The 99,166-nt window shown below is 57.6% G+C and carries 80 protein-coding genes, 2 pseudogenes and 2 riboswitches (1 of these 84 running past the window's edge); of the genes and pseudogenes, 45 read left to right on the plus strand and 37 right to left on the minus strand.

Going from position 1 to position 99,166, the window contains the following annotated elements; genetic code table 11:
- From rplU to DSM25558_RS06570, 14 genes are all read left to right on the plus strand, one after another.
- Positions 1–62, plus strand: the 3' portion of a protein-coding gene (rplU, locus tag DSM25558_RS06505; protein ID WP_042620033.1) for a 50S ribosomal protein L21. The gene continues 253 nt to the left of window position 1, outside the view; 62 of the gene's 315 nt are visible here — the last part of the coding sequence; its start codon lies off the left edge, out of view; it ends in the stop codon at positions 60–62.
- Between the two features lie 41 nt (positions 63–103).
- Positions 104–373, plus strand: a complete 270-nt coding sequence (gene rpmA / locus DSM25558_RS06510; RefSeq protein ID WP_045230877.1) for a 50S ribosomal protein L27 — start codon at positions 104–106, stop codon at positions 371–373.
- Positions 374–502: 129 nt separating this feature from the next.
- Complete coding sequence (locus DSM25558_RS06515; RefSeq protein WP_077103018.1) at positions 503–1,135, plus strand: GNAT family N-acetyltransferase; 633 nt, start codon at positions 503–505, stop codon at positions 1,133–1,135.
- Positions 1,132–1,713, plus strand: a complete 582-nt coding sequence (locus DSM25558_RS06520) for a GNAT family N-acetyltransferase (protein WP_077103020.1) — start codon at positions 1,132–1,134, stop codon at positions 1,711–1,713. The genes DSM25558_RS06515 and DSM25558_RS06520 overlap by 4 nt, the downstream gene beginning before the upstream one ends.
- 180 nt (positions 1,714–1,893) lie before the next feature.
- On the plus strand, positions 1,894–2,961 hold the full coding sequence (gene obgE / locus DSM25558_RS06525; protein WP_077103022.1) for a GTPase ObgE: 1,068 nt from the start codon (positions 1,894–1,896) through the stop codon (positions 2,959–2,961).
- Positions 2,958–4,139, plus strand: coding sequence for a glutamate 5-kinase (gene proB / locus DSM25558_RS06530; protein WP_077103024.1), 1,182 nt, complete (start codon positions 2,958–2,960; stop codon positions 4,137–4,139). Before obgE ends, proB begins: the two co-directional genes overlap by 4 nt.
- Positions 4,132–5,418, plus strand: coding sequence for a glutamate-5-semialdehyde dehydrogenase (locus tag DSM25558_RS06535; RefSeq protein WP_077103142.1), 1,287 nt, complete (start codon positions 4,132–4,134; stop codon positions 5,416–5,418). Before proB ends, DSM25558_RS06535 begins: the two co-directional genes overlap by 8 nt.
- Before the next feature lie 42 nt (positions 5,419–5,460).
- Positions 5,461–6,045 (plus strand): nicotinate-nucleotide adenylyltransferase, encoded by a 585-nt coding sequence (locus DSM25558_RS06540; protein WP_143240035.1) that lies wholly within the window; start codon positions 5,461–5,463, stop codon positions 6,043–6,045.
- A 123-nt stretch (positions 6,046–6,168) separates the two neighbouring features.
- Entirely contained in the window at positions 6,169–6,582 is a 414-nt protein-coding gene (gene rsfS, locus DSM25558_RS06545; RefSeq protein ID WP_045230946.1) for a ribosome silencing factor, read from the plus strand.
- Positions 6,583–6,684: 102 nt separating this feature from the next.
- Entirely contained in the window at positions 6,685–7,167 is a 483-nt protein-coding gene (gene rlmH / locus DSM25558_RS06550; protein WP_077103028.1) for a 23S rRNA (pseudouridine(1915)-N(3))-methyltransferase RlmH, read from the plus strand.
- Between the two features lie 136 nt (positions 7,168–7,303).
- Positions 7,304–8,677, plus strand: a complete 1,374-nt coding sequence (locus DSM25558_RS06555) for a murein hydrolase activator EnvC family protein (protein WP_244554128.1) — start codon at positions 7,304–7,306, stop codon at positions 8,675–8,677.
- Positions 8,667–9,995, plus strand: a complete 1,329-nt coding sequence (locus tag DSM25558_RS06560) for a S41 family peptidase (RefSeq protein WP_077103031.1) — start codon at positions 8,667–8,669, stop codon at positions 9,993–9,995. The genes DSM25558_RS06555 and DSM25558_RS06560 overlap by 11 nt, the downstream gene beginning before the upstream one ends.
- Positions 9,996–10,062: 67 nt before the next feature.
- Positions 10,063–11,256 (plus strand): divergent polysaccharide deacetylase family protein, encoded by a 1,194-nt coding sequence (locus DSM25558_RS06565; protein WP_077103033.1) that lies wholly within the window; start codon positions 10,063–10,065, stop codon positions 11,254–11,256.
- Between the two features lie 44 nt (positions 11,257–11,300).
- Positions 11,301–11,813: an RNA pyrophosphohydrolase gene (locus DSM25558_RS06570; RefSeq protein WP_077103035.1), complete on the plus strand. Its 513-nt coding sequence runs from the start codon at positions 11,301–11,303 to the stop codon at positions 11,811–11,813.
- Positions 11,814–11,868: 55 nt separating this feature from the next.
- On the opposite strand, the gene bfr is transcribed toward DSM25558_RS06570, so the two are convergent.
- The 4 genes from bfr to DSM25558_RS06590 all read right to left on the minus strand — a co-directional run bounded on the left by bfr (position 11,869) and on the right by DSM25558_RS06590 (position 14,859).
- Positions 11,869–12,360 (minus strand): bacterioferritin, encoded by a 492-nt coding sequence (bfr, locus tag DSM25558_RS06575; RefSeq protein ID WP_062452949.1) that lies wholly within the window; start codon positions 12,358–12,360, stop codon positions 11,869–11,871.
- On the minus strand, positions 12,326–12,637 hold the full coding sequence (locus tag DSM25558_RS06580) for a (2Fe-2S)-binding protein (RefSeq protein WP_077103037.1): 312 nt from the start codon (positions 12,635–12,637) through the stop codon (positions 12,326–12,328). The genes bfr and DSM25558_RS06580 overlap by 35 nt, the downstream gene beginning before the upstream one ends.
- 242 nt (positions 12,638–12,879) lie before the next feature.
- Positions 12,880–13,605: an acetoacetyl-CoA reductase gene (gene phbB, locus DSM25558_RS06585; protein WP_077103039.1), complete on the minus strand. Its 726-nt coding sequence runs from the start codon at positions 13,603–13,605 to the stop codon at positions 12,880–12,882.
- Positions 13,606–13,677: 72 nt separating this feature from the next.
- The gene (locus tag DSM25558_RS06590; protein WP_077103041.1) at positions 13,678–14,859 is read right to left on the minus strand and encodes an acetyl-CoA C-acetyltransferase; all 1,182 of its coding nucleotides are present in this window, start codon (positions 14,857–14,859) and stop codon (positions 13,678–13,680) included.
- A gap of 230 nt (positions 14,860–15,089) precedes the next feature.
- Between DSM25558_RS06590 and phaR the strand changes: the two genes are divergently transcribed.
- Positions 15,090–15,665, plus strand: a complete 576-nt coding sequence (gene phaR / locus DSM25558_RS06595; protein ID WP_077103043.1) for a polyhydroxyalkanoate synthesis repressor PhaR — start codon at positions 15,090–15,092, stop codon at positions 15,663–15,665.
- Here the strand turns inward: phaR and DSM25558_RS06600 are convergent.
- Together DSM25558_RS06600 and DSM25558_RS06605 are read right to left on the minus strand one after the other, a co-directional pair.
- Positions 15,656–17,041, minus strand: a complete 1,386-nt coding sequence (locus DSM25558_RS06600; RefSeq protein WP_077103045.1) for an MFS transporter — start codon at positions 17,039–17,041, stop codon at positions 15,656–15,658. The genes phaR and DSM25558_RS06600 overlap by 10 nt on opposite strands.
- A 78-nt stretch (positions 17,042–17,119) precedes the next feature.
- Positions 17,120–21,883 (minus strand): NAD-glutamate dehydrogenase, encoded by a 4,764-nt coding sequence (locus DSM25558_RS06605; protein WP_077103047.1) that lies wholly within the window; start codon positions 21,881–21,883, stop codon positions 17,120–17,122.
- 543 nt (positions 21,884–22,426) lie between these two features.
- On the opposite strand from DSM25558_RS06605, the gene DSM25558_RS06610 reads away from it, so the two are divergent.
- Positions 22,427–22,999 (plus strand): CarD family transcriptional regulator, encoded by a 573-nt coding sequence (locus DSM25558_RS06610; protein WP_077103049.1) that lies wholly within the window; start codon positions 22,427–22,429, stop codon positions 22,997–22,999.
- 95 nt (positions 23,000–23,094) lie between these two features.
- Here DSM25558_RS06610 and DSM25558_RS06615 read toward each other — a convergent pair whose 3' ends face one another.
- The 6 genes from DSM25558_RS06615 to DSM25558_RS06640 all read right to left on the minus strand — a co-directional run bounded on the left by DSM25558_RS06615 (position 23,095) and on the right by DSM25558_RS06640 (position 30,938).
- Complete coding sequence (locus DSM25558_RS06615; protein ID WP_244554129.1) at positions 23,095–24,696, minus strand: M48 family metalloprotease; 1,602 nt, start codon at positions 24,694–24,696, stop codon at positions 23,095–23,097.
- 196 nt (positions 24,697–24,892) lie between these two features.
- Positions 24,893–25,609 carry a thiamine ABC transporter ATP-binding protein gene (locus DSM25558_RS06620; protein WP_077103051.1) on the minus strand — a complete coding sequence of 239 codons (717 nt, stop codon included), beginning with the start codon at positions 25,607–25,609 and terminating at the stop codon, positions 24,893–24,895.
- Positions 25,606–27,231 (minus strand): thiamine/thiamine pyrophosphate ABC transporter permease ThiP, encoded by a 1,626-nt coding sequence (gene thiP, locus DSM25558_RS06625; RefSeq protein ID WP_077103053.1) that lies wholly within the window; start codon positions 27,229–27,231, stop codon positions 25,606–25,608. Before thiP ends, DSM25558_RS06620 begins: the two co-directional genes overlap by 4 nt.
- Before the next feature lie 9 nt (positions 27,232–27,240).
- A complete protein-coding gene (gene thiB, locus DSM25558_RS06630; protein WP_077103055.1) occupies positions 27,241–28,254 on the minus strand; it encodes a thiamine ABC transporter substrate binding subunit in 1,014 nt (337 codons plus the stop codon).
- A 42-nt stretch (positions 28,255–28,296) separates the two neighbouring features.
- Positions 28,297–28,406: riboswitch (TPP riboswitch) on the minus strand.
- A 56-nt stretch (positions 28,407–28,462) separates the two neighbouring features.
- A complete protein-coding gene (locus DSM25558_RS06635; protein ID WP_077103057.1) occupies positions 28,463–30,283 on the minus strand; it encodes an ABC-F family ATP-binding cassette domain-containing protein in 1,821 nt (606 codons plus the stop codon).
- Between the two features lie 4 nt (positions 30,284–30,287).
- Positions 30,288–30,938, minus strand: a complete 651-nt coding sequence (locus DSM25558_RS06640; RefSeq protein WP_077103059.1) for a thiamine diphosphokinase — start codon at positions 30,936–30,938, stop codon at positions 30,288–30,290.
- A 90-nt stretch (positions 30,939–31,028) separates the two neighbouring features.
- A riboswitch (SAM riboswitch) is annotated at positions 31,029–31,105 on the plus strand.
- A gap of 78 nt (positions 31,106–31,183) precedes the next feature.
- On the opposite strand from DSM25558_RS06640, the gene metA reads away from it, so the two are divergent.
- From metA to DSM25558_RS06655, 3 genes are all read left to right on the plus strand, one after another.
- Complete coding sequence (metA, locus tag DSM25558_RS06645) at positions 31,184–32,110, plus strand: homoserine O-acetyltransferase MetA (protein WP_077103060.1); 927 nt, start codon at positions 31,184–31,186, stop codon at positions 32,108–32,110.
- Positions 32,111–32,181: 71 nt separating this feature from the next.
- Positions 32,182–33,207, plus strand: coding sequence for an aldose epimerase family protein (locus tag DSM25558_RS06650; protein WP_077103062.1), 1,026 nt, complete (start codon positions 32,182–32,184; stop codon positions 33,205–33,207).
- 24 nt (positions 33,208–33,231) lie between these two features.
- Complete coding sequence (locus tag DSM25558_RS06655) at positions 33,232–33,489, plus strand: hypothetical protein (protein ID WP_143240030.1); 258 nt, start codon at positions 33,232–33,234, stop codon at positions 33,487–33,489.
- A 26-nt stretch (positions 33,490–33,515) separates the two neighbouring features.
- Here the strand turns inward: DSM25558_RS06655 and mtgA are convergent, their stop codons facing one another.
- On the minus strand, positions 33,516–34,262 hold the full coding sequence (mtgA, locus tag DSM25558_RS06660) for a monofunctional biosynthetic peptidoglycan transglycosylase (protein ID WP_077103064.1): 747 nt from the start codon (positions 34,260–34,262) through the stop codon (positions 33,516–33,518).
- A gap of 155 nt (positions 34,263–34,417) precedes the next feature.
- Here mtgA and DSM25558_RS06665 point away from each other — a divergent pair, with 155 nt between their 5' ends.
- The 5 genes from DSM25558_RS06665 to DSM25558_RS06685 all read left to right on the plus strand — a co-directional run bounded on the left by DSM25558_RS06665 (position 34,418) and on the right by DSM25558_RS06685 (position 39,576).
- Positions 34,418–35,317, plus strand: coding sequence for a polyprenyl synthetase family protein (locus DSM25558_RS06665; RefSeq protein WP_077103066.1), 900 nt, complete (start codon positions 34,418–34,420; stop codon positions 35,315–35,317).
- A gap of 110 nt (positions 35,318–35,427) precedes the next feature.
- Positions 35,428–36,255 (plus strand): DeoR/GlpR family DNA-binding transcription regulator, encoded by an 828-nt coding sequence (locus DSM25558_RS06670; protein ID WP_077103068.1) that lies wholly within the window; start codon positions 35,428–35,430, stop codon positions 36,253–36,255.
- Positions 36,252–37,436, plus strand: a complete 1,185-nt coding sequence (locus DSM25558_RS06675) for an MFS transporter (RefSeq protein WP_077103070.1) — start codon at positions 36,252–36,254, stop codon at positions 37,434–37,436. The genes DSM25558_RS06670 and DSM25558_RS06675 overlap by 4 nt, the downstream gene beginning before the upstream one ends.
- A 155-nt stretch (positions 37,437–37,591) precedes the next feature.
- The gene (gene ispG / locus DSM25558_RS06680; RefSeq protein ID WP_077103072.1) at positions 37,592–38,842 is read left to right on the plus strand and encodes a flavodoxin-dependent (E)-4-hydroxy-3-methylbut-2-enyl-diphosphate synthase; all 1,251 of its coding nucleotides are present in this window, start codon (positions 37,592–37,594) and stop codon (positions 38,840–38,842) included.
- A gap of 68 nt (positions 38,843–38,910) precedes the next feature.
- Positions 38,911–39,576 carry a YiaD family glycine zipper/OmpA-like lipoprotein gene (locus DSM25558_RS06685; RefSeq protein ID WP_062452969.1) on the plus strand — a complete coding sequence of 222 codons (666 nt, stop codon included), beginning with the start codon at positions 38,911–38,913 and terminating at the stop codon, positions 39,574–39,576.
- A gap of 77 nt (positions 39,577–39,653) precedes the next feature.
- On the opposite strand, the gene pyc is transcribed toward DSM25558_RS06685, so the two are convergent.
- Positions 39,654–43,115, minus strand: coding sequence for a pyruvate carboxylase (gene pyc / locus DSM25558_RS06690; RefSeq protein WP_077103151.1), 3,462 nt, complete (start codon positions 43,113–43,115; stop codon positions 39,654–39,656).
- A 116-nt stretch (positions 43,116–43,231) separates the two neighbouring features.
- Entirely contained in the window at positions 43,232–43,909 is a 678-nt protein-coding gene (locus tag DSM25558_RS06695; RefSeq protein WP_159442476.1) for a helix-turn-helix transcriptional regulator, read from the minus strand.
- Positions 43,910–44,489: 580 nt separating this feature from the next.
- Between DSM25558_RS06695 and DSM25558_RS06700 the strand changes: the two genes are divergently transcribed.
- On the plus strand, positions 44,490–46,274 hold the full coding sequence (locus tag DSM25558_RS06700) for a glucan ABC transporter ATP-binding protein/ permease (protein WP_077103074.1): 1,785 nt from the start codon (positions 44,490–44,492) through the stop codon (positions 46,272–46,274).
- 85 nt (positions 46,275–46,359) lie between these two features.
- Here the strand turns inward: DSM25558_RS06700 and DSM25558_RS06705 are convergent, their stop codons facing one another.
- Positions 46,360–47,061 carry a DUF1013 domain-containing protein gene (locus DSM25558_RS06705; RefSeq protein WP_077103076.1) on the minus strand — a complete coding sequence of 234 codons (702 nt, stop codon included), beginning with the start codon at positions 47,059–47,061 and terminating at the stop codon, positions 46,360–46,362.
- 235 nt (positions 47,062–47,296) lie between these two features.
- Here DSM25558_RS06705 and acs point away from each other — a divergent pair, with 235 nt between their 5' ends.
- From acs to DSM25558_RS28960, 5 genes are all read left to right on the plus strand, one after another.
- Positions 47,297–49,255 (plus strand): acetate--CoA ligase, encoded by a 1,959-nt coding sequence (gene acs / locus DSM25558_RS06710; protein ID WP_077103154.1) that lies wholly within the window; start codon positions 47,297–47,299, stop codon positions 49,253–49,255.
- 144 nt (positions 49,256–49,399) lie between these two features.
- A complete protein-coding gene (locus DSM25558_RS06715) occupies positions 49,400–50,290 on the plus strand; it encodes an NAD(P)-dependent oxidoreductase (protein WP_077103078.1) in 891 nt (296 codons plus the stop codon).
- Positions 50,291–50,523: 233 nt separating this feature from the next.
- The gene (locus tag DSM25558_RS06720; RefSeq protein WP_077103080.1) at positions 50,524–51,957 is read left to right on the plus strand and encodes an aldehyde dehydrogenase family protein; all 1,434 of its coding nucleotides are present in this window, start codon (positions 50,524–50,526) and stop codon (positions 51,955–51,957) included.
- A 115-nt stretch (positions 51,958–52,072) separates the two neighbouring features.
- On the plus strand, positions 52,073–53,050 hold the full coding sequence (locus DSM25558_RS06725; RefSeq protein ID WP_077103082.1) for a threonine ammonia-lyase: 978 nt from the start codon (positions 52,073–52,075) through the stop codon (positions 53,048–53,050).
- Positions 53,051–53,331: 281 nt separating this feature from the next.
- A complete protein-coding gene (locus DSM25558_RS28960; RefSeq protein WP_200800730.1) occupies positions 53,332–53,475 on the plus strand; it encodes a hypothetical protein in 144 nt (47 codons plus the stop codon).
- Positions 53,476–53,535: 60 nt separating this feature from the next.
- Here DSM25558_RS28960 and DSM25558_RS06730 read toward each other — a convergent pair whose 3' ends face one another.
- Positions 53,536–54,717 (minus strand): M20 aminoacylase family protein, encoded by a 1,182-nt coding sequence (locus DSM25558_RS06730; protein WP_077103084.1) that lies wholly within the window; start codon positions 54,715–54,717, stop codon positions 53,536–53,538.
- Between the two features lie 573 nt (positions 54,718–55,290).
- Between DSM25558_RS06730 and DSM25558_RS06735 the strand changes: the two genes are divergently transcribed.
- Positions 55,291–63,783, plus strand: a complete 8,493-nt coding sequence (locus tag DSM25558_RS06735; protein WP_077103086.1) for a glycoside hydrolase family 94 protein — start codon at positions 55,291–55,293, stop codon at positions 63,781–63,783.
- 661 nt (positions 63,784–64,444) lie between these two features.
- Here the strand turns inward: DSM25558_RS06735 and DSM25558_RS06740 are convergent.
- On the minus strand, positions 64,445–65,104 hold the full coding sequence (locus DSM25558_RS06740) for a YggS family pyridoxal phosphate-dependent enzyme (RefSeq protein WP_077103088.1): 660 nt from the start codon (positions 65,102–65,104) through the stop codon (positions 64,445–64,447).
- A gap of 194 nt (positions 65,105–65,298) precedes the next feature.
- Here DSM25558_RS06740 and leuS point away from each other — a divergent pair, with 194 nt between their 5' ends.
- The 3 genes from leuS to holA are packed head-to-tail and all read left to right on the plus strand — an operon-like array spanning position 65,299 to position 69,515.
- Positions 65,299–67,929, plus strand: coding sequence for a leucine--tRNA ligase (gene leuS / locus DSM25558_RS06745; RefSeq protein ID WP_077103090.1), 2,631 nt, complete (start codon positions 65,299–65,301; stop codon positions 67,927–67,929).
- Entirely contained in the window at positions 67,922–68,467 is a 546-nt protein-coding gene (locus DSM25558_RS06750) for a hypothetical protein (protein WP_083716340.1), read from the plus strand. The genes leuS and DSM25558_RS06750 overlap by 8 nt, the downstream gene beginning before the upstream one ends.
- A gap of 10 nt (positions 68,468–68,477) precedes the next feature.
- On the plus strand, positions 68,478–69,515 hold the full coding sequence (holA, locus tag DSM25558_RS06755) for a DNA polymerase III subunit delta (RefSeq protein ID WP_077103156.1): 1,038 nt from the start codon (positions 68,478–68,480) through the stop codon (positions 69,513–69,515).
- 67 nt (positions 69,516–69,582) lie between these two features.
- Here the strand turns inward: holA and fdxA are convergent, their stop codons facing one another.
- The 4 genes from fdxA to DSM25558_RS06775 form a co-directional block, all read right to left on the minus strand.
- On the minus strand, positions 69,583–69,921 hold the full coding sequence (fdxA, locus tag DSM25558_RS06760) for a ferredoxin FdxA (RefSeq protein ID WP_077103158.1): 339 nt from the start codon (positions 69,919–69,921) through the stop codon (positions 69,583–69,585).
- Positions 69,922–70,127: 206 nt separating this feature from the next.
- Complete coding sequence (locus DSM25558_RS06765) at positions 70,128–70,544, minus strand: RNA-binding S4 domain-containing protein (RefSeq protein ID WP_077103094.1); 417 nt, start codon at positions 70,542–70,544, stop codon at positions 70,128–70,130.
- A gap of 3 nt (positions 70,545–70,547) precedes the next feature.
- Complete coding sequence (locus DSM25558_RS06770) at positions 70,548–73,640, minus strand: helicase-related protein (protein WP_077103096.1); 3,093 nt, start codon at positions 73,638–73,640, stop codon at positions 70,548–70,550.
- A 296-nt stretch (positions 73,641–73,936) separates the two neighbouring features.
- The gene (locus DSM25558_RS06775; RefSeq protein WP_256387056.1) at positions 73,937–75,178 is read right to left on the minus strand and encodes a ubiquinone biosynthesis hydroxylase; all 1,242 of its coding nucleotides are present in this window, start codon (positions 75,176–75,178) and stop codon (positions 73,937–73,939) included.
- A 59-nt stretch (positions 75,179–75,237) separates the two neighbouring features.
- Between DSM25558_RS06775 and tesB the strand changes: the two genes are divergently transcribed.
- From tesB to DSM25558_RS06805, 6 genes are all read left to right on the plus strand, one after another.
- Positions 75,238–76,122 carry an acyl-CoA thioesterase II gene (tesB, locus tag DSM25558_RS06780; RefSeq protein WP_077103099.1) on the plus strand — a complete coding sequence of 295 codons (885 nt, stop codon included), beginning with the start codon at positions 75,238–75,240 and terminating at the stop codon, positions 76,120–76,122.
- Between the two features lie 212 nt (positions 76,123–76,334).
- Positions 76,335–76,685 carry a P-II family nitrogen regulator gene (locus DSM25558_RS06785; RefSeq protein WP_045230924.1) on the plus strand — a complete coding sequence of 117 codons (351 nt, stop codon included), beginning with the start codon at positions 76,335–76,337 and terminating at the stop codon, positions 76,683–76,685.
- A gap of 28 nt (positions 76,686–76,713) precedes the next feature.
- Positions 76,714–78,069: an ammonium transporter gene (locus DSM25558_RS06790; protein ID WP_077103102.1), complete on the plus strand. Its 1,356-nt coding sequence runs from the start codon at positions 76,714–76,716 to the stop codon at positions 78,067–78,069.
- A gap of 213 nt (positions 78,070–78,282) precedes the next feature.
- Positions 78,283–80,895 carry an FtsK/SpoIIIE family DNA translocase gene (locus tag DSM25558_RS06795; protein WP_143240031.1) on the plus strand — a complete coding sequence of 871 codons (2,613 nt, stop codon included), beginning with the start codon at positions 78,283–78,285 and terminating at the stop codon, positions 80,893–80,895.
- Between the two features lie 246 nt (positions 80,896–81,141).
- The gene (locus DSM25558_RS06800) at positions 81,142–81,807 is read left to right on the plus strand and encodes an outer membrane lipoprotein carrier protein LolA (RefSeq protein ID WP_244554130.1); all 666 of its coding nucleotides are present in this window, start codon (positions 81,142–81,144) and stop codon (positions 81,805–81,807) included.
- 76 nt (positions 81,808–81,883) lie between these two features.
- Complete coding sequence (locus tag DSM25558_RS06805; RefSeq protein ID WP_077103104.1) at positions 81,884–82,687, plus strand: exodeoxyribonuclease III; 804 nt, start codon at positions 81,884–81,886, stop codon at positions 82,685–82,687.
- A 161-nt stretch (positions 82,688–82,848) separates the two neighbouring features.
- On the opposite strand, the pseudogene DSM25558_RS06810 reads toward DSM25558_RS06805, so the two are convergent.
- The 3 genes and pseudogenes from DSM25558_RS06810 to DSM25558_RS06820 form a co-directional block, all read right to left on the minus strand.
- Positions 82,849–83,049 (minus strand): annotated as a pseudogene (locus DSM25558_RS06810) (type II toxin-antitoxin system HicB family antitoxin); the annotation flags it as partial.
- A gap of 42 nt (positions 83,050–83,091) precedes the next feature.
- A complete protein-coding gene (locus DSM25558_RS06815) occupies positions 83,092–83,547 on the minus strand; it encodes a cyclic nucleotide-binding domain-containing protein (RefSeq protein WP_077103105.1) in 456 nt (151 codons plus the stop codon).
- An 86-nt stretch (positions 83,548–83,633) separates the two neighbouring features.
- Positions 83,634–84,317: a response regulator transcription factor gene (locus DSM25558_RS06820; RefSeq protein WP_067645918.1), complete on the minus strand. Its 684-nt coding sequence runs from the start codon at positions 84,315–84,317 to the stop codon at positions 83,634–83,636.
- Between the two features lie 196 nt (positions 84,318–84,513).
- On the opposite strand from DSM25558_RS06820, the gene DSM25558_RS06825 reads away from it, so the two are divergent.
- Complete coding sequence (locus tag DSM25558_RS06825) at positions 84,514–85,062, plus strand: L,D-transpeptidase family protein (RefSeq protein ID WP_077103107.1); 549 nt, start codon at positions 84,514–84,516, stop codon at positions 85,060–85,062.
- A 41-nt stretch (positions 85,063–85,103) separates the two neighbouring features.
- Here the strand turns inward: DSM25558_RS06825 and leuC are convergent, their stop codons facing one another.
- The gene (leuC, locus tag DSM25558_RS06830; protein WP_077103164.1) at positions 85,104–86,513 is read right to left on the minus strand and encodes a 3-isopropylmalate dehydratase large subunit; all 1,410 of its coding nucleotides are present in this window, start codon (positions 86,511–86,513) and stop codon (positions 85,104–85,106) included.
- 416 nt (positions 86,514–86,929) lie between these two features.
- Between leuC and DSM25558_RS06835 the strand changes: the two genes are divergently transcribed.
- Positions 86,930–88,222 carry an MFS transporter gene (locus tag DSM25558_RS06835; RefSeq protein ID WP_077103109.1) on the plus strand — a complete coding sequence of 431 codons (1,293 nt, stop codon included), beginning with the start codon at positions 86,930–86,932 and terminating at the stop codon, positions 88,220–88,222.
- A gap of 121 nt (positions 88,223–88,343) precedes the next feature.
- A complete protein-coding gene (locus tag DSM25558_RS06840) occupies positions 88,344–88,859 on the plus strand; it encodes a nuclear transport factor 2 family protein (RefSeq protein ID WP_083716344.1) in 516 nt (171 codons plus the stop codon).
- Positions 88,860–88,862: 3 nt separating this feature from the next.
- Here DSM25558_RS06840 and DSM25558_RS06845 read toward each other — a convergent pair whose 3' ends face one another.
- From DSM25558_RS06845 to rplS, 3 genes are all read right to left on the minus strand, one after another.
- Entirely contained in the window at positions 88,863–89,678 is an 816-nt protein-coding gene (locus tag DSM25558_RS06845; RefSeq protein ID WP_077103111.1) for an amino acid ABC transporter permease, read from the minus strand.
- A 33-nt stretch (positions 89,679–89,711) separates the two neighbouring features.
- Positions 89,712–90,527 carry a transporter substrate-binding domain-containing protein gene (locus DSM25558_RS06850; protein WP_077103113.1) on the minus strand — a complete coding sequence of 272 codons (816 nt, stop codon included), beginning with the start codon at positions 90,525–90,527 and terminating at the stop codon, positions 89,712–89,714.
- Positions 90,528–90,846: 319 nt separating this feature from the next.
- Positions 90,847–91,413 carry a 50S ribosomal protein L19 gene (gene rplS, locus DSM25558_RS06860; RefSeq protein WP_077103115.1) on the minus strand — a complete coding sequence of 189 codons (567 nt, stop codon included), beginning with the start codon at positions 91,411–91,413 and terminating at the stop codon, positions 90,847–90,849.
- A 270-nt stretch (positions 91,414–91,683) separates the two neighbouring features.
- Here rplS and DSM25558_RS06865 point away from each other — a divergent pair, with 270 nt between their 5' ends.
- Positions 91,684–92,430 carry a sulfite exporter TauE/SafE family protein gene (locus DSM25558_RS06865; RefSeq protein ID WP_077103117.1) on the plus strand — a complete coding sequence of 249 codons (747 nt, stop codon included), beginning with the start codon at positions 91,684–91,686 and terminating at the stop codon, positions 92,428–92,430.
- On the opposite strand, the gene trmD is transcribed toward DSM25558_RS06865, so the two are convergent.
- The 6 genes from trmD to DSM25558_RS06895 all read right to left on the minus strand — a co-directional run bounded on the left by trmD (position 92,412) and on the right by DSM25558_RS06895 (position 96,993).
- Positions 92,412–93,113: a tRNA (guanosine(37)-N1)-methyltransferase TrmD gene (trmD, locus tag DSM25558_RS06870; protein WP_077103119.1), complete on the minus strand. Its 702-nt coding sequence runs from the start codon at positions 93,111–93,113 to the stop codon at positions 92,412–92,414. The two genes, DSM25558_RS06865 and trmD, sit on opposite strands and share 19 nt — an antisense overlap.
- Positions 93,114–93,115: 2 nt before the next feature.
- Positions 93,116–93,688: a ribosome maturation factor RimM gene (gene rimM / locus DSM25558_RS06875; RefSeq protein ID WP_077103121.1), complete on the minus strand. Its 573-nt coding sequence runs from the start codon at positions 93,686–93,688 to the stop codon at positions 93,116–93,118.
- Between the two features lie 118 nt (positions 93,689–93,806).
- Positions 93,807–94,184 carry a 30S ribosomal protein S16 gene (rpsP, locus tag DSM25558_RS06880; RefSeq protein ID WP_077103123.1) on the minus strand — a complete coding sequence of 126 codons (378 nt, stop codon included), beginning with the start codon at positions 94,182–94,184 and terminating at the stop codon, positions 93,807–93,809.
- 33 nt (positions 94,185–94,217) lie between these two features.
- Positions 94,218–94,535 (minus strand): chorismate mutase, encoded by a 318-nt coding sequence (locus tag DSM25558_RS06885; protein WP_077103125.1) that lies wholly within the window; start codon positions 94,533–94,535, stop codon positions 94,218–94,220.
- A 7-nt stretch (positions 94,536–94,542) separates the two neighbouring features.
- Positions 94,543–96,120, minus strand: coding sequence for a signal recognition particle protein (gene ffh / locus DSM25558_RS06890; RefSeq protein WP_077103127.1), 1,578 nt, complete (start codon positions 96,118–96,120; stop codon positions 94,543–94,545).
- A 288-nt stretch (positions 96,121–96,408) separates the two neighbouring features.
- A complete protein-coding gene (locus DSM25558_RS06895) occupies positions 96,409–96,993 on the minus strand; it encodes a hypothetical protein (protein WP_077103129.1) in 585 nt (194 codons plus the stop codon).
- 149 nt (positions 96,994–97,142) lie between these two features.
- Here DSM25558_RS06895 and DSM25558_RS06900 point away from each other — a divergent pair, with 149 nt between their 5' ends.
- The gene (locus DSM25558_RS06900) at positions 97,143–98,213 is read left to right on the plus strand and encodes an MBL fold metallo-hydrolase (protein ID WP_077103131.1); all 1,071 of its coding nucleotides are present in this window, start codon (positions 97,143–97,145) and stop codon (positions 98,211–98,213) included.
- A gap of 94 nt (positions 98,214–98,307) precedes the next feature.
- On the opposite strand, the gene DSM25558_RS29635 is transcribed toward DSM25558_RS06900, so the two are convergent.
- Positions 98,308–98,436: a hypothetical protein gene (locus DSM25558_RS29635; RefSeq protein WP_256387055.1), complete on the minus strand. Its 129-nt coding sequence runs from the start codon at positions 98,434–98,436 to the stop codon at positions 98,308–98,310.
- Between the two features lie 402 nt (positions 98,437–98,838).
- Positions 98,839–99,166: pseudogene (locus tag DSM25558_RS06905) on the minus strand (transposase); the annotation flags it as partial.

Here is a 99,166-nt window from a genome sequence, read left to right on the forward strand (position 1 = left end):
GTACGCGCGGTCATCGTCAGCATCACACCGTCGTCCGTATCACGGACATCGTTGCAGCCTAATCGGCGCGACACGGGAAACCAGGTTTTAAAGGAGAAATCCAATGGCACATAAAAAAGCTGGCGGTTCATCGCGTAACGGTCGCGATTCGAATTCCAAGCGCCTTGGCGTGAAGAAGTTCGGCGGCGAAGCCGTAATTCCAGGCAACATTATTCTGCGCCAGCGCGGAACGCAGTGGCATCCCGGCGCCAATGTTGGCCTCGGCAAAGACCACACGATTTTCGCGCTCACAGCCGGCAACGTATCCTTCCGCTCGAAGGGCAATGGCCGCGTATACGTGTCTGTAGCACCGAAAGCGGAAGCCGCAGAATAAGCCGGTCGCGTCATATGCAGCCGGTGTCCCAATGACCCGGCTGAGACGTAACAGGTTCAGTCATAAAAAAGGGGAGTTGGGGCACCACCCAACTCCCCTTTTTTCTTAACCTCATGGAGGGACTGAACCATGCAAGCTGAATTGTTAAGGGATGACCAATCACGGTCACCCGAAGAGCGGCCAAGACCGGAACGGTCAAGGAGCGATTGCCCCGTCTTATTATCGCAAAGGCTCGTTCTGCGCGCGCCTCACGAAGAAGACATTGACGCCCTTGCCCATCTTGCCAACAACGCCAACATCGCGACCATGGTGTCGCGTATGCCGCACCCTTACACGGCCAAAGATGCCGCGGATTTCGTGCGACGTGCAAAAGTGGGCGAGATTGGCAAGTGCGTCTATGCGATTACCCGCATGGAGAATGGCGAGTTTATGGGCTGCTGCGGGCTGGAACCGCAGGAAGACGGCAAGACGCTCGAAATGGGCTATTGGCTGGGCGAGCGTTACTGGAACAATGGATACACGACAGAAGCCGCTCATGCCCTGATCGATATGGCGTTCCGCACCCGTGACATCGAACAGATCGATGCACGGTGCCGTGTCACCAACATTGCCTCGCGCCGGGTCATACAAAAGTGCGGTTTCCAGCTTCAGGGTTCCGGCATGGTCGGTTCGCTGGCGTTGGGCGGCATGGTTCCGGTTGAATGGTACAGACTGGATCGCAAGACTTGGGTCTCGCTGAGAAGCTGGGGAGATACACGATGAGCACAGCTTACTCGACACATCCTCAGCATTCGATCGTGGCCAATACTTGCCCGATATTGCAAACCCGCCGTCTGGTGCTGCGCCCGCAGCGTCTTTCGGATGCGGGGAGCATCGCGCAAGCGCTGAGCGACTTTGAGGTGACGCGGATGCTGACCCGCGTTCCCGCGCCTTACCACAGGCAGGATGCCCTGGAATTGTTGCTTCTTCGCACCGTCGGCACATCGCCGGACTGGGATTTCGCCATCACATGCGGCGACGATACCTTGGTTGGCGTCGTGTCCATCGAGAACCGTCGCGATGAATGGCATCTGGGATATTGGCTGAACCGCTCCCACTGGGGCCGCGGCTATATGACTGAAGCTGTCGCAACGGTGATCGGCCGTTTCTTCGAGAAAATGTCGGGCGACGTTCTACATTCCGGCGTGTTTGCGGATAATCCAGCTTCTTTGCGGGTGCAGGAAAAGTTGGGTTTCCGCATCACAGGCTGCCATGAGGTTTACGCGACCCCACGCTCGACCATGGTGACACATATCGACACGGCTGTGACTGCGAAGACATTTCGCGCGCCGCAACCATGATCGGAACGAAAATAGGGCCGGTTTCTCACAAACCGGCCTTGCTCCACGGGCTTTCGAGCCACGATAATCTTTGACCTTGAGAGCCTGCACCTATATTTGGAGCGGCAGACCCTTTTACAAAAAAGCAAGACCGCAAGCATTTGCAGGAATTGCCACTAAGCTGACAGAACGGCCAAGACGATGAAATTTCTCGATGAAGCAAAAGTTTATATTCGCTCCGGCGACGGCGGTGCCGGCGCGGTTTCCTTCCGGCGCGAAAAATTCATCGAGTTCGGCGGTCCCGATGGCGGTGACGGCGGGCGCGGCGGTGATGTGTGGGTAGAAGTCGTCAATGGCCTCAATACGCTGATCGACTTTCGCTTCCAGCAGCACTTCAAGGCCACCATCGGCCAGCACGGTATGGGCCAGGGCCGCACGGGCGCGAAAGGTGCCAGCGTGGTGTTGCGCGTACCCGTTGGCACGCAGATTTTTGAAGAAGACAATGAAACGCTGATTATCGATCTGACCAAGGAAGGCCAACGGTTCCGTCTGGCTGCCGGCGGTAATGGCGGTTTCGGTAATGCCTATTTCAAGTCTTCGACCAATCAGGCCCCCACGCACGCCAACCCCGGCCTTGTTGGTGAGGAAAAGATGATCTGGCTTCGCCTGAAGCTGATTGCCGATGCAGGTCTGGTCGGCCTTCCCAATGCAGGCAAATCTACGTTCCTCGCGACCGTTACTCGTGCGCGTCCAAAAATCGCCAACTATCCCTTCACCACGCTGCATCCCAATCTGGGTGTTGCTACGATTGACGGGCGCGAATTCGTTCTGGCCGATATTCCGGGCCTGATCGAAGGCGCGCATGAAGGCGTTGGTATTGGCGACCGTTTCCTGGGTCACGTTGAGCGCACCCGTGTTCTGCTCCACCTCGTTTCCGCGCAGGAAGAGAATGTCGGTAAGGCTTATAAAACCGTCAAACGTGAGCTTGCTGCTTATGGCGGCGGGTTGACGGACAAGCCTGAAATCGTGGCACTTTCGCAAATCGACGTGCTGGACGAAAAGGAATTGAAGAAGAAGGCGAAGGAGCTGGAGAAGGCTTGTGGCCGCCCGCCCCTTCTTCTGTCTGCTGCCGCCCATCTCGGTATGCTCGAAACCCTTCGTGAGCTTCGCGATATCATCGTGTCCGACAGCCGTGGCGGCGATACCGCCATGCCGGATCGCTCCATGCCAGTCGAAGACGAAATCGAGGATGGAGACGACCGTCTATGACGTCGATTTCGACATTGGTGCGAAAACCGCTCGGTAGCCACCACCGTATCGTCATCAAGATCGGCTCTGCCCTTCTGGTCGATCGTGCAAGTGGCCTGAAAAAGGAATGGCTGGATGCGATCTGCGAGGATATCGCGGCGCTGAAAGCCAATGGTGCCGATGTGCAGGTCGTGTCATCAGGTGCCATCGCTCTGGGGCGTACAGTCTTGGGCCTACCCTCGGGACCGCTGAAGCTTGAGGAAAGCCAGGCGGCAGCAGCCGTTGGTCAGATTGCACTGGCACGTGCATGGTCGGAAAGCCTGTCCAAGCACGATATCGTCGCGGGCCAAATTCTACTGACGCTGTCTGACACCGAAGAACGTCGCCGTTATCTCAACGCCCGCGCAACGATCAACCAGCTTCTAAAACTCGGGGCTATACCGATCATCAACGAAAACGACACGGTTGCGACGACGGAAATCCGCTATGGCGACAATGACCGTCTTGCGGCCCGCGTGGCGACGATGACAGGTGCGGATCTGCTGGTTCTGCTGTCGGATATAGACGGGCTCTACACTGCACCGCCGCATCTCGATCCCGACGCCCAGTTTCTGGAAACGATTGCCAAGATCACGCCAGAGATCGAAGCCATGGCGGGTGGGGCTGCGTCCGAATTTTCGCGTGGCGGCATGCGCACCAAGATAGATGCGGGCAAGATCGCGACGGCCGCCGGTTGCGGCATGATCATCGCGTCCGGCAAAACGCTCAACCCGCTGAAAGCCATCGAGAACGGAACACGTTCCTCATGGTTCGCACCGTCTGGAACACCGGTCACGGCCCGCAAGACCTGGATTGCCGGGCAACTCCAGCCCGTGGGCGAACTGCATGTGGATGCAGGTGCTGAAAAGGCGCTCTACGACGGTAAAAGTCTTCTTCCCGCAGGCGTGACGCTGGTGAAGGGTAATTTCGGACGTGGTGATGCGGTTGTCATCATGGGCGCGCAAGGTCGTGAAATCGCCCGGGGTCTGGCCGGTTACGATGACGACGAAGCGCGCCAAATCAACGGTCACAAGTCCAACGAGATCGAGGCGATCCTCGGTTATGTCGGTCGTGCCGCGATGATCCACCGCGACGATCTGGTGATGACGGGTCTTTCCGTTAAACTGAAAAATGCAAACAAGGATGAAGTCGATGCCTGAACAGGCCGTGAAGCAGAGCCATGATATCGAAACGCTGATGATGTCCATCGGCGCTCAGGCAAAAGCTGCTTCACGACCTCTGTCCATCGCCAGCACCGAGCAGAAGAACCGCGCTTTACTGGCCATGGCCTCTGCCATCGAAGCAGCGACGGGCAAAATCCTCGATGCCAATGCCAAGGACATGGTGGCTGCCGAAAGTTCAGGCGTCGCCGCCTCCTTCATCGATCGCTTGAAACTGGATGATGCAAGAATTGCCAGCATCGCAGACGGCATTCGCTCCGTCGCCGCACTGGCCGACCCCGTCGGCGAGGTCATAGCGGCATGGGATCGTCCAAACGGCCTTAAGATCGAACGCGTTCGCACGCCGCTCGGTGTCATTGGCGTCATCTATGAAAGCCGCCCGAACGTGACGGCAGACGCGGGTGCGCTTTGCCTGAAGGCAGGCAACGCCGTGATCCTGCGCGGTGGTTCGGACTCGCAATATTCATCGCGTGCTATCCATGCCTGCCTCGTAGAAGGCTTGAAGATCGCAGGTCTTCCAGAGCATGCGATCCAACTCGTGCCCGTGACGGATCGTGCCGCTGTCGGCAGTCTGCTGGGCGGGCTTGGAGGCACTGTTGATGTCATCGTTCCACGCGGAGGCAAAAGCCTCGTGGCACGTGTTCAGTCGGAAGCCCGAGTTCCCGTCTTTGCGCATTTGGAAGGCATCTGCCACGTCTACGTCGATAAATCAGCCGATCTGGAGATGGCGCGGAAACTCGTTCTGAACTCCAAGATGCGCCGCACCGGCATTTGTGGCTCCGCTGAAACACTGCTGGTGGATGCTTCCGCCGTTTCCACGCATCTGGAGCCGCTGGTGAAGATTTTACTCGACGCCGGTTGCGAAGTGCGCGGCTCGGCGGTCGTGCAGAACGCCGTCGAAGGTGTGATCGCAGCGACGGAAGAAGACTGGCGGACAGAATATCTCGATGCCATCATCTCGGTTAATGTCGTGGACGGCATTTCCGGTGCCATTGCGCATATTGGCAAATATTCTTCCAATCACACGGAGGCGGTTATCGCTGAAGACACAGAGGTAGTCGAACGTTTCTTCAACGAGATTGATTCGGCCATTCTGCTGCACAACGCTTCCACGCAATTTGCCGATGGTGGTGAATTCGGCATGGGCGCGGAAATCGGTATTGCCACAGGCAAGATGCATGCACGTGGTCCAGTGGGCGTCGAGCAGTTGACGTCGTTCAAATACCGCGTGCATGGCACCGGCCAGACGCGGACCTGATATTTGACCGCGGATCATGGCCTGGAAAAACGCTATCTGACCATGCCGCACACGGAGCGCGGCATGGTGATTGGCCTGTTCGGCGGTTCGTTCAATCCGCCCCATGCCGGTCATGCGCTGGTTGCTGAAATTGCACTGCGGCGTCTGGGTCTCGATCAACTTTGGTGGATGGTGACGCCGGGCAATCCGTTAAAAAACAAGGCCGATCTGGCACCTCTGGCGTCCCGTATTGACGCCTGTGAAAAGCTGATCTCCGACCCGCGCGTCAAGGTGACCGCCTTCGAACAATCGTTCGGCGTCACATATACGGCCAACACACTTCGTCTGATAAAAGCGAAGAACCCCCACGTCCGCTTCATTTGGATCATGGGTGCGGATAATCTACGCAATTTCCATCGCTGGCAGAGCTGGCGCAAGATTGCCGAAACATTCCCGATTGCCGTCATCGACAGGCCGGGGGCTACGCTTGCCTATCTGTCTTCCACCATGGCACAGGCCTACAGTCACGCCCGCGTAGACGAAGATGATGCCGGTGTCCTGTGGACGAAAACCGCACCGGCCTGGATTTTCATTCACGGCCCACGGTCGACATTGAGTTCTACCGCGCTGCGCAACGAGCATAGATGAAGTAGGCAGGGTACTGCCCTTGCCCACATCTTGAAAAGTTAACGCTTTGATGCCACCTTATTTGTGTGGCGCACAGAATCGCTGTGTCACAGTATCTGGTTTGTCATTTCGAGAGGAAAACAACTGACAACAGTACACACCAAGGGAAGAGCTTTCAGCGCTATCCCAAAGAGCATGGAGAGTGGCGTTGATGCTGCCCGTCGTGCCCTCGGAACCGTCCTTGCCAGTGTCGAGGACTCCAAAGCAGAAGACATCGTTTACCTGAACATTGCCGGAAAATCGGCGCTTGCGGACTACATGGTTGTGGTTTCCGGGCGCTCGAACAGGCATGTCTCGGCGATTTGCGAACATCTCATGTCCGATATGAAGGATGAGGGCTTCGGCCATTCGCGTATCGAGGGCCTCGAAAACGGCGATTGGGTCGTGATCGACGCTGGCGATGTCATCATTCACGTGTTCCGTCCCGAAGTCCGAGCGTTCTACAACATCGAAAAGATGTGGGCCGCTCCTGATATCGAGGAAGAAACGCTGCACTGATGCGGCCTTCGGGTGACGCAGACGCTTTGCCCGCATAGGAATCCGCAGCCTGTCCTGCTAAGAGCGCAACTGGCAACATTTGCGATATGGATGGATGTGTGAATGCGGATTTCGATTTTTGCGGTGGGACGGCTCAAATCCGGCCCTGAAAAGGATCTTGCGTCTCGTTATCTCGACCGTTTTGCCAAAACCGGCCCGGCAATCGGGCTGGAATTCTCCCGCATCATCGAGGTCGCGGAAAGCCGCGCTTCGAACGCTGAGACACGCAAGCGTGAAGAAGCAGCCATGCTGGAGAAGAATTTGGCAGACGGTGCTGCTCTCATTCTACTCGACGAGCGTGGCAGAGCGCTCGATAGCCCTGGCTTCGCAGAGCTTTTTGGAAACCTTCGCGATGGCGGCAAGCGTGACCTTGTGATTGCCATTGGCGGAGCCGATGGTCTCGACCCCCAGCTTTATGACAAGGCGACGGCCACTCTATGTCTTGGTAAACTCACGTGGCCGCATCAGTTGGTGCGCATCCTGATCGCTGAACAGCTCTACCGCACTGTGACGATTCTCTCTGGCCACCCCTATCACCGCGTCTGAAGTTTCGTATAAAGCCGCCATCATATCGACAAGCGGCAGGTGCCTATTGGCGCGAAGCGGCGAAGCAGCGTATGGTCGCCAAACTTTTCGGCGGTTAACATTTCCAATGGCAAATATGTGCGGCAAAAACAGGTGGATGGCTCTTTCGGGCGTGATCCTTGCTGTCTGCATGGTCGCGTCCTATCCATCTGGTAAGGCCATGGCGCTGGAAGACGCGCCGCCCACACTTTCACACGATACCACACCGCCTGATGAACTGGGTGCGCTGGAAAAACGCCGGGACCAGAACCGCGAGGATTTGCAGGCACTTGTCGACAGTATCGGCCTTTCCGAAGACAAGGCGCGCCAGCTTCAAGACAGCATCGCTTCTCTCAACCAAGATACGAGCCGCATCAAGGATGAATTGATTGCCTCGGCAGGGCGTCGCAAGGACCTTGAGGGTAAGATCAGCGACGGCGAGGACAGGCTCGCCAAGCTCAGCGTCCGCGAAGACGCCGTCAAAACATCCTTGAGGGAAAGACGCGGTGTGCTGGCCGAGGTGCTGGCCGCTCTTCAGCGCATGGGCCGTAATCCCCCTCCCGCCCTTCTCGTTTCACCCGAAGATGCCTTGGCATCGGTGCGCAGCGCCATTCTATTGGGAGCCGTGGTTCCGGGCATCCGTAGCGAGACGGACAAGCTGATTTCTGCTCTCAAAGAGTTGACTGATCTGCGCCAAGCGATTGCGCTTGAAAAAGAGCAACTGACCGACACCATGACGGCGAGCCTGGAAGAGGAAAAGCGGCTCGATCTGCTGCGTTTGGAAAACGAGAAACGCAACAGCCAGACGGCCAGCGAACTTGAGGCAGAACGCAAGCGTTCTGAAGAGCTTGCAGGAAAAGCAACCAGTCTGGAAGGACTGGTTTCATCTTTGGAAAACGAGATTTCTTCGGTCCGTGAAGCGAAAGAAAAAGAGCGCTTGGAGCAGGAGCGGATAGCCTCTTTACCACCAGCGGAACGGGACAAATTGCAGGCCCAGACCGAGGCCGGAATGCCCGATAAAAACCGCATTGCGCCCGCATATCCGTTTTCGAGTCTGAAGGGTAAATTGGCGTTGCCGGTTTCCGGAGATGTGCTGCGACGGTTCGGCGATGCCGACGGTACGGGGCATTTTTCCAAGGGAACGGTTGTTGCGACTGGCCCGGAAGCGCTGGTAACGGCACCTGCCGATGGTTTCGTGGTTTTCGCCGGGGAATTTCGCAGTTACGGCCGAATGATTATTCTCAATACGGGTGACGGTTATCACCTTGTGCTGACGGGCATGGACAATGTGAGGACGAGACAGGGCATGTTTGTGTTCTCCGGCGAACCGATTGCCTCCATGGGTACGAAAAGAGTGGCAAGTGCAGCAGCATTGGCGCTGGAAACTGACAAGCCGACGCTTTACATTGAATTCAGGAAAGACGGCGTACCGGTTGATTCTCAACCTTGGTGGACCGTAAAAAATACCGGAAGGGCGCGCAATGATTCGTAAGGCTTCACTTCTCATTATCGGTGGACTTATGGGTGCCACAGCGATGAGCGTTATCTACTCGGCAAGCATGCCGGCACAGGCTGCCGGCCCTTCGACCTATAAGGAGCTGTCGATTTTTGGTGACGTGTTTGAGCGTGTACGCGCCCAATATGTGACGCCACCCGATGACAAGAAGCTCGTTGAAAACGCCATCAATGGCATGCTGAGCTCGCTCGATCCCCATTCCAGCTTCCTGAATGCGCAGGACGCCACAGACATGCGCACCCAGACAAAGGGTGAATTCGGCGGTCTCGGCATCGAAGTGACGATGGAAAACGAACTGGTCAAAGTCATCTCGCCTATGGATGATACGCCCGCTGCCAAGGCGGGCATTCTGGCCGGCGACTATATCTCCGAAATCGATGGTGCCCCTGTACGTGGGCTGAAGCTTGAAGAAGCCGTCGAAAAGATGCGCGGTGCCGTCAAGACTCCCATCAAGTTAACGGTTATCCGTCAGGGCGCAGACAAGCCGCTCGACTTTACCGTCATGCGTGACATCATCGCCGTCCGTGCGGTCAAGTCGCGTGTTGAAGGTGGTGATATCGGTTACCTGCGTGTGATTTCCTTCACCGAGAAGACCTATGATGATCTCGAAAAGGCAATCAAGAAAATCAAGGAAGATGTGCCCGCCGACAAGCTGAAGGGTTACGTCCTCGATCTGCGTCTCAACCCAGGCGGTTTGCTGGATCAGGCGATCAATGTTTCCGACGCCTTCCTGGAACGCGGCGAAGTGGTGTCGACCCGTGGTCGTAACCCGGAAGAGACCCGTCGCTTCAACGCGACTGCAGGCGATCTGACCGATGGAAAACCCGTGATCGTTCTGGTCAACGGCGGTTCCGCATCCGCATCGGAAATCGTAGCCGGTGCGTTGCAAGACCTGCGTCGCGCGACCGTTGTCGGCACGCGTTCCTTCGGTAAGGGTTCCGTACAGACGATCATTCCTCTTGGCGATACCGGCGCGCTTCGTCTGACGACGGCGCTCTATTACACGCCATCGGGCAAGTCGATCCAGGGCACAGGCATCACGCCTGACATCAAGGTCGATCAGCCATTGCCGGAAGAGCTCCAGGGGCGTGTCCGTGCGGAAGGCGAATCCAGCCTGCGTGGCCATATTCAGGGCCAGAGCGAGACCGATGAAGGCTCAGGTTCGGCAGCTTATGTTCCGCCGGAAACAAAGGACGACATCCAGCTCAACTACGCAATGGATCTTCTCCATGGTACTAAGACGGACCCATCCTTCCCGCCAAATCCTGATAAGGCTGTGGTCAACAAGCAGTAATACTTAACGGCGTGGATTAAACTCCACGCCTGTTTTTCCCTGCGATCACTAAATCACGGATAGATCATTGTCTTCAGACCTGCGCAAACCGCTCATGGGTCGACAAAGAAAAAAAAGCGCCGGAACGTTCCGGCGCTTTTCTGCGCTTGGCGTTATGGTCCTTGCCGTGGCGAGTATTGGCGGTTTTTCTGTCTATACCGCGATGTCTCCCGGCAATCTTGAAGGCAACTCTACGGCCCCAGATGTCGTGCTACCGGACGCAGACCCCTCGAACAATGATGCCAGCCTGGCATCAGCGCCGCCTAAAGATGGCCTGGCACCACAAAGCGGTCGCTCCGGTGCAAACATCCAGAAAAATACGATGCCGGATGGCAATGTCGTCTCCGTCTTCTCGCCTCGCACACGCGAAAACGATGGCCCTGTCCTGATGACGGGCCAGACCTATGGGCAGGATTTGCGGATTGCAGCCCAACCCAACGAGGATTTGCTGGAAGATACCGCATTTGGTCGGCTGCCAAAGGTCGGCACCGACGGCCTTCGCCCCATGGAGCAATATGCCCGGCCGTGGTCTGGTGCGCGCGGCACACGCATCGCCATTGTCGTCGGCGGCTTGGGCCTAAGCCAGACCGGCACGCAAAAAGCCATTCGCGACCTGCCGCCAGACGTAACACTCGGTTTCGCTGCCAGCGGCAACAGCCTGCAGCGCTGGATGCAGGAAAGCCGTCGCGAAGGCCACGAGATCCTGCTTCAGGTCCCGTTCGAACCCTTCGGCTATCCCGGCACCAATCCGGGCGCGGATACCTTGCTTGTCGCAGATCCGGCCAAGATCAATCTCGAGCGCCTGCACCGGTCCATGGCGAAGATCACCAATTATACCGGCGTCATGAATTATCTCGGTGGTCGGCTGATGGCGGATGAAAAGACGCTGGAGCCGGTCATGCGTGACATCGGCAAGCGCGGTCTGCTGTTTCTGGACGATGGCTCTTCTGCCCAATCCAAGACGGCCTCCATAGCCAAGGCACTGTCGGCTCCGACAGGCTTCGCCGATCTGCAATTGGACGATCAGGTCAATGAGGCATCGATATTGCGCAAGCTGGATGATCTTGAGCGAATAGCCCGTCGCAATGGCTCGGCGATCGGCGTGGCTTCGGCATTTGACGAGAGCATCGCTGCGATTTCCAAATGGTCGGTGGAAGCTGCCGGTCGCGGCATCGAAATCGTCGGTGTTTCCGCGCTTGTTTCCGATAAGGCTGAACAGTAAATCTCTCGCACTCTCTCTGCGAAACCCTCACGAGTAGGTTCAAGATGACGATCAAAGCGGACGACCTTCCCTACCGCCCCTGCGCGGGCATCATGGTTCTCAATGCCGAAGGGCTTGTCTGGGCCGGACGCCGCATTTCCCAGGGTAACTCGGAATTTGATGGCTCTCCCCAGCTCTGGCAGATGCCGCAAGGCGGCATTGACGATGGCGAGAAGCCGTTGCTGGCTGCCATTCGTGAACTCTACGAGGAAACGGGCATGAAGACAGTTTCGCTTCTGGCCGAAGCGAAAGACTGGATTCATTACGATCTCCCGCCGCAACTGCTCGGCATCGGCCTCAGAGGCAAATATCGTGGTCAGGCACAGCGCTGGTTCGCTTTTCGCTTCGAGGGCGACGAAAGCGAAATCAAGATCAACCCACCGCCGACAGGCCACGAGGCCGAATTCGATGAATGGGCCTGGAAGCCGATGGAAAGTCTGCCGGAACTGATCGTACCCTTCAAGCGCGGCGTCTACGAGCAGGTCGTTGCAGAGTTCCGGCATTTGGTCGCCAAATAAACTCAACAAAAAAGGCGGCACGAATGCCGCCTTTTTCAATTCCACAATGATCGCGTCACTCGGACTCGGCAGCATCCGCAGAGTCGGCGTTAAGCTGGCCGTATTTCGCTTCGCCGATCTTGTTGAGAAGATCGAGCTGGGTCTCGAGGAAGTCGATGTGACCTTCTTCGTCGATCAGCAGCGTTTCGAAAAGCTTCATGGAAACATAGTCGCCAGCGTCGTGACAGATGTCGCGCGACTTCTTGTAAGCCGTGCGTGCGTCATATTCGCCCGCGAGATCCGCTTCCAGCACTTCCTTGACGTTCTGGCCAATGCGCAGGGGCGCAACGGTCTGGAGGTTAGGATGGCCTTCGAGGAAGATGATACGGTCGATGATCTTGTCGGCGTGCTGCATCTCTTCGATGGATTCGGCACGCTCTTTTTTGGCGAGCTTCGTGTAGCCCCAGTCGTTCAGCAGTCGGTAATGCAGCCAGTACTGGTTGACCGCACCGAGTTCGAGGAACAATGCCTCGTTAAGCTGCTCGATGACTCTTGTGTCGCCTTTCAATGTCCGCTCTCCTGTTGTCTTCATGCAATTGTCTCAGGCGGGACATAAAATCAAAAACATCGGCCTCCGTCGAGTGCCGACGGGCATGATATTCTTCTGTCGTCTTGATAATCAGTTCGACAACCGACGGAAAGCAGCCGCAGCAGCGCCCGCGTTTTTCCATCGCGTGATACACCTTGGCAGGAACGATGAGCTGCCAACAGTCATCATCAAGCATCTCGTTGATGACGTCGCGAATGTCTTTATCGGTGATATAATTGCAGCTGCAAACGAGCATGGTACTTTGCCTGTGTGACGCAACACGTTGTTTTCATTCTTAAACCAAAACAGGATAGTGAGTGTCAAGAAAAAGATATTCAGCAAAACCGCCGCGTTATTTAGAGTCGTTCTAAACTTAACAAAAATCCTCGTCTTTTCATTTAGTTAGCATCTCCTTGCGAACGAAATGGCGAATTCAAGTTTTCGTCAGCGTTGCAAAATCCCCACTGACGATCACGGAAAGTTTACTGACTTTAGTCCCTAGGCAAAATACTGTCCGCCATTGGCGGTCAATGTCGAGCCAGTGATGAAGCCGGCATTATCGGCAGCGAGAAACAGCGCACAGCGCGCGATCTCTTCCGGCTCGCCCAATCGTCCAACAGGAATTTGCGGGAGAATACGTTCATTCAACACATTCTCCGGCACAGCACGCACCATCTCCGTCCCAATGTAACCAGGGCAGATGGCATTGACGGTGATGTTTCGGGAGGCACCTTCCTGGGCCAGCGCCTTGGTGAACCCGATGTCACCCGCCTTGGCGGCGGAGTAATTGACCTGCCCTGCCTGGCCCTTCTGGCCATTGATGGAGGAAATATTGACGATGCGTCCAAAGCCGCGTTCACGCATACCCGGCCATATGGGGTGCGTCATATTGAAGACGCCGGTGAGATTGGTATCGATCACCTCGCGCCACTGCTGCGGCGACATTTTATGAAACATCGCATCGCGGGTGATGCCAGCATTGTTGACCAGAATTTCGATCGGGCCGAGGTCGCCCTCGACCTTGGCAATGCCAGCGACGCAGGCATCGTAATCGCGGATATCCCAGCAATAGGCAGGAATGCCAGTTTCGCGGCGAAACTGCTCGGCACGGTCTTCCGTGAAAGCGTAATTAACCGCGACCCTATAGCCTTCAGCATGAAAAGCCCTGGCAATGGCCGCGCCAATACCGCTCGTCCCGCCCGTTATCAACGCAACCCGGCTCATCTCAAGGCCTCCTTTGTTTATCTGTGTCAGCCTTTAGATGTCTCAAAGTGGCATTTCAATGATGGCGGGCCGTTACAGGCCTTCAATACACATGGCCACGCCCATGCCACCACCAATGCACAATGTCACCAGCCCCTTCTTGGCGCTGCGGCGCTTCATTTCGAACAGCAGCGTGTTGAGAACACGCGCACCCGATGCACCGATGGGATGGCCGATGGCAATCGCGCCGCCATTGACGTTGACGATGTCAGGATCAAGCCCAAGATCGCGCACCACGGCACAGGATTGCGCCGCAAAAGCCTCATTCGCTTCAACGAGGTCGAGGTCGGCAATCGACCACCCCGCTTTTGCCAATGCCTTACGCGATGCGGGAATAGGACCGGTTCCCATGATCTGCGGATCGACACCTGCCGTGGCCCAAGACGCAATCCGCGCCAAAGGTTGAAGACCGCGCTTTGCAGCCTCCGTTTCGGTCATCAATAGCACGGCAGCGGCACCATCGTTGAGACCGGAGGCGTTGCCTGCGGTCACCGAACCGTCCTTATCAAAAGCCGGTCGAAGTTTGGACATGGTGTCGAGCGAAGCGCCAGCGCGGATATATTCATCCGCATCGACCGTAACATCGCTTTTGCGACCCTTGATGATGAAGGGAACAATCTCATCGGCAAAACGGCCTGCGGCCTGGGCTGCCTCGGCGCGGTTTTGGGAGGTCACAGCAAACTGGTCCTGCTCGTCGCGGGAAAGTTGCCATCGCCGGGCGATGTTTTCAGCCGTGATGCCCATGTGATACCCGTAGAAGGCATCGGTCAGGCCATCACTCAACATTGTATCGACCATCTTGAAATCACCCATCTTGACGCCGCCGCGCAGATGCGCGCAGTGCGGTGCCATGGACATGGATTCCTGCCCGCCAGCAACGATGATCGATGCATCACCCGTTGCGATCTGCTGCATGCCCAACGCTACGGCTCGCAGGCCAGATCCGCACAACTGGTTGATACCGAAGGCGGTGGCCTCCTGTGGAATGCCCGCTTTCATCGCGGCCTGCCGTGCCGGGTTTTGGCCTTCGCCTGCAGTCAGCACCTGACCGAGAATAACCTCATCAACCTCACCCGCAGCAACACCTGCACGCTTCAGAACGGCTTCAACCACGCTCGCACCCAGTTCATGTGCAGGCGTGTTGGCAAAGCTGCCGTTGAAAGAGCCGACTGCCGTGCGCGCCGCACTAACAATGACGATTGAAGGCGAAGTCATTCAGTTATCTCCCATTTCTCGGCCGGGAGATTGTCAAAGCTTCAAGCTCAAGTCAAACAATCTCCCCTCACAGCACCGCCAAGATGTTTCCGGATAAATTGCTGCGCAAAAAAAGACTGTTGCAATGCACAAAACATTTGTCATGCCGATGAAGTTGAGCATAAACTTAAAGACGGGAAGAGCAAAAACACCTGATAAAAAGAAAATACCATCATCGCGAGGAGGCGAGCATGGCCAAACACAGTGGCGAGACCGTCATAAAAAAATATGCCAACCGGCGGCTCTATAATACCGGCACCAGTACATATGTGACGCTGGAAGACTTGGCGAAAATGGTCAAGCGGGGGGAAGAGTTCAAGGTTCAGGACGCCAAGACATCCGAAGACATCACCCATGCGGTTCTCACCCAGATCATTATGGAACAGGAAGGCAAGACCGGCAACACGTTGCTGCCAACGGCGTTCCTGAGACAGCTGATTTCCTACTATGGCGACCAGATGCAGATGGTCGTGCCGACCTTTCTCGAACACTCCATGAAGACCTTCTCCGAGCAGCACAGCCAAATGCAGGAGCATATGGGCAAAGCTTTTGGTGACGCATCCGGCACCAAGAACTTTTCATCGCCATTCGGGTTTATGGAAGAGCAGATCAAGCGGAATACGGAGCTTTTTCGCCAGGCCATGCAGGTCTTCACGCCATTTCCGGTACCCCCCGTACCGAAGGAGCAGAAGAAGCCCGACGCGTCCGAACTTGATGATCTCAAAGCGCAGTTGCGCACGCTCCAAACAAAGCTCGATCAGCTCTGAGCTGGACGCACCCCTTCGGGCACACGCAGCAACAGCAGAAAGCCAGCGCCTAGAAAGATCGTTAGCATGGCCATGCCCACATGGGCGGAACCGGTTGCATAAGTCGCGATGGAAAAGGATAGCGTGGCCATGAAGCTGGTTGCGCGACCCGACAAGGCGTAGATACCGAAATATCTCCCTGCTTCCGCAACAGTAATGTTGCGGGAGAGGTAGGAGCGCGACGAGGCCTGTACCGGGCCGAAGGCGAGCCCAACCAGTATACCGTAAAACAGGTAGGCCTTTTCTGCGGATGTAGAAAACAGCCCGTCCCGCACGGAGGCTTGCAGCTGAATGAGGCCAAACAAGGTGGAATCGGTCTGCGTGGAAACAATGCCGATTGTCGCCAATAGCAGTAGGGTGAGGCTGATCAGCACCGTCGTCCGCGATCCCAGACGTTGATCCACATAACCAGCCGCGATACAGCCACCGATTGCGACGATATTCAAGATGATGCCATAAATGCCGATTTCCATCGTTCCCCAACCGAACATGCCAGCAGCGAAGGTACCACCGAGGATCAACACGCCGTTGACCCCATCCTGATAGAGCATGCGGGCGATCAGAAATCGCGTGATGACCGGGCGACCTCTCAGTTCTCTCAGCGTAACTTTCAGTTCCGACAGGCCGGAGTGAACCGCCTTCCCGAACGGCAGGCCTTTTTTGACGTCTGGGGTAAAAAAGAACATCGGCAGGATAAAAACGAAATACCAAAGCGCCGAAATCGGACCGGTTATGCGTGCATCCTCTCCCGCCGCCGGATCAAGCCCGAACAGTGGCGGTATTCCGAGGATAGTGACGCCGCTGCCCGGCGCGGCCGCCAGAAACAACACCACGAATATCAGAACCACCATGCCACCCAGGTATCCGAGGCCCCAGGCCGTATTGGAAATGCGACCGACATTGTCAGGCGTGGTCAGGCGCGGCATCATGGAATCATTGAAGACGATGGAAAATTCAGCGGCAATGGAGGCCAGGATCATGAAGGTGACCGGCCAAAGAAGGGCCGAACCGGGTGCTGCGAACCACAACATCGAGAGACTTGCGATCTTCAGCGTCGCGAAAAAAGCGATCCATGGCTTTCTTGATCCGGACTGATCGGCAATCGAGCCGAGAATTGGAGAGAAAATGGCAATGATCACCGATGAGATCGTCGCCATGTTGCTCCACGTCGTCTGAGCGGAAATCGGGTCCGCAGTCAGCCGGGCAACGAAATAAGGGCCGAAAATGAAGGTGGTAACGACTGTGAAAAAGGGTTGAGCCGCCCAGTCGAACAGCATCCAGCCCCAGATGCCGCGCTTTGGTATCGTTTCACCGGTGGTCGGGAAGGATGAGGCCATGGGTGACCCTTTCAGCCGGTGCAGCAAGGCGCGTGAAAACTGCCCGGCCGTCATGGCCGGGCAGTCTATCAGTCTGTATCAGACGTTACGAGCCTGGACTATATCGGAAAGCAATCCGGCAGCAACAGTCAGGCGCGCAAGGTTGGTCTCGCCACTATCGCTGAGCCCCCCCAGTTCAGAGACGATGCGGTTGACCCGCACACGATCTGCCGCATACCAGGCCTGAACCGGGTTCTTTTCCTTGGCATGCTCGGTCAGAGCCGAAATGACGATCCGGCGTCGAGACGACGATATCTGATCCTGACTGCGCAGCAAGGCGAGGCTTTCATAGTGGTCGGCAGGCGTCACGCGCCGGCCGGCGTCGAGCAGTTTCGCCACACGGAAGGTGACGGATACGGCCGCATAGCTTTCAGCAGCACGGGCAAGCGTCGTTTTCGCCTGCTCCGCAATGAGCATGATTTCCGGCACGTAGACCAGAAGTGACAGCGTTTCCAACTCACGTATCAACGCGGGTTCGACACCTTCTATTTCGGTAAAGCCGATCTCGTCCTGATAACGGGCGGCACCCGGCGACAACGTCTTGATGGCCGTTCTCAGCCGATCAATTTCGTCCGCCATCGATGCCGTGGCCGTACCAGTCGTCTGGAGATAAAGCCGGGTCGCATCCGTAAAGATGCGGTTGATCGTGGCATAAAGACCGTTTTGGACATTGCCGGAAATCCGCCCATCCAGCTTGTCGATTTCGCTCCACAGGCGTTTCAGGCCAAAACCATCTTCAACGATCATTGCACCCTTGACGACCACAGGTGCCAGCAGACTGCTGGCATCCGCCAGCTTCTGCACGAAGCCCGGCCCACCTCGGTTGACGACCTGGTTGGCAAGTGAAGTCGCAACGATTTCACGGTGCAGACGGTGGCTGGTGATATCAGCCGCATAGGTCTTCTGCATCTTGCTCGGGAAATAATCCGTCAGAAGATGCTGGAGATAAGGCTCATCCGGTAGCGTGCTCGCCACCAACGTATCGAACAGAGTGAGCTTAGCATAGGACAGGAGAACGCCGATTTCGGGGCGCGTCAGCGGCTTGCCCGCAGCATAACGCTCGCTGAATTCCGCATCATTGGGCAGCGTTTCCACCTTGCGGTTCAACTGCCCCGCCGCCTCCAGTGCGCCCATAAGACGACCCAGCTCCTCGCGGTTTTCTGTGCCGCGACGCTCGGTTAGCGATATTGCCAAGGATTGCAGGTAGTTGTTGCGCAGGACAAGTTGCGCCACTTCAGTCGTCATGGACGACAACAGCTGGTTGCGCTTGGGCAATGTCAGACGTCCGTCATTGACGGGCGATGCCAGTGCAATCTTGATATTGACCTCGACGTCAGAAGAGTTGACGCCAGCCGAGTTGTCGATGGCGTCCGAGTTGCATCGCCCGCCCGACAGCGCATAGGCGATACGCGCCTTCTGCGTGATGCCAAGATTGGCACCCTCGCCGATCACCTTGGCACGAACTTCGGTCGCGTTGATGCGGATCGGATCGTTGGCGCGGTCGCCCACTTCGGCATTGGTTTCCACCGCCGCCTTGACATAGGTGCCGATGCCGCCGAACCACAGAAGATCGGCCTGAGCCTTCAAAATCGCCGTCATGATTTCGAACGGCGTGGCTACGGACTTGTCGATACCGATGGCCGCGACAGCTTCCGGTGTCAGCGCCACGGATTTCTCCGAACGGGAGATGATCATCGCACCCTTGGACAACGTCGCCCGATAATAATCCTGCCAGCTGGAGCGCGGCAGGTCGAACAGGCGCTGGCGCTCGGCAAAGGAGATAGCCGTATCCGGGGTCGGATCGATGAAGATATCGCGGTGGTCGAAGGCCGCTATCAGCTCGATCTTTTCGGAGAGCAACATACCATTACCAAACACGTCGCCGGACAAATCACCCACGCCGACGACCTTGAACGGCGTCGTTTGAATGTCGGTGTCCATCTCGCGGAAATGCCGTTTGACCGTTTCCCACGCACCGCGTGCGGTAATACCCATCTTCTTATGGTCGTAACCGGCAGAACCACCAGACGCAAAGGCATCATCGAGCCAGAAGCCCGCCTCACGCGCCAGCCCGTTTGCCGTGTCGGAGAAGGTGGCTGTTCCCTTGTCGGCAGCGACGACGAAATACGGATCGTCGCCGTCCAGCCTCAACGTATCCGAGGGTGCGACGATATCATCGCCGACGATGTTGTCGGTGATCGACAGCAATGTGCGGATATAGGTTTTGTAAGCCTCCTTGCCTGCATTGAAGATTTCGTCACGATTTCCCCCGACTGGCAGGGTTTTCGGGAAGAAGCCCCCCTTGGCACCTACAGGCACGATCACCGCGTTCTTCACCTGCTGGGCTTTGACCAACCCTAGAACTTCCGTACGATAATCCTGTCCACGATCAGACCACCGAAGTCCGCCACGCGCCACCTTGCCGAAACGCAGGTGAACGCCTTCGACTTCCGTGCCGTAGACGAAGATTTCGCGGAACGGACGCGGATCGGGCAGGCCATCCAGAAGCTTCGGATCGAACTTGAAAGCCAGCATCGCTTTCGGCAATCCGTCGTCGTTGCGCTGGAAATAATTGGTGCGCAATGTGGAATCCACCGCGTTCACATAACGACGCAGCGTGCGGTCCTCATCCAGATTGGGAACGCCGGACAGCGCTGCTTCGATGGATTTGTGAAGATCGGACAGTTTGCGAAGGCGCGGTTTCTCTCCGATCTTTGGATCGAAGCCGTGGGCGAACAGCTGGAAGATACTGGCAGCAATCGCTGGATATTTGAACAGGGTTTCGGAAATATGCTCCTGCGAATAGACGATGCCGGTCTGGCGCAGATAACGCGCATAGGCCCGTAAAACGGAAATTTCACGAACGCTAAGGCCAGCCGAGAGGATCAGCCGGTTGAAGTTATCGTTGTCGACGCTGCCATCGAAGACCGCAAGAAAAGCCTCTTCGAGCCGAGGGCCGTAAGTCGCAAGATCAAGCGTCTCGCCCTGTTGCACCTTCAGCTCCATATCATGCAGGACGATCGTGGTGGTCTCTTCGCCCGACAGGACGCCCACATCGAACGTCCGTTCGCTGATAACACTGAAACCGAGATTTTCCAGCAACGGCACGCGGCGAGACAACGGCAAATGACCATCCCGGTGGAAAATCTTTAGCGACAGCACATCACGGGCTTGGTCATCACGGCGATAGAACTCGATGCGAACCGGTTCACCGCTGGCGGTCGCCGCGATGTCAGCCATATCGCCAATGGCCTCTTCAGGCGTAAACGCTTCCTGATAAGCCTGATCGACATCAAGGACAGGCGTGCCGGACGGAGAAAGCGCCACGAAATGATCGATCCAGCGCGCAGCGATATCGCCAACGGCATCTTCGAGCTTGTCCTGCGCAACCCGCGGCGTCTTGTCGTTGGTGCGACCGACGATGAAGTGAACGCGGGCAACCGCCCCTTCCGGAAAAGCCGGGTAATAGGCAGAGATGTGGCCGTCATAGACCCGGGCAAGATACTCACCGATCTTCTCCCGCACATAGGAATTATACTCCTCCCTCGGCACGAAAATAATCACCGAGACGAAGCGATCAAACCGGTCGATGCGCGGCAGGACACGCACACGCGGTCGGTCACTGAGCTCCATGATCTGCTCGATAAAGCGGATCAGCAGATCCGTATCGATCTGGAAAAGGTCGTCACGCGGGTAGGATTGCAGCGTATTGTGCAGGATGCGTCCGGAGTGGCTGTTGGGGTCGAAGCCGAAATGATGTTCGACCTCGGCAACCTTCGCCCGCAGAAGCGGGATTTGCCGCACGGAATGCGTATAGGCCGTCGCGGTGAACAGGCCGACGATGCGAAGCTCGCCTATGACATTTCCATCCGCATCGAAGCGTTTGATGCCGATATAATCCATATAGGCGCGGCGGTGGACGATGGATTTCACATTGGCCTTGGTAACGATCAGAAAATCCGGGCCATCGAGAAATGCCAGAATTTCCGGCGTCGTCGTCACCGCATCTTTGCCCAGACGCAGGACGCGCACATTCGGGTCCGTGAGCGTGCCGAGACCACTCCCCTCGCCGCGCTCGACCTTGGCGTTCTTGCCCGCGCCGGAATAGCTGTAATCGCGCATGCCGAGGAAGGTGAAATTATCGTTGCGCAACCACTCCAGAAAAGCGACCGCCTCACTGCGTTCGGACTTGCGACGACTTGAACCGCGTTCTTTCAGCTCGATCAGGGCTTCATCGAGTTTCGCCAGCATCGGCTTCCAGTCGCTGTAGGCAGACTGAACCTGCGACAAAACGAAGCGGAGCTTTTCCTGAAGCGTTTCGGCACCCTGTTCCGTCACCGGTGCGATGTGAAGCTGAATGACGCTGATATTGTCTTGCTGTGCGTCGACCTCTGGATCGGCCAGACGATAACCGCCCACCGCCCTGTCATCGGCAACCATGATGGGGTGCACAGCGAGATAAAGGCTGCGGTAACTGCTTGTGACTTCCCCCATGACGGAATCGTAGAGAAACGGCATGTTGGGCGCGATGACCGTCAGAACAGAAACCGGAGTTTCACGGGGTTCGACGCCTTCTACTTGTGAAATACCAATATAGGATGCGTCTTTTTTCCAGTTTGAAAGTTCTTTCGCGACGTGCTGCGCCGCAGCAGCCAGCATTTCCGGAGAATAATACTGGATGTCATCAGCGCTGGCACGACCAAAAATTGCAGATGGGTCAATGAAGGCCTTACCGGATGCTTCCGCCAGTTTTCTGGATTTTTCGAGTTGTTTGTCGCGTTTTGGATTGTTCCGGTAGCCCATTTTGCCTTTTTCCTCCCGAAGGATGAGGGGTTATGAAAGAAAAATGCAAAATCTCTGCATTTCCGTTCAAATTCGAATCGGATATTGGCGCGGAATTGTGAATAGTTTAAGTGGCAATCCCTACTTTAAATGCTTCATCAAAATTTTATTCGATTGAAAAACAACTTTCCCACCTGCGGGCCGCATTTAAAAGTATCAATTGCCTGATTTCTGTTAACATCCGGTCGACCCTATTGTGACGCCTAAGTCACGGTTGAAGCAAATTATTGATTTCCACGTATTTTTGTGGTAGACAGATAAAACTGATCCACAGCGTGGCATTTGCGTGCCCAAAAACACCACGAAAGCAACTCATCACTTGCACGCGGTCTCCGTGACATATCGTTCGTTTGTGTTGTCAACCTTGGCGGTTGCAAGATGATTTATGTTTGAGCGCACGTCTGTACCAGTACGAAGTCACCTGACGGTTTCCCCCGTCTCATCCGGGCCTACCGACCCGACCCCGGACCCCCGGGTGCATGTAACAGGGAGTTTTTAGAACGAATGACTATCCAGCAGAAGAAATCTCCAGCGCGTCACGGCTTCAAGATCGGCGAAGCGATCGTTTATCCCGCTCATGGTGTCGGTACCATTTCGTCTATTGAGGAACAGGAAGTCGCGGGCATGAAGCTCGAACTGTTCGTCATAGATTTCGAAAAAGACAAGATGCGTCTCAAGGTTCCTGTAGCCAAGGCTGTCACCATCGGCATGCGCAAGCTGTCCGAGGGAGATTTTGTCGAGCGTGCACTGAAAGTCGTTCAGGGCAGGGCGCGCGTCAAGCGCACCATGTGGTCGCGTCGCGCACAGGAATATGATGCGAAGATCAACTCCGGCGACCTGATCGCGATTGCCGAGGTCGTTCGCGACCTTTATCGCGCTGAAAACCAGCCGGAACAGTCCTATTCCGAACGCCAGCTTTACGAAGCTGCTCTTGACCGCATGGCGCGCGAAATTGCCGCTGTCAACAAGATGTCAGAAACGGAAGCCGTTCGTCTCGTTGAGATCAATCTCAACAAGGGGCCAAAGCGCGGCAAGGCTGCTGACGAAGACGAAGCTCAGGAAGAAGAAGCCGCTTAAGCTTTTCCTTTCCGGCGACACTATAAAGCCGACCCTCGAACTGCTTTCAAGATGTTGACGATCAACGACTTGAGGCAATTCGAGGGTCGGTTTTTTTATTCCGAGATGATTTTCACGCGCTGGCCTGGCTGGATCGTCGCGGTCGCGCTCATAGCGTTGAGGACGCGGAAAAGTTCAAGCTTGCGATCCGTCCCCATCATGCGGGCGGCAAGCGACGCGACGGTATCATCCGCCTTTGTCGTCACGACACGGACGCGGAGCGGTTTGAGCGCAGCGATTTCCTGCGGTGTCATCTTGCGGAAGCTGGTGCGCAGCACATTGGAAACGCTATCAAGCTGAGCGCTCCCCTTTGGCACAGCCGTCAGGAACCGGAAAATCTGCTGCCCGACACGGATGACCGTAACGTCGAAATCCCATTTATCGGCCGTCGCGCGCGCGGTAGCAGCTGGTAGCCCATTGATTTCGGTCTCACGCACAGTTTCAGGCACCAGACCCGCAACCCAGCCGCTGGTGAGATAATTCGCAAGGCTGGTCTGCTTGGGATCGGCTACGCCATCGAAACGGATCGCCATTTCGCCGGGGCCGGTCGCCAGAACAGCTTCGACCTTGTTGTCGATCTGGAAGCCGTCTGGCACGTCGAAACGGATGCCCAGAGTGCCGTGCAGGAACGTATTGCCTCGCACATAGCCCTCTTGCGGGCTGTCACCGTAAAGCAGGCCATCAATGCCATTGAGGAACCATTCGCGCCCCTTGTCTCCGACCTGCCCTTCCTGACCGAAGGCGCGGGCATGCCGCTTGGCCAGCTCGATGCGCTGCGGCGTATTGGGGTGGCTGGATAGGAAGTCGAGGCTCTGGTCACTGTCAGGGTCGGCAGAGGTGAAACGCGCATAGGCCGCCATGGAATCAAGGAAGCGCGGCGATGCATATGGGTCATATCCCGCTTCACCCAACATTCGCACACCGATGACATCGGCCTGCAATTCCTGTTGGCGAGAAAACGCAGCCAGGCGCAGCTTGCCGCGCGCCAAAGCCTGTTTTCCAGCCAGATCGCTCGATAGCACTTCTGCAACGACACGGCTGGCTATGACTTCCGCCTCTTCGCGACGCTGCCGCTCGATACCGTGATTGGCGGTGACATGGCCCATTTCATGCGACAGAACCGCCGCAACTTCCGACGCGTCGTTAGCCAGCGCCAGCAAACCACGGGTCACATAGAGATATCCGCCCGGCAAGGCAAAGGCGTTGATGGCGGGTGAGTTAAGGATCGTTATGCGGTAGGACTGCTGCGGGTTTTCAGACACCGCCGTCAACGCGCCAGCAATTCGTGCTACCAGGCGTTCGGTCTTGTCGTCATGATATTCACCGCCATAGCTGGCGACAATGCGTGGATGCTCGCGCGCGCCCATCTGCGCGCGTGGATCGTTTTTCTGCACTTCCTCAACGGTCTGCGGATTGTCCGAAGGCTTCAGGCTCGATTGGTAGGACGGGCTGAACAGCGACTGGCACGACGACAAAATGAGGCCAGCGGTTGCCAGCGTCAGAATGCGCCTAACCGACTTGCCCCTCTGCCATACATTCTGACCGGAGGTGTGGCTCTGCGGAGCCTTCACACACGTCATCATTCTGCCTGTCTGCTCCAAACGTTCCTGATCATCCGTCAATTGCAGACCAGAATACTCTATTACCCCTAGGGGCATGTGAATGCGCCAACACCGAAAACGATCCGTAACACGGCAATATTACGCCAGAAGGATTGTTCTTATAGTTTTCAAGCAGTTGTTATAAATCCGCAAGTGCAAAAATGGCGCATCGCCTGTGTGATTTCGCAAGGCTTGACAGTCCCCCGCGTCCAAATTGTGACGCGACCGGGCCAACCCGGCATCCAAACCTGTCTTAAAGTGCAAGAAAGGTTCTGATCTCTTCAACATGCGTTGCCGCAAAGAAGTCTTCGACTTTGCCTTTATAAACCACATGGCCATTCGAAAGAAAAATGACGTCGTGCGCCAATCGACGGATATCGTCCGGGTGATGGGTTACAAGAAGAACCGTGTTCTTCATGTCATCATGCAGCTCTTTCAAAAGAGTGGACATGCCGGAACGCAAGCCGGGATCAAGCGCCGCAAACGGTTCATCCAACAGCATCACCGCCCGTTGGCGCACCAGCGCTCTGGCCAGCGCCGCCCTCTGTCGCTCGCCACCGGACAGGGTGGAAGGCAGGCGTTTTTCAAAACCGCCAAGACCAACCCGCGCAAGCGCGTGGCTGATGGCCGTCTTGTCGTCAGCGGTGAGTTTCAGCGAGGGGCTGACCCCGAGGCCAACATTGGTGAAAATATCCAGATGCGAAAAGAGGTTGTTGTCCTGAAAGATAAGCGAAACCGGACGCTCCGAGGGGTCAAGGCCGCTCACATCCCGCCCATCGATCAGCACACGCCCTGCATCCGGTGCTTCGAAGCCTGCAACGAGATTGAGAAGCGTCGATTTTCCGGAGCCGGACGGTCCGACGACAGCGGTGACCTTACCCGGTTCAAACGCGCAATTCAGCGCAAAATCCTGTTGACCCAGTTTCAGGGTGACATTGTCGAGGCTGACACCGCAATCTTGAGCACTCATGCGGTTGCCTTTGCTGTTATGGCCTGCCGTGACACCCCGCCTGCCGCAAGAACGAGGCAAATAACGCCCAGAATGAAGGCATAGCCTGCCGCATCATTGGTCCGGTAGCTGCCCATATTGCTGTAAACCAGCCATGGCAGGGTAACAAAATTTTCGGAGCCGAACAGCGCCACGGCTCCCAGATCACCCAATGAAAGCGCCATGGCGAAGGAGAATGCCATCGTGATCGGAGCCCATAGAACCGGCCAGTCGATAAGCCGAAGCCGGGAAAAGCCTGATATGCCAAGGCTTGCAATCAGTCGACCGGTGCGGGCCTGATGGGTCGAAAACGCAGGCTCGAGAACACGCATCACAAACGGCAGCGCCATCAGCATATTGATAAAAGCGACCAGCGCCGGTGCGAAGACAGCAACATCACCGAAAGGACGCAGCAGCAAAAACCATCCGCTTCCCAGCACCACCGGTGGGACGAGAAGCACGAGTGACGAGCCGGACCCCAGCACTGTCGAAAAAGCGTTCAACAGCCAGCCCGTATATCTTCGAGCAGCTACGGCCTGCCGTGCACGGATGATGGCAACGGAGACCACAAGGGCAAGTGAGGCAGAGAGGACGGCGACCATCATGCTCGTGCCGAAGGCCCTCCAGAAAGAACCCGCCGTCAGAAGGCGTGGAAGATCCGCCGACAGCCCGGATGATGCCACCGCCACCAATGGCAGACCGACCAACAGCAATGCCAGGCAGATAATAACCCCATCCCACAGTCGTGATGGAATGCTTGATCCATCGAAACGACGAACCCCTCGGCCCTGCGTCGAGGGCTCCGCATCCGTGGATGGCAACAGCGCCAGCAAAGCCAACAGAATTCCTGTCATTCCGATCTGCAAAAGCGATAACGCGATAGCCCGTGGCGGGTCGAAATCGAATCGCAAAGCCTGATAGATCGCGACCTCGATCGTCGTCGCCGACGGTCCGCCGCCCAGCAGCAGAACGAGGGTAAAACTGGTGACGCAAAGCATGAAGATCAGCCCCGCAACGCCCGGAACGAGCTTTGCGACCGCTGGCCATTCGATGAACCGAAACGTGGAGACGGGTCCAAAACCAAGGCTTGCGCCCACGCGCCAATATTCGTCCGGCACCCGCTCCAGACCTGCCAGAAAGAACCTTACGGCCAGCGGCAGGTTAAAGAAAACATGGGCAATGAGGATACCGGACAAACCATAGATGCTGAAGGGCTGGTCTGCCCCCAAAGCCAACAGGGCGGCGTTGAACACACCCTGTCTGCCCCAGATCGCGATAAGGCCCAGCGCGCCCACGATAACCGGCAGGCCCATCGGCACCGCCATCAGCCTGATGATCCAGATGCGGCCGGGGAAATCGCGCTGGCGGGCAAGGGCCAGCGCCACCGGCAGCCCGAGACCAATCGAGATCAGCGTGGAAAGACTTGCCTGCAACAGCGTGAAACGCAGGATGCGCAGCGTATAGGGATCAAAAAACGCCGCCGATGACGCCCCCGCATCGAAAGACAGCAAGGCCGCAACAGCGAGGCCCATGAACAGCAGAACCGCGGCAAATGCCACCGCCCCGCTATAGATAAACCTGCGACTGTCGCGACTCTGTATCATGGCGGATGATTACTTCACGCTCATGGCCGTAAGCCATTCGTCGATCCACGCCTTGCGGTTCTTGGCCACCACTTCCGGGTCCATCAGAAATGTCTTTGTGGGTTGCACCAGCTTGGAGAACGCATCCGGCAGGGGCGCAGACGTTGCGGCCACCGGCATCATCCAGTTGTTTTCTGGAATGGCGTCTTGAAAACCCGTGGTCAGCATGAAGGCGAGAAACTGCTTTGCCAGTTCCTTTTCCGGCGCATTCTTCAAGATACCGGCCACTTCGATCTGGATATAATGACCCTCTTCGAAGCTGGCCGCCTGATAGCGATCGGTCTTTTCCGCGACCATGTGATAGGCAGGCGAGGTGGTGTAGGACAGCACCATCGGCACTTCGCCCTTGGTGAACAGACCGTAGGATTCCGACCAGCCGGGCGTGACAGTCAACACGCGGTTTTTCAGTTTTGCCCAGGCCTCCGGTGCCTTGTCGCCATAGACGGATTTTACCCACAGCAGCAATCCGAGACCCGGCGTCGAGGTGCGCGGATCCTGGATCGCAATTTTCTGCGACGGATCGCCCTCGACCAGCTCCTTGAGGCTCTTGGGTGGGTTTTTCAGCGTCTGCGTGTCGTAAACAACGGCGAAGTGGCCGTAATCATAGGGCACGAAAACGTCATCCTTGAAGTCACCCGGCACCTTGGCTGCGGACGGATCGACGCCCGACGCCTCGAAAAGACCCGTCTGCTTGGATTCGGCAATGAGATTGGTATCGAGGCCGACTACAACATCCGCCTTGGAGCCGGGGCCTTCCAGTTTCAGCCGGTTCAACAGCGCGACACCATCGGCAACGCCCACGAAATTGACGGTGCAGTTGCACGTCTCTTCAAAAGCGGCCTTGACCTTGGGGCCGGGACCCCACTCGGAAACGAAGCTTTCGTAGGTATAGACCGTCAGCGTCTTTTTATCTTGCGCCACAGCAATAGCGGGCAGCAAAACGGACGCAACGACAAGCGAATGAAGGAAAAAACGACGATACATCAAGAGCACCTCCTCGAAATGGGCAACGGGGAACAGGCGTCTGAATGGAAGCCGTCTAATCCCTCCGCCGGTGTTAACCGGATCAGGTTCTTCGGGTTGGCTAAGCCTCTCAGCCTTGTCCCGGATAGGACAAAGCACCCCGTTAGATCTAGGCAAAGATGTAATCGGTGATCCATCAATTAGCAAGATGGCGTTGAAGCCATCCGCTTTAGTTTTCGAGCTCCTCGCGCAGCATTTCCAGCTCCAGCCATTCTTCTTCCATGGTCTCGAGCTTCTGCCGCAATTTCGACATCTCATCGGCCAGTTTGCTGAAAATCTCAGGGTTTTTGGCAAAGAGATTAGGGTCGGCCATGCGCTCCTCACGCTGGGCGATCTCCAACTGGGTCTTTTCCATTTCCTTAGGCAGATTTTCGAGCGCGAATTTCTGTTTGAAGGACATCTTGCCCTTGGTTTTGGCCGGTTCGCCACCCGCATTCGAAGCAGACTTTGCCTTTTCCTGCTTTTCGGCCTTCTTCTTTTCGTCCGAGGCACCTTTGCGCTGCGCCATCATGTCCGAATAACCGCCAGCATATTCTATCCAGCGACCATCCGGTGCATCCGGGTTTACGGGTGCAATGGTGGAGGTGACGGTCCGGTCGAGAAAGTCACGGTCATGGCTGACGAGAATAACGGTACCGGAAAAGCCGGAGACGATTTCCTGCAACAGATCGAGCGTCTCGATGTCGAGATCGTTGGTCGGCTCATCGAGGATCAGAAGGTTCGTCGGGCGAGCCAGAATGCGCGCCAGCATCAGGCGTGCACGTTCCCCACCGGAGAGATTGCGGATAGGCGTGCGGGCCTGCTCCGGCTGGAACAGAAAGTCCTTCATATAGCCGGTCACATGTTTCAGCTCGCCATTGACCAGAAGGTTTTCACCGCGCCCGTCGGTCAGATAATGTGCGAGCGTATCGTTCGGGTTCAAATCCTCACGCTTCTGGTCCAGCGTCGCCACTTCCAGATTGGTGCCGAGTTTGACCCACCCGCTATCTGGCTTCAGCTGACCTGTCAGCATTTTCAAAAGCGTCGTCTTGCCGGCACCGTTCGGGCCAACAAAACCGATGCAATCACCGCGATGAACACGCAGTGAAAACGGCGCGACGATGGTACGGTCGCCATAAGCCTTGGTAATCTGGTCCGCTTCAATGACGAGCTTGCCGGACTCACGGCCCTCAGCCGCTGTCGCCTGCACGCTCCCCGTCGGCCCCTTGTGGCCACGGTAGTCGGCGCGCATCGCCTGAAGTTCACCCACGCGGCGCATGTTGCGCTTGCGGCGAGCAGTCACGCCATAGCGCATCCAGTGTTCTTCGCGCTCGATGGCCTTGCCGAGCTTGTGCTGTTCCAGCTCTTCCTCTTCCAGCACCTTGTCGCGCCATTCTTCGAAATGGCCGAAACCACGGCTGAGACGACGCGCCTGGCCGCGATCCAGCCAGACAGTGGCAGTGGATACCTTCTCAAGAAAGCGACGGTCATGCGAAATCAGCACCAGCGCACTGCGCGTCTGCTGCAATTCACCTTCCAGCCATTCGATGGTGGGCAGATCCAGATGGTTGGTCGGCTCGTCCAGCATCAGAATATCGGGTTCGGGTGCCATGACGCGCACGAGTGCGGCGCGGCGCGCCTCACCACCCGAAAGACTGGACGGATGCTCTTGCCCCGTCAGCCCAAGATGTTCCAGCAGATATGTTACGCGGTAGGCGTCATCTCCCGGTCCAAGCCCCGCTTCAGCATAGGCCTGAACCGTCTCGTAACCTGCAAAATCCGGTGCCTGATCCAGATACCGGATGGTGGCCGATGGATGCCGAAAGATTTCACCCGATTGCGCCTCGACCAGACCGGCGGCGATTTTCATCAGCGTCGATTTGCCGGAACCGTTGCGCCCGACAAGGCAGATGCGATCCCCCGGCTCCACTTGCAGGTTTGCACCATTCAGCAGCGGTGTGACGCCGAAGGTCAGCATGATGTCGTCGAGTTTTAGAATAGGGGGTGCCAAGGGTTCAGGCTCCGGTCAAATCATAAGGACGGGCAAGCACGATGGCCTTGCCGCTTTGAAGGCGAAGGCGCAAAGGCCCTTCCGCCACGTTCGAAATAGTGCGCGACGAGCCGAAAGCAAGCGCGAAATTGGCGAGCGGATAACGTGCATTGTCGATATCGAGCCCTTCCAGCGCCGTGAAACCGGCAACTGAGAACAACGACCCCGAGGGAAGATCGAGCTCGAACGTGCCCTCCATCAGTGGATAGGCTTCTTCGTCACCCGATGTCAGCACCACCTCGAAACCACGCTCGGCCAGCGAGACCGCATAGAGCAGATGAAACAGCGCATGATCCGACCGCTCCCCCGCCAGCGCGCCCACCAGCGTCAGCCGTTTTGCGCCGCGTGTCAGGGCTTCGGATACGGCAATCTCGCCATCCGTCACGCCTTTGGCAGCCGGGAACGGTTGCTGCTCCACATCAGGCCACAGCTCTTGCAAGGCCATATCGGAGGAGTCGAAATCACCCACCCACAGTTCCGGCACAAGACCTAACGGGTCTGCATGCCGCATGCCGCTATCGGCTGCAATCACACGCGTATCCGCCACCGCCTTCTGCAGGCGATCCGTAACGGTAATGTTGCCGCCGAGCAAAATGGTGAAGTGGCTGGTCGTCATGCCCTGCCATAGCCCGGAACGGTGGCGCATGGGAAGGCCGAAACGCCTTGGAAAGCGGTGATATTGATTTTCTTGAACGAGAGGATTATGACACCTGCCAGTGGTGATTTGCCGACCGGCTTGCAGCCACTTTAAAGAAGTCGCTAAATGGTCGAGGAAACACGTCAATTTCCGAGGACCGGCTGCGATTTCGTTGCCGGTTTTTTTGTGTTTAAGGCCCTCGCCGCCACGGAAGTGAGTTCGACATGCCGATTAAAATTCCCGATACCTTGCCTGCTTTTGAAACCCTCATCCAAGAGGGCGTGCGGGTACTGACTGAAACGGCGGCTATCCGGCAGGATATTCGCCCTCTCCAGATCGGGCTTCTCAATCTCATGCCGAACAAGATCAAGACCGAAATACAGATGGCGCGCCTCGTTGGTGCCTCCCCGCTTCAGGTGGAACTGTCGCTGGTGCGCATTGGCGGACATCGTGCCAAGAACACGCCGGAAGAGCATCTGCTGTCCTTCTACGAAACATGGGAAGAGGTGCGCCACCGCAAGTTCGATGGCTTCATCATCACCGGCGCGCCTGTCGAAAAGCTCACCTATGAAGACGTGACCTATTGGGATGAGATGCAGAAGATTTTCGAATGGACGGAAACGAATGTCCATTCCACATTAAATGTCTGCTGGGGCGCAATGGCCGCCATCTATCATTTCCATGACGTGCCAAAGCATGAGCTGAAGGAAAAGGCATTCGGTGTCTACCGCCACCGCAATCTTAGCCCCGCCTCCATCTATCTCAACGGCTTCTCGGATGATTTTCAGGTTCCTGTCTCGCGCTGGACGGAGGTGCGCCGCACCGACATCGAGAAGCATCCTGGTCTCGAAATCCTGATGGAATCGGAAGAAATGGGCGTGTGCTTGGTGCATGAGAAGCGCGGCAAGCGTCTCTACATGTTCAACCACGTCGAATATGATTCGACCTCGCTATCCGAAGAATATTTCCGCGATGCGGATGCCGGTGTGCCGATAAAGCTGCCGCATGATTATTTCCCGCACAACGACCCGGCGCTGACACCGCTCAACCGTTGGCGCAGCCACGCCCATCTGTTCTTCGGCAACTGGATCAACGAGATTTACCAGACCACGCCCTATGATCTGGACAATATCGGCCAGCAGACAGCATAATTCAAAGATTGCACGGTGCCGGAAAATGAAGCAACGTCCGGCCCTATGGCTTCGATTGGGAGAATGACGGCATGAGCGAAAGCGGCGCACGGGAAAATTTTGGATTGACGGCGACGGGCGAGAAAGTCGAGCGCGTCACGATTTCAGCAGGCGGGCTGACGGCGCATGTCATGACCTGGGGCGCGGTCATTCAGGACTTGCGCCTCGATGGCCATCAGCCGCCTCTCATGCTCGGGTTCGACAAATTTGACGACTATCCGAAATACTCCTCCTATTTCGGCGCGACACCCGGGCGCAACGCCAACCGCATCGGTGATGGCAAGTTCGCTATCGATGGCAAAGACTATCAGCTCGAACTCAACGAGAAGGGCGTCACCCATCTCCACGGCGGTAGCGATAATATCGGCAAACGCAACTGGATGATCATGGAACATGGTCCAAGCCATGTGGTGTTGCAGATCGTCGATCCCGATGGCCGCGCCGGTTATCCCGGCAATTGCACGGTGCGGGCGACCTATACGATTCGCGAAGGCGGCGTGTTGTCAGTGGTTTACGAAACCACCACCGACGAGCCGACCATCGCCAATGTCTGCCAGCATTCCTATTTCAATCTCGATGGCGCGGAAACCGCGCTCGGTCACGAGATCGAAATCGCGGCCGACCATTATTTGCCGACAACCGAGCGGCAAATTCCAACCGGCGAAATTCGCCCTGTGGATGGCACGGTGTTCGATCTGCGCACATCCACCCCGATGCGGCGCGAAGAAAACGGCCAGCAGGTGACGTTCGATCACAATTTCTGCCTCTCGCCGCAGCGCGTGGCAAAACGAAAGGTCGCCCGCGTCTATGCCCCCGCCTCTGATGTCACCCTCGAAGTGCACACGACGGAACCCGGCGTGCAGTTCTATTCCGCCTTCAAACTGAACACAGGCGCACCGGGTCTCGACGGACGAACCTATGGCCCGTTTGCGGGCTTCTGCCTCGAAACGCAAATCTGGCCGGATGCCGTCAATCACGAAGGCTTTCCCGACGCCATACTGCGCCCCGGCGAAACCCTGCGGCAGGAAACCGACTATATCTTCACAAAAGAATCGTAATAGAATATCTGCAGGCCGATAGCCGTGTCAGACAAGCTGTTTCATTTTAAGTCGCGCTGGAAAGAAGAGTTGGCAGTTTCGGGGAGCGGCGGTTCTTTCGTCCTCGAAATGCCAATAGGCGTACTATCCGTCTACCTTCCCACCGAAGAAGAATGGGTGCGGCGCGGACCGGATTGGGCGCGATCGCTTTGGCCAATTTTGAAACAGGAATTGGAAGATTGGTGTCACGAGTGCAATGCTGAGCTCCGCGTTGATCCTACCGCCGAAGTCTTTGCGATCTGACCACAAATGGCTTGCAGTCAGGAGCTTTAGTCAAGCACGCAACCGACGTAAGCGCCTGAACCCCGGGCTCGTCTCTCGATGAGCCCGGCCAAACGCTGCATGCCACGGCCTGGCTTGCCGGCCACGCGGTCGATCGGGTTGGGAAGCGCGACGGCTAGAAGGGCGGCCTGCCGAGAGCTCAACTTCGAGGCTGATACCTTGAAGTGATATTGCGCCGCCGCTTCGATGCCGTAAATGCCGGGACCCCATTCAGCGACGTTCAGATAAATCTCCATCATCCGCTTTTTCGACCAGATGAAGTCGGACACGACGGCCAGCGGCAGCTCCAGACCTTTTCGGATGAAGGACCGTCCGTTCCATAGAAACAGGTTCTTGGCCGTCTGCATGGGAATGGTGCTGGCGCCACGGGTGGATTCACCCTCCAGCGCACTGTTGACCACCGTCTGCATCTGGTTCCAGTCCACACCCCCATGCGAACAGAATTGACCGTCCTCCGACATCATCACCGATTGAATGAGGCGCGGTGAAATGTCTTCGAGCGGTACCCAGCGGCGATCATAGCCCTGAAACGTCACAAGTTCGGCCAGCATCAGCGTAGAGACCGGGCGCATGAAGGGCAGCACGTAGATCGGGATCAACAGGTAGGGCAAAACCAGCAGAGCCAGAATGATCAGGAGGGCACGTCTCACGAGGCTTCGAACATCCACTTTCGGTTTGCTCCCGCTCTCGGCAAGCGTTTCATAGTCCGTCTCGCTGTCCGGCGTGCTGCTCAAATCCTGTCCCCACTCGCTCCAGATCGGAGCCTTTCATATTCCGCACGAACCATCAAGGCGAGTCCCGATAACGAAGTTCCCCAACCGCGTCACAAAAACCATTGCCAGCCCTTTTTCCCCATGCCAAACAGCGCTCATTATAAGGAACGGGCCCTATGACATTCGAAACGCAGCTCCGTGACAACGCCGCGCGGACGGAAGCCCTGCTTGCCAAGCTTTTGTCCAGCGAAACGCGCGCTGACGAGATCACCCGACCGGAAAATCTGGCCGCAGCCATGCGCCATGGTGTCCTGAACGGTGGAAAACGCCTGCGTCCCTTTCTGGTCATCGAAACGGCAGCTCTTTTGAACGGCGATGCCGATGTCGCACTTCGCGTCGGCGCGGCCCTGGAATGCCTGCATTGTTACTCCCTAGTGCACGACGATTTGCCCGCCATGGACAATGACGATCTGCGCCGAGGCCAGCCGACAGTTCACAGAAAGTTCGATGAAGCCACGGCCATTCTGGCTGGCGACAGCCTGCTGACGCTCGCCTTCGATATTATCGCCGCACCGGAAACGCATTTGCCCGATGACCGCAAAGCAGCGCTCGTTCTTGCCTTGGCAAGGGCCGCAGGCATCGGCGGCATGGCTGGCGGTCAGGCGTTGGATCTGGCAGCAGAGAAAAACGCCCCGGATGAAGCAGGCATCATAACCTTGCAGGCCATGAAAACCGGCGCGTTGATCCGTTTTGCCTGCGAAGCCGGCGCAATCATTGCCGGAAGCGACGATGTGGAACGGCAACGCCTGCGCAGCTTCGGTGAAAAGATCGGCCTCGCCTTCCAACTCGCCGACGATCTTCTCGACCTCACCTCCGACGCCGCTACCATGGGCAAGGCAACCGGCAAGGATGCCGGACGCGGCAAAGGCACACTGGTTGCCCTGCGCGGCGCGGATTGGGCAACCACCCGCCTGCGTGAACTGGTGAAAGAAGCGACAGATTTGCTGGCACCCTATGGTGACCGTGCGGATATTCTGATCGAGACGGCAAAGTTCGTCGCAGAACGGAAGAACTAAAACCAGCGTCAAGTACCAAGCGCAACTGCTTGCTGAATTCCACGATTTCCGCTTGAGAAAACCATTGCGCCGGGTTATGCGTGTTTATGCACGATTCCTCCGATTGATTCATGATGTCTAAAACCGATCACTTCGTCAGCGAGCGACAGGCTCTGATTTACGCGCAACTGCACCGGCATGGCCGTGTGCTGGCGCAGGAGCTTGCGCAGAGTTTCGACGTATCGGAAGACACGGTGCGACGCGATTTGCGCGAAATGGCGGCCCGAGGGGAATGCGAACGTGTCTATGGCGGCGCGTTGCTAGCATCCGGCACCACCGTTCCGCTGAAAACCCGCATGGGCGAAATGCCGGATCGCAAGGCGACACTCGGACAAGCCGCAGCTTCTTTCGTGCAGAACGGCATGATCGTTTTTCTCGATGCCGGTTCCACCAATCTGGCCATCGCAAAAAATCTGGCCGTTGGCCTGAAACTCACCATCGTCACCAACACACCAGCGATTGCCGCAGAACTCGCCGGTAACGCCGACATCGAACTCATTCTGATTGGCGGCAGGGTCGATCCGGCGGTGGGTGCGGCTATCGATACGACCGCGATTCGTCAGCTGGAGCTAATCCGGCCCGATCTCTGCATTGTCGGCGTCTGCGGCCTGACGCTGGATCGGGGTCTATGCGCCGATATCTATGAGGATGCGGTGTTCAAACGGATGGCCTGCGAGGCCAGCGCAAAAACGCTGGCCGCCGTGACCTCCGAAAAGCTGGGTGCCACTGCCGCTTTTCAGGTCGCATCGCTTTCTTCCACGCTCACCCTCGTTCTGGAAGAGGATGCCGACCGCCACATGATCGGCGCGCTGGCGGACACCGGCATCAACATTCATCAGGCCGGATCATCTTCCGGCATTTCGTCTCACATGCACTTATCGAAGGACCAGTCCCGATGACCGGCACTGCCACGCCAACGACCGCCCGCTTGCCCTATATGACGCGAACACGCCTTGGCGTGTCCCTGCTGTTCCTGATGAACGGTTTCATGATGGGCTCATGGGCACCGATGATCCCGGAATTCGCCAGACGCTTTGCGCTCAGCGAAAGCACGCTGGGTCTCGTCATTCTCGTTTACGGCCTCGGCTCCCTATCCTTCATGCCCATTGCCGGTTCACAGATCGGCCGCCTCGGTTCGCGAACTGTGACATTGACGGTCGCTCTCATCATGGTGCCGACACTGCTGTTGATCACGCTCGCAAATTCGCTTTGGGCCGGCGTCATCGCCGTTTTTCTGTTCGGTGGTCTGACGGGGGCGATGGATGTTGCCATGAATGCCAACGCCGTCGTGGTGGAGCGCAGCATGCGCCGCGCCATCATGTCGTCTTGCCACGCGTTCTGGAGCTTGGGCGGATTGCTCGGCGCGGGTCTTGGCGGTCTGCTGATCACCAAAACCGGCATCTACGGCCATGCCATTACGCTCACGATCATCGCAGCCGCGCTCCTTGCCGTCGCATGGCCACGGGTGCAGGTGGATCGCCCCCACCCCGAAGAAGAGCGCCCCAAGGGTGGCCTGCCGATGACACCACTGCCCTGGATTATCGGCATCATGGCGCTGTTCTCGATGATTCCGGAAGGTGCCATTCTCGATTGGGGCGCGCTTTATCTGCGCAATGAACTCAGCGCTTCCGTCACGCTGTCCGGCTTCGGTTTTGCAGCCTTCTCGATGACCATGGCCATCATGCGCTTTGCGGGAGATTTGGTGCGTGACCGTTTCGGAGCCGTCCGCACGCTACAATTTTGTTCAGCCATATCGATCGTCGGTCTGCTGATTGCCGGTTTCGCGCCCAATGCCTTCATCGCCATCGCCGGTTTTGCCATCGCTGGCATCGGCATTTCCAACATGGTGCCGATTGCCTTTTCGGCCGCTGGCAACATGCCGGGAATGGCACCGGGCATTGCACTTTCGGTGGTTACGACCATGGGTTATTCCGGTATTCTCGTCGCGCCGTCGGCCATCGGCTTCATTGCAGAACATACGGGGCTTGCCGCCGTGTTTATCGGCCTGCCGCTTCTGCATGTGGTGGTTCTCATGCTGTCGAAACTTGCCCGCCATGCGGATGGCGCAAGCGGGCATTGATATCCCGATTTCGCAAAAGTGAGATGCCTGCCATCGACAAGTCTCGAATTTCGCCATGATTGCGGTAAAATAGGAGTTGATCGCTTCGATGTTGACAAGGCGCGCGCCTTGTTCCACCTGAATGATCAGATTTACCGCAATTGTTCGAGAACACCATGACGTCACACGCCGATTTTGATCCCAAGCCGCGCCGGTCCTCGGTTGCTGTCGATGTCGGTGGCGTGATTGTCGGCGGTGGCGCGCCGGTCGTGGTGCAATCCATGACCAATACGGATACCGCCGATATCGACGCCACCGTGCAGCAGGTCGCGGCCCTGTTCCGCGCCGGTTCCGAAATCGTGCGCATCACCGTCGACCGCGACGAAAGCGCCGCCGCCGTTCCGAAAATTCGTGACCGACTGCTGCGCCTTGGCATGGATGTGCCGTTGGTCGGCGACTTCCACTATATCGGCCACAAGCTGCTGGCAGATCACCCGGCCTGCGCCGAAGCGCTGGCGAAGTATCGCATCAATCCCGGCAATGTCGGCTTCAAGGACAAGAAGGACAAGCAGTTCGGCGATATCGTCGAAATGGCGATCCGGTACGACAAGCCAGTGCGCATCGGCGTCAACTGGGGATCGCTGGATCAGGAATTGCTGACAACCTTGATGGACAAGAACAAGGAGCAGGGCTTCCCACTGTCTGCCCGTCAGGTCACCCGCGAAGCCATCGTCCAGTCCGCCCTGATTTCCGCAGAGCTTGCTGAAGACATCGGCCTGCCGCGCAACCGCATCATTCTCTCGGCCAAGGTCAGCCAGGTGCAGGATCTGATCGCCGTCTATTCCATGCTGTCGGAACGCTCCGACCATGCCTTGCATCTCGGCCTTACCGAAGCGGGCATGGGATCGAAAGGCATCGTCGCATCGTCTGCTGCCATGGGCTATGTCCTTCAACACGGCATTGGCGATACGATCCGCGTGTCGTTGACGCCAGAGCCGAATGGCGATCGCACCCGCGAAGTGCAGGTTGCGCAGGAAATCCTGCAGGTCATGGGCTTCCGCCAGTTCGTTCCCGTCGTCGCAGCCTGTCCCGGCTGTGGACGGACCACGTCGACCGTGTTTCAGGAACTGGCGCAGAACATCCAGAGCGACCTTCGAAAGAACATGCCGGTCTGGCGTGAAAAATATCCTGGCGTGGAAGCGCTCAACGTCGCCGTCATGGGCTGCATCGTCAACGGCCCCGGCGAAAGCAAACATGCCGATATCGGCATCTCGCTGCCCGGCACAGGCGAAAACCCGGCCGCTCCCGTCTTCATCGACGGCGAAAAAGCGCTGACGCTGCGCGGCCCTGACATCGCCAAGGATTTCGAGGCACTGGTCATCGACTATATCGAGAAACGTTTCGGCCAAAAGGACGCGGCGGAATAGGTTTCGACCGTGAAAATGCCGAAATTCATCTGTCTTACCTTACGTGAACTCACGGAGCACTGGAATTCATGATCAAGAAGTTTGTCGTTCTTGCGCTGGCCGCAACCTACCTTTCCGCCTGCACCACCACCGACCCCTACACGGGTGAGCAAAAGGTTTCCAACATGGCAGGCGGGGCTGGCATCGGCGCGCTAGCCGGTGCTGTCGGCGGTCTGGCTATCGGTGGTGGCAACAAGGGTCGCAATGCCTTGATCGGTGCCGGTATAGGCGCTCTGGCCGGTGGTGCCATCGGCGGTTACATGGACAATCAGGAAGCCGAACTTCGCCAGCAGCTTCAGGGCACGGGCGTTTCCGTAACCCGTCGCGGTGACAGCATCGTTCTCAACATGCCGTCTAACGTCACCTTCGCCACGGATCAGGACCAGGTCATACCGCCCTTCTACCCAACGCTGAACTCGGTCGCCATCGTGCTGAACAAGTTCAACAAGACCTATATAGACATCAACGGCCATACCGATTCGACCGGCAGCCTTGCCCATAACCAGGGTCTGTCCGAACGCCGCGCCGCATCCGTCGCCAACTATCTCGGCGAACGTGGCGGTGTCGACCAGCGCCGTATCTCGACCATGGGCTTCGGCCCATCGCAGCCGATTGCATCCAACGCGACAGCTGATGGCCGCGCCCAGAACCGCCGCGTCGAAGTGCTGATTTCGCCCCTGACGCAAAACGGATGATCTGAAAGAGGCGCCTGACGCCGCCCACATAAAAAAGCCCACCTTTCGGTGGGCTTTTCCGTTTCTACTCTATCGCCTCACTCGCCATAGGCGATCAGCAAATCCTTGGCATCGATCTGGTCCCCTGGCTTGACCAGCACTTCGGCCACCTTGCCATCCCGCTCCGCGTGAAGCGCCGTTTCCATCTTCATCGCTTCGATGGAAACCAGCACGTCACCCGCCTTCACATCCTGCCCCTGATTGACAAAGACGCGGGAGATGACGCCCGGCATTGGCGCACCGACATGGGCGGCATTGCCGGGTTCGGACTTGCGGCGCACGGCAGAACCGGATGCACCATGGGCACGATCTGGGACCTTGATGCGGCGCGGTTGGCCGTTGATCTCGAAGAAGACCGTCACCATGCCCTTGTCGTCAACGCCGGACGAGGCCTGATTGACGATGACAAGCGTCTTGCCACGCTCGATATCGGCAAACAACTCCTCTCCATCTTCCATGCCGTAGAAATAAGCATGCGTCGGCAGAACCGATACCGGTCCGTAGGTTTCTGATGTCAGCGCAAAATCGGTAAAGACCTTCGGATACATCAGGTAGGAGGCAAATTCGAAATCATCCACCGGGCGCTCCAGCTTCGTTTCGATCTCCTTGCGCTCGGCATCCAGATCGGCATCTTCCAGCAGCGAGCCGGGACGAACCGTATAGGGCTTATCACCCTTCAGTGCCTTCTTCTGCAGGGCTTCCGGCCAACCGCCCGGCGACTGGCCGAGATCGCCCTTCAGCATGGAGACGACCGAATCAGGGAAGGAGACTTCCTTGTCCGGGTTTTCGACATCAGCCACCGTCAGGTCCTGAGAGACCATCATCAGCGCCATATCGCCCACCACCTTGGAAGACGGTGTCACCTTGACGATATCGCCGAACATCTGGTTGACGTCGGCATAGGTCTGCGCGACCTCGTGCCAGCGGCTTTCAAGACCGAGTGAACGGGCCTGTTCCTTGAGGTTGGTGAACTGGCCACCGGGCATTTCGTGGAGATAGACTTCCGAGGCCGGTCCCTTGAGATCGCTCTCAAAGGCGGCATATTGCCCACGCACCGCTTCCCAATAGAAGGAAATGCGGCGGATCCATTCCGTATCTAGGCCCGTATCGCGGTCCGTCCCTTTTAGCGCTTCAACGATAGAGCCGAGGCACGGCTGCGAGGTGTTGCCCGAGAGCGCATCCATGGCCGCATCCACGGCATCAACACCCGCTTCCACCGCCGCCAGAACCGTCGCAGCCGAGATGCCGGATGTATCATGCGTGTGGAAATGGATCGGCAGGCTGGTCGCCTCACGTAAGGCCTTGAACAGAACCCGTGCGGCCGCAGGCTTCAAAAGTCCGGCCATGTCCTTGACGGCAATGATATGCGCGCCAGCCTTTTCAAGTTCGGCGGCAAGATTTGTGTAATATTTCAGATCGTATTTCGGACGGGCGGAGTTCAGAAGATCGCCCGTATAGCAGATGGTTGCTTCGCAAAGCTTGTTCTCTTCCGCGATCGCATCCATCGAGACGCGCATGTTTTCCACCCAGTTCAGGCAGTCGAACACGCGGAACAGGTCGATCCCACCCTTTGCGGCCTGACGGACAAAATATTTGACGACGTTGTCAGGGTAATTCTTGTAGCCGACGCCATTGGCTCCGCGCAGCAGCATTTGCAGCAGCAGGTTCGGCGCGCCTTCACGCACCAGCGCCAGACGCTCCCACGGGTCTTCGGTGAGGAAGCGCATCGACACATCGAAGGTCGCACCGCCCCAGCATTCCAGCGATAACAGCTGCGGCAGAGCCTTGGCATATACGCTGGAAACGCGAGCGATATCGTGGGTGCGAACGCGGGTTGCGAGCAAAGACTGGTGGCCGTCGCGCATCGTCGTATCGGTGACCAGCACGCGCTTTTCGTTGCGCATCCACTCCGCAAAGCCCTTTGGACCGAGCTTGTCGAGAAGCTGTTTGGTACCGTCAGGTGTCGGTTTGTCGATATAGGGCACAATCGGCACAGGTGCGGTGGCGGCAGGCTGAACGCGGCCCTTCGTTTCGGGATGACCGTTGACGGTAACGTCTGCCAGATAGGTCAAAAGCTTGGTCGCGCGGTCCTGCCGCTTGACCTGCTCGAACAGCTCCGGTGTCGAATCGATGAAGCGCGTCGTGTAGGTGTTTCCGACAAAGCTCGGATGGCTGATGATGGCTTCCAGAAAGGTCAGGTTCGTCGCCACGCCGCGAATACGGAATTCGCGCAGCGCACGATGCATACGGGCAATGGCTTCATCCGCCTGCGGAGCCCAGGCAGTCACCTTGACCAGCAGTGGATCGTAATAGCGCGTGATGATCGCGCCCGAATAGGACGTTCCGCCATCCAAACGAATGCCGAAGCCAGAAGCGGAACGATACGCAGTGATACGACCGTAATCCGGAATGAAATTGTGTTCTGGGTCCTCAGTGGTGATACGGCACTGAAGCGCGTGTCCATTGAGGCGGATGTCCTTTTGCGCCGGCACACCCGATTCCGGCGTCCCGATGGTTTCGCCTTCGAGAATATGGATCTGTGCCTTGACGATATCGATGCCGGTGACGACTTCGGTCACCGTGTGCTCGACCTGAATGCGCGGATTGACCTCTATGAAGTAGAATTTGCCGCTATCGGCATCCATCAGGTATTCGACCGTGCCAGCACCGACATAATTGGTGGCACCGGCGATTTTCAGCGAGTAATTGGCCAGTTCCTGACGGCGTTCGTCGGACAGATACGGCGCTGGGGCGCGTTCGACCACCTTCTGGTTCCGGCGTTGGATGGAGCAGTCACGCTCAAACAAATGCACGACATTGCCGTGCGTATCGCCCAAGATTTGGCTTTCGACGTGGCGGGCGCGCTCCAGAAGCTTTTCCAGATAGACTTCGTCCTTGCCGAAAGCAGCCTTTGCCTCGCGTTTGGCTTCCGTCACCTCGCGGGCAAGGTCTTCCTTTTTACGGATGGCGCGCATGCCGCGACCACCACCACCCCAGGAAGCCTTGAGCATCACCGGATAGCCGATCTCCTCGGCCATCCGCTCGACTTCCGCCATATCGTCCGGCAAAGGTTCAGTTGCCGGAACGACGGGTACGCCGACGGAAATCGCCAGATTGCGGGCGGCAACCTTGTTGCCCAGGCGGCGCATGGTATCCGCTGTTGGGCCGATGAAGATAAGACCCGCCTCGTTGCAGGCCTCAACGAATTCCGGGCTTTCCGACAGAAGGCCGTAACCGGGATGGATGGCGTCTGCACCGGACAGCTTGGCAACCCGGATCACTTCCTCGATCGACAGATAGCTCTCGATCGGCCCCATATCCTTGGCCAGATGCGGGCCGCGGCCGACCTGATAACTCTCGTCCGCCTTGAACCTGTGCAGCGAAAGCTTGTCTTCCTCCGCCCATATCGCGACCGTTTTTATGCCAAGCTCGTTGGCGGCACGGAACACACGGATCGCAATCTCTGAACGATTGGCGACAAGGATTTTCGATATTTTCAAGACGGCCTCCCAAACCTCGCGAGCAAACATATATGCTGCAGCGCGAAATTAAGCAGTAAACGCCCCTGTTGGAAAGGGCGTTTTTGTCGATGGCTGTCGTGTAGAACGCAGAAGTTTTACGAGATAATTCCGTGACGGAGTGCAAGCGCCACCACATGCTGGCGGTTTCTGGCGTCCAGCTTGCGTTGAATGCCATTTATGTACCAATCGACCGTGTGACTGGAAATCGAAAGGCTCTTGCCGATTTCCGGCGACGTCCTGCCTTGGGCAAGCAGCGTCAACACATCCAGCTCGCGCCGGGTGAACTGCGTGACGGACATATCCGGGATGGAAAGAACGGTTTCCGATTGACCGGCGAAGTCCAGCAGACGCCAGAACGCCACACGCATGGCCGTATCGATGATGAACAGTTCCGATGTGGAAAGAAGCCGCCCGTCTCCGAAGATGTAAACGCCGCCGAGCAAGCCGCTTCGACCGTGAATGGGAAACGCATACCCTTCGCGCAGGCCAAACCGCGCCGCATCCTGAAACATCTTTGCAGCACGTTTGCGCTGCGTCGTTTGCGGCAACATCGCCACCACGTCGCGACATCGAAAAGGCTGATGCAAAAGGCCGAGCGTCCGCTTGACCGGATCGCTGTTGCCGTATTTCTTGGCGTGATAAACGTCCTTCCAGCCGCTGGGCAGATGTTCAGACAGCACCGTCCCCGTAAACGTCAGGTCCTCCGCATCACGGCGCACGATGCGATAAAATTCAAATCCGAGGCGACGCGTCAGCTCATGAAATGCCGACACAAAACGCTCTTCGGTTCTTGCCTCGTTGCACAGAGTCAAAAACTGGAAAACATTGTGCATTGAAACGAATACCCTGGAAGAAATGAAACGATATCGGCGTTTTGGAAGACCCATACGTTCACAGGAAGCCCCGTTGACGTCGATATCACCAATGGTAAGTTGTACCTTATAAGGTAATCAAATGATTAAAACTATACCGCGAAATTTTGCAATGTGTTTCGAAGCGGACCAGCCCAAAAACGCACATCCAGTGCTTGTAAAATGCGGAAGTGTCTTCCTATTGTTCTGATGCTTCGAAGCGAAAGGAAGCGTAGGGAAATTCATTATTGCGTCATCAATATCGTCACGAAACCATCGGTGAAGACCGCCGGTCGATGCCATGATCCGATGGAGCCGTTCTTGCGAAGACACGATAATTTTTTTAGCACTCAAAGGTTTAAGTCACGACCGTTAAGCGGCCATTCATGTGAAAAAAGCGATAACATACTAACTTGCTGGCATATGCCGCCCTAGCGTCGGCTTGCTGAGCTTGGAACGTTACAATCGCGCTACTAGACTGACAGAATACGGGATTTGGCAATTGACACTGTTTCAGGTTTACACTCGCGCTCTGCGCTACCTCGCCGACAACAAGTTGCGTGTCACCGTCGTCGTCGTCGCGAACGTCATTCTGGCCGCAATCACGATTGCCGAGCCGGTGCTGTTCGGTCGCATCATCGATGGACTTTCATCTGGCACCATCCCGGTCAACATCCTCATCCTCTGGGGAGCTTTTGCCCTGTTCAATACGGTCGCCTATGTTGCGGTCGCGCGTGAGGCGGACCGGTTGGCACATGGGCGCCGTGCGTCCCTGCTGACGGAAGCCTTCGGCCGGATCATTTCCATGCCGCTCTCATGGCACCACCAGCGTGGTACATCCAACGCTCTGCACACGCTTCTGCGCGCAAGTGAAACGCTGTTCGGCCTGTGGCTGGAATTCATGCGCACCCATCTTGCGACATTCGTTGCGCTGATTCTTCTCATCCCGACTGCCATCTCCATGGACCTACGCCTCAGCTTTGTTTTGATGGGACTGGGCATCGTCTATTGGTTCATCGGCAAATGGGTGATGGAGCGCACCAAGGAAGGTCAGGCATCGGTCGAAGAACATTACCACACGGTTTTCGCCCATGTCAGCGATTCGATCAGCAACGTCTCTGTGTTGCACAGCTACAACCGCATCGAAGCTGAAACAAAAGCTCTGAAGTCATTTACGGAGCGGCTTCTCAGCGCGCAATATCCGGTTCTGGACTGGTGGGCATTCGCAAGTGCATTGAACCGGACTGCCTCTTCGGTTTCGATGATGATCATCCTCGTTGTCGGTGCCATCCTTGTGAAGAACGGTGAGCTGCGGGTCGGTGACATCATCGCCTTCATCGGCTTTGCGAACCTGCTGATCGGCCGCCTGGACCAGGTGCGCGCTTTCGCCACCCAGATTTTCGAGGCCCGTGCCAAGCTCGTTGACTTCTTCAAGCTCGAAGATTCCGTGCAGGAGCGGGAAGAGCCAAGCGGTGCAGTCGAACTCGGCCAGGTCTCCGGCAAGGTGGAATTCCGCAACGTCAATTTCGGTTTTGCCAACACCAAGCAGGGCGTGCACGACGTTTCGTTTACGGCCAATGCCGGCGAAACGATCGCCATCGTCGGACCGACAGGTGCGGGCAAGACCACCCTGATCAATCTGTTGCAGCGGGTCTATGATCCCAATGGCGGCCAGATTTTGGTCGATGGTACAGACATCTCGACGGTAACCCGTCAGTCCCTGCGCCACTCCATTGCAACGGTTTTCCAGGATGCCGGGCTTCTTAACCGGTCGATCCGAGATAACATCCGCCTTGGCCGCGACAGTGCAACCGATGACGAAATCGCTCAGGCCGCTGCTGCGGCGGCGGCGACCGACTTCATCGACAGCAGAAACACCGGTTACATGACGCAGGTCGGTGAACGCGGCAACCGTCTGTCCGGCGGTGAGCGTCAGCGTATCGCCATCGCCCGCGCCGTGTTGAAAAACGCACCGATCCTCGTTCTCGACGAAGCAACCAGTGCGCTTGACGTGGAAACAGAGGCCCGCGTGAAGGACGCCGTCGATGCGCTGCGCAAGAACAGAACGACCTTCATCATTGCCCACCGCCTGTCGACCGTGCGCGATGCCGACCAGGTCCTGTTCATGGACAATGGCAGGATCGTGGAAAAAGGCACCTTCGATGAGCTGAGCATGCGCGGCGGTCGCTTCTCCTCGCTGCTACGAGCCAGTGGCCTGCTGAACGACGATGAAAAGACCGGTGCGCCGGTCCTGTCGATGCCTGCAAAGTCGGCTCTCACCGCATAAGGAATTTCTGAGAAGAAATAATCCGCTCAACAAAAAGCCCCGGTCGATGCCGGGGCTTTTTCTATTCTGATCGACAGACTCAAAATCAGAAATTGTCGTCTTCGTCGTCATCCTTGCGGGTTGACTTGAGAGAGCTGAGCTTGGCAAAGACAGCGTTGGCGTCGATTTCTTTTTCTTCTTCGCGCTCGTATTTGTAGCCGAGGCTTTCCGTGGCGGCAGCAGGCTGCAATGTCGCGTCCAGCTCTTCCTGGGTTGGAAGGGGGCGACCGCGTGATGCGCGCTCGACTTCAAGGTCAAGGTCGATCTGGCTGCACAGGCCGAGTGTAACCGGATCCATCGGTGTCAGATTGGCCGAGTTCCAGTGGCTGCGGTCCCTGATCTGTTCGATCGTGGACTTGGTGGTGCCGACGAGACGCGAAATCTGCGCGTCCTTCAGTTCGGCATGGTTGCGCACCAGCCACAAAATGGCGTTCGGGCGATCCTGACGCTTGGAAACCGGTGTGTAACGCGGGCCACGACGCTTGGATTCAGGCACGCGAACCTTGGGCTCGGAAAGCTTGATCTTGTGGTTGGGATTGGCGACCGCACGTTCGATTTCATCGCGGGAAAGCTGTCCAGTGGAAATCGGGTCGAGTCCCTTGATCCCCTGCGCCGCTTCGCCATCGGCAATTGCCTTGACTTCAAGCGGGTGCAGTTTGCAAAAAGTGGCGATCTGCTCGAACGACAATGCGGTATTATCCACCAGCCAGACGGCCGTCGCTTTCGGCATGAGCAATGTTTGAGCCATAGATACAGTCCTTCTGTCCGTCCGCTCCGGTGGCGCGGGACGTGGATGTTAACCACTAATTTCCGGGATATCAGCGGTCTATAACTGGATTGCATCAGAATTGCAATTCTTTGCGCAACAAATGACCTTTGTCTAATTGCCGGATGTCACTGAACTGCTATGAATCTGGCACATGACTGGAGAAAAGGAGTCTCCGGTAATTGCAAAAGACGCGATGCGATCTGAGGAGGAATTCATGTCTGCCAAAATCTATCCGGTTCTGAAATCTGCAAAAAAGACCACGTTGCTCGACAATGACAAATACCTGAAATGGTACGAGCAGAGCGTCGAGGACCCTGAGAAATTCTGGGGCAAGCATGGCAAGCGGATAGACTGGTTCAAGCCCTATACGAAAGTGAAGAACACGTCGTTTACCGGCAAGGTGCCGATCAAGTGGTTCGAGGACGGGCTGACCAACGTCTCGTATAATTGCATCGACCGGCACCTGAAGACGCATGGCGAGCGCACCGCGATCATCTGGGAAGGCGACAATCCCTATATCGACAAGAAGATCACCTATAACCAGCTTTACGATGCGGTGTGTCGTCTGGCCAATGTGATGAAGAAGCACGGCGTCAAGAAGGGCGACCGGGTGACGATCTACATGCCGATGGTGCCGGAAGCGACCTATGCGATGCTCGCCTGCGCCCGCATCGGTGCGGTGCACTCGGTCGTCTTCGGTGGCTTTTCACCGGATGCGCTGGCAGGCCGAATCGTCGATTGCGAATCCACCTTCGTCATCACCTGCGACGAGGGCGTGCGTGGCGGCAAGCCGATCCCTTTGAAGGACAACACCGACAAGGCCATCGATATCGCCGCCAGACAGCATGTGAAGGTCGACAAGGTGCTGGTGGTACGCCGCACCGGCGGCAAGACCAACTGGGCACCGGGCCGCGACCTATGGTACCACCAGGAAGTCGCCTCGGTAAAACCCCATTGCGAACCGGCCAAGATGAAGGCGGAAGACCCGCTCTTCATTCTCTACACCTCAGGCTCCACCGGCAAACCCAAGGGCGTGCTGCACACGACGGGTGGCTATCTCGTCTATGTGTCGATGACGCATGAATATGTGTTCGATTATCACGATGGCGATATCTACTGGTGCACTGCCGATGTCGGCTGGGTGACGGGCCATTCCTATATCGTCTATGGGCCGCTCGCCAATGGTGCCACCACCGTCATGTTCGAAGGCGTTCCGAACTTCCCCGATCAGGGTCGCTTCTGGGAGGTCATCGACAAGCATCAGGTCAATATCTTCTACACGGCCCCGACGGCCCTGCGTTCGCTGATGGGTGCGGGCGACGAGTTCGTTAAGCGCTCGTCTCGCTCCAGCCTGCGGCTTCTGGGCACTGTCGGCGAGCCGATCAACCCCGAGGCATGGGAATGGTATTACCATGTGGTGGGCGATGATAAGAGCCCGATTGTCGATACATGGTGGCAGACGGAAACCGGCGGCATTCTGATCACGCCGCTGCCCGGTGCCACCGATCTCAAGCCAGGCTCGGCCACGCGGCCTTTCTTCGGTGTGCAGCCGCAACTGGTCGATGCCGAGGGCAAGGTGCTGGAAGGGGCAGCCGACGGTAACCTTTGCATAGCAGACAGCTGGCCGGGGCAATCGCGCACGGTCTATGGCGATCACAAGCGGTTTATCGAGACCTACTTCTCGACGTACAAGGGCAAATACTTCACCGGTGATGGCTGCCGTCGTGATGAGGACGGCTATTACTGGATCACCGGCCGCGTCGATGACGTCCTCAACGTTTCCGGCCATCGTCTCGGAACAGCCGAGGTCGAATCGGCACTCGTCTCGCACAACCTCGTCTCCGAGGCTGCAGTCGTCGGCTACCCCCATTCCATCAAGGGGCAGGGCATCTATTGCTACGTCACGCTGATGGCCGGGCAGACGGGCGATGACGCGTTGCGCGCCGAACTCGTCAAACATGTCCGCAACGAGATCGGCCCTGTGGCCACGCCTGACAAGATCCAGTTCTCACCGGGCCTGCCGAAGACCCGCTCGGGCAAGATCATGCGCCGCATCCTGCGCAAGATCGCCGAGGATGATTTTGGCGCACTCGGCGATACGTCGACGTTGGCTGATCCCGCCGTGGTCGATGACCTCATTGAAAACAGGCAGAACAAGGCAAAGGCTGCTTAAGCTAAATAGGGTAAGAACGATCAAAAAACACCCGGCAGACCTCACGGTCACCGGGTGTTTTTCTGACCGCGAACGTTTTTTACCTCGATTGGCCTTTTTGACGTTGCATGAATGTGCACATTGAAGGCACGGGAGGAAACCGACATGGACAATTCAAAAGGCCGCGTAATCGCATTTATTGGCACAGGCCTGATGGGCGGGCCGATGGCGCGCAATCTGCTCAAGGCTGGCTTCACCCTGCGCGTCTGGAACCGCAGCGTCGAGAAAGCTCAGGCGCTGGTGGCCGATGGTGCGGTGCTGGCCTCCTCTCCAGCGGACGCTGCGAAAGGTGCCGATGTCGTCATCACCATGTTGAGCGACGGCAAGGCGGTGGGCGACGTACTGTTCGATAGTGGCGTGGCGGAGGCGCTTGAAAAGGGCGCTGTCGTCATCGATAGCAGTTCCATTGTCCCGCCGATTGCACGCGACCATGCCGACAGGCTCAAGGCACTCGGCATCGGTCACATCGACGCACCGGTGTCCGGCGGCGTCGTGGGCGCAAGTGCGGGCACGCTGGCCATCATGGCGGGTGGTGATGAAGCGCTGGTCTCAAGCCTTTCGGATGTCTTCGCCGCCATGGGCAGGCTGACCTATGTCGGCCCATCGGGCGCAGGACAATTGTGTAAACTGGCGAACCAACAGATCGTCGCCATCACCATTGGTGCCGTTGCCGAGGCTATGATGCTGGTCGAGGCGGGCGGTGCCTCGCGTGAAGGGTTCCGCAATGCCATTCGCGGTGGCTTTGCCGAAAGCCGAATATTGGAGCTGCACGGCGAACGCATGGTCAAACGCGATTTTGTGCCCGGTGGCCCCTCCAAATTCCAGCTCAAGGATCTGAATGGCGTTCTGGCAACGGCGAAAGACCTGTCGCTTGACTTGCCGCTGACGCAGACCATCACAGAGGAGTTCGCTGATTTCGTTGGCGATGGCGGTGCGGATATCGACCACAGCGGCATTCTGCTCTATTTGGAAAAGCTGAATAAGCGTGAGCACTAAAACGGCCTTTTCAGACCCGCCAAAACATTCTTACCCGTACCATAACATGGAATTATTTGCCGGCACTGTCATATGGCGACTTTCGTCAAGAGATAATATGACATAAGGTCCCCGCCAACTTCGTGGCAGCCGCAACCGGGTGCCACGTCATAAATCGATGGCCGAAAGGTCGTTTCATAACGAGCGAGGTGGCGCAGGATACAGGCCGCTTCAGCGTCAAAGGGAGTATGTTCATGACCATCCATCAGAACCTGATCAATGGCGAGTGGATCGGAGCCGATACGTCGGAAAACATCAATCCGTCCGATACCAACGAGGTTGTCGGCCTTTACGCGCAAGCGGGTGCCGAAGAAGCAAAGCAAGCTATCGCTGCTGCCAAAGCTGCCTTTCCGGCTTGGTCGCGGTCCGGCATTCTGGAACGCCATGCAATCTTAAAAAAGACCGCCGACGAAATTTTGGCGCGCAAGGAAGAACTCGGCGCACTTCTGGCCCGTGAAGAGGGCAAGGTTCTGGCTGAAGGCATCGGCGAAACCATCCGCGCCGCCCAAATTTTCGATTTCTTCGCCGGTGAAGCGCTGCGCCTTGCAGGCGAAGTCATTCCGTCGGCCCGCCCGAACATCGGCGTCGAAGTCACCCGCGAGCCGCTCGGCGTCATCGGCATCATCACGCCATGGAACTTCCCGATTGCCATTCCGGCGTGGAAGATCGCTCCAGCGCTCTGCTACGGCAACACCGTCGTCTTCAAGCCTGCCGATCTGGTTCCGGGCTGCTCCTGGGCGATTGTCGATATTCTCCACCGCGCCGGTCTGCCGAAGGGCGTCCTGAACCTCGTCATGGGCCGCGGTTCGGTCGTCGGTCAGGCAATGCTCGACAGCCCGCATCTGTCCGGCATCACCTTTACCGGCTCCACTGGCACCGGCCAGCGCGTGGCGGCGTCTTCGCTGCCGTTCAACCGTAAATTCCAGCTGGAAATGGGCGGCAAGAACCCCTTCGTGGTTCTCGATGATGCCGATTTGAGCGTTGCCGTGGAAGCAGCCGCAAACTCCGGCTTTTACTCTACCGGACAGCGCTGCACGGCATCTTCGCGCATCATCGTGACCGAAGGCATTCACGACAAGTTCGTTGCAGCCATGACCGAGCGTCTAGCCAAGATCAATGTCGGCCACGCCATGGATAAGGAAACCCATGTCGGCCCGGTCGTTGATGAAAAACAGCTGAAGCAGGACACTGACTACATCGAGATCGGCAAAAAGGAAGGCGCGAAAGTTGCTTTCGGCGGCGAACTCGTCAAACGCGAAACACCCGGCTTCTATCTTCAGCCGACGCTGTTTACCGAAGCCACCAACAGCATGCGCATTTCGCAGGAAGAAATCTTCGGCCCCGTCGCAGCCGTCATTAGAGTCAAGGATTATGATGAGGCGCTAGCCGTTGCCAATGACACGCCATTCGGCCTGTCCTCGGGCATCGCCACCACCAGCCTGAAGCATGCAACACACTTCAAGCGCAATGCGGAAGCGGGCATGGTGATGGTCAACTTGCCGACGGCTGGCGTGGACTTTCACGTTCCCTTCGGCGGCCGCAAGGCATCGTCCTTTGGCCCGCGTGAGCAGGGCAAATATGCGAGTGAATTTTTCACCACGGTGAAAACGGCCTATACGCTGGCCTAAAACTACCCTCTCAAAAAACGATCCCCGGCATCATCCGGGGATTTTTTTTGCTCTTTTCCATCGGCAATTTCTGCCTATGGTGTGAGCGCAAATCACGAGGCGAGACAGGGACAGCATGACAGATATTTCGATGATCGAGGCGGCACGCCAGCGCATTGGTTCCGAGGCGGTCCGCACGCCATTGCTGTCCTCCCCCTTTCTGGACGACATCGCCGGACGCAAGATTTTGGTGAAAGCGGAATGCCTGCAACGCACCGGTTCTTTCAAGTTTCGCGGTGGCTGGTCTGCCGTGTCAGGCATCGCACCGGATGTGCGCCAGCGCGGCGTCATCGCCTTTTCCTCCGGTAACCACGCGCAAGGCGTGGCGCTGGCCGCAGCATTGCACGGCGTTCCCGCCGTCATCATCATGCCGCTGGATGCGCCGAAGATAAAAATCGACAACACCAGAGCATACGGGGCCGAGGTCGTCCTGTTCGACCGCTCGAAAGACGACCGTGATGCCATCGGCGCACGGCTCTCGCAGGAGCGTGGCCTGACGCTGATTAAGCCGTTCGATGAACCCCTGGTCATTGCCGGTCAGGGCACGGTCGGCCTCGAAATTGCAGAGCAGGGTCAGGAACTGGGCATTGGCAAGGCCGAGGTTCTGGTTCCCTGCGGCGGTGGCGGCCTGACATCGGGCATCGCGCTGGCGCTGGAAGCCAAAGCACCGAATTACACCGTGCGCACGTGTGAGCCTGAAAAGTTCGATGACGTCGCCCGCTCTTTGGCATCGGGCAAGATCGAGCGCAATGATGCACTGTCCGGTTCGGTCTGCGATGCGATCATTACGCCGCAGCCCGGCAATATCACCTTTCCGATCATGGCCCGCCATTGCGGCATCGGTATCGCGGTGACCGAAGATGAGGCGCTGCGCGCCATGGTGCTGGCATTTTTGCGATTGAAGGTGGTGGTCGAGCCCGGCGGTGCAGTGGCTCTGGCGGCGGCCTTGTTTCACGGCGCAGAGTTACAAACTGAAACCGTCATCGCGGTCGCGTCGGGCGGTAATGTCGACCCTGACGTCATGGCATCGGCTCTATCCCGCTTCGCCGATTAGGCGCGGCGGAACGCGCTCTTCGACCCGTCGGTACAATCACCGTATCACCCGGAAAGGTCCTATCCGTTAATTTTGTGTTGAACCGGACGGGTCGTTGCGCGTTGAACGTTAACAAATCGGAAGATCGGTGCCTGTTGGGAGGCAAGTGGCGATCAGTATTTTCTCCGATTGTGGCAACTTATGGAAAATCCTCTCTACAGAATTACTGGAAAATGGCGATACTCTAGAACTTACAGTCAAAAAGCCGGTCAAACGGTGAAGGGTCAACAAGGGAGGGTTCGATGTCTTATTCCAAAGCCGGAAAAATCAGAGATTTTGCACCACAGGCCGCGACGCCAAAAAGCTGGCAGGCAACGTTTCACACGGCAATGGTTGCTTTGTGCTTTGCTTTCGTCGGAGCGGTGATCTTCGGTTTGGTGCCCTGACGCAAACGAGATTCATGGACAAAAAGGCCGATCACTGATCGGCCTTTTTTCATTGAAGAATTATCCCAGCTTCAAATAATCTTCCGCAAGTTCCACCCAGAAAGCCGTACCGATGGGCAAAATTTCATCGTTGAAATCGAATTTCGGGTGATGCAGCGACGGGTCGTTTTCCGTGCGCTGGGTGCCAAGGAAGAAATAGGCCCCTGGGCGCGCCTCCAGCATATAGGCAAAATCTTCAGCACCCATTGTCGGTCGCGGCATTTCGATAACTTTGTCCGCCCCCGCAAAGCGCGTCGCCAGACCCACAATGTAGTCCGTTTCCGCCTTGTGATTGACGGTCGGGTTATAACCGCGCTGGTAATCCAGCGTCACGTTCATCCCATAGCTCGCCGCCTGTCCCTCCGCGATCAGGCGAATACGCTTTTCCAGCTCGTCTCTGGCGTCCGCATCGAACGAACGGATCGTCAGCAGCATTTCCGCCGTCTCAGGAATAACATTGCTTGCCACGCCCGCATGAAACGCACCCACCGTCACAACAGTCGGCGTCAGCGGGTGTATGTTGCGTGACACGATGGTCTGCAATGCCATGATGATGCTGGCACCTGCGACGATTGGGTCGAGCGTGGTTTGCGGCTCAGCACCATGCCCGCCATGACCGTTGATGGTGATCTTGCACTCATCCACCGCCGCCATGATCGGCCCATCGCGCAGCACGAAATGGCCAAAGGGAAGGTTGGGTTCGTTGTGAAGCGCAAACACGGCATCACACGGAAAGCGCTCGAACAGGCCGTCCTCGATCATGATGCGCGCGCCGCCGAAGTTTTCCTCGGCAGGCTGGAAAATCAGATGAACCGTTCCGTCGAAATTGCGACGTTCGGCGATGATCTTGGCCGCTCCCAGCAACATTGCAGTATGCCCGTCATGGCCGCAAGCATGCATGACGCCCGGGTTTTTGCTGGCATATTCCGCCCCGGTTTCCTCGTGAATGGGCAAGGCATCGATATCGGCACGGATGCCGATGGATCGATTGCTGTTGCCATTGCGCAAAGTCGCAACCACACCTGTGCCAGCCAGACCACGCGTGACCTCGTAACCCATCGCGTCCAGTTGAGCTGCAACGAAATCCGATGTCTTGAACTCTGAAAGTCCAATTTCCGGGTTGCGATGAAGATGATGCCTGATCGCCACGACATCCGGCATATGATTGGCAAATGCAGCGGGGTTTTTAGGCTCAATCGTCATTTTTAAAGTCCGGCATGTTTGCGTCTGTTAAGCGTTTTCACGTGGCTTTCGTTTAGCAGCATAACCGGGCTTTGATAAGAGTAGGCGTGAGACACAGGTGCCAGCATTCATCACCTTCCATTCAGCGCTTGCGCGCGGGCAAAACAGGTGGCATGGAACTGAAAGCGCCTTTAATCATTCCCTCAATCGGGTGACACTGCGCCTTCATGGAAGGCCTATGTCACCAACGGGTTCGATGAGAAAATGGGGGACAGGTGCAGCATGACGTGTTTTCGCTTTGGGGGAGCGTACAGGATGTTTCATGAACCGCATGGCGCGAGACCGCGATCTACCTGCCTTTTCCCGTCCAATAGTCGAAAGTCTTGAGGCGCGAAGCCATTTGCCCCACATTGTATGGCCGCGCACAACAGGATTTCAGGGGGAGCCATCGTTCGCTGGTTTGCGATGGTTCAGCAAAGGTTCAGGATCAGCACGAAATAAAGCTGCCACAGTTGTTTCAATTTCCTAACGCAATCTGAAACAAGTTCCGGTTACACGAGACCAGACCCTTAGCAGAGTGCAGAATACGAGCCGATGTCATTTCATATTACGCCGACCGCCGCCGCCCGTGATTCAGAAACAAAGCAGATCGATCACAATGATTCGATCCGCTCCGTTTACTTCACCATCGAGGAATTGAGGGATTGTGGAGCCGAACTCTCCAAATCCGGAGCCGATGGCCTGCCGGGTTTTATGGAGTTCGATTTCTTCGCGAGACATCGTGAGAACGAAAAAGAAATTCTGCGCGTTTACCGCACGACAGCGGTGGATGCCGAAAACGGTCAGAACATCACGCCTGCCGCCGAATGGCTGCTCGACAATCACTATGTGATCGAAGAAGCCATCCAAGAAGTGCGTCGCGACTTCCCGCGCAAATTCTATCGTCAGTTGCCGACGGTGAAGATCGGCAACATCGAAATCCCACGCGTCATGGCACTGGCGTGGATTTACGTTGCGCACACCCACAGCACGATCTCCCGCGAAAGCATGACCGCCCTGGTCGAGGGCTATCAGACGTCGAAGACGTTGCAGATCGGCGAGCTCTGGGCTCTACCGTCGATCCTGCGTTTCGTTCTCATCGAAAATCTGCGCCGTATTTCCATCCGCGTCGAACGCTCCCGCCGCATGCGTCAGCGCGCAAACGAGGTGGTGGACGAAATCATCCGCCTCAACGATGCCGAGGCGTCCGCCGGTCTCCTCAAGCAGATCGACGATCTGGTCGCCGACCCAACCTTCTCCACCCAGTTCCTCTATCGCCTCAGAAACGGCTCGCAGACCTCCGGTTTTGCGCTGAACTGGCTGGAAGAGCGCCTTCACAAGTCGGGAACCGACGCCGAAAACATCATGATGGCGGAACATAACCGCCTTGCCTCCGGCAATGTGACGATGGGTAACATCGTCAAGAGCCTGCGCGAAATCGATGACACCGAATGGTCGGTCTGGTTTGAGGAAGTCAGCCATATCGACAAGGTTCTGCGCGAGCAGACAGATTATGACACGCTCGATTTCGGATCACGCAACACCTACCGCAACACGATCGAACTTCTGGCGCGCCGTTCGCCCAAGACGGAAATCGAAGTGGCACAAGTTGCCGTCGATATGGTGACCGAAACCGCCAATTCCAGCGAAATCCATCCGCATGCGCCGAATGTCGGCAGCTTCCTGATAGGTGAACGTCGCCAGGAACTGGAAGATCGGATCGGCTACTCGCCGCTCTTTTCGCAGCGCGTCGTGCGCTTCATGCGCAAGTTCAACTGGCTTTCTATCGCAGTCCCGGTCATGGCGTTCACCGCGCTGGCCATGGCAGTCGTCGGCTGGTTCCTGGCCGAAGCCGGCATGCCGTGGTACGTCGTCACCGCATTCCTGCTGATGTTTGCCCTGCCCGCATCGGAAGGCGCAACGGGTCTCTTCAACACGCTCGTGACGTTCTTCGTCAAGCCGTTCCGACTGGTCGGTTACGAGTTCAAGGAAGGCATTCCGCAGGACGCCTGCACGCTCCTGGCCGTGCCCTGCATGTTGACCAGCCGCGACAGCGTCGACGAAATGGTGCGCAACATCGAAGTGCATTATCTCGCCAACCCACATGGCGAGATTTATTTCGCGTTGATCAGCGACTGGCGCGACGCCGCCTTCGAGCAATCCGCGGAAGACATCGAAATCCTCGAATATGCAAAGCGTGAAGTCGCAGAACTCAGCGCCCGCTACGCCTTCGATGGCAAGACGCGGTTCTACCTGCTGCACCGCCGTCGCCTCTTCAACCCGGCTGAAGGAAGCTGGATGGGCTGGGAACGCAAACGCGGCAAGCTGCATGAATTGAACATGCTGCTGCGCGGCGACAAGGATACGACCTTCCTCAACGGTGCCAATATGGTGCCTGCAAACGTCAAATATGTTATGACGCTGGATGCCGACACCCGCCTGATGCGCGATGCCGTCACCAAGCTCGTCGGCAAGATGCACCACCCGATGAACCGCCCGGTTCACGATCCCGTCACGGGCCGCGTCATCCATGGTTATGGCCTGCTTCAGCCACGCGTAACGCCATCGCTGACAACGGGTAAGGACGCCTCGGTCTTCCAGCGCGTCTTCTCCATCAATCGCGGTATCGACCCCTACGTCTTTACCGTGTCCGACGTTTATCAGGACCTGACCTCCGAAGGCACTTTCACCGGTAAGGGCCTTTATGATGTCGACGCCTTTGAAACCGCCCTCAAAGGCCGTATCGATGAAAACGCCGTTCTGTCCCATGACCTTCTCGAAGGCTCGTTTGCGCGCTGCGCATTGGTCACCGACGTGGAACTGGTGGAAGACTTCCCGACCCGTTACGAAGTCGAAGTCTCGCGTCAGCACCGCTGGGCGCGTGGCGACTGGCAGCTCCTGCCTTACATCATGGATGCCAAACGCGGCGTGACCGCCATCGGCCGCTGGAAGATGGTCGACAACCTGCGCCGCTCGCTGACGCCGATTGCCTGGTTTGCTGCCTCGGTTTTGGGCTGGTATTTCATGGGCCCGCTCGGCGCGTTGATCTGGCAGATCCTGCTGATCTTCTCACTGTTTGTGGCACCCACCATTTCCCTGCTATCAGGCATCGTGCCGCGCTCCACCGATATCGTACCACAAGCGCATTTCCATACGCTGTGGGCTGAAATCCGCGCAACGAATGCCCAGGTCGCCCTGCGTATCGTCTTCATCGCCGATAGCGCCTGCATGATGGCCGATGCCATCGGCCGTTCGCTCTACCGCCTGTTCGTTAGCGGTAAGCTGATGCTCGAATGGCGCACCGCCGCCAGCATCCAGTCCAGCGCACAAGGCAGCATTTTCGACTATTACCGTCAGATGTGGCATGCCCCGGTTGCTGCATTGCTGGGCCTCGCGCTCGCCTCTCTTCCCGGCGACAACGCCTTCCTGGTCGGCCTTCCCTTCGCGCTGCTGTGGATTCTGTCCCCTGCCGTTGCATGGTTCGTCAGCCAGTCCGCAGAAACCGAAGATCGCCTGTTCGTTTCCGAACATGTGTCCAGCGAGCTGCGCAAGATCGCGCGCCGCACCTGGCGCTACTACGAAGCTTTCGTGAACGCGAAAGAAAACTATCTACCGCCAGACAACTATCAGGAAACGCCGGAGCCCGTCGTTGCCAGCCGTACCTCGCCGACCAATATCGGCGTCTATCTTCTGTCGGTCATTTCGGCACGCCAGTTCGGCTGGATCAGCTTCTCAGAGACCGTCGAGCGGATGGAAAAAACCATCGAGACGGTCGAGAAGATGGAGAAGTACCGCGGCCATCTCTACAACTGGTATCATACCGATACCCTTCAGACGCTGGGTCCCCGCTATGTTTCCGCTGTTGATAGCGGCAACCTTGCCGGTCACCTGATCGCCATCTCGTCTGCCTGTCGCCAATGGGCGGAAGCGCCGTCGGCCCATCTTCAGGGTAACCTCGATGGCATAGGCGATGTTGCCGGTATTCTGCGCGAAACCCTGAAAGAACTGCCGGACGATCGCAAGAACCTGCGTCCTCTGCACCGTCGTCTGGAAGAACGCATCATCGGCTTCTCCAACGCCCTTGCTTCGGTCAAGCGCGAGCACGAATTCGCCTCGATCCGCGTCATCAACCTCGCCGTTCTGGCGCGGGATATTCAGAAGCTCGCATCCAACCTCAATCTCGAGGTCAAATCCGAACAGAGTGCGGAAGTTACCCGTTGGGCACAGTCGCTGGTCGATTGCTGCGAAGCGCATATTTCCGATAGCGCCTTCGATCTCTCCACCATCGATCCATTGCGTGATCGTCTGAACTCGCTTCGCGATCGCAGCCGCAACCTCGCCTTCTCGATGGACTTCGCGTTCCTGTACCGCAAAGATCGTCGCCTGCTGTCCATCGGCTACCGCGTGGATAGCCAGGAACTGGACGAGGCCTGCTACGACCTTCTGGCGTCGGAATGCCGCCTGACCAGCCTGTTTGCGATTGCCAAGGGCGATCTGCCGACGGAACACTGGTATCGCCTCGGCCGTCAGGTCGTGCCGATCGGCGCACAGGGCGCACTGGTCTCCTGGTCCGGCTCGATGTTCGAATATCTGATGCCTCCGCTGGTCATGCAGGAGCGTCACGGCGGCATCCTGAACCAGACCAACAATCTGATCGTCAAGGAACAGATCAGCCATGGCCGTCGCCTCGGCACACCATGGGGTATTTCCGAAGCGGCATTCAACGCGCGCGATCACAACATGAACTACCAGTACACCAACTTCGGCGTACCCACTTTGGGTCTGAAGCGCGGCCTTGGCCAGAACGCGGTCATCGCGCCTTATGCTTCGATCCTTGCGTCGCAATACGATCCGGACGCGGCTCTGGAGAACCTCGACAAGCTGCGTAAGCTGGGTGCTCTTGGCCAATACGGCTTCCACGATGCGGTCGACTTCACGCCGACCCGCGTGCCGGATGGCAAGGTCTGCGCCATCGTTTACAACTATTATGCCCACCACCATGGCATGTCGATTGCGGCTGTCGCCAACGTCGTCATGGACGGCGTGTTGCGTGAACTCTTCCACGCCGATCCGGTCATCGAAGCAGCCGAACTGCTGCTTCAGGAAAAGGCACCGCGCGAAGTGCCGGTCATGAGTGCCAAATACGAGCCGGAAACACCCGGCAAGGAACAGGCAGATCTCCTGCGCGCAGAAGTTCGCACCATCAACGATCCTGCCGTGCGCGACCGCGAAGTCGTGTTCCTGTCCAACGGTCACTATTCGACCATGCTGACAGCCACGGGTGCCGGTTATTCCAAGTGGAATGGTCAGGCAATCTCGCGCTGGAAGGCCGATCCAACCGAAGATCGCTGGGGCACATTCCTGTTCCTGCGCGATACGACATCGGGACAATGGTGGAGTGCTACGGCCGAGCCACGGGTTGCCGAAGGCGAAAAGACCAAGACCGTCTTCTCGGACGACAAGGTCGAATTCCACAAGACCGTGGGCGATCTGCAAAGCGTTGTCGAATGCATCGTTGCGACAGAGCATGATGCCGAAGGTCGTCGCGTGACGCTCCTCAATGTCGGCTCTGAGGACCGCTACATTGAAGTGACCTCCTACATGGAGCCCGTCATCGCCAATGAGGATGACGACAACGCCCACCCTCTCTTCTCGCGCATGTTCGTACAGACAGAGATCGGCAAGCGTGGCGACGTGATCCGCGCATGGCGCAACAAGCGCAGCCCGAGCGAACCCGGCACAGTCATCGCGCACCTTGCCGCCGATAATGCCGGCCCGACCCGTCCCACCGAGTATGAAACGGATCGTGCCAAGTTCATCGGTCGCGGACGCTCGCTGGGCGAAGCTGCGGCTTTCGACGCCGCTGCCACGCTCTCCAACACGGATGGCTTTACGCTCGACCCCATCCTGTCCCTGCGCCGCGTCGTGCGCGTACCGGCAGGCAAGAAGGTCAGCGTCATCTTCTGGACGATTGCCGCACCCAACCGCGAAGACGTGGACAAGGCGATCGATCGCTACCGCCACCCGGATGCCTTTGCGCATGAGCTGGTGCACGCCTGGACCCGCACACAGGTGCAGATGCGCCATGTGGGCGTCACCTCGCAGCAGGCAGCCGCGTTCCAGCATCTTGCCCGTTACCTCGTCTATCCCGACATGCATCTGCGTGCCGATGCCGATACGTTGAAGACCGGTCTCGGCTCCCAGCGCTCGCTATGGCCGCTGGCAATTTCCGGGGATTTCCCGATTTTCAGCCTGCGTATCAATGACGACATGGACATGGATATCGCAAAGGAAGCCCTAAGTGCGCATGAATATCTGCGCGCCCGCGGCGTGATCTTCGATCTCGTCATCGTCAATGAACGGGCTGCCTCCTACGCTCAGGATATGCAGCACGCGCTTGACTTCATCTCTGAGGCCCAGCGTCGCATCAACCCGGCAGATGGCGGCAGACAGCATGTGTTTTCTGTCCGTCGTGATTTGATCGATGAGGAAACATGGTCGGCGCTGCTGGCAGCGTCGCGTGTCGTTCTTCACGTCCGCAACGGCAAGATCGTGGATCAGGTCAACCGCGCCGTGTCCCTGTTTGCCGCCCATCGTGGGCCGGAAGGTAGCGACACAGCGCAGGCCCGCCTACCCGCGCCGATGTTCCCGCATGCGGAGCCGGTTGAAGATGCCCATGATCTGGATTTCTGGAACGGCTTTGGCGGCTTCAGCAAGGCTGGCGACGAATATGTCGTGCGCCTGCACGGCGGCCAGTCGACGCCGCATCCTTGGATCAACGTCATCTCCAACGAGAATTTCGGCTTCCATGTTTCCGCCGAAGGCGCTGCTTTCACCTGGAGCCGCAATTCGCGTGACTATCAGCTGACCCCATGGAGCAACGACCCCGTCGTCAACCGTCCGGGCGAAGCGATCTATGTAGCAGACGTCGATAGCGGCAAGATCCACTCGCCGTTCGCCGCACTGTCTCGCAACCCGGAAGCGGTTTTCGAAACCCGTCATGGCCTCGGCTATTCCGTATTCAGAAGCGTCGAAGACGGTCTCGATATCGAGGTCACCCAGACTGTCGATCGTGAAAAGCCGGTCAAGCTTGCGCGCCTCACGGTTCGCAACGTCGGCACACAAAACCGCCGTCTGAAGACCTATGGTTACGTCGAATGGGTTCTGGGCAACAACACCCAGAAGTCTGCACCGTTCATTCTCAGCTCTCATGATGAGGAAAGCGGCGCGCTGTTTGCGTCCAACCCCTACAGCATCGACTATAATGCCCGCACCGCCTTCCTTGCTCTGGAAGGTCCGGCCAGCAGCTTCACAACCAGCAAGCGCGAGTTTATCGGCCGCTACGGCTCGATCCATGCTCCACAGGCTGTATTGTCGGGTGTTGCCCTGTCCGGCAGCGTGGAACTGGACGGCGCGCCTTGTGCCGCCGTCATGCAGGAAATCCACCTGAAGCCTGGCGAAGAGCGGCATCTGTTGTTCTATGTCGGTGATGCCGATACCGCCGAAGAAGCACGCGCTCTGGTGAAGGATATTCGCCGGTCCGATTTCGATGCTGTGCTGGATGCCAACAAGCAATTCTGGAGCGGCTTCACCGGCCAGCTACAGGTGTCCACGCCGGATGCCAGCTTCAACCACATGGTCAACAGCTGGTTGCCTTACCAGGCTCTGGCCTGCCGCATCATGGCCCGCACGGCCTTTTACCAGTCCAGCGGTGCCTTCGGCTTCCGTGATCAATTGCAGGATACGTTGGCCTTCCTGCTCTATCAACCGGACCTCGCCCGTGAGCAGATCCTGCGCGCTGCCGGTCGACAGTTCCCAGAAGGTGACGTCCAACACTGGTGGCTGCCACTGACGGGTGCCGGTGTCCGCACGACCATCTCCGATGACGTCGTCTGGCTCGCCTACGCTACGCATCAGTACATTGTCGCCACTGGCGACAAGGCTATCCTCGAGGAAAGCATTCCCTTCCTCAAAGGCCCGGCCTTGACGCCCGGCCAGCACGACGCCTTCTTCCAGCCAGAGACGACGGACAACGCCGTCAACCTCTATGAACACGCCGCGCTGGCGCTCGATCTGGCCATTCATCGCACCGGAGAAAACGGCTTGCCGCTCATACTCGGCGGCGACTGGAACGACGGCATGAACCGAGTAGGCGTTGCTGGCAAAGGCACCAGCGTCTGGCTCGGTTGGTTCCTGTCTGGCACCCTTCGCGATTTCATCGAAATTGCCGAAGAGCGCCGCGATCTGGACCGCGTAGAAAAGTGGAAGACGCATCGCGATAAACTACGGGCGGCGCTGGAAACGGCAGGCTGGGATGGTGACTATTACCGTCGCGGTTACTTCGATGACGGTACCCCGCTCGGCTCCATAACCAGCGAGGAATGCCGCATCGATTCGCTCGGCCAGAGCTGGAGTGTTCTGTCAGGCGAAGGCGAAGAGCAGCGTTCGGGCCAAGCCATGGATGCCGTAATGAAGGAACTTGTCGATGAGGAAACGGGAATCATCCGTCTCTTCACGCCGCCCTTCAAACGCTCTCCGCAGGATCCCGGCTACATCAAGGGCTATCCACCGGGTGTCCGTGAAAACGGCGGCCAGTACACGCACGCCGCTACCTGGGTTGTTCTGGCACTGGCGAAGCTGGGCCGCAACGAGGATGCATGGAAATGCTTCTCGATGCTCAACCCGGTTAACCACGCGCTCGACCGTTCGTCTTCGGAAACCTACCGTGTCGAACCCTATGTGGTGACGGCGGATGTCTACGGTGAAGGTGCCTATGCGGGCCGTGGTGGCTGGAGCTGGTACACCGGTTCTGCTGGCTGGCTCTACCGCGCCGCCGTCGAAGGCATTCTCGGCATTACCCGCGTCAACGGCACGCTGCACATTGCGCCGTCCTTGCCGGAGGCATGGGATAATTTCTCTGCCAAGATCACCCTCGAAGGCAAGGTTCGCGAAGTCGCTGTCAAGCGTACCGCAGGCTCGCCGGATATCGAAGTATCCGTGGATGGCAAGCCTGTCACGGGCAAGAACAGAGCCATCCCGTTCGATTAAGGTTTGGGGCTTCGGTACCGACCTCTCAGCAAAAAGCCACGGCTCTGGAAAGATGCCGTGGCTTTTCTGTTTGGTAAGCTCTGTCTGAATGCGACATAGAGCGGCAGTGACGGTGGCTCGTGACCTGAAGCCACACACTCCACCTCATGCTGAGGTGGGAGCGAAGCGACCCTCTAAGCATCCGCCGCGCACTCTGTCCCAAGCCCGCAACCCTCGTCCTTCGAGGCCCCCTGCGGGGCACCTCTCCTTCGACAAACTCAGGATGATGGATGAGGGTTGCTACCGCCGTGCCTTTTACATCAGCTTTAAAACCTCGCTAGGAGTGGGGGCTATACTTCGTGGAGCGGCATACTCCACCCTCATGCTGAGGTGGCGCGCAGCGCCCTCGAAGCATCCTTTGGTTGGCGCAACACGTTAAGTCTTGGCCCGCCACCCCCCGTCCTTCGAGGCCCCTGCGGGGCACCTCTCCTTCGACAAGCTCAGGATGATGGATGCGGGTTGCTACCGCCGTGCCTTTTACATCAGCTTTAGAACCTTGCTAGGAGTGGGGGATCATATTTCGCAAAGCGGCATACTCCGCCCTCATGCTGAGGTGCTTTGGCCGAAGGGCAAAGCCTCGAAGCATCCTTGGTTGGCGCACGGGCCCTAACCAGAAAAGTGCTCAGCGCGTACCGAAAATCGCCGACCCCACCCGCACGCTTGTCGCGCCGAATTCAATAGCCGTTTCGAAATCGCCTGACATGCCCATGGAGAGTTTCTCCAGTCCGCATTCCTTGGCGAGCTTCGCCAAAAGCGCAAAATGCGGTCCCGGATACTCCTCGGCGGGGGGAATGCACATCAGCCCTTCCACATTCAACGCCAGCTCATCGCGGCACATCGCAACAAAGGCAACCGTTTCACGCGGATCGATACCCGCCTTTTGCGGCTCCAGCCCCGTATTGACCTGAACATAGAAACGCAGCGCCCGCCCCTGCTTCTTGGCTTCATCGGCAAGCGCTTTGGCAATTTTCTCGCGATCGACGGTTTCTATCACATCGAACAACGCCACCGCATCCGCCGCCTTGTTGGATTGCAGCGGCCCGATCAGATGCAGCTCGATACCAGCGGTCTTTTCCTTCAGCGCGGGCCACTTGCCCTGCGCTTCCTGCACGCGGTTTTCGCCGAATATGCGCTGCCCGCAATCGATCACCGGCTGGATCGCATCACCCTCGAATGTCTTGGACACCGCAACGAGACTGACGCTGCCGGCTTTCCGCCCTGCTTTTTCCGCAACTGCTTCAATGCGCTGCGAGACATCCAAAAGGCGCGCTTCGATTTCCATGATCAGACCTTCACTTAAACTCGAGGAGACGGGTTCAGTAGCCGCCGCTGGGCTTGATGCCAAGCACCATTGTCACCATTTGAACGCTGTCGCCTAAGATTGCACCCGCAGCGGCCCCGCTAAACTTGACGCATACGCCGTTTCGTGGTGAAGGTCAGCGCGAATTTTCCCCTTGATACCCGGATTACAGAAGTATGGCCATCGAACGTTATAATCCTCGCGACGCCGAGCCGCGCTGGCAGCAAAAATGGAACGAAGACAATGTCTTCGTGACCGACAACAGCGATGCCCGCGAGAAATATTACGTTCTCGAGATGTTTCCATATCCATCCGGCCGCATCCACATGGGCCATGTCCGCAATTATGCGATGGGTGACGTCGTTGCCCGCTACAAGCGTGCGCGCGGTTTCAACGTGCTGCACCCCATGGGCTGGGACGCCTTTGGCATGCCTGCGGAAAATGCGGCCATGCAGAACAACGTCCATCCCAAGGATTGGACCTATCAGAACATCGCCAGCATGCGCGGCCAGTTGAAGTCCATGGGCCTGTCTCTGGACTGGACCCGTGAATTTGCCACCTGCGACGTGGAATATTACAGCCAGCAGCAGGCGCTGTTCATCGACTTCATGGAAAAAGGTCTGGTCTACCGCAAGCAGTCCAAGGTCAATTGGGACCCGGTCGATCATACCGTACTGGCCAACGAGCAGGTTATCGACGGGCGCGGCTGGCGCTCTGGTGCGCTGGTCGAACAGCGCGAACTGACGCAATGGTTCTTCCGCATCACCGATTTCAGCCAGGATTTGCTGGATGAGCTGGACCAGCTCGACCAGTGGCCGGAAAAAGTCCGCCTGATGCAGAAGAACTGGATCGGCAAGTCGGAAGGCCTGTCTTTGCGCTGGCAGACCGTCGCCTCCACGGCTCCTGCGGGCTTCGATGACATTACCGTCTACACGACCCGTCCCGACACGCTGTTCGGCGCATCGTTCCTGGCCATCGCCGCCGATCACCCATTGGCCAAGACCCTGTCCGAATCCAATGCCGAAATCGCACAGTTCTGCGACGAATGCCGTCGTCAGGGCACCTCGCTGGCCGCTCTGGAAACGGCGGAGAAGCGTGGTCTGGACACAGGCGTCAAGGTTGTCCATCCGCTCAACCGGTCCTGGGAACTGCCAGTCTACATCGCCAACTTTGTGCTGATGGATTACGGCACCGGCGCGATCTTCGGTTGCCCGTCCGGCGATCAGCGCGATCTGGATTTCGCCCGCAAATATAATCTGCCGGTCGTAGCCGTCGTCATGCCGGAAGGCGAAAACGCTGAAACCTTCGGCGTTGATGATACCGCTTATGTCGATGACGGCGTCATGATCAATTCGCAGTTCCTTGATGGCATGACGACGACAGATGCTTTCGAGGCCGTCGTGTCGAAGCTGTCGGCGCAGACGCTGGGCAGCGAGCCGCAGGCAGAACGCAAGGTCAATTTCCGTCTGCGCGACTGGGGCATTTCCCGCCAGCGCTATTGGGGTTGCCCGATCCCGGTCATCCATTGCGAAGTCTGCGGTGTCGTACCTGTTCCGAAGAAAGACCTGCCGGTCAAGTTGCCTGATGATGTGACCTTCGATGTGCCGGGTAATCCGCTGGATCGCCACCCCACATGGCGTCATGTGTCATGCCCGCAATGCGGCCATGCGGCACGCCGCGAAACCGACACGATGGATACCTTTGTTGATTCGAGCTGGTACTTCACCCGCTTCACCGCACCTTGGGAAAGCCAGCCGACCGACCCGAAGGTCGCCAGCCACTGGTTGCCTGTCGATCAGTATATCGGCGGCATCGAACACGCGATCCTGCATCTGCTCTACTCCCGCTTCTTTACCCGCGCCATGAAGGCAACCGGCCACGTGGACGTGAAAGAGCCCTTCAAGGGCCTGTTCACGCAGGGCATGGTCGTGCACGAAACCTACCGTCTTGGCGAAGGTCAGAACGGCCAATGGGTCGTGCCTGCCGATATCCGCATCGAGGAAGTCGACGGCACCCGCCGTGCCTTCCTGCTGTCCGGCGGTGACGAAGTTCAGATCGGCTCCATCGAGAAGATGTCGAAGTCGAAGAAGAACGTTGTCGACCCGGACGATATCATCGCATCCTACGGTGCCGATACCGCCCGCTTCTTCGTTCTGTCGGACAGTCCGCCGGACCGTGATGTTATCTGGTCGGAAGCCGGTGTCGAAGGCGCACACCGCTTCGTCCAGCGCGTCTGGCGCATCATCGGCGAGGCAGCGGAAGAGCTGAAGTCGGTCAAGCCTGCTCCGGCCACGCAGGGCGAAGGGCTGGTCGTTTCCAAGGCAGCCCACAAGACGCTGAAGGCCGTTCAGGACGATCTCGACAAGCTCGCCTTCAACAAGGCGATTGCGCGCATCTATGAACTCGTCAATACGCTGGCGGGTCCGTTTGCGGATATCGCAAATGGCGGCAAGCCAGACGATGTGAAGGCTGCGGCCCGTGACGCAGCAGAGATTCTCATTCGCTTGATTGCGCCGATGACGCCGCATCTGGCCGAGGAATGCTGGACGGCGCTGGGCAATGACGGCCTCGTTGCGCAGAGCCCCTGGCCCGTCTTCGTGCCTGCATTGATCGAGGAAAATGACGTCGTCATGCCGGTTCAAATCAACGGCAAGAAGCGTGGCGAATTGACAATCGTGCGCGATGCGGATCAAGATACCGTCAAAGCGGCGGTGATGGAACTGGATGCCGTGAAAACGGCGCTGGCCGGAGCCGAGCCCAAGAAAATCATTGTGGTACCACAAAGGATTGTGAACATTGTTGTCTGATGCCTATTCCAAATGGGGCCGCATAGCAGCCGCAATCTCTGTCGTTCTCTTGACTGGAGCCCTTGCGGGTTGCCAGGTGCGCCCGCTGTATAGCCAGGCATCCGGCACGCGTGAGAAGTTCGAAACCGTAAACTTCACCGCAGCCACTGATCGCGTCACCCAGGAAGTGCGCAACCAGTTGGTATTCCTTGCTTACGGCGGCGCAGGTGCTCCGAAAACCAAGGAATACGAGGTTAAGCTGACCGTCAAATCCAGCGCGACCTCGACGGAAGTCACTGACGATACAAGCCTTTCTGTCAGCAAGAACAATTATGACGGCCCTTATCCCGGCCGTGTCAGCATGACCGGCAAATATGTGATTACCCGTATTTCTGACGGTCAGGTTTTGCGCGCAGCAACCCGCACCGTCACTGCCATGCTCGACCTGCCACAACAGGAATTCGCCAAAATTCGCGCTATCCGAGATGGTGAAAACCGTGCCGCGCGGGAACTGGCGGAAATCATCAGCACGGATATTGCCGCCACGCTTGGCCGCTAAGAACCGGCTGATGACGGAAATCAAGTCCCATGAATTCGAACGCTTCGCCGAAAAACCGGCGGAGCGTTTTCGTGTGTTCGTTCTCTATGGTCCCGATCGTGGATCGGTCTCCGAGCGGGCCTCTCTCATCGCCTCCAAGACAGGCATAGACCCCAACGATGCCTTTGCATCCTTGAAACTGACGGCATCCGATCTGCAAGGCGATCCGGGCCGTTTGCTGGATGAGGTCAACTCCATTGGTCTGTTCGGCGGCGAAAAGCTGGTCTGGGTCAAGGGTGCCGCCAACGAAAAGGCGCTGGTGGACGCGCTGCAAATTCTGTCGGAAACACCACCCGAATCGAGTTTTCTGATCATCGAGGCGGGCGACCTGAAGAAAGGCACCGGCCTTCGCAAGATCGCCGAACCCTCGCGCGCCATTGCCGCCATTCCCTGTTATGCAGACGACGCCCGCGCGCTGAATGCGTTGATCGACCACGAGCTTTCGACCGAACATCTTCGCATCGCCCCCGCCGCCCGCCAGCGCCTGACCGAATCGCTGGGCGGAGACCGCATCGCGTCGCGCAACGAGGTGCGCAAGCTGGCGCTCTACTGCCGTGGCCGTGATGTGATCGAAGAAGATGACGTGTTGGCGATTATCGGAGATGCCAGCGCCGTGTCCGCCGATGATGCCGTAGACGCGATCCTGAAGGGCGACCGCAACGCTTTTTTCCACGCGACCCAGAAAATCATTGCCTCCAAGACGCCGATCTTTCTGGTGCTGCAAGGCTGCCTGCGGCAGTTCCAGTTGCTCGACCAGATGCGCGCCGAAATGGACGACAAGAAGCTGCAGGCCGGTCAGGTCATGCTGACACTGGGGCGTGGCGTCCACTTTCGCCGCAAACCCGTTATCGAAAGAGCGCTGCGGACATGGCAGCCAGCGGCGATTGCCCGTGAGATGAACCGGTTACAGTCGGCCATCCTCCAAAGCCGTCAGCGGCAAAGCCTGGAGGAAAGCGTGGCATTGCTCACTTTGCTCTCAACCACACTGCAATCTGGGCGTGGCAGCTGAGCCAAAACACAAAAAAGCCTCCATGGCGGAAACCGGGAGGCTTTTTAAATTTTGCAAAAATGACGGATCAGTCGCCCTTGCCGGGCTCCGCCGAAAAATACAGATCGAGCTTGCCGTTGACGCCGTCCATTTCCTTGGCTTCCGGCATCGGGTCGCGCTTGATCGTGATATTGGGCCAGATCGCCGCATATTCGGCATTCAGCGTCAGCCACTTGTCGAGGCCTGGCTCTGTATCCGGCTTTATAGCCTCTGCGGGACACTCAGGTTCGCACACACCGCAATCGATGCATTCGTCGGGATTGATCGCCAGAAAATTTTCGCCCTCATAGAAGCAGTCGACAGGGCATACTTCGACACAGTCGGTATATTTACAGCGAATGCAATTATCAGTCACGACATACGTCATGATGGACTCCAGATATGCAGGCCGGGTCATTGGGCTATCGAAACACAAGCCGTCGCCCGGAATTCAGACAGGGCATTTTTGCAAGTGAGGTAATGCCTTTGCTGAGAGATAGCAAGGATAAACGTTTCTGAAAGACCCCGCTATATGAGTGGATTATTCCAATCCATTCAGATGTCTTCAATCAGCGGCCCGCCGTAAAGCCACTATCATTCAAAGCCTTCGCCGCTGTCTGAAATAAACCGGTCGAGCGCACGGCGTTCTTTCTTCGTCGGGCGTCCGCTGCCCGGCTCGCGCATCGCCTGCTCCAGCGGCGTCATGCGGTCTCCCGGTGCTGGCGGCGGGGTCTGGTCGTCGTAGAGAAGCTTGGCTTCCTCGTAAGGACCGCGCCGCTCGCCGGATACCAAAACCACCAGAATTTTGCTTGAACGCTCGAAGGAAAGTTCCAGCCTGTCACCCAGCTTCACCAAGTGACTGGACTGGCGAACGGCGTTGCCGTTGACCCTCACATTGCCGGATAGAATGTAGCTCTGGGCAAGGGAGCGGGATTTGACCATACGGGCGAAGAACAGCCACTTGTCGAGGCGCTGACGGCCTGCATCATGTGGCTGCTGCTTCTCACCCATAACTTACTTCTTTAGCTGGTCCTTCAGAGCAGCGAGCTTGGCGAAAGGCGAATCCGGATCCATCGGCTTCTCCTTGCGTGGAGGCTTGGCTTCGAAACGCTGCTGACCCTGCGGCTTGCCGCCCCGGTCGTTGCGATCAGGCCTGTCCTTGCGCTCGCCACGATCGGGACGATCATTGCGATTGTTGTTGCTGTTGCGGTCTGGACGACCACCGTCACGCTTACGGTCGCCATCACGCTTGCGATCACCCTCGCGAGGTGCACCATCACGCGGCGCAGCCTTGCGGTCTTCGCCACCCTCTGCACGGCGTTCGCCCTGACCACGGTTGCCGGGACGACGGTTATCACTGCGCTGGGTGTCGTTACGACCGCCCGGACGCCACAGCAGAACCGGCTTCGGTTCGGTGACCTCGGCAGGGGCAGCGTCAGCGGACGGCTCCTGCGCCGTCTCGGTGGCTTCAGTCGGTGCGTCCGCTTCTTCCGTTGCCGCAACAGGCGCGTATTCCGCCTTCACGTCAGCAGGCGCTTCCACAGCGGGCGCGTCTTCCGAAAACGTCTCGGCATCAGCGTCGTCATGCGATGCGGTCTCCTCAGATGGTGCAGCGTCGGTTGATGTTTCCGTCTTTGCGGCATCGTTCGTCTGACCAAGGAAGGTCGCAGCGTCTTCGGCGCTCACCTGATCGGCGCGGTAGCCAAGACCTTTAAGAATTTCTTCCATATCATCGAGCGTTGCACCCAGAATGGAAAGCATGGCAGTGGTCGTGGTGAAACGACGTCCGTCGTAGGCGCCTTCCGGACGTGGCTGCGTACCCGGCTTCCACTGCAACAGCGGACGGATAAGGTCGGCCAGGCGTTCCAAAATGTCGATACGCACGGCGCGCTTGCCAAGGAAGCGGAAGCCCGCAAGCTTGTAGAACATGCGGTCATAGCTGGCATCGGTGACGACGGACGTGCGGCCAGCGGCGAGAACAGGAATGAGATCGCCGTAACCGGGCTTGCCCAGACCATCGTTCTTCAGCGCCCACAGCAGCGTTACCAGCTCTGCTGGAGCAGGCTTTAGAAGCGCAGGCAGGAAAACGTGGTAGGCACCGAAGCGAATGCCGTAGCGGCGCATGGAGGCGCGCGCATCCTGATCCAGCGTCTTGACCTCTTCGGTCACATCGCGACGGAACAGAACGCCGAGATTTTCCACGAGCTGGAACGCCAGACCCTTCGCCAGACCCTGAAGGTCTTCGGCACGGGAGATATCGTCCAACGGCTTCAGCACGGTGGCGATCTGGTGGTTCACGAAACGCTCGATGCGGGCAATGGCGTGATCACGCGCATTGCCGCTCAACTGTTCGTCGGCCAGCATGATGACACGTGGCTTCATGATATTGTCGCCAGCTGTCAGACGAGCAACGGGCTCACCCAACCAGCGGACCAGCCCATCAGAGCTCAGCGCGAGATCGCTGTTGCCGCTGGCATGCAGGCGCGCAGCACGCGCCTCATATTCCAACGCAAGCGCCTTCTGCGCTGCGCCTTGCACAGCCTTGGCATCTGGGCCTTCAGCTCCGGCCACCGGTGTAAACCGGAAACCCGCCAATTGGCCGACATGATGTCCTTCAACAAAGACATCACCATTCACACTGATTTCAGCTTCAAGCATCGCATTCTCTCTTAGGCGCCTCATGAGCACAGATGTCCTGCGATCAACAAAGCGTTTCGTCAACCTTTCATGTAAAGCATCGGACAATCGATCTTCGATTTCCCGAGTCTTTTCTTGCCAGTGTGTCGGATCGGCAAGCCATCCTGGGCGGTTTGATACATACGTCCATGTTCTGATCTGCGCAATCCTTGCAGAGAGCGTATCGATCTCACCGTCGGTGCGGTCTGCCCGACGCACCTGTTCGGCCATGAAATCCTCGTTAACGGCACCATGTTTCACGAGGTCGAAATAAAGCGTCGAAATCAAGTCGGCATGCTGTGCCGGCGCGATGCGGCGAAAATCCGGTAAGGCACAGGCCTCCCACAGTTTTTCCACGCGCGCAGCATTGGTGGTTATGTCGACGATCTCAGGGTAACGCGCAAGATGTTCCAGCGCCTGCTGGTCGATTGCCGGCAGCGCACGTGTCAATCCCTGAATGGTCGGAGCCGTATCGAGGCTTGCCCGCAAATTGCCGATAGAAGAATAATCGAAGTTCTTCGTGCGCCATTGCAGCACTTTGACCGAATCGAACTGATGTGATTCGACGCGGTGAACCAACTCGTCATCGAATGGATCGACCTGGCCCGTCACACCAAATGTGCCATCACGAAGGTGGCGACCGGCGCGACCGGCAATCTGCCCCATCTCACCCGCATTCAGATTGCGGAACTGATAGCCGTCGAATTTGCGGTCCTGCGCAAAGGCTACATGGTCGACATCGAGATTGAGACCCATGCCGATGGCATCCGTCGCGACAAGATATTCGACATCGCCGTTCTGATAGAGGCCGACCTGCGCATTGCGTGTACGCGGCGAAAGCGCGCCCAGCACAACAGCCGCCCCGCCCCGCTGGCGGCGCACCAGTTCGGCAATGGCATAGACCTCGTCGGCGGAAAACGCGACGATTGCTGTACGTTGCGGCAGGCGGGTGATTTTCTTCTGTCCGGCATAGAACAATTGCGAAAGCCGGGGCCGCTCCACCATCACGATGCCGGGTAGCAACTTTTCCAGAATGGGCCGCATGGTGGCGGCACCCAGCAGCAGCGTCTGTTCACGCCCGCGAAGATGCAGGATGCGATCGGTAAAGATATGGCCGCGCTCGAGATCTCCGGCCAGCTGCACCTCATCGATGGCCACGAAAGCCGCCGTGGTTTCACGCGGCATGGCTTCAACTGTACAGACGGAATAGGGAGCCTTGGGCGGGGTGATCTTCTCTTCGCCGGTAATCAGCGCCACATTGGGCGCGCCGACTTTTTCCACCAGCCGCGTATAGACTTCACGGGCAAGCAGCCTCAAAGGCAAGCCAATGACACCGCTCCCATAGGCAACCATGCGCTCGATGGCATAATGCGTCTTGCCGGTATTGGTGGGTCCAAGAACGGCCGTAACACCGCGGCCGCTCAAGATCATGGGGCGAGAATTCAACGTACTATCCGTAAGATCGACTGAACTGTTGTTTTAGAACCATTCGGAAACGTTCCGTCCGCCTCTTCCCACCACACATGGCAATCGTGGAGGTCAAAGGCAAGGTGCCAGCACGCGAAAGGCGCTTTCGCCGGGGTTTTTGCCCTGATGACCGTGGCTGGAACATCTTGCGAACGAATCAGCGACGAATCGCTAAAGTTGCGGATTTAGCTTTTGTTCACGGCAACATCTGGCCTGCGACGACGCCACGACCTACCAAATCCTGAATCGACGTGGTGACACTAAAGCGGCTGACCGGCCAGCAATCGCGGCCCACCCTTGTCATTTGTGCCTGCGGCCTGACCAATGAAATAAGACTTGAGTCCCGGAATCCGGTGAACGATTCCCAAACCAAAGTCGCGCGCCACACGAATGGGACCGACATCATTGGAAAACAGCCGGTTCAGCACATCGGTGGTAATGCCCATGCGCACCGTATCGAACCGCCTCCAGGACTGGTAACGCTCCAGCACATTCAGCGAGCCGATATCGAGGCCGAGACGATCCGCCTCGACAATGGTTTCGGCAAGCGCTGCGACATCCTTGAAACCGAGATTGAGTCCCTGACCCGAAATCGGATGAATACCGTGCGCCGCATCACCCGCAAGTGCCAGGCGCGGTGCCACGAAGGCGCGGGCAAGCGTCAGACCCAGCGGAAATGCCCGCCGTGGACCAACCGGCCTGATCGTGCCGAGCTTATGGCCAAAACGGCGCTCCAGCTCTTCCTCGAACACCAGATCATCGGCTGCCACCAATTGGTCGGCGTCAGCAGTGCGTTCCGTCCAGACCAGCGACGAGCGATTGCCCTTGAGCGGCAGAATGGCGAAAGGGCCGGACGGCAGGAAGTGCTCTTCGGCGCATCCATTATGCGGGCGTTCGTGTTCAACGGTCGTGACGATGCCGGACTGATCATAGGCCCAATGCACCGTCTTGATGCCAGCCATATCGCGAAGCGCCGAGCGGACGCCATCGCAGGCAACCAGCAGCCGGGTTTCAAGCGTGGAACTATCAGATAGCGTTATGAGATTGCTGCGTGGCCCGCCCTCAAAGCCGGAAACACTCAAGCCATGGCGAATGGTCACGCCCAGCCGTTCGCACAGCCCGCGCAACGCGCCCACCATGGCGACATTGGGTACCATATGCGCGAAAGGCTGGCCGTCTGCCACATCGCCATCGAAAGTCAGGAAAACCGGGCGGACAGGATCGGAAGTCTTGGAATCCGTCACGATCATCTTGTTGATCGCCTGCGCTTCCGGCAACAATTCATCCCACACGCCGAAAACATCCAGCATCCGCGATGCCGCCGCGATGATGGCGGACGCCCGCATGTCCTTTTTCCAGACATCTTCAGGAGCCGCCTCGATGACCTCGACATTCAGATGTGGCGCGCCCTGTTTGATGGCAACAGCAACGCCAAGTCCGACATATCCGCCGCCTGCAACAACCACATCCAACATCATGACTTCTCCCGCATTCTTGTGAATCTCACAGCCGCACTATAGACCATCACCAAAGGTCTTCCTACAGCCGGAGCATGTCGAAAATGTCGCGCCCTCTCGAAAATACAGCGCCACTGGAAAAACTGATTTCCACGCTCGATCTCGAAAAGCTCGAGGAAAATCTGTTTCGCGGCACAAGCCCGCAGGTTGGCTGGCAGCGTGTTTTCGGCGGCCAGGTCATTGCCCAGGCGCTGATGGCGGCACAGCGCACCGTGGATGACGACCGTTTCGTCCACTCCCTGCATGCCTATTTCATGCGCCCAGGCGATCCCCTGGTGCCGATCATCTATCAGGTCGACCGCATCCGCGATGGTGCCAGTTTCAACACACGGCGCATCGTCGCCATCCAGCATGGTCATGCGATCTTTTCCATGTCGGCTTCATTCCAAATTGATGAGGGGGGCTTCGACCATCAGGCAATGATCCCCAACGTTCCACAGCCGGAACAGTTGATGAGCGAAGACCAGATGCGCGACGCCTTTCTGGCCAAGGCTCCGCCCGCCATCCGCAAATACTGGGAAAACAAGCGCCCGATCGAGATCAGGCCAGTGTCGTTGACGCATTACATCTCGAAGGAAAAGCTCGATCCGCATCAGGACATCTGGGTCAGAGCCGTGGGCAACGTGCCTGATGACAGGCTTTATCAGGCAGCCGTCCTTGCCTATCTCTCCGACATGACGCTGCTCGACACCTCGCTTTACGCACACGGTACGACGATCTTCGACCCCGCCGTTCAGGCCGCGAGTCTCGACCACGCCATGTGGTTTCACCGTCCCTGCAAACTCGATGATTGGCTGCTCTATAGCCAGGACAGCCCCAGTGCTTCAGGTGCGCGTGGATTGACACGGGGCAGCCTGTTTACACGCGATGGCGTGCTGGTTGCGTCCATGGCACAAGAAGGCCTGATCCGCAAAATGGCAAATGATTAATTATTAAGCAATTTTAGAATTTCGCATATTAATTTTGCATGAACAAAGCAAAGCCGTGCCTATTTTACAGACTTATTTATTATAACCCATATTTTTCAATAACTTATAAAATCACCTTCAAACTGGCACACGCCTTGAATGTACGAGACCAGTCGCGGTTGTTGATCGATCAGCGGCAGGAGGGTCGGCTCCATGCCGAGGACAAACAAAGGATGGGAAACCAGATGAAAATTGTGATGGCCATTATCAAGCCGTTCAAGCTGGACGAAGTGCGCGAAGCACTTACCGCTGTCGGCATTCAGGGCCTGACCGTGACCGAGGTCAAGGGTTACGGTCGCCAAAAGGGACACACCGAAATTTATCGCGGCACCGAATACGCGGTCAGCTTTCTTCCCAAATTGAAGATCGAAATCGCTGTTGCCTCCGATCTCGTGGAGAAGGCCGTAGAGGCCATCGCGTCCTCCGCCAAGACAGGACAGATCGGCGACGGCAAGATTTTCGTCTACTCGATTGAACAGGCCGTGCGCATCCGTACCGGCGAAACCAACACAGAAGCGCTTTAAGCTCGGCTGACAGGGGAGTTTTCAAACCATGCAATTCAACAAAATTTCAACACTCGGCCGCCTCGGTGTCGGCGCGGCGGCTCTTCTCGCCCCCGCCATCGCTTTCGCTCAGGACGCAGCACCTGCGGTCGCTGCTGCAACGGCACCCGTTCCTGATAAGGGCGATACCGCCTTCATGTTCCTCGCCACCATCCTCGTTCTCTTCATGATCATTCCTGGTCTTGGACTGTTTTACGGCGGCCTCGTCCGCTCCAAGAACATGCTGTCGGTTCTCATGCAGTGCACGGTCATCGCCGCTTCTGTCATGATCATCTGGGTCGTCTACGGCTATTCCTTCGCCTTTGGCGGTTCTGAAAGCCCGTTCTTCGGCGGCTTCGCCAAGATGTTTCTCTCCGGAGTCACCAAGGACAGCACGGCTGCAACCTTCTCGCAGGGCGTTGTCATTCCTGAATACATCTTCGTGATGTTCCAGATGACCTTTGCTGCCATCACACCGGCGCTGATCATCGGTGCCTTTGCTGAACGCATCAAGTTTTCCGCTTCCGTCCTGTTCTGCATTCTGTGGGTCACCTTCGTTTACTTCCCGATTGCGCACATGGTTTGGGACGCAAAGGGCTATCTCTTCGGTCTCGGCGCGCTCGACTTCGCTGGCGGCACGGTCGTTCACATCAACGCCGGTGTTGCCGGTCTGATCGGTGCAATCATGGTCGGCAAGCGCACAGGCTTCGGCAAAGACATGATGGCCCCACACTCCATGACCCTGACCTATGTCGGTGCAGCCATGCTCTGGGTTGGCTGGTTCGGCTTCAACGCCGGTTCCAACCTCGAAGCCTCCAGCGGCGCGATGCTTGCAACCGTCAACACCTTTGTCGCAACGGCAGCAGCCGTCCTGTCGTGGTGCTTGGTTGAAAGCTTCACACGCGGAAAAGCATCCATGCTGGGTGCAGCATCCGGCATGATCGCCGGTCTGGTTGCCATCACACCGGCAGCTGGTATCGTCGGCCCAATGGGCGCCATCGTCATGGGCGCGATCGTATCGCCACTGTGCTACTTCTTCGTCTCCGTCGTGAAGAACAAGTTCGGCTATGACGATACGGCAGACGTCTTCGGCGTCCACGGCGTTGGCGGCATCTTCGGCGCTCTCGCAACCGGCATCTTCGCAAGCGCATCGCTCGGCGGCGTCGGTTATGCTGGCGAACAGACGATGAGCGGCCAGTTCCTGGTTCAGGTACAGGCTGTCGTCGTGACGCTGTTGTGGACCGGTATCGGCTCTGCGATCCTCTACAAGGTCGTCGATCTCATCGTCGGTCTGCGCGTGTCCGTCGAAGCCGAACGCGAAGGTCTCGACCTCGCATCGCACGGCGAAGCGGCTTACCACTCCTAAGAAAAAGATGCGTAGGCCGGTCACGGCTCAAGCATCATCCAAACGAAAGCCCGGCTTTTGCCGGGCTTTTACTGTTTTAAAAGCCATTGGTTACAACTGATTTTGCATGGTTAATGCCATATTAACCACCCACCCGCTATTTTGCCCTGTCATCCCGTCTGCGCCACCTTTGGCCGGACTTCGGAAGCAACGAAAAAACGACAGGTTCAGCATATGGACAGAGTGACGTCTCCGACTTTCAATGGTCGCGATAACCGCTTCGTACTGACGGCATTCGTGGTGCGCCAGATCATGGCCCTGTGTGGCTTTGCAGTGCTGGCGGCGCTGGGGCTCGGCATCACCGCACTGGCCACCTGGAACGTCGCTGACCCCAGCCTGTCCTACGCCACCGGCATCGAGCCCACGAACCTTCTCGGCCATAGCGGCGCGATCTTTGCCGATATCATGATGCAGTTTCTCGGCCTGTCCGCGCTGATCGCCATGCTGCCTATCCTTGCATGGGCGTTCGCGTTGATCTCGGGCCGAAATTTCAACCGCATTCCCGCCCGCCTCGTCGCGTGGATCAGCGGTGCTTTTATCGCTTCGGCCTCTCTCGGCTGCTTTCCAGCACCTTTGACTTGGCCGCTCCCCAATGGCATCGGCGGCGTTATCGGCGATATGATCCTCCGCTTTCCGGCCCTGTTCATCGGCGCTTACCCCACCGGCACCTTCGCCACCGTTCTCGGCGTCATTTTCGCCCTTCCCGCAGCCTGGCTCATGCTGTTCGCCTCCGGCCTGCTCGGCGCACCTGACGATGCCGAAGAGGTTTTCGTCCCCCAGGCGTCCGCAACCAGCAAGGCCCGCAAGGTCGAGGAACTGGATGAGGAAGAAGAGGATGGTGACGGCTTCTTCGCCAACCTGCTCGCCTTCGGCGCAATCGCCCACTATTGGTACATCACCCAGGCCCGTTTCCGCCGTCTGTTCGGCGTGAAGCCGAAGTCGATGCGCAATGAATTCGAGCAGCCCTACGACTTCAACGACTACGAGTTCGGCACGCTGAACGAGCCATCGCGTCTGAAAACGGCCATCAACAGGCTGGACCGCGCCGATCCTTCCTTCGAGGAACGCGCTGAAGCCCGCGCCCGCATCGACGTGTCCCCACCGCCGATTTCGATGGGTGACGAAGACGACGACAGCCTGCCCGCTGGCGTCCTCTCCGGTGACACCCAGTTTTCCGCCCGCCCACCTGCAGGCCAGACCCGCATCACCCCGCCATCCGCTCGCCCCAAGCCCAGTGAGCGCCTTGCCCGCGATGCGCAGCCATCTTTCATCGCCAGAGATGGTTTCCAGCTTCCCTCGGTCCACCTTCTGGCGGAGCCCAAAAGCGTCGTGCGTGACAGCACGTTGAACGCGGATGTTCTCGAACAGAATGCCCGCAGACTGGAAGGCGTGCTTGAAGACTTCGGCGTTAAGGGCGAGATCATCCATGTCCGCCCCGGCCCTGTCGTGACCATGTATGAGCTCGAACCGGCACCGGGCATCAAGTCGTCGCGTGTCATCGGCCTTGCCGACGATATCGCCCGCTCCATGAGCGCGATCGCCGCCCGCGTCGCCGTCGTGCCGGGTCGCAATGCCATCGGTATCGAATTGCCCAACAAGGTGCGCGAAACCGTCTATCTGCGCGAACTCGTAGCGTCGCGTGATTTCGAAAACAACAAAGCCAAACTTCCCATGGCACTCGGCAAGACCATCGGCGGTGAAGCCGTCATCGCCGATCTGGCCAAGATGCCACATCTACTGGTCGCCGGTACGACGGGTTCGGGTAAATCCGTGGCGATCAACACCATGATCCTGTCGCTGCTCTATCGCATGACGCCGGAACAGTGCCGCCTGATTATGATCGACCCGAAAATGCTGGAACTCTCCGTTTATGACGGCATTCCGCACCTGCTCTCCCCTGTCGTCACCGATCCAAAAAAAGCCGTCGTCGCGCTGAAATGGACCGTGCGCGAGATGGAAGAGCGCTACAAGAAGATGTCGAAGATCGGTGTGCGCAACATCGATGGCTTCAACACCCGCGTTCAGCAGGCGCTTGACAAGGGCGAGGTGCTGACCCGCACCGTCCAGACAGGTTTCGACCGCCAGACAGGCGAAGCCATGTACGAAACCGAAGAATTCGATCTGAAGCCCCTGCCCTACATCGTCGTCATCATCGATGAAATGGCCGACCTGATGATGGTTGCCGGCAAGGACATCGAAGGTGCCGTGCAGCGCTTGGCGCAGATGGCGCGTGCCGCTGGCATCCACGTCATCATGGCCACGCAGCGCCCGTCCGTGGACGTCATCACCGGCACCATCAAGGCCAACTTCCCGACGCGTATTTCCTTCCAGGTCACGTCCAAGATCGACAGCCGCACCATCCTGGGCGAACAGGGTGGCGAGCAGCTGCTCGGCATGGGCGACATGCTTTACATGGCGGGTGGCGGTCGCATCCAGCGCGTTCACGGCCCCTTCGTTGCCGATAACGAGGTCGAAGAGATCGTGTCCTATCTCAAGACGCAAGGCTCGCCGGATTACCTCGAAGCCGTCACCGAAGACGATGACGAAGAGGATGGCGGCGGTCCGGCAGGCACCGGCAATCTGGCCGAGTCCGAGGACCCTTACGATCAGGCGGTTGCCGTTGTGCTGCGGGATGGCAAGGCATCGACATCCTATGTCCAGCGCCGCCTCGGCATCGGTTACAACCGCGCCGCCTCGCTCATCGAGCGCATGGAGCAGGAAGGCATCATCGGCCCCGCCAACCACGCAGGAAAACGCGAAATTCTGGTGCCGACCGAACAGGACTGATGCGGCATCAAACCCACATTCCCTCATTCCTGTGCTCGTCACAGGAATCTAGCCAGCCCAAGTCTTTGGGCTGAAAAGACTCTTCTCGACGCGCAGACACGCGTCGACTGGGTTTCTGTTATAAGCACAGGAATTAGGGTGCGGAGTATTCAGCAACCAAGGCGCGTTGTTGGCGTTATAGCAGTGCATTATGTCATGAAGCCGCCGCGTTTTTTCGGCATATGGAATGCGATGAAGGAGAAAAGAATGAAGAAGAATATTCCGGTCGTTTCCGCGCAGTCCCTTAGCCTTGAAGGCAATATGACGCGCCGTGGTGTCATGACCCTATTTTCCGCGACAGCTGCGGTGGCCGCTCTCCAGCCCTTCGCCGCGTTTGCGCAAGCCGATGCGGCCGCTCAGAAGATTGCCAGCCACTTCTCTTCCGTCAAAACCATGATGGGAGAATTCGTGCAGTTCGGCCCGCGCGGCGAGCAGACGGGCGGCAAGTTTTACATCGCCCGCCCCGGCAAACTCCGCTTCAATTATGAAGACCCATCGCCGATGCGCGTCATCTCCGATGGCAAGAATGTCGTGATCGGTAACAACAAGCTGAAGACCTGGGATCTCTATCCGCTGTCGAAGACACCGCTGAGCCTGCTTTTGTCCGACAAGATCGATCTGGGCAACCAGAAGGTCCGCGACGTCAAGCAGGAATCTGATCTGACAACCATCGTGCTCGGCGACAAGAGCGTTTTTGGCGATTCGACCATCACGCTGATGTTCGACCCAAAAACCTTCGATCTGCGCCAGTGGACCACTACGGATGCGCAGAACAAGGACACGACGGTCATGATCTTCAACGTACAGACCGGCATGGCACTGGACGATAAGGTCTTTGCCATCAATTACGAGGAAGTCCGTGGACGCGGTTGAGAAAAGGATTTCCGTTTTCGGCCTGATGTAATAAGCCTGCCTCCACCTTTCCCCGAAGGACGAACGGAGCGCAGGCATGACTTTTTCAGTAACCACCTGGAACATTAACTCGGTGCGGCTGCGCATGCCGCTGGTCGAGCAGTTTCTCGTGCGTTACAAGCCCGATGTCCTCTGCCTGCAGGAAACGAAATGCCCCAATGGCGAGTTTCCGCTGAAGCCTCTCAAGGCACTGGGTTACGAACACATCATCATTCATGGTCAGAAGGGCTATCACGGCGTTGCCATAGCCTCGAAACTGCCTTTGACCGAAGACCACAGGCAGGATTACTGCGGCATTGGTGATGCGCGCCACATCTCAGGCATCATCCAGGTCGGCTCGCGCAAAATTCGCCTGCACAATTTCTATGTTCCCGCAGGCGGTGACGAACCGGATCGCTCGATCAACCCGAAATTCGGCCACAAGCTGGATTTCATCGAGGAAATGAAAGCACTGAGCGCCGATGGCGTTCCCGGCACATCCTCCATCCTCGTCGGTGACCTGAATATCGCGCCACTTGAAAACGACGTCTGGTCGCACAAGCAACTGCTGAAAATCGTCAGCCACACGCCCGTCGAAACGGACGGCATGCTGGAGATCATGAAGAAGGGCAACTGGCTCGACCTGATGCGCCTGAACGTGCCGGAAACCGAAAAAATCTACACCTGGTGGAGCTACCGCGCCAAGGACTGGGAAGCCGCCAATCGCGGCCGCCGCCTCGACCACATCTGGTCCTCGCAAGACCTCGGACCATCGCTGGACCGAATCGAAATCCTCCGCGAAGCCCGCGGCTGGAACCGCCCATCCGACCACGTTCCTGTTACCGCGCATTTCAAGTTTTAAAAGCTGCCATCAAACCCGCATCACCCTCATTCCTGTGCTTGTCACAGGAATCCAGTCTACGCGCGTCTGCGCGACGGAAAGACTCCACAAAGCCCAAGGACTTGGGCCAGCTAGTTTCCTGTGACAAGCACAGGAACGATAATGAATGCGGGTTTGGGGGCATCCAGAACGGACGGCTCTGGAATCGCCAATCCATCGTCAATCATGCCTTGGATATGCAGGGAGAGAGCTTCTTCCGCCATGTGGTGAGCATCATCAAGATCATTGAAAGACGTCACAACACCTGGAAAATCAGGAAAGGAAATGCCGTAATCGCTGTCAGCGTCCTTATGGATCAGTCCGATATAGTTTCGCCTGATCATGCTATTCGTTCCCTGCCAGATTGCCAAGAATGCTGGGCAGCATCACGAAAACCGCCCCTGAAGCGCCGTCGCTCCTGCTGAAAGCGCTGCGATATTATCTCTAATCCGCGTCATGACCACATCCGCCACGTTGGGAAACTCTTCGATCATGCGATGGAAGAGAATGCGGGTGATGCGGATGACCTCTGAATCCTCCGAGGCCACGGCGGTATATTTGCGCTCGCACAGGGTGAAAAGCGCCAGTTCGGACAACATCGTGCCTGCCGTTGGCGTTGCCTGAAGCTCGGCTTTGCCGCTCCGCCCGGTGCTATAGAGATGAAAGCCGCCACGCGCGATCACGAAAGCGCATTCAGAGGGCGAATGCTCGCGAAACAGTGCCTGCCCCTGCGCAATCTTGCGGCGCTCGGCACCGAACGCGATCAGGCGCAACTGGTCGTCGCTCAACCCCTGAAACAGAGGCACCTGCGCCAAAAGCTGGATATCGTCGTTCAGTGCCATCTGGTTCGAAGCCCCGGGAGCATAAGGAATGATCGGTTTTCGAACAACGGCGCGGTCATGACAAGCCCGCGCCGCCAGAATTGTGCTTACGGCACAATCTTGTAGCCACCATTCTCCGTCACCAGAAGCTCCGCGTTCGACGGGTCACGCTCAATCTTCTGGCGCAAACGGTAGACGTGGGTTTCGAGCGTGTGTGTGGTGACGCCGGAATTATAGCCCCAGACCTCTTCCAGCAGCACATCACGCGTCACAACGGCGCTGCCAGCGCGGTAGAGATAGCGGATGATCGCCGCTTCCTTTTCCGTCAGACGGATTTTTTTGCCGTCTTCGGTGGTCAGCAGCTTCTGGCTTGGCTTGAACTGGTAGGGACCAACGGTAAACACCGCGTCTTCGCTCTGCTCATACTGACGAAGCTGCGCACGAACGCGCGCCAGAAGCACGGCGAAGCGGAACGGTTTCGTCACATAATCGTTGGCACCAGCCTCTAGACCAAGGATCGTATCGGAATCCGTATCATGGCCGGTCAGCATGATGATGGGGGCTTTGAAGCCGTTTTTGCGCATCAGCTTCACGGCCTCGCGCCCATCCATATCTGGCAGACCGACATCCATGATCAGCAGATCTACCTGTGTGGATTTCGCTGTCTGGATTGCGTGATTGGCGTTGGCACCTGTGAGAAGATTGAACTCCTCATAGGGAGACAATTGCTCGGCAAGTGTCTCGCGAAGGTCGTCATCGTCATCCACAAGGAGAAGTGTACGGGCCGTCATGGGATATCTCAGCCTTTCATTGTATAGTAAAACATGCCTCGCAAAACTGATTGCTTATTTTGCAGGAATGACATGCCTTTCGCTTTAGTGAGCCAATTCAGCGGTTTGCGGCCGCTACGTCAACCCTTCGTCATCAGAATAGGCGGAGCTATGAGGTCACGTTGGCTCACCTGCAAAGCAAAATCTCGTGAGAACGATGCTCAAGAACACACAAAATCAGCCAAAACCTTCTGCGAAACTCATCGTTCGCGCCGCACCGCGCCATAAAAGCCGCGCCATCGTCCAGCTTGGCCACCTGACATTCCAGGCCGCGATTGGTCGCAATGGACGCACGGCCATCAAGCGAGAGGGCGACGGAAAAACCCCAATTACCACCATGCCGATGCTATATGGTTTTCAGCGTGGCGAAAGAATTGGTGCCTTGAAAACACCGCTGGCGATGTATCGCACGCGCGCCAATATGCTGTGGTGCGACGCACCCACGGACCCAAATTACAATCGCCCGACAAAAGCGCCCTTCAAGCCAAGCCACGAAGAGCTGCAACGTCAGGATGGTCTCTACGATGTCTGTCTCGTGCTGGACTGGAATATCACATCACGCCGCCGCAATCTGGGCTCTGCCATTTTCATGCACATGATCCGCCCGGACTATGAGCCAACCGCCGGATGCGTGGCGCTCCACCCTCGCGACATGCGCCGCATTTTGCCGTTTCTGCGCAAGGGCAGAAAGATTACGGTCCTGTAGGACAGGCCGAGAACCGTCACTGTTCCCGGCCTGGTCTCAACTCACTTCCACTCACGAATATCCACGAAATGACCAGCCACCGCCGCCGCCGCCGCCATGGCGGGCGAAACGAGATGCGTGCGGCTCTTGTAGCCCTGACGTCCCTCGAAGTTGCGGTTGGAAGTGGACGCACAGCGCTCACCGGGGGCCAGACGGTCATCATTCATGGCAAGGCACATGGAGCAGCCCGGCTCGCGCCACTCGAAGCCAGCGTCGAGGAAAATCTTGTCGAGACCTTCCTGTTCAGCCTGCTCTTTCACGAGGCCGGAACCGGGAACGATCATGGCCGACACCGTCGGCGCAACCTTGCGGCCCTCGACAACCTTGGCGGCAGCGCGCAAATCCTCGATGCGGCCATTGGTGCAAGAACCGATGAAGACGCGGTCGATGGCGATGTCCGTCATCTTCGTTCCCGGCGTCAGGCCCATATATTCCAGAGCGCGCTGCTTGGAATTGCGCTTGTTCTCATCTTCGATCGTTGCCGGATCAGGCACTTCGCCCTGCACGGATACGACGTCTTCCGGAGATGAACCCCAGGATACGATCGGCGGCAGGTTGGCGGCGTTCAGCACGACGACCTTGTCGTAATGCGCACCTTCGTCGGACTTCAGCGTCTTCCAATAGGCAATCGCCTGTTCCAGAACCTCACCCTTAGGCGAACGCGGCTTGTCCTTGATATAATCGAACGTCGTCTCGTCGGGTGCGACCAGACCGGCACGCGCGCCACCTTCAATGGTCATGTTGCAGACCGTCATGCGGCCTTCCATCGACAGCGAACGGATCGCCTCACCGGCAAACTCGATGACGTGGCCCGTACCGCCTGCCGTGCCGATTTCGCCGATGATGGCAAGGATGATGTCCTTGGCCGTCACGCCATCCGGAACCTTACCATCCACACGCACCAGCATGTTCTTGGCCTTCTTCTGGATCAGCGTCTGCGTCGCCAGAACGTGCTCGACTTCCGATGTGCCGATACCATGCGCCAAAGCGCCAAACGCGCCATGCGTAGACGTATGGCTGTCACCACAGACGATCGTCATGCCCGGCAGCGTAAACCCCTGCTCCGGGCCTACAATGTGGACGATGCCCTGGCGCTTGTCGCGCTCGGAATAATATTCGACACCGAATTCCGCAGCGTTCTGGGCCAAGGCTTCGACCTGAATCCGGCTTTCCTCGTTCTTGATACCCTCAAGACGATCCGCCGTGGTGGGAACATTGTGGTCGACCACAGCCAGCGTGCGGGTTGGGGAATGAACGGGACGACCGGCCAGGCGCAGACCCTCGAAGGCCTGCGGGCTCGTCACCTCATGCACGAGGTGACGGTCGATGTAGAGAAGACAGGTTCCGTCCGGGTCGCGATTGACGACGTGATCATCCCAGATTTTATCATAGAGGGTGCGAGGTGCGCTCATGGCTGTATCCATCGGATTTTGAATAAGGAAATTGGGTTCGCAGCAAAAACTGACAGTCTCTTTAAAAGAGCTATCAGGCGAACGTAAGTCGGCCGCCGAACGCGCCGGAAATGCGCGCAAAGAACCGTGCCGGCAGACGCTTGTGGTCCTGCAACACGAAAATGTTTTGCGCGAGACATCCGAATTTCGATCCCATGCCTCTCTCATAGCAGATCGGCTTTTCCACGGCAATATTGCCTTTTGGAGCGAAACGAACCCGCCGAACATCCCTATAAGTTTTCAACCGAGGGATATAATGGCCGTTTCATGCGTTAGGCTCTGCCACAACCATATCACGACGCAATAACGCCGCCGTGAAGGGGGAGGGCAATGATCAGGGCATAACTGCATTTCTGCAGGGAGAGGGAGGATACGTTTTGGTATCTGAAAAGGCACTCATTTCAAAAATCACATGGCGACTCATGCCATTTTTGGGGCTTCTATACCTTATCGCCTATATCGACCGGCAAAATGTCAGCTTCGCCAAGCTGCAAATGGTCGGCGATCTCGGTTTGAGCGAATACGCCTATGGCCTAGGCGCATCGCTGTTCTTCATTGGCTATTTCATCTTCGAAGTGCCCAGCAACCTGTTGCTGACCCGCTTCGGTGCCAGCCGTTGGTTTGCCCGCATCATCATCTCCTGGGGACTTGTGACGATTGCGCTGGCCTTCACCAGCAGCCAGACGATGTTCTACATCCTGCGCTTCCTGCTGGGTGCCTGTGAAGCAGGCTTCTTCCCCGGCGTTCTCTATCTCCTGACCATCTGGTTCCCGCGGGATTATCGCGGCCGCATGGTCGGCCTGTTCATGATCTTCAGCGCACTTGCCAATGCCATCGGCGCACCACTGGGCGGCATGCTGCTGGATCTCGACGGCGTCATGGGTCTTGCAGGCTGGGAATGGGTGTTCCTTGCCACCGGCGTTCCCGCTGTCATTGCCGGCATTTTCACCATCTTCTATCTGGACGACACGCCTGAGAAGGCAAAGTTCCTGACCCAGGATGAGAAGGACTGGCTGAACAAGAAGATCGCCTCGGAAAACTCCCACATGGAAGAACATGCCGAAAACGGCTTCCGGGCACTGATCAACAAGCAGGTGCTGTTCATGTCGCTGTGCTTCGTCGGCTTCCCGCTGGCGGCTTACGGCCTCAGCTACTGGCTACCGACCATCGTCAAGAGCTTTGGCGTGTCCAACACCACCAATGGCTTCATCAACATTATCCCGTGGATCGGCGTGGCCGTTGCGCTGTACGTCGTTCCGGCAGCAGCGGACCGGTCAGAAAGCAAAATCCCCTATATCGTTGGCCCCGCTTTCATCGGCGCGTTCTGCCTGTTGATGTCGGCACTTGTGACCACACCGGTCCTGCAATTCGCTTTCCTGTGCGTTGCAGCAGCAGGCATCTTCGCGGGTCAGCCCGTGTTCTGGAGCCTGCCCGGCCGCTTCCTCAAGGGTGCCGGTGCTGCAGCCGGTCTTGCCGCTATCAACTCGGTCGGCAATCTCGGTGGTTTCGTCGCGCAGAACGTCGTGCCATGGATCAAGGACGAAACCGGCAGCACCATCGCCCCGATGTTCTTCCTGTCCGCCTGCCTGGCGGTGGCCGGTGTCCTCGTCATCATCGCCGGTCGCATGATTGCGGCGCAGGCCAACAAGCAGGCCGACGTCCGCGCCTGACCCTTCTTTCCGCCGCTGGTTCCCTGCACGTTACCAGCGGCGGAAAAACTGCCTCCTTTCGGCACCGTTCTCCACGTCCTATGGTTCGCGCATCCACCGCCGCGCCGTTCAGGAGAACATCATGATCCGCCTCATCAGAAACATCGCACTTGGCTGCGCCCTTGCACTGCCAGCATTCTCGCTTGCCACCCTGCCGGCCCACGCCCAGGAAGCCGTGGTCAAGGCTCCCGATGCCGAAGCCCTCTTCACCAGCCCTGATCCAAAGCTCAACGCCAACAAGCAGGTGACCTACAAGATCATCCGCGATCTGCTGGAAGCGGGCCACTGGGACAAGGCCGATCAATATCTGACCGAGCGTTATATTCAGCACAATCCCAACGCCGCATCGGGCCGCGCCGGCGTTATCACGTTCTTCACCGAAGTGCTGAAAGTCCCGAAAAAGCCGATCCCTGATAAAATCAGCTCACCCGTCGCCTTCGTTACGGCAGAAGGCGATCTCGTCACGGTCGGTTTCGTGCATGAGGTCAAGGACCCAAAAGACCCCGCCAAGACCTATACGACGACATGGTTCGACACATGGCGCTTCGTGGATGGCAAGGCGGACGAACATTGGGACTCAGCGCTGAAAGGTCAATAAACCCTACCCACGCGGACTGCGGCGCAAGGATTTTTCCACGCGCCGCAACACCAGCGATAGCCCCAGCGTCAGAATGAGGTAGATATAGGCGACAATGGAATAGGTTTCGAAAAACCGGAACGACCCCGCCGCATAGACCTTGCCCAGTTGCGTGATATCCATCACCCCCAGCACAGAGACCAGCGAACTGTCCTTGACCATCGAGACGAAATCGTTCGAGAGCGGCGGAAAGATCGTGCGGATCGCCTGCGGAAAAATCACCAGCCGAAAACGCTGGTAGCGGTTGAGGCCCAACGCCTTGGCCGCCTCGATCTGCCCTTCATCCACCGCCTCGATACCTGCCCTAAAAATTTCCGCGATAAACGCAGCATAACAAATCGTCAGCGCCAGAATGGCCCGCCATGTCAGCGAAAAATCCCGCACCAGCATCGCCTCCACCAATCCGGCCTGAATGAGCGGCGTGATCATCCAGTTGAACAGGCTGACGACGGCAGGTGCACCGACGAACGCGATGTAGAACAGCACGACAAGAACGGGAATGCCCCTCACCGTCTCAATGTAGAAACGGGACATCTGGCGCAGAACGATGCTGTCAGCCATACCCATGATGGCAATCACCAGCCCCCACAGCGAGGCCAACGCAAACGCCACCAGCGTCACTGATACCGTCATGCCGATGCCCGTGATGACGGTGGAAAACACCTGCGCATAGATGCCGTTGATCGCAATCACGACGGCCAGCACCAGCCCTATGCACACAAGCGCCACCAGCCACCACGGAAAATCATCCGCCGTGGGGGATTTGCGCCGAGGGCTCAAGCCACTGTCTTTCGGTTATCGCTATGCAAAGGCTTACTGGCCAAGTTTGTAGTCCAGAAACCACTTCTTATCGAGCTTCGCAAACGTGCCATCGGCCTTCAGCGCGGCAATCGCCGCATTCACGGGTGCCACCAGATCGGACCTCTTCTTGAAGATAAAGCCGAAATCATCGCCACCAAGGGGACCGCCGATCAATTTCAGCGCGCCGCCGGACGCATCGACATAACCCTTGCCCGCCACGCCATCCGTCAGCACCAGATCGACATCGCCGGTCTTCAGCGCCTGCACGGTCGCGCCAAAGGTTTCCATCAGCTTCACACGCGGGTTCTGCTCGTTTCCGTCAAGCACGTCATAGACAACGGTATAAAACGGCGTCGTACCCGCCTGCGCACCCACCAGCCCCTTGTCGAAGGCGGCAAAGCTCTTGGCATCAGTAAACCGCGTCTCATCGGCACGCACCAGCATGAACATTTCCGAGCGCATATAGGGATCGGAGAAATCCACCTTTTCCTTGCGCTCGTCCTTGATGCTGATGCCGGTCATGCCGATGTCGTATTGCCCGTCTGACACCGCCTGGATCATCGCATCCCAGGATGTGTTCTGGTACTCGACCATAAAATTCAACCGCTTGGCAATCTCGCCCATCGCATCATACTCCCAACCGATGGCGTTGCCGGATTTGGGATCAACGAATTGCAGCGGCGGATAGGCATTTTCGGTAACGACGACAACCGTCTTGCCTTTGAGGTCCGGCAGGTCGGCGGCAACGGAAATGACAGGCGAAATAAGCGTTGCGGCAATGGCGATGAAAAAAGAGCGTCTGAGCAATGTGATGTCTCCTGCTGGCATTGCGGGAAAATGACACGGTTTGAAGTGTGAGGGCAAGAGCGCATTGGATGGTGGTGGGTGTGGCTTACCCCCCTCTGCCCTGCCGGGCATCTCCCCCTCACGGGGGGAGATCGACTCGCGGCTATGTCCCGCACATCTCAAACGCTACGGATAGAGTGGTGAGCATTCGTCTTGCCGATCTCCCTCCTTGTGGGGGAGATGTCCGGCAGGACAGAGGGGGGTAAGCCCCACCCACCGCCTTATACCGACTAGCACACATCCAAAAAGAAAAGGCGGCCCGAAGACCGCCTTTGTCAAAATTCCCGAAAAACGGAAAAGCTTATTCAGCTGCGCCTTCGGCAGGCTTTGCAGCCTCTTCAGCGGCCTTCTCTGCTGCGGCTTCTTCGGCTGCCTTGGCTTCAGCAGCTTCTGCTGCGGCCTTTTCAGCGGCCAGAGCCTGTGCTGCTGCAACCTTTTCAGCTTCGATGCGTGCCTTTTCTTCTGCAGCAGCCTGACGCTCAGCGTCGTTAAGCTTGCGAGCGCGAACGCCCGTGTCTTCAACGATACGAGCAGACTTACCGCGACGGTCGCGCAGGTAGTACAGCTTGGCGCGACGAACCTTACCGCGACGAACGATTTCAACGCCTTCAACCAGTGGCGAGTAAACCGGGAATACGCGCTCTACGCCTTCGCCGTAAGAAATCTTGCGAACGGTGAAGCTCTCGTTGATGCCGCCGCCGGAACGGGCGATAACGACGCCTTCGTAAGCCTGTACACGGGTACGTGTACCTTCCGTTACGCGCACGTTGACGCGAACGGTGTCACCTGGAGAAAATTCTGGAAGCGTACGCTTCGCTTCGATCTTGGCAGCCTGTTCGGCTTCCAGCTGTTCGATAATGTTGGTCATATTAACCTCTGAGTTCTTCTGAAACAGCCAGAGCGCTCAACTGTCATCCCTTGAAACCAAGTCTCAGGACCATGCCTTGCGGCAGGAGCGGGTTCACCATTCTTTGCTTGCGGTTAAAGGGGTAAACCCCAGTTCCACGCGGGCCATTACAGCAAGACGACGCATTTGTCATCCCTTTTGCAAGATTATTTTGTCGGTCACGACCGAATTGTCGGCAGTCATTTCAACGGATATGGAGTGATCGGGGCGCAAAATGCGCCGGGAGGGGCCATGTCTTTGTTCATCATTCTGCTGCTGCTTGCCAGCGGCTTTCTGTCCGGTGCGGTCAATGCCATCGCAGGCGGTGGCACCTTTCTGACCTTCGGGGCCATGACGATTGCCGGTATCGCGCCGATTTCGGCCAACGCCACCTCATCCATCGTGCAATTTCCCGGCTATGTCACGTCGGTCATCGCCTATTGGCCCGAAATCCGCGCCCACTGGAAAGGCGCGATCTTTCTGGCCCTGCTGTCCATCGCCGGATCCACCGCCGGTGCGCTCTTGCTTCTGTCGCTGGACAACCCGGCCTTTCGCCAGCTCGTGCCCTGGCTCCTACTCGCCGCCACACTTTTGTTTGCCTTGGGGCCATGGCTGCGCCCCCGCACGAATGCGCAACGCTCGCCCGGCAATGCCGCAAGCCTCATCGGCCAGTTCTTCACCTCGATCTATGGCGGCTTTTTCGGCGCTGGCATGGGCATCATGATGCTGGCCGTGCTGGGCCTGACGGCTGGTGGCACCTATCACCACCTCAACGCGCTGAAAAACCTGCTCGCGGTGGTCATAGCGGCCGTCGCTATCGTCGTCTTCGTCGGCGGTGGTGTCGTCGCGTGGCCTGCCGCGCTGATCATGATCCCGGCATCCGCCATCGGCGGTTATAGCGGCGTCTATATCGCACGCCGCGTATCGCAATGGATCATCCGCGCCTTGGTAATCTCGGTCGGCCTATTGCTATCGGTCTATTACTTCGTCTCGACCTGAACTGGCTTCACCAGAAGATCGGGACGGCGCTCCTTCGTCAGCGCCAGCGCCTGCTCGTTACGCCATTTTTCGATGGCCTTGTGGTTGCCGGAGGTCAGAACCGCTGGAATCTCACGCTCTTCCCACACTTGCGGGCGAGTATAATGCGGATGCTCCAGCAATCCGCCTTCGAAGCTCTCATGCACGCCCGAAAGGTCATTGCCCATCACACCGGGCAGAATGCGCACCACAGCATCCAAAAGCGTCAGCGCCGCCGGTTCGCCTCCGGAGAGAATATAGTCGCCGATACTGACTTCCTCGAGCTCACGGGCATCGATCACCCGCTGGTCCACGCCCTCGAAACGACCGCAGATGATGATGACGCCATCGCCAGCGGCAATCTCGCGAACCCGCTCTTGGCGCAGCGGCTTGCCCCGTGGGCTCATCAGCAGCCGCGGACGCTTGTCATCTTCCGAGACCGCATCGATGGCTGCCGCCAGCACATCGGGTTTCAGCACCATGCCAGCACCGCCGCCAGCTGGCGTGTCATCCACGCTGCGGTGCTTGTCGGTCGCGAAGTCGCGGATTTGCACCGGCTCGATTTGCCACTGCCCACGCTCCAGCGCCCGGCCCGCCAGCGAATGGCCCAAATGCCCCGGAAACATGTCCGGGTAAAGCGTCAGCACGGTTGCTTTGAATGTCATGTTTATTTTTTCTTGCCGAAGATCGGATGATCCGGGTCGTCCTTTCCGTCCTCAGGGTTGTCGATCAGGCCGGCAGCCAGGGGATCGATCAGGATTTTCCCGCCTTCAAGGTCGATTTCCAGAACCGCAGCTTCGGAAAAGGGAATGAGCGTTGGACGACGGCCAGCGCCTTTCAGCTCCAGCAGATCGCCCGCGCCGAAATCATGGACAGCGGCGACGGAGCCGTAGCTCTTGCCCTCGGCGTCGACGGCCTCAAGCCCTTCCAGATCGGTATAATAGAACTCATCTTCGTCTAGATCGTCGTCGGGCAGATTGTCACGCTCGATGAACAGTTCCAGCCCGTTCAGAGCTTCCGCCGCATTGCGGTCGTTGACGCCGCGAAAGCGCACGATGACCACGGTCTTGGCCTCGCGAATTTCGAGAATTTCGAACACCCGGCCATCGGCAGTAATCAGGTTGCCATATTCTCCCAATGCGGTCGGTTCATCCGTGAAAGAGCTGACCCGCACTTCGCCACGCAGTCCCTGCGCCGCGCCAATCTTGGCCATGAGAATGGGGTTTTCCAGCTTTGCCATCGGTCGTCCGTTTCGGTGTTCGTCTTTGAAAATCTATGTACGGCATGTTGCCGTCAAAATAAACATAAACGGGTGGCGCGGAAATCCACGCCACCCGTTCAAATCGTGCAAACCGGACTTATTCGGCAGCAGATGCTTCTGCGGCAGCAGCAGCAGCGTCATCGGCCTTCTGCTTCTTCTCGGCAGTGCGCTCGACTGCCTTCTTGCCTGGCTTTGCCTTTTCAGGATTGTTGCGGGCGTCGCGCGTTACGATGCCGGCTTCTGCGAGGAAGCGCAGAACGCGGTCCGTTGGCTGCGCGCCCTTGGCAATCCATTCCTTGACGAGGTCGCCGTTGATCTGGATGCGATCAGCGTTGTCCTTGGCAAGCATTGGGTTCCAGGAACCAACCTTCTCGAGGAAACGGCCGTCGCGTGGCGAACGGGCGTCAGCAACGACGATCTGGTAGTACGGGCGCTTCTTGGAACCACCGCGTGCGAGACGAATTTTCAGTGCCATGTTATTTCTCCTTAAGAATGGCTAGTCCGCCGGTCAGGCGGTCTTTTCGGTGCCGTTGTGTTCAGCGGCAATTGCTTCATGATGCCGGATGACTTCCTTGATGATGAAGTTCAGAAACTTCTCGGCGAAATCCGGATCCAGATTGGCGTCCTTTGCCAGATGGCGCAGGCGTTCGATCTGGTATTCCTCGCGCGCCGGGTCTGCCGGCGGCAATTCGTGGGTTGCTTTCAAAACGCCAACCGCCTTGGTGCGTTGGAACCGTTCTGCCAGCATATGCACCAGCGCCGCATCGATATTGTCGATGGACTGGCGGTATTGCGAAAGTTGAGCTTTTACGTCTGCGTCGGTCATCACAGTCTCACTTCTTCTTGCCAAAACCGGGCAGGCCGGGAAGACCGCCGAGGCCCGGCAGCTTGGGTCCGCCCAAACCGGGAAGACCGGGCATGCCGGCCATGCCACCAAGACCAGGCGGCATGCCACCGGGCTTGCCGAGACCGGCGGCTTCAGCCTGCTTTTGAAGCGCTTCCAGCTGCTTGGGGTCCATGTTGGCCAGATCAGGCATGCCGCCCATTCCACCACCAAGGCCCATCTTGCCAGCAAGGCCGCCCATCATCTGCTTCATGATGCCGCCCTTGCCCTTGCCGCCCATGGCTTTCATCATGTCGGCCATGCCGCGATGCATCTTCAGCAGCTTGTTGATTTCGGCGGCGTCCGTGCCGGAACCGGCAGCGATGCGCTTCTTGCGGCTGTGCTTGAGCATGTCAGGATTGGCGCGCTCGGCTTTGGTCATGGACGAGATGATGGCGATCTGACGGTCGAACATCTTGTCGTTCAGACCCGACGCCGCCATCTTGTCCTTCATGCCGGACATACCGGGCATCAGGCCCATAATGCCGCCCATGCCGCCCATTTTCTTCATCTGGCCAAGCTGGTCGGCCAGATCGTTCAGATCGAACTTGCCCGACTGCATCTTCTTGGCCATCGCTGCGGCTTTTTCCGCATCGATGTTTTCGGCAGCTTTTTCGACCAGCGAAACAATGTCGCCCATGCCGAGAATTCGGTCGGCGATACGGCGCGGATGGAACTCTTCCAGCTCACCCATGCGCTCGCCGGTACCGATCAGCTTGATCGGCTTGCCGGTCACGGCACGCATGGAGAGGGCAGCACCGCCACGGCCATCGCCGTCCATACGGGTCAGCACCAGGCCGGTAATGCCGACGCGCTCATCGAAGTTGCGTGCCAGATTGACGGCGTCCTGACCGGTCAACGAATCCGCGACCAGCAGGATTTCATGCGGTTTGGCGTTCTTCTTGATCTCCGCCATTTCCATCATCAACGGCTCGTCGATGTGGGTACGACCGGCGGTATCGAGGATCACGACATCATGGCCGCCGAGCTTGGCAGCCTGCACGGCACGCGAAGCGATGTCGGTCGGCGATTGTCCGGCAATGATCGGCAGCGTATCGACACCGGTCTGAACACCCAGCTGGCGCAACTGCTCTTGAGCCGCCGGACGACGCGTGTCGAGAGATGCCATCAGCACCTTCTTCTTGTCGCGGTCGGTCAGGCGCTTGGCAATCTTGCCGGTGGTGGTCGTCTTACCCGAACCCTGCAGACCCACCATCATGATGACGACGGGGGCAGCCGCGTGCAGATCGATAGCCACGCCCTCGGAGCCCAGCATCTCGACCAGCTCGTCATGAACGATCTTAACGACCATCTGTCCGGGCTTGATGGCTTTGAGAACCGAGGCGCCAACGGCCTTTTCACGCACCTTGTCGGTGAAGGACCGTACGACTTCCAGCGCAACGTCCGCTTCCAGAAGCGCACGGCGAACCTCGCGCAGGGCAGCCGTCACATCGGCTTCCGAAAGCGCGCCACGGCCGGTCAGTCCATTCAAAATGGAGCCAAGGCGGTCCTGGAGGTTTTCAAACATTGCGTCATCCTTCTTCGTTCCGGGGTACCCGAAACGTCGGTTCTTTTGCTGTCAAAAACAAGACGCCCAGTAAAGGACATAGCCAAAAAGCACCCGAGGGCGCTTCGCGCTGTCGGATGTTTGCCTCCGGGATCTTCTATACCTTGCGGGTCCCGGTCGGCGGCTGCGGTCATGAAACTGCCAGCTGATGGGCGCGGGTAAACAGCAAAAGCCCGCAGGAGTCAAGGCTTGAAGGCCAAAACGCGCCCGCAGCAGCCGTACGTTGTCAGCTGCTGCGCCGATCTTTCATCATTTGCCACGTTTTTTCAGATACTCTGCCTTATAGGCGAAGATCGCTTCATGCCATTTCGCCGTCGCGTCGGCACCATGTTCCTTTGAGGCCTCGACCACGAGACGGCCCATCCATCGTTTTGATTCCTCGGCATATTCGTAAGGCGTCAGATTATGCTCATCAAGCACCTGCTGCGGGGTGATGCCGAGCTCCCCCGAAGCCTCCATATGGCCTTGCAGGCGTGCATAGTCATCGAATGTCGCAAGCTTGCCCTCTATTTGAACCTTTTCCGTTTTGGAAAAACGGCCCCGATTTGGGTCGCCGAAAGCCTCGCCGTAAGCCCGCATCGTATCACCGGCGGTGTCGGCGTTTTTCAAAGCCTCGATGAACGAGAGATTGATCTGCTCGAATGTCCTCTCGTCTATGTCAAGAACGGCGATCACGTCCTTAGGGTTCTGCTCGTTGGCGATTCGTCCATTGGCAGAAGCCCATTCCTCAAAGGTCACGCCATTGACCGGAGCGGGCAGCGGCTCTGCCAGAACCGGCAACGTCAGCGACGTTGAAAACAAAAAAGATAAACAAAGTAATGTGATCGCGCGCATGCCGCCTCCACCAAATCTCGCTGTGATTTTTACAGCAAATGCGATTTTTAAATGGCAGCAGCAACCTTGGTTTGCAATCGACGATGAAATTATCGCGATCACATTCGGTTTTGTTGAATGTCGCCCGCCTCGGGCCTATGAGAGAGGGTATGAAAAGACGCACCCTCTTCAAACTCTCGTTCCTCGGCGCGCTTCTGGCTGGTGGCGGTCTCTATGCGCGCCAATCCAGTGCCAGCGCCTATTATAAAGGCCCGCTATCGGACCATTTCGATGGTGCGCTTTTCTTCAATCCCGGCGGCGAGACACCCAACGGTTTTGTAGACCTGATGAAATGGCGGTTCGACGGCAACAAGGCGACATGGCCGGAAGCCTATCCCAGCCCGTTTCCCTTCGTGAAACCGGATGAACGCGTCAACGGTAAAGACCTGCGCATCACCTTCGTCGGCCACGCATCCTTTCTCATTCAGACAGCTGGCCTGAATATTCTTGTCGATCCCGTGTGGTCGGAGCGCACCAGCCCCTTCAGCTTCGTTGGCCCCAAACGCGTCAACCCGCCCGGGATAAAGTTCAACGACCTGCCGCCGATCGATATCGTGCTGGTCACGCACAATCATTACGACCATCTCGATCTGGAAACGCTGCACCAGCTTCACATCAGGCATAAACCGCACTTTATCACGCCCCTCGGCAATGATGTCGTCATTCGCACCCGCTTCGAGGCGGCGAAGATTTCAACGGGGGACTGGGGTGATTTGGTGAACGTCGCACCAGATGTAAAAATCCACTTTGAGCCCTGCCATCACTGGTCTGCGCGTGGCCTGAACGACCGACGCATGGCGCTGTGGGCAGCTTTCGTCATCGAAACGCCCGGCGGTAAGATTTATCATATCGGCGATACGGGTTTTCACAGCGGCCTCAATTACCACGCCGCCGCCAAAAAACACGGCGGCTTCCGCCTCGCCAACCTGCCATTCGGAGCTTATGAGCCGCGCTGGTTCATGAAAGGCCAGCACCAGAACCCGTCAGAAGCCGTGGAAGGCATGAAGATTTGCGGCGCAGCCTATGCCTGCGGCCACCATTGGGGCACCGTTCAACTCACTGACGAGGCTATCGATGCACCCATCATCGCGCTCAAGGCGGCGCTGACGGAACACGGCGTAGCAGAAGATCGCTTCCGCCCCATGCACCCGAGCGAAGTTTTCGACGTACCGATGGTTTGAAGTGTGCGGGACAGGCGCTTTATTTCAGCGCCTTCGCAGTCATCTCGCTTGAGAGCAGGCTCCCAAGCATCTTGCATAGCCCCGCAAACCCAAATTATTTTTTCTTGGTCGTGCTTTCGCTGGCTTTCACCTGCGATCCGAGTGTCGGCGCGGCGGCTGGCGCTGCCTTATCCTTTTTCGGTTTTCTGACTTCTTTATTGCTGCGAACTTGACCCTTGGCCATGGTATTTTCTCCCTGCTTCGTTCACCAATTAGCTGCCATCTGAAGAGCAAAGGCAAGCGGTTTATTGTGGGGGGATTTTTTGGATAGGTGGACGCAGCGGTAGCACCCCTCATCCTGAGGCGGGAGCAAAGCAACCCTCGAATGACGGGGGTGCGGGCGGTACGGAGTGGAGCGCAGAGTATGCGGCTTACCCCCCCTCTGCCCTGTCGGACATCTCCCCCTCAGGTGGGGAGATTGGTAAAAGGCACGATCACTGCCCAACATCACCCTTCATAGAATGACTGATCAGTAAAAATTGCGATCGCCCCGCCCCGACGCTCAAGATGGCCAAGACCTATCCACGAGTCGATCTCCCCACCTGAGGGGGAGATGCCCGGCAGGGCAGAGCGACTGTCTTGGCAGTCAAGCGTTTTGCCATGGTTTATTTTCCCGGATGATGGCGTTGAGGATGGTGAGAAGCTTGCGCATGGTGGCGACAATGGCGACGATCTTGGGCTTGCCGGATGCCACGAGGCGATCGCGGAAGGCTTTGAGGAGAGGGTTGTGACGGGACGCAACCAGTGCCGCCATGAACAGCACGCCCGCACCTTCGAGCGCCCGCCACCAATAAAGCTCTTGCCTTTCCATTTGCCCGATTGCCGGGTCCATGGTGCCAGTCCCGCAAGCGATGCGATCTGGCGTCTGTCGAGGCTGCCGAGCTCCGGCATTTCGGCCAGAAGGGTGCGCGCCG

It is taken from the genome of Agrobacterium sp. DSM 25558, assembly GCF_900100825.1.
In the GTDB taxonomy this organism is placed as follows: Bacteria; Pseudomonadota; Alphaproteobacteria; order Rhizobiales; family Rhizobiaceae; genus Agrobacterium.

Bases quoted from the DNA above. Each gene is read 5' to 3' on its own strand.
- DSM25558_RS06805 (WP_077103104.1), top strand. From the start codon at position 81,884: ATGACTTTTTCAGTAACCACCTGGAACATTAACTCGGTGCGGCTGCGC.
- DSM25558_RS06735 (WP_077103086.1), top strand. From the start codon at position 55,291: ATGTCATTTCATATTACGCCGACCGCCGCCGCCCGTGATTCAGAAACA.
- DSM25558_RS06605 (WP_077103047.1), bottom strand. From the start codon at position 21,883: ATGGGCTACCGGAACAATCCAAAACGCGACAAACAACTCGAAAAATCC.
- rpmA (WP_045230877.1), top strand. From the start codon at position 104: ATGGCACATAAAAAAGCTGGCGGTTCATCGCGTAACGGTCGCGATTCG.
- DSM25558_RS06705 (WP_077103076.1), bottom strand. From the start codon at position 47,061: ATGGCTCAAACATTGCTCATGCCGAAAGCGACGGCCGTCTGGCTGGTG.
- tesB (WP_077103099.1), top strand. From the start codon at position 75,238: ATGTCGCGCCCTCTCGAAAATACAGCGCCACTGGAAAAACTGATTTCC.
- DSM25558_RS06765 (WP_077103094.1), bottom strand. From the start codon at position 70,544: ATGGGTGAGAAGCAGCAGCCACATGATGCAGGCCGTCAGCGCCTCGAC.
- DSM25558_RS06640 (WP_077103059.1), bottom strand. From the start codon at position 30,938: ATGACGACCAGCCACTTCACCATTTTGCTCGGCGGCAACATTACCGTT.
- DSM25558_RS06715 (WP_077103078.1), top strand. From the start codon at position 49,400: ATGGACAATTCAAAAGGCCGCGTAATCGCATTTATTGGCACAGGCCTG.
- DSM25558_RS06800 (WP_244554130.1), top strand. From the start codon at position 81,142: ATGAAGAAGAATATTCCGGTCGTTTCCGCGCAGTCCCTTAGCCTTGAA.
- DSM25558_RS06570 (WP_077103035.1), top strand. From the start codon at position 11,301: ATGACGATCAAAGCGGACGACCTTCCCTACCGCCCCTGCGCGGGCATC.
- DSM25558_RS06615 (WP_244554129.1), bottom strand. From the start codon at position 24,696: ATGCCCCTAGGGGTAATAGAGTATTCTGGTCTGCAATTGACGGATGAT.
- rimM (WP_077103121.1), bottom strand. From the start codon at position 93,688: ATGGCAAAGCTGGAAAACCCCATTCTCATGGCCAAGATTGGCGCGGCG.
- DSM25558_RS06560 (WP_077103031.1), top strand. From the start codon at position 8,667: ATGATTCGTAAGGCTTCACTTCTCATTATCGGTGGACTTATGGGTGCC.
- DSM25558_RS06650 (WP_077103062.1), top strand. From the start codon at position 32,182: ATGAGCGAAAGCGGCGCACGGGAAAATTTTGGATTGACGGCGACGGGC.
- DSM25558_RS06900 (WP_077103131.1), top strand. From the start codon at position 97,143: ATGAAAAGACGCACCCTCTTCAAACTCTCGTTCCTCGGCGCGCTTCTG.
- DSM25558_RS06590 (WP_077103041.1), bottom strand. From the start codon at position 14,859: ATGACTTCGCCTTCAATCGTCATTGTTAGTGCGGCGCGCACGGCAGTC.
- DSM25558_RS06540 (WP_143240035.1), top strand. From the start codon at position 5,461: ATGCCGCACACGGAGCGCGGCATGGTGATTGGCCTGTTCGGCGGTTCG.
- DSM25558_RS06825 (WP_077103107.1), top strand. From the start codon at position 84,514: ATGCTCAAGAACACACAAAATCAGCCAAAACCTTCTGCGAAACTCATC.
- thiB (WP_077103055.1), bottom strand. From the start codon at position 28,254: ATGTATCGTCGTTTTTTCCTTCATTCGCTTGTCGTTGCGTCCGTTTTG.
- phbB (WP_077103039.1), bottom strand. From the start codon at position 13,605: ATGAGCCGGGTTGCGTTGATAACGGGCGGGACGAGCGGTATTGGCGCG.
- DSM25558_RS29635 (WP_256387055.1), bottom strand. From the start codon at position 98,436: ATGGCCAAGGGTCAAGTTCGCAGCAATAAAGAAGTCAGAAAACCGAAA.
- DSM25558_RS28960 (WP_200800730.1), top strand. From the start codon at position 53,332: ATGTCTTATTCCAAAGCCGGAAAAATCAGAGATTTTGCACCACAGGCC.
- ispG (WP_077103072.1), top strand. From the start codon at position 37,592: ATGACGTCACACGCCGATTTTGATCCCAAGCCGCGCCGGTCCTCGGTT.
- holA (WP_077103156.1), top strand. From the start codon at position 68,478: ATGACGGAAATCAAGTCCCATGAATTCGAACGCTTCGCCGAAAAACCG.
- rpsP (WP_077103123.1), bottom strand. From the start codon at position 94,184: ATGGCACTGAAAATTCGTCTCGCACGCGGTGGTTCCAAGAAGCGCCCG.
- DSM25558_RS06865 (WP_077103117.1), top strand. From the start codon at position 91,684: ATGTCTTTGTTCATCATTCTGCTGCTGCTTGCCAGCGGCTTTCTGTCC.
- rlmH (WP_077103028.1), top strand. From the start codon at position 6,685: ATGCGGATTTCGATTTTTGCGGTGGGACGGCTCAAATCCGGCCCTGAA.
- DSM25558_RS06815 (WP_077103105.1), bottom strand. From the start codon at position 83,547: ATGGCACTGAACGACGATATCCAGCTTTTGGCGCAGGTGCCTCTGTTT.
- DSM25558_RS06610 (WP_077103049.1), top strand. From the start codon at position 22,427: ATGACTATCCAGCAGAAGAAATCTCCAGCGCGTCACGGCTTCAAGATC.
- metA (WP_077103060.1), top strand. From the start codon at position 31,184: ATGCCGATTAAAATTCCCGATACCTTGCCTGCTTTTGAAACCCTCATC.
- DSM25558_RS06720 (WP_077103080.1), top strand. From the start codon at position 50,524: ATGACCATCCATCAGAACCTGATCAATGGCGAGTGGATCGGAGCCGAT.
- DSM25558_RS06620 (WP_077103051.1), bottom strand. From the start codon at position 25,609: ATGAGTGCTCAAGATTGCGGTGTCAGCCTCGACAATGTCACCCTGAAA.
- DSM25558_RS06670 (WP_077103068.1), top strand. From the start codon at position 35,428: ATGATGTCTAAAACCGATCACTTCGTCAGCGAGCGACAGGCTCTGATT.
- DSM25558_RS06520 (WP_077103020.1), top strand. From the start codon at position 1,132: ATGAGCACAGCTTACTCGACACATCCTCAGCATTCGATCGTGGCCAAT.
- rplS (WP_077103115.1), bottom strand. From the start codon at position 91,413: ATGACCAACATTATCGAACAGCTGGAAGCCGAACAGGCTGCCAAGATC.
- trmD (WP_077103119.1), bottom strand. From the start codon at position 93,113: ATGACATTCAAAGCAACCGTGCTGACGCTTTACCCGGACATGTTTCCG.
- DSM25558_RS06820 (WP_067645918.1), bottom strand. From the start codon at position 84,317: ATGACGGCCCGTACACTTCTCCTTGTGGATGACGATGACGACCTTCGC.
- DSM25558_RS06895 (WP_077103129.1), bottom strand. From the start codon at position 96,993: ATGCGCGCGATCACATTACTTTGTTTATCTTTTTTGTTTTCAACGTCG.
- DSM25558_RS06850 (WP_077103113.1), bottom strand. From the start codon at position 90,527: ATGCCAGCAGGAGACATCACATTGCTCAGACGCTCTTTTTTCATCGCC.
- DSM25558_RS06790 (WP_077103102.1), top strand. From the start codon at position 76,714: ATGCAATTCAACAAAATTTCAACACTCGGCCGCCTCGGTGTCGGCGCG.
- DSM25558_RS06740 (WP_077103088.1), bottom strand. From the start codon at position 65,104: ATGGAAATCGAAGCGCGCCTTTTGGATGTCTCGCAGCGCATTGAAGCA.
- acs (WP_077103154.1), top strand. From the start codon at position 47,297: ATGTCTGCCAAAATCTATCCGGTTCTGAAATCTGCAAAAAAGACCACG.
- phaR (WP_077103043.1), top strand. From the start codon at position 15,090: ATGGCCAAACACAGTGGCGAGACCGTCATAAAAAAATATGCCAACCGG.
- DSM25558_RS06785 (WP_045230924.1), top strand. From the start codon at position 76,335: ATGGGAAACCAGATGAAAATTGTGATGGCCATTATCAAGCCGTTCAAG.
- DSM25558_RS06535 (WP_077103142.1), top strand. From the start codon at position 4,132: ATGCCTGAACAGGCCGTGAAGCAGAGCCATGATATCGAAACGCTGATG.
- DSM25558_RS06770 (WP_077103096.1), bottom strand. From the start codon at position 73,640: ATGATCTTGAGCGGCCGCGGTGTTACGGCCGTTCTTGGACCCACCAAT.
- DSM25558_RS06600 (WP_077103045.1), bottom strand. From the start codon at position 17,041: ATGGCCTCATCCTTCCCGACCACCGGTGAAACGATACCAAAGCGCGGC.
- DSM25558_RS06885 (WP_077103125.1), bottom strand. From the start codon at position 94,535: ATGACCGACGCAGACGTAAAAGCTCAACTTTCGCAATACCGCCAGTCC.
- ffh (WP_077103127.1), bottom strand. From the start codon at position 96,120: ATGTTTGAAAACCTCCAGGACCGCCTTGGCTCCATTTTGAATGGACTG.
- DSM25558_RS06840 (WP_083716344.1), top strand. From the start codon at position 88,344: ATGATCCGCCTCATCAGAAACATCGCACTTGGCTGCGCCCTTGCACTG.
- leuS (WP_077103090.1), top strand. From the start codon at position 65,299: ATGGCCATCGAACGTTATAATCCTCGCGACGCCGAGCCGCGCTGGCAG.
- DSM25558_RS06685 (WP_062452969.1), top strand. From the start codon at position 38,911: ATGATCAAGAAGTTTGTCGTTCTTGCGCTGGCCGCAACCTACCTTTCC.
- obgE (WP_077103022.1), top strand. From the start codon at position 1,894: ATGAAATTTCTCGATGAAGCAAAAGTTTATATTCGCTCCGGCGACGGC.
- thiP (WP_077103053.1), bottom strand. From the start codon at position 27,231: ATGATACAGAGTCGCGACAGTCGCAGGTTTATCTATAGCGGGGCGGTG.
- DSM25558_RS06795 (WP_143240031.1), top strand. From the start codon at position 78,283: ATGGACAGAGTGACGTCTCCGACTTTCAATGGTCGCGATAACCGCTTC.
- DSM25558_RS06725 (WP_077103082.1), top strand. From the start codon at position 52,073: ATGACAGATATTTCGATGATCGAGGCGGCACGCCAGCGCATTGGTTCC.
- leuC (WP_077103164.1), bottom strand. From the start codon at position 86,513: ATGAGCGCACCTCGCACCCTCTATGATAAAATCTGGGATGATCACGTC.
- DSM25558_RS06665 (WP_077103066.1), top strand. From the start codon at position 34,418: ATGACATTCGAAACGCAGCTCCGTGACAACGCCGCGCGGACGGAAGCC.
- DSM25558_RS06515 (WP_077103018.1), top strand. From the start codon at position 503: ATGCAAGCTGAATTGTTAAGGGATGACCAATCACGGTCACCCGAAGAG.
- DSM25558_RS06555 (WP_244554128.1), top strand. From the start codon at position 7,304: ATGGCTCTTTCGGGCGTGATCCTTGCTGTCTGCATGGTCGCGTCCTAT.
- DSM25558_RS06675 (WP_077103070.1), top strand. From the start codon at position 36,252: ATGACCGGCACTGCCACGCCAACGACCGCCCGCTTGCCCTATATGACG.
- proB (WP_077103024.1), top strand. From the start codon at position 2,958: ATGACGTCGATTTCGACATTGGTGCGAAAACCGCTCGGTAGCCACCAC.
- fdxA (WP_077103158.1), bottom strand. From the start codon at position 69,921: ATGACGTATGTCGTGACTGATAATTGCATTCGCTGTAAATATACCGAC.
- DSM25558_RS06730 (WP_077103084.1), bottom strand. From the start codon at position 54,717: ATGACGATTGAGCCTAAAAACCCCGCTGCATTTGCCAATCATATGCCG.
- DSM25558_RS06580 (WP_077103037.1), bottom strand. From the start codon at position 12,637: ATGCTCGTTTGCAGCTGCAATTATATCACCGATAAAGACATTCGCGAC.